The sequence below is a fragment of the Amycolatopsis sp. NBC_01480 genome, from assembly GCF_036227205.1.
Classification (GTDB): Bacteria; Actinomycetota; Actinomycetes; order Mycobacteriales; family Pseudonocardiaceae; genus Amycolatopsis.
The window spans coordinates 6,010,459-6,123,821 of the sequence record NZ_CP109442.1; the positions used below are offsets into that span (position 1 = coordinate 6,010,459).

The following is a 113,363-nucleotide window of genomic DNA, read 5'->3' on the forward strand; positions in this document are numbered from 1 at the left end:
CTGCGCCTTCGGCCAAGGCCGCGCCGAGCTTCAGCGAGGCGGGCGCATGAGCCGAGTAGGCAAGGTGGAGCGGACCACCAAGGAGTCGTCCATCCTGGTCCAGCTGGACCTCGACGGCACGGGCCAGGTCGAGATCGCCACCGGCGTGCCGTTCTACGACCACATGCTCACCGCGTTCGGCGTGCACGGCTCGCTGGACCTCAAGGTGGAAGCGGCCGGCGACGTCCACATCGACGCCCACCACACCGTCGAGGACACCGCGATCGTGCTCGGCCAGGCGATCCGCCAGGCGCTGGGCGACAAGAGCGGCATCCGCCGGTTCGGCGACGCCTGGATCCCGATGGACGAGACGCTGGCCCACGCCGCGATCGACGTCTCGGGCCGCCCGTACTGCGTGCACGTGGGCGAGCCGGAGCAGTTCAACACCTTCACCATCGGCGGCAATTACCCGTTTGTGCTGACCCGGCACGTGTTCGACTCGCTGTCGTTCCACGCGCAGCTGGCTTTGCACGTGCGCGTGATCCACGGCCGCGATCCGCACCACATCGCGGAGGCGCAGTACAAGGCCGTCGCCAGGGCCCTGCGCGCGGCCACGGAGCCGGACCCGCGCGCGGGCGGCATCCCGTCGACCAAGGGCGTGCTCTAGACGCCGAACACCGCGCGCGGCGCCGCGTACGCCACCGGGCCGGGGAAGTGCTCCGCGGCCCGGGTCACGGCGTCGCGCGCGGTGATGGTGTGGCCCACGTGCGTGAGCAGCAGCCGCGCCGCCCCGGTGGCCGCGCGGCCCGCCTCGGCGGGGGTGAGGTGCACAGTGGACGGCTCGTCGCTGTCGGCCTCGCACAGGAACAGGTCCGCGCCGTCGGCCAGCTTCGCCAGCGCGTCGCACGGTCCGGTGTCGCCGGAGTAGGCCAGCGTCCGGGTGCCGTCGGTCGCGCGGAGGCCGAACGCGGGAAAGCCGTGGGCGACGGCCACCGACGTCAGCTCGAGGTCGCCGACCCGCGCGCGATGGCCGTCATGCAGCTCGTGCACGGCGAAGGCCTGCTCGATCGGCGCGCGCCCGGTGTTGCTGAGGAACGCCGAAAGCCGGGCGGCCGTGCCCGGCGGGCCGTAGAGCGGGATCGGCTTGCGCGGCGGCAGGTCCGCGAACAGCAGCGCGTACACGGCCGGCAGCAGGTCGGCGACGTGGTCGGCGTGCAGGTGCGAGACCCAGACCGCGTCCAGCTCGTCGGGCGCGGTGTGCTCCTGCAGCGCGGCGAGCGTGCCGGGGCCGGCGTCGAGCCAGATCTTCGTGGCCCCGTGCCGGATCAGGTAGCCGGAGCAGGGATTGTCCGGGCGGGGGTACGGGGTCGCGCTGCCCAGTACCGTCACGGTGAAGGCCATGTGGCACGCTGACCTTCGTGAGCAAAGAGGTCATCGCCGTCCTGCTGCTGGCCCTCGGCGGCTTCCTGATCGGCGGCGTCTACTCGACGTGGAAGACGGCGAAGTTCATCGCCATCGCGTTGGGCGTGGCCGCGGTCCTGTCCGTCGGTGGCGCCATCGCCTGGCTGGCCGGCTGACTTTCCCCCAATGTCCGTCAAGGCCTCCTTACCCGCGCCGGACGCGGGTAAGGAGGCCTTGACGGCATCCGGGCGGGCCCTCTCAGGCGTTGGTGAGCTGGTGGTCGTCGGGCGTGTCGAGCTTCTTGGTCAGGCCCTCGCCCTCCACGTCGACGTTCGGCAGGATCCGGTCGAGCCACCGCGGCAGCCACCAGGCGCCCCGGCCGAGCAGCGACATCACCGCGGGCACGATCGTCATCCGGACCACGAAGGCGTCGACCAGCACCCCGAAGGCGAGCGCGAACCCGATCGACTGGATCAGCGTCGACTCGGCCAGCACGAAGCCGGCGAACACGCTGATCATGATCAGCGCCGCCGCCACGACCACCCGCGCGCCGTGCCGGAAGCCGGTGACCATGGCCTCCTGCGGGTCGGCGCCGTGCACGTGCTCCTCGCGCATCCGCGTCACCAGGAACACCTGGTAGTCCATCGCGAGTCCGAACAGGACGCCGATCAGCAGGATCGGCAGCATGCTCATGATCGGCCCGGTCGAGGCGACGCCGAGCAGGTCCTTCAGCCAGCCCCACTGGAACACCGCGACCACCGCGCCGAACGTCGCCGCCACGGAGCCGAGGAAGCCGAGCGTCGCCTTCAGCGGCACCACGACCGAGCGGAACACCAGCATCAGCAGGATGAACGCGAGCCCGACGATCAGCGCGAGGTAGGGCAGCATCGCGTCGGAGAGCTTCTGCGAGACGTCGATGTTCGCGGCGGTCTGGCCGGTGACGGCGAGGCTCGCGCCGGTCGTCTCGTGCAGCGGCCCGGACTGCGCCCGGATCGCCGCGACCAGGTCCTCGGTCTGCTTGCTGCTCGGCCCGCTCTTCGGGATCACGCTCAGCAGCGCGGTGTCCCCGGAGGCGTTCACGTTCGGCGGCGTCACGGCGGCGACGTCCGGCAGGGTGCTGATCCCGGCGACGGCCTGCTTGAGCGCCTCGGGGCTGTGGTTCGCGCCGGTGTCGATCACCACCAGCAGCGGGCCGTTCGCGCCCTCGCCGAAGCCCTTGCTGACCAGCTCGTAGGCCTTGTGCTGCGTCGATTCCGGCGCGGCGGAGCTGTCGTTCGGCAGGCCCAGCTGCATGCCCAGCGCGGGCAGCGCGACGACCACGAGGCCGGCCAGCGACGCGAGCAGCACGGGCACGCGGTGCCGGGCGACGAACCGGGCCCAGCGCTCGCCGTGGGTCTGTGTGGAAGGCTTGCGGCGCAAGCGAATCCGGTTGCCGAGCAGACGTGAGCCGGCGAAGCCGAGCACCGCGGGCAGCAGCGTCAACGCGATCAGCACGGCCACCGCGACGGTCACCGCCGCGGCAATGCCCATCTGGCCCAGGAACGGGATGCCGACCACGGTCAGCCCGGCCAGCGCGATGATCACGGTGAGCCCGGCGAACACCACCGCGGACCCGGCGGTGCCGGCCGCGCGTCCGGCCGCCTCCTCGGGTTCTCGGCCGAGGCTCAGCTCGTGCCGGTAGCGCGAGACGATGAAGAGCGCGTAGTCGATGCCCACGGCGAGGCCGATCATCAGCGCGAGGATCGGGGTGTTGGAGTTCAGCTCCAGGAAGCCGGAGGCGAGCGTGATGCCCGCGAAGCCGATGCCGACGCCGATCAGCGCGGTGAGCAGCGGAATGCCCGCGGCCAGCAGTGACCCGAACGTGATGATCAGGACGACGGCCGCCACGGCGACGCCGAGGCCTTCGGTCGCGCCGGTCGCGGGCATGGCCTGCGCCGCGTCGCCGCCGAACTCGACCTCGTAACCGCTCTGCTTGACGCTGTTGCCGCTGTCGAGCAGCGCCTGGCGGTCACTGTCGGTCAGCTCGAAGCCCTTGACGGTGTAGCTCGCCTGGGCGAGCGCGACCTGGCCGTCGGGCGAGACGGACTTGGCCTGGAACGGGTCGACCACGGACGCGACCTTCGGCGCGGCCTTGAGGTGCGAGACCACGGACTCGACGGCGGCCCGGCCCGCCGGGTCGGTGACGGTGTGGCCCGGCGGCGCGGCGATCACCACCCGCGCAGTCGCGCCACCCGCCGAGGCCTGCGGAAACTTCTCCGCCAGCCGGTCGATGGCCTGCTGGGACTCCGTGCCCGGGATCGTCACCGAGTCGGACAGCTGGCCGGACAGGGTCAGCGCGCCGACGCCGAGCGCCACGAGCACGGCCGCCCACACGGCCGTGACGAGGGCTCGCCGCCGGAACGACAACCGGCCGAGCCGGTAGAGGAAAGTCGCCACGGGTGTTGTCTCCGTTTCGCCCGAATAGGGCCTTCGTCACTCGTACTAGTGAGTTCGAAGCTAGCCGATCGGCAAGGGCTCTGCCAAGCCGATCGGCTAGTGTGTGACTAGCCGCACGGCAAGCGGTTTGCTAGCCGATCGGCAGGGAAACCGGTTTGCCGATCGGCAGGGCCGTGACGTAGGCTCCCTCCGCTTTGACGAGGAGGAACGATGACGACCGCCGTCCCGGCCGAAGACACGCGCACCCGGCTGCTGGGCACCGCGCTGAGGCTGTTCGCCGAGCACGGCGTGGAGGGCACGTCGCTGCAGATGATCGCCGACGCGCTGGGCGTCACCAAGGCGGCGGTGTACTACCACTTCAAGACCAAGGCCGAGATCACCGAGGCGGTGGCCGAGCCCGGTATCCGCGAGCTGGACGTGCTGGTGGTCGAGGCCGCGAAGCAGCGCCGCCGCGGCGCCCAGATCGATCAGCTGCTCGACGGTTTCGTGGACCTGGTGGTGCGCCACCGCGTGCTGGTCGCGCTGTTCTCCAGCGACCCGGGCATCAACCGCGCGATCGAGAAGTCGGCCCACGGCATGGAGGGCTTCGGCAACGCCCTGATCGCCATCCTGGCCGGCCCGGACCCGGACGTCTCGGCCCGCGTGACCGCCATGGTCGCCCTCACCGGAATCGCCCTGGCCGGCGGCGCCCCCGACCTGGCCGAACTCGACGACGAAACGCTGCGCCGCGAACTGGTCGACGTGGGCCGCCGCCTGATGGGCCGCCCGCGGCGCCACTGAGCTGCCGCAGTTTCAGGCCGCCGCGGTTTCAGCCAGCCGTGGTCAAGAACTCCGGCGGCACCGAAGCGGTAAGCCAGACTCCGTTGGCGCTTACCTGAAACTCGTGCCCCGCCGCGGCCATGGCGGCGGCGTCCACCCGCAGTACCAGCGGTTTCCCATGGCGAGTGCCCACCGCGACCGCCGTGTCCACAGTGGCGGACAGGTGCACGGCGTGGCGCCGCATCGGGCGGAGACCCTCCGCGAAGATCGCCGCGGCGAAGCGGGTCGCGGTGCCGTGATAGAGGACCGCCGGTGGGGTGGTCGCCGTCAGTTCGAGGTCCACCGCCACGCTGTGGCCCTGGCTGGCTCGGATGCGCGTGCCGGTGTCGTCGAAGGCGAAGCGGCGTTTCGCGTTGTGCGTGACCACTTCCGCCAGCTCGGCCCGGGTCACCGGCGCGCCGTGCCGGGCCAGGCAGGCGAGCAGGGTGTCCACCTCGGCCCACCCGGCCGGGTCCAGGGTCAGGCCGATCGCGGCCGGATCGTGGCGCAGGTGGCGGGAAAGCCGCTTCGAGATGCGGGTTCGTTGTTCTTCTTTCATTTCCCGTCCAGTGAAGCAGTCCGCGCAAGCGAAAATCAGATGCCGCCCTCCGCGACCGGCCGGAGTTTGCTCGCGCCGGGGCCGAAGCGGGCCAGTTCGTCGTCCGCGTTGTACAGGCCGCAGCTGCGTAGCGACAGGCAGCCGCAGCCGACGCAGCCCGTCAGGCGGTCTCGGAGGCGTTGCAGGGCGTCGATGCGGGCGTCCAGTTCGTACTGCCACTCGCGGGACAGGCGGGCCCAATCGGCCTTCGTCGGCGCGTGGTCGTCGGGCAGGGTGGACAGGGCTTCGCTGATGTCCTCCAGGGAGAGGCCAACGCGTTGCGCGGCGCGCACGAACGCGATCCGCCGCAGCACCGAGCGCGGGTAGCGGCGCTGGTTGCCCGCCGACCGCTCCGAGCTGATCAGCCCCTTCTCCTCGTAGAACCGCAGTGCCGTGTGCGGGACCCCGCTGCGTTCGGCCACCTGCCCGATGCTCAGATGCTCGGCCAACCTCGTCATTGGTCCAGGTTAGCCCTTGACCTAGAGAATGGTCGAGGTTGCATCGTGGGAACATGACCACAACCGCTGTTTCGCCCGGTTACGCCGATTTGCCGCGGCTGATCGCGCTGATGACCGGGGACGACAAGCACACCGCCGCCGCACAGTCCACAGTAGACGTCCTGTGGGTGCTGTACGACCGCGTGCTGGACCTGACGCCCGCGACCTTCCGCGAGCCCGGCCGCGACCGGTTCCTGCTCTCCAAGGGACACGGCCCGATGGCGTACTACGCCGTGCTCACCGCCAAGGGCTTCCTGGACGAGGCGGAGCTGGCGGACTGGTCTTCGGTCCGCTCCCGGCTGGGCCACCACCCCGACCGGCGGCGGGTGCCCGGCGTCGAGATCTCCAGCGGCTCGCTCGGGCACGGGCTGCCGATCGCCGTCGGCACCGCGCTCGGCGTGCGCGCCCGCGGGTACGCCGGGCGCGTGGTGACGCTGGTCGGCGACGCCGAGTTCGACGAGGGCTCCAACATCGAGGCCGTCGTGCTGGCCGGGCGCCTCGGGCTGGAGCAGCTCACCGCCGTTGTCGTGGACAACCAGTCGTCGTCGCACGGCTGGCCCGGCGGCATCGCCCGGCGCTTCGAGGTGGAGGGCTGGGAGACGCGCACCGTCTCCGGCCGTGACCACGAAGCGCTGTACGAGGCGTTCACCACCGCTCACCCGGGCCGGCCGCTCGCCGTGGTCGCCGTCGTGGAACCGAAGGGCTGAAAGACATGCCGAACATGCGTGAGACGTTCCTGAGCACGGCCGAGCGGATCGTGGACACCGATCCGGACGTCGCCGTGGTGCTCGCCGACATCTCCACCGCCCAGCTGGCCGGCGCGGCGCGGCGGCACCCGGACCGGGTGCTGAACGTCGGGATCCGTGAGCAGCTGCTGGTCAGCACCGGCGCGGGCCTCGCGCTCGCCGGGCTGCGGCCGATCGTGCACACCTTCTCCGCGTTCCTGGTGGAGCGGGCGTTCGAGCAGATCAAGCTCGACCTCTCGCACCAGGACGCCGGCGCGGTGCTCGTCTCGTACGGCGCCTCCTACGACATGCCCGCGGAAGGCCGCACGCACCAGTCACCGGGCGACGTCGCACTGATGGATTCCTTGCCCGGCTGGACGATCCACGTGCCGGGCCACCCGGACGAGGCCCGCCGCCTGCTGCTCGACTCCGTGCCGGGCGACGGCCGGGTGTACCTCCGGCTTTCCGCGCAGGAGAACGCTTCGCCGTACTTCGGCGTCGGATTCCAGCCGCTGCGCCAGGGTTCGCGCGGGGTGGTCATCGCGGTCGGCCCGATGCTCGACCGCGTTCTCGCGGCGACCGAGGGCCTGGACGTCACGGTGCTCTACACCGCCACCATCCGCCCGTTCGACGCCGCGGGCCTGCGCGCCGCGGTCGCGGAGGTGGCGGACGTCGTTCTCGTCGAGCCGTACCTGGCGGGCACGTCGGCCCATTGCGTCGCTGAAGCGCTCGTTGATGTGCCGCACCGGTTGCTCTGCCTCGGCGTCCGCCGTGACACCGAGGTCCGCTGTTACGGCGAGCTCGCTGACCACGATCTGGCTCATGGCCTGGACGAGGGTTCGATCGCCTTGTCCCTCAAGGATTTCCTGCGGTCGTGACGCGCCTCAGCGGAATGCGGCGATCCCGGTCACCGCCTGGCCGAGCGAGAGTGCGTGCATCTCCTCGGTGCCCTCGTAGGTCAGCACCGTTTCGAGGTTCACCATGTGCCGCATCACCGGGTACTCCAGCGAAATCCCGTTCGCGCCGAGCATCGAGCGGGCGGTGCGGGCCACGTCGAGCGCGGAGCGCACGTTCGCCATCTTGCCGAAGCTCACCTGGCTGTGGTCCAGCGTGCCGGCGTCCTTCAGGCGGCCGATCTGCAGCGCGACGAGCCCGGCGCGGTTGACCTCCACGAGCAGGTCCGCGAGCTTGCGCTGGGTCAGCTGGAACGAGGCCAGCGGCTTGCCGAACTGCTCGCGCGCCAGCGTGTACTCCAGCGCCGCCCGGTAACACGCGCGCGCCGCGCCGACCACGCCGAACAGGATTCCGTACCGCGCCTCGTTGAGACACGAGAGCGGCCCGCGCAGGCCGCGGACTTCGGGGAATGCGGCCGATTCCGGCAGCCGCACGCCGTCGAGCACCAGCTCCGCGGTCAGTGACGCGCGCAGGGAAAGCTTGTGCTTCACCTCGTTCGCGGTGAAGCCCGGGGTGGACGTCGGCACCACGAACCCGCGGACGCCCTCGTCGGTCTGCGCCCAGACCACCGCGACGTCGGCCACGGTTCCGTTGGTGATCCACATCTTCGTGCCGGTCAGCACCCAGTCGGAGCCGTCGCGCACGGCGCGGGTGCGCATGCTGCCGGGGTCGCTGCCCGCGTCCGGCTCGGTCAGGCCGAAACAGCCCAGCGCGTCACCGGCCGCCATCCGCGGCAGCCACCCCTCGCGGTGCTCCTCGCTGCCCCAGCGGTGGATCGCGAACATCGCGAGCGAGCCCTGCACCGAGACGAAGCTGCGCAGCCCCGAGTCGACGGCCTCCAGCTCGCGGCAGGCGATGCCGTACGCGATCGCGCTCGTGCCGGCGCAGCCGTAACCCTCGAGGTGCATGCCCAGCAGCCCCAGGTCGCCGAAGCCCTTCGCGAGTTCGCGCGCGGGCAGCGAGCCGGATTCGTACCAGTCGGCGACGTGGTCGAGCAGATGGTCGCGCGCGTAGGCGCGGACGGCGTCCCGGATAGCCCGGTCCTCCTCGGCGAGTCCGGCGTCGAGGTCGAGGAAATCGTGCGGATCCGGGGTGCTGCTCATCGGAATTCTCCTACGGGCTCGCGGCGATGCGGTCCCCGCAGGAAATCACAAACGGCCCTCGTACCAGTGCGTGGTGTTGGTCACGTGCGGCTGGCCGGACTCGCGGCGGTACCGGGCGTCGATGTCCTCCCGCGAGGTCTGCGGCGGGATCCGCGGTGCCGCGAACCGGGGGAACGGCACGCTGTTGATGTCGTCTCGCCACGCCTGCAGCATGTCGCACAGGAGGTCTGACTCGGACATTTCGCCCTCTTCACGGGTCCTGGGGCGCCGGCGGCGCCTCACGCGAACGAGTGACTACCCGTTCGGCGGCACGGCCAAACGGGGGTTCGTGCAAAAATCCGCGGGCCGCCGCCAAGGTCCCGTTCGCGAAGGAGCGAACCATGCGTCATTCGACGACGGCGGCGAAAGTGCTCGCCTTGTCCACCGCGGCCCTGCTGGGCTGCACCGGCCTCGCGTCCGCGAGCCCGGCCGGCTCGCTCGGCGGCTGGCATCAGACCGGCAAGACCAGCGTCGCGAATTCGATCAGCGGTGAAGGCATCACGACACTGCGAAGGCCCGGGCAGGCGCCGGAAACGGTGTATCGCAGCGGGACGACCATCCCGCAGCCGCTGAAGGACGAGGGCTGGGGCCACGTCGGCGACCCGGACTCGCAGCGCGGCTACGTGTTCGACGTCTACCAGAACACCGTCGCGAACCCGCCGGTGAACAAGATGTACCTGGTCACCGCGCCTTCGGGGGAGACCACGGAGTTCGTGCACCCGCTGCAGGCCGACGAGCCGCCGGTCAACGCGAACGCCTACACCGCGGTCAGCCCGGACGGCCAATGGCTGGTCTCCGGCGCCCTCGGCGACGCGACCGAGATGTACGTCTCGCCGGCGCCATTCCTCAACCCGCGTGCCCCGCGCACGGCGGGCGACCTGCCGCTGGCCGCGCGGATCCACCTCGACCACACCATCCGCTCCGCGCAGGGCTGCGACTTCGTGTCGCCGACCCGGCTGCTGTGCGCCACTTCGGACTCGAACAACGACCTCTACCCGACCAGCTACCAGCTGCTCCAGGTCGACCTGCCGCGGCCGCTGGCCGGGCGCGACACCCGCGCGCACGTCAAGGAACTCGGCCAGCTTCCGCTGGTCAGCACCTGCGCCGGCGCGTTCACGCCCGAGGGCGTCGACTACGACGCGCCCACCGGGACCCTGCGGGTGGAGGTCGTGCCGCCGAGCCCGTGCAACACGGTGACGGACGTCTACTCGTTCCAGCGCGGCTGAAGGACTCGTGAGTGTTCATGACGGTTCTAACCGGCATGAACACTCACGAGCCCCCGGGCTAGGCTGGCCCGGTGCCTCGTGTGGTGATCCTCGACTACGGTTCCGGCAACCTCCGCTCCGCCGAACGCGCCGTCGCGCGCGCGGGCGCCGAGGTCGAGGTGACCGCCGACCCGCATGCCGCGGTCGAGGCCGACGGGCTGGTCGTCCCGGGGGTGGGCGCGTTCTCCGCGTGCATGGCGGGGCTGCTCGGCGTGTCCGGGCACCGGATCATCGGCAAGCGGCTCGCGGGCGGGCGCCCGGTGCTGGGCATCTGCGTCGGCATGCAGATCCTGTTCACCCGCGGCGTCGAGCACGGCGAGGAGACCGAGGGCACGGGGGAGTGGCCCGGCACGGTCGAGCGGCTCCACGCCGACGTGCTGCCGCACATGGGCTGGAACACCGTGCGGGCGCCGTCCAGCTCGCTGCTGTTCTCCGGGATCGACCCGGACGAGCGGTTCTACTTCGTGCACTCGTACGCCGCGCGCCGGTGGGAGCTGGACTCCGGGCTGGCCGGCCGCCAGCCCGAGGTGACCTGGGCGAACCACGGCGAGGACTTCGTCGCGGCGGTGGAGAACGGCCCGCTGTGGGCCACGCAGTTCCACCCCGAGAAGTCCGGCGACGCGGGCGCGCACCTGCTGCGCAACTGGCTCGGCACGCTGTAACCCCGCCTCTGCTGGGTGGTGAGCACGGCCTTTAGGCTGTCCGCGTGACTTTCACGCTCCTTCCCGCAGTTGATGTGGCCGATGGCCAGGCGGTCCGACTCGTCCAGGGCGAGGCCGGCACCGAGACCTCCTACGGCAGCCCGCTCGAGGCGGCGCTCGCCTGGCAGCGCGACGGCGCCGAGTGGATCCACCTGGTGGACCTCGACGCCGCGTTCGGCAAGGGCAGCAACCGCGAGCTGCTGGCCGAGGTCGTCGGCCGGCTCGACGTGTTGGTGGAGCTCTCGGGCGGCATCCGCGACGACGCCTCGCTGGAGGCCGCCCTGGCCACCGGCGCCCGCCGGGTGAACCTCGGCACCGCCGCCCTGGAGGACCCGGACTGGACGGCGAAGGTGGTCGCCTCCCACGGCGACCGCGTCGCGATCGGCCTGGACGTGCGCATCACCGGGGCCGGCCACCGCCTCTCGGCCCGCGGCTGGACCTCCGACGGCGGCGACCTGTGGGAGGTCCTGGACCGCCTGGACCGCGACGGCGCCACCCGCTACGTGGTCACCGACGTCAGCAAGGACGGCACCCTGCGCGGCCCGAACCTCGAGCTGCTGCGTGAGGTCTGCGCCCGCACCGACGCCCCCGTGATCGCCTCCGGCGGAGTGTCCAGTGTGGACGACCTGCGGGCGTTGGCCGCGCTGGCCGGTGACGGGGTCGAGGGGTCGATCGTCGGCAAGGCGCTGTACGCCGGGGCGTTCACGCTGCCTGAGGCGCTGGCCGCCGTTCGCTGAAGCTGGTGCTGCTCGTGAGTGGTTATGACGGTTCTAACCGGCATAACCACTCACGAGCCCGGCGCTGAACCGTCGTGGCTCAGGACTCCGGCTCGTCCAACGTGATCGCGATGCCGATGGTCCGCTGTGGCCCGCCGCGCAGACGGCTGAAGAACATCATCACCTGGCCGACCACTCCGTACCCGCGGGCGATGGCGCGGCGGACGCGCTCGCTGCCCTCGTTGTCGAGGAGACGGGCGGTGCCGGTGGCCGTGGCGCCGTGGGTCTTCTTGCCGCGCACGTCGCAGGCCTGCACCTCGACGCGGCCGCTGTTGCGGATGCGCTTGACCTTGCCGGTGTCGCGTTCGGACCAGATCACCAGGTCGTCGCCGTCGCGGGCGGCCCAGACGGGGGACGGCACGGCGCGGCCGTCGCGGCGGAAAGTGGTCAGCACGACGTACTTCTCCGCCGACAGGCGCTCCAGCTCCGAGGACATGTGTCCACAGTAGCCGGGTTCAGTCCGTGCCGAGCCACTCGTAGTCCGGCGCCGGGTCGAGGACCACGGCGTTCGCGACGGCCACCAGCTCGTCCCGCGGCTGGCGGCCCGAGACCGTGAGCCAATGGCCGGACGGCAGCTGCACGGCGACCATGCCCTCCAGCGGCCCGGCCGGGGCGCGGTAGGCGCCGGTGCCGCCGCGGACGGGAACCGGCGTCGTGCCACCGAGTCCGGGCGAGCCCGCGCCGGCCGTCACGTGCAGGGCGGCGACGCGCGGGGCGGTGTCGGCGCTCGCGTCCAATGCGGTGCTGCCGTCGCCGGGGGAGCCGCCCTGGACGGTCGTCGAGAACTCCCGCAAGCCGCCGGGCAACGGGCCGAAGCGGGCCTCGCCGCGCACGCGGGCCGGATCGTCGGTGGTCACCGACTCGGCGACGTCCTGGGCGACGGTCCGCGCATCCGGCACGGCTTCGACGGCCACGGTCAGCACGTGCCGGTCGTCGGCCATCCAGGTCAGCAGTGCGGCGGTGCCGGTGTCGCCGGTGACCATGCCGACGCGGCCGCCGACCACCACCTGGTCCTTCAGCGCGGCGATGCGCAGCGCGGTCTGCGACCAGTCCGGGTCCGCCGTGGAGTATGCCGAAAGCGTGATCCGGCCCGGCCCCGCGAGCCAGCGCCGCACCTGCGGCGTGATGCCCGGCCCGGATGAGCGGTACTGCTCGGTGAATCCGTCCGGCAGCCAGCCCGGGGTGAACGACACGATCGGGCGGCCCGCGGCGGCGGTGACCTGCTCACCGGGCATGGCGTGCAGCACGATCGGGACCCCGGCGGTCACCGCGATCACGGCCGCGGCCACCGCGGCCAGGGCCAGCCGGGGACGGCTGCGGCGGCGGCCCTGCCGGGCGCGGGCCAGCGCGTTGCGTACCTCGTGCCCGTCGGGAGCGCGCTCGGCGAGCCGGTCGAGGCCCTCGCGCAGCAGCGTCTCGGTCTCCTGCTCGGACAGCTGGTTCATTCTCCGGCTCCGGTCGTGAGGACGGTGGGCAGCGGGCTGACGCAGGTGCGCAGGGTGGCCAGCGCGCGGGAGATCTGGCTGCGCACGGTCGAAGCGCCGCAGCGCAGCACCTCGCCGATCTCGGCGTCGGAATAGCCCTCGTAGTAACGGAGCACGATCGCCGCGCGCTGCTTGCGCGGCAGCGTCGCGAGCAGCGCGAGCATCTCGTCACGCGCGTCGTAGGCGGCGCTGGGGTCGGCTTCGGGCGGGCTGAGCGAGTCGAGCACCTCGTGGCTGGACGAGACCACGCGCCGCACCGCGCGCCGTCGCCAGGACAGGTACTCGTTGGTGACCATCCGGCGCACGTAGGTGGGCGGCGAGTCGATCTTCGCCCAGTGCTGCTGGGCGCGCAGCAGCACCTCCTGGACGATGTCCTGCGCCAGGTGCGGATCGTCGGTGAGGACGGTCGCGTACCGCAGGAGCCCGTCGAGGCGGTCCTCGACGAACTCGTCGAAACTCGTGGTCACCCCCCTAGGACGCGCGAGGGGGCCGAACTGCTGCATCGGACCCCCAATTCGCCGCTGACCAGCATAGACTCCCGGCCGTGGACGAGCTGCGGCGGTGAAAGCCGCGGTGGCCGGCGGCGGGATCGGCGGGCTCGCGCCCAACGCGCTGCGGGCGCTGGACGTGCTCGGCGTCGGGGACCGGGTGCGGGCGCACGCCGCCGCCGGTCGCGTTCCACCGGGCCGAGCTGTACCGCGTGCTGCTCGAAGAGCTGCCGGACGGCGTCGTGCGCACCGGAGCCGAGGTCCGCGAGGCGTCCGAAGTGGACGCCGACCTGGTGGTGGCCGCGGACGGTGTCCACAGTGGCCTCCGGCGGCAGCTGTTCCCCGCGGCGCGGGAGTCGGTGTTCCGGTGCTGCTCGGCGCCCTCGTCCCGCTGATGCCGGCGTCGGTGATCCGGCGGCGGACCGAGCCGATCCGGGGCTGGTCGCCGCCGTCGCGGTGACGTGCTCCTCCGGGCGAAACCGGTCGCAGGCGGACGCTAGGCTGAATGGCATGTCTGTCGCGGTCAGGGTGATCCCGTGTCTCGACGTCGACGCGGGCCGGGTGGTGAAGGGCGTCAACTTCGCCGACCTGCGCGACGCCGGCGATCCGGTCGAGCTGGCCCGGCTCTACGACGCCGAAGGGGCCGACGAGCTGACGTTCCTCGACGTCACCGCGTCCTCCGGCAACCGCGAGACCACCTTCGACGTGGTCCGCCGCACGGCCGAGCAGGTGTTCATCCCGCTCACCGTCGGCGGCGGCGTGCGGTCCAACGACGACGTGAACCGGCTGCTGCGCACCGGCGCGGACAAGGTGAGCATCAACACGGCCGCGATCGCGCGCCCGGAGATGCTGCGCGAGGCCTCGCGCCGGTTCGGGGCCCAGTGCATCGTGCTTTCGGTCGACGCGCGGCGCGTGCCCGAGGGCGGCGAGCCGACGCCGTCCGGCTTCGAGGTGACCACCCACGGCGGGCGCCGGGGCACCGGCATCGACGCGGTGGAGTGGGCCGCGCGCGGCGAAGAGCTGGGCGTCGGCGAGATCCTGCTCAACTCGATGGACGCGGACGGCACCAAGTCCGGCTTCGACCTCGGCCTGATCGAGATGGTGCGCGCGGCCGTGCGGGTGCCGGTGATCGCCAGCGGCGGCGCGGGCGCCGTCGAGCACTTCCTGCCCGCGGTGCAGGCGGGCGCCGACGCGGTGCTGGCCGCCAGCGTGTTCCACTTCGGACAGTTGAAGATCGGCGAGGTCAAGGCCGCGCTGCGCACCGGCGGGGTGGTCGTCCGATGAGCCTGGACCCGGCCGTTTCCGCGCGGCTCAAGCGAAACGCGGACGGGCTGATCGCCGCCGTCGTCGTCGAGCACTCCACTTCGGACGTGCTGATGATGGCCTGGATGAACGACGAGGCGCTCGAGGCCACGCTCACCACGCGGCGCGGCACGTACTACTCGCGCAGCCGCCAGGAACTGTGGGTCAAGGGCGAGACCTCGGGGCACGTGCAGCACGTCCGCGAGGTGCGGATCGACTGCGACGGTGACACAGTGCTGCTGCGCGTGGACCAGACCGGACCGGCCTGCCACACCGGCAGCCACAGCTGTTTCGACACCGAAGAGCGCCTGCTCCTCGCCGAAGAGAGTGAGAACGCCCCGTGACCGTCGTCGCGAACATCCTGGTGGGCCTCGTCGCCCTGATTCACGTGTACATCGTGATCCTGGAGATGTTCCTCTGGACCAGCCCGCGGGCCCGCGCGGCGTTCGGCACCACCGAGGCGTTCGCGCAGGAGAGCAAGGCGCTGGCCGCGAATCAGGGGCTGTACAACGGTTTCCTGGCCGCCGCGCTGGTGTGGGGCCTGATCGCCACCGACCCGACCGGCTTCCAGCTCAAGCTCTACGGCCTCGCCTGCGTGATCGTGGCCGGCCTCTACGGCGCGGCGACGGCGTCGAAGCGGATCCTGCTGGTGCAGGTGCTGCCGGCCGTGCTGGCGCTGGTCTTCCTGCTGCTGGCCCGCTGACGCTCAGTCGATCTCGCCGGTCAGGTAGCGCTGCAGGTTCGGCGCGACGGCCGCGACCAGCGTCTCCACGTCGGCCGAAGCCATCGGCTCGAACTGGACGATGTAGCGGACCATGCCCAGGCCCACCACCTGCGAGGCGCACAGCGTGACCCGCAGCTGGACCCGGTCGGAGCCGAGACCGCCGATCAGCTCGGCGAAGAACTTGCCGAAGAAGTCGTGCAGCACGGCGGCGGCTTCCTCACGGTCGGCGACGCTGCGGATGAGGGCCCGGAAGACAGTTCCGCCGGCGCCGTCCCAGCGGGTGACGAAGGTGCGGACGATGCGCTCGCCGAACTGCTCGTCCGGGCCGTCGCGCAGGGCCTCGACCAGTTCCATCGGGCTGAACGGCAGCTGGAGCACGGCCTGGGCGAACAGGCCCTCCTTGCCGCCGAACCAGTGGTTGACCATGGCCGCGTCCACGCCGGCGCGCGCGGCGATCGTGCGGACGGTCGCGCGTTCGTAGCCGTTCTCGGCGAACACTGCGCGCGCGGCGTCGAGCAGCGCGGTGCGGGTGTCCTGCCCGGCCGGCCGCCGGCCCCGGCGGCGGGAGGTAGTGTCCTCAGTGCTCACGGGTCCATCTTGACCCTTCGCCGCGGTAAATTCAACGGCCACTGAATTCAGGGCCCGCCCACGGCGCGTTCCGGTCCGAGCGGCACAATGAGCCCATGGTCAGCTCAGCAGCAGGCAACCCGGCCGGGCCGGGCCCGGTCAGTCCCACTCGAGCGGAGTTCCGCAGCCTGGCCGAGAGCCGCCGCGTGATCCCCGTGGTGCGCAAGGTGCTCGCCGACGGCGAGACCCCGCTCGGCGTCTACCGCAAGCTCGCCGCGGACCGGCCCGGCACGTTCCTGTTCGAGTCGGCGGAGAACGGCGCCTCCTGGTCGCGCTGGTCGTTCGTGGGCGTCGACAGCCCGGCCGCGCTGACCGTGCGCGAGGGCAAGGCGGTCTGGACCGGCACGCCGCCGGTCGGGCTGCCGGTCGAGGGCGACCCGCTGCAGGTCCTGCGCGCCACCGTCGAAGCGCTGCACACCGAGCCGCTGCCCGGGCTGCCGCCGCTGACCGGCGGCATGGTCGGCTACATCGGCTACGACGCCGTGCGCTGGCTGGAGAAGCTGCCCGAGTTGGCCGAGCGCGACCTCGACATCCCCGAGCTGACCATGCTGCTGGCCACCGACCTGGCGGCGTTCGACCACCACGAGGGCACCGTCACGCTGATCGCGAACGCGGTCAACTGGGACGACTCGCCCGAGCGCGTGGACGCGGCGTACGACAGCGCGCTGGAGCGGCTTTCGGCCATGACCGAGCAGCTGCGCGTGCCCGCCCCGCCGACCGTAGCGACGTTCGACCGGCCCGCGCCGGCGTTCACCCGCCGCCGCGCCAAGGAGGACTTCCACGCCGCGGTCGACAAGGCGGTGGAGGCGATCAAGGCCGGCGAAGCGTTCCAGGTGGTGCCCTCGCAACGGTTCGAGATCGAAACGGGCGCCGACGCGCTCGACGTCTACCGCGTGCTGCGCACGTCCAACCCGAGCCCGTACATGTACCTGCTGCGCCTGGAGGGCTTCGACATCGTCGGGTCCAGCCCGGAGTCGCTGGTCACGGTGCGGGACGGGCGGGCGACCACGCACCCGATCGCGGGCACGCGCTGGCGCGGCGCCGACCCGGAGGAGGACGCGCAGCTGGCCAAGGACCTGCTGGCCGACGACAAGGAGCGCGCCGAGCACCTGATGCTCGTCGACCTCGGGCGCAACGACCTGGGCAAGGTCTGCCGCCCGGGCACCGTGCGCGTGGTCGACTTCTTCCAGATCGAGCGCTACAGCCACGTGATGCACATCGTGTCCACCGTGACCGGCGAACTGGCCGAGGGCCAGACGGCGTTCGACGCGGTCACTGCCTGCTTCCCGGCCGGGACGCTGTCTGGGGCGCCGAAAGTGCGCGCCATGCAGCTGATCGAGGAGCTGGAGCCGGTGCGCCGCGCCCTGTACGGCGGCGTGGTCGGCTATCTGGACTTCGCCGGCGACGCCGACACGGCCATCGCCATCCGCACCGCCCTGATGCGCGACGGCGTCGCGTACGTGCAGGCGGGCGGCGGTGTGGTGGCCGACTCGGTGGCCGACTACGAGGACACCGAGTCGCTGAACAAGGCGCGCACGGTGCTCTCGGCCGTGGCCGCGGCGCAGACCATGGTGCCGGCGGACCGGCTGGACCCGGCCGAGGACTCCGCCGGTGTCTGAGCCGGAAGAACCCGTTGGCCGGCCGGATGAACGGCCCTCGCGTCGTCCACTGTGGATGATCATCGTGGCGCTGCTGCTCGGCGCGCTGGCGCTGTGGGGCGCTTCGCGGCTGGCCTGGTTCGCCGAATTCCGTGACGAGGGCGTCCGCGGCACCGTGCTGTACACCGAAAGCGGCGAGCAGCGGGCCACGGCGCTGGTGCCGCTCGCGCTGCTGGCGCTGGCCGGCGTCGCGGGCGTGATCGCCACCGGCGGCTGGGCCCGGCGCGTGCTCGGCGTGGTGCTGGTGCTGGCGGGCGTCGCGGGGGTCTGGAGCGGGGTGGCCGGGGTGCGGTTCGGCGGGTACGCCGCCGGACTGCCCGTCACCGAGATGCTCGCGGGCCGGGGGATCGCGGTGCTCGGCGGAATTCTCGTGGCGTTCGGCGGGTTGGCAGCGATCAAGGGCGCGGGGACCGCACGGCGGCTCGGCTCCCGGTACGCGGCGCCGGGCGCGAAGAAGGCCGGGCGCGATCCGGACATCGAGCTGTGGGACGCGCTTTCCGAGGGCGAGGACCCCACCGCGGGCCGCTGATCGCCCGGCGGGGAAGGGAATCACCACCGCGGCGCCACCCGGGACGGGCCGCTCTTCGAGCGGGGGTTAGCATCGTTTCGGCGGGAAGGGGAAGGTTTTTGTGAGCGACCTAGCGAAGGAATCGGTGGGCTCGACGGCCCCGGCACCGGGTGGGGGCACCCGGTGAGCGTGCTCGAGGACATCGTCGCCGGTGTGCGGGAAGACCTCGCCGTGCGCGAGGCGGCGCTGCCGTTCGACGAGCTGAAGGCCCGCGCGGCCAAGGCCCCGCAGCCCCGTGACGTGATGGCCGCGCTGCGCGAGTCCGGCATCGGCGTGATCGCCGAGGTGAAGCGGCGCAGCCCGTCGAAGGGCGAGCTGGCCGAGATCCCCGACCCCGCGGCACTGGCCAAGGACTACGAGGACGCCGGTGCGCGCGTGATCAGCGTGCTCACCGAGCAGCGCCGTTTCGGCGGATCGCTGGCCGACCTCGACGCCGTGCGCGCCGCCGTGGACATCCCGGTGCTGCGCAAGGACTTCGTGGTCAGCCCGTACCAGGTGCACGAGGCCCGGCTGCACGGCGCGGACATGGTGCTGCTGATCGTCGCGGCGCTGGAGCAGAACGCGCTGGCCGCGCTGCTCGACCGCGTCGAGTCGCTCGGCATGACCGCGCTGGTGGAGATCCACAACGCCGAAGAGGCCGACCGCGCGCTGGAGGTCGGCGCCAAGGTGATCGGTGTCAACGCGCGCAACCTGCACACGCTGGAAGTGGACCGGGACGTCTTCTCCCGCCTCGCCCCGGGGCTGCCGTTCGAGGTGTTCAAGGTCGCCGAGTCCGGCGTCCGCGGCCCGGGCGACCTGATGTCGTACGCCGGCCACGGCGCCGACGCCGTGCTGGTGGGCGAGGGCCTGGTGGCCTCGGGCGACCCGAAGGGCGCCGTCGTGAAGCTGGTCACCGCCGGTTCGCACCCGGCCTGCCCGAGGCCCTCGCGGTGACTGACGGGCAGCACGGCAAGCACGACCCGGACGAGCGCGGCTACTACGGCCCGTACGGCGGCCGGTTCATGCCGGAGGCGCTGATCGGCGTCGTGGACGAGGTCGCGGCCGAGTACGAGAAGGCGCGCCGCGACCCGGAGTTCGTCGCCGAGCTGAACCGGCTGCTCAAGGACTACGCGGGCCGCCCGTCGCTGCTGACCGAGGCCAAGCGCTTCGGCGAGCACGCGGGCGGGGCGCGGGTGTTCCTCAAGCGCGAGGACCTGAACCACACCGGCTCGCACAAGATCAACAACGTGCTGGGCCAGGCGCTGCTCACCCAGCGCATGGGCAAGAAGCGAGTCATCGCGGAGACCGGCGCCGGCCAGCACGGCGTCGCCACGGCCACCGCGTGCGCGCTGCTGGACCTGGACTGCATCGTCTACATGGGCGAGGTCGACACCGAGCGGCAGGCGCTGAACGTGGCGCGGATGAAGCTGCTCGGCGCCGAGGTCGTGCCGGTCAAGACCGGTTCGCGCACGCTCAAGGACGCGATCAACGAGGCGCTGCGCGACTGGGTGACCAACGCCGACACCACGCACTACCTGTTCGGCACCGCCGCCGGGCCGTACCCGTTCCCGATGATGGTGCGCAACTTCCACCAGGTGATCGGCCAGGAGGCGCGCGAGCAGATCCTGGCGCAGGCCGGGCGGCTGCCCGACGTCGTCGCGGCGTGCGTCGGCGGCGGCTCGAACGCCATCGGCATCTTCTCCGGCTTCTACGACGACCCCGGGGTGCGGCTGGTCGGGCTCGAGCCCGGCGGCGAGGGCATCGACGGCAATCGCCACGGCGCCACCCTGACCAAGGGCAGCCCGGGCAACCTGCACGGCGCGATGTCGTACCTGCTGCAGGACGAGGATGGCCAGACCGTCGAATCGCACTCGATCTCGGCCGGGCTGGACTACCCGGGCGTCGGGCCCGAGCACGCCTGGCTCAAGGACTCCGGCCGCGCCGAGTACCGGCCGGTCACCGACGCCGAGGCGATGGACGCGTTCCGGCTGCTCTCACGCACCGAGGGCATCATCCCGGCGATCGAGTCGGCGCACGCGCTCGCGGGCGCGCTGGTGCTGGGCCGCGAGCTGGGGCCGGACGGGCTGATCGTGGTCAACCTCTCCGGCCGGGGCGACAAGGACATGGACACCGCGGCGAAGTGGTTCGGCCTGGTGGACAGCTCGGAGACCTCGGAGGCCTCGGAGGAGGGCAAGTGAGCGGCCTCGACGAGGTGTTCGCGGCCACGCGGGCGGAGGGCCGGGCCGCGCTGGTCGGCTACCTGCCCGCCGGATTCCCCACCGTCGAGGGCTCGAAGGACCTGCTGGCCGCGACCGTGGACGGCGGCGCGGACCTGGTCGAGGTCGGCGTCCCGTACTCCGACCCGGTGATGGACGGCCCGGTCATCCAGGCCGCCGCCGAGTCGGCGCTGGCCGGCGGCTTCCGGCTCAAGCAGCTGTTCGACGTGGTCGAGTCGGTCTCTTCGCGCGGCGGCAAGGCCGTGGTGATGACCTACTGGAACCCGGTGCACCGCTACGGCGTGGACGCGTTCGCCCGCGACCTGGCCGCGGCCGGCGGCCTGGGCATGATCACCCCGGACCTGATCCCGGACGAGGCCGGCGAGTGGATGGCCGCCTCACAGGCGCACGGGCTGGACCGGATCTTCCTGGTCGCGCCGTCCTCGTCGGAGGAGCGCATCGCGAAGACGGTCTCCGCGTCTTCGGGCTTCGTCTACGCCACGGCGGTCATGGGCGTCACGGGCGCCCGCGACGCGGTGGGCGTCCACGCGGAGGACCTGGTCCGCCGCACGCGCGCCCACACGTCCCTCCCGATCGGCGTCGGCCTCGGCGTCCGCTCCGGCGACCAGGCGGCTCAGGTGGGTGCTTTCGCCGACGCGGTGATCGTGGGCTCCGCGCTGGTCACTGCCGCCGCTTCGGGTCCCGACGGGGTTCGCTCGCTGGCGGGAGAGCTGGCGGAAGGCGTTCGGCGGGCTGTTACCCCGGCCTGATCGGGGTCTGGTTCGCCGGCTCGTTTGCTCGACGGAAACTGTCGGTGGTCGTTCGTACACTCTCGGTGTGATGATCAACCGAGGGGGAAACGAGCGGGCATGGCAGACTGGGAGTTCAGAGCGACGTCGAGCGCGGACGGTGGTGAACCGAGATGGTGGCTCCTGCTGAACCCGAGTTCCGAGTGGCGAGCCGGCCGGATGGCTGGACCGTCGACCAGGTGCTTGCGCTGCCCGAAGAGCACACCTCCGGCAACCGGGTCGAGCTGGTCGACGGGGTACTCAACGTGAGCCCGGCCCCGGCATCGGCTCATCAGCGGCTGTTGCAAAAGCTCCAGCTGGCATTGGCGCCGCGGCTCCCGGAGGGCACCGAGCTGCTGCCGGGCGTCAACGTCCGGTTCGGCGAGAAACGGTTGCTGATCCCGGATTTCGTCGTGCTGACCTGCCCAGCGGTCGACACCACCTGGTACTCGGCGACCGACTTGCTGCTGGTCGCGGAGATCGAGTCGCCGTCGACGCGGGTGCAGGATCGGATCCTGAAGAAGGCGCTGTATGCCGAGGCGCTGATCCCGTACTACCTGCTCGTCGACCCGGCCCAGGCGCCGGTGGCCGCCACCGTGTTCGGGCTGGACGGCGGGGAGTACGTGCCGGTCGGGAAGAGCGAGGGTGGCGTGCTGGAGCTGGCGGAGCCGTTCGCGGCGCGGGTGGATCTTCGCGGCTGAGGGTGGCGGTTCGCGCTGAAGCGCCTGCCCTCAGCGGAGATGTCGGCTGATCTTGCTGCTGGAGCGGCGTTTCCCCGCCGCGGAGATCGCAGCTGATCTTGCTGCTAGGGCAGCGTTCGCCCCCGGCGGAGACCGCGGCTGAACGTTGGGGCGCAAGCGTTTGTCCCCGGTCCGCCGCTGGCGTTTGTACGAATCGTGTACGCCGGACGCGCACAGTCGCGGGTATGGCTATCGACATCGGACACTTGCCCCGGCGGGCGTTTCTGCGCGGGGCGGCCGGGATGACGGCCGCCGCGGCGGCGGGTCTGCTGCTGCCCGGCCTGGCGCGCGCGGCCGGCGAACCGCGGATCTACAGCTGCGCCGAATGGGGCGCGCGCCCGCCCGCGGACCCGCTCACCACGCTCGACCACCCGGCCAACCGGATCCTGATCCACCACATCGACTGCCCCAACAGCACGGACTACTCGCTCGCGCACGCGTTCCAGGTCGCGCGCGACGATCAGGCCGACCACATCGACAACAACGGCTGGTCCGACACCGGCCAGCACTTCACCGTCTCGCGCGGCGGCTACCGCATGGAAGGCCGGCACGGCAGCCTCGACGCGTTGCGCAGCGGCGACAAGATCGTCCGCGCCGCGCACTGCCCGGGCCAGAACGACAACGCCATCGGCATCGAGAACGAGGGCACCTACATGACCGTCGAGCCGCCCGAGGCGCAGTGGTCGTCGCTGGTGGTGTTCTGCGCCTACATCTGCACGCAGTACGGCATCCCGGTCGAGGAGATCAAGGGCCACCGCGACTACTACAACACCGATTGCCCCGGCGACAAGCTGTACGCCCGGCTGCCCGAACTCCGATCCGACGTCGCCGCGCAGCTGGCCAACCGCTGAAGGCTCGTGAGTGTTCATGACGGTTAGAACCGGCATGAACACTCACGAGTCTCTCAGTGCAGCCAGCGCATCACTGAGCACAGCGATTCCGCGTCCAGCGCCCCCAGCTCCGCGATCTCGCCGCGGCGCACGTCCATCAGCGTCGTGGCGAGTTCTGGGCCGAAGGCGGATTTCAGCACGTCGTCGGCTTCGAACGCGGCCACCGCTTCGGCCAGTGACCGCGGCAGCCGGGTGACGCCCGCGGCCGCGGCTTCCTCCGGGGCCAGCGTGCCCGGATCGACGTCGACCGGCTCGGGCAGACCGGCGCCGGAATCGAGGCCGGCCAGCCCGGCGAAGAGCAGGCTCGCGACGACGAGGTACGGGTTCGCCGTCAGGTCGAAGCACTTCACCTCCAGGTTCGCCGCCGTGTCGCGCTCGCCGGGCGCGCCGCGGATCAGGCGCAGCGGCGTCTCGCGGTTTTCCAGTCCCCACGCGGTGAAGGCGCCCGCCCAGTGGTGCGGCTCCAGCCGCAGGTAGCTGAGCACCGAGGGCGCGCCGACGGCCAGCAGCGCGGGCAGCCGCGCCAGGATCCCCGCCCCGAACGACGAGGCCTCGGCAGTCAGCCCGAACCGGCCGTCGCCGCCGGAGCACAGGTTCCGCGAGCCGTCCCAGATACTCAGGTGCACGTGCCCGCCGTTGCCGACCCCGCCGGGCGCGAACTTCGGCGTGAACGACGCCCGCAGCCCGTGGTCGGCGGACACCGTGCGGATCGTTTCGCGGGTCAGCACCGCGAGGTCCGCCGCGCGCACCGGGTCCGCGGCCGCCACCGACAGCTCGAACTGGCCCGCCGCGTACTCCGGGTGGACCTGCTCCACCTCGACGTGCTGACTGTCCAAAGCGGACACCAGCGCGCGCAGGTAGCCGGCGTTGCCGGTCAGCCGTGAGTAGCCGTACGCCGGGCCGGGCAAGGGATCGCCGCCGGGACCGGTGACGACCCACTCGGTCTCGAACGCCATCCGCGCGGAGTAACCCCGTTCGGCCAGACGCGCGACGGCCGAGGCGGCCATTGCCCGCGCGTCCTGCGGGTGCGGCGCGCCCTCCTGGTCGTACTTCAGCGCCGGCGCCCACGCCCAGCCGGACGGCGACGCGAGCACCGTCAGCGCGTCGAGGTCCGGGTGCAGCCGGAGGTCGCCGACCGGGCCGCGCGAGTAGGCGCCGTCGGTGATCGTGTCCGTGCAGAGGAAGAAGTCGAACGAGTTGGACGCGCCGACGCCCCACGCGGCGGCGGACGCGAGCCGGCCCACCGGCACCGCCTTGACCCGCGAGATCCCGGAATTGTCGACGAAGGTCAGCGCGACCAGCTCGACCCCCGCGCGGCCCAGCGAGGCGGCGGCTTCGGTGCCGCGCCGTGAAAGTCCCGCCCGATCGAGCTGGCTCATCGTTCTCCCGCGAGGTTCACTGTGTACCGCGGACGAACCGTCCACGCTGGCTTTTTAGGAGCGCATCGTGTCAGACCCCGCCGAAACCCGTCCAGCGCTGCGCCGCACCTTGTCCGTGTGGCAGGCCGTCGGCCTTTCGGTGGCGCTGATGGCCCCGAGCATGGCCGCCAACATCAACCCGCAGCAGACCGCGGCGGCGGCCGGTCGCGCCGTGCCGCTCGCGTTCCTGCTGTCCGCCGCCGGGGTGCTGCTGGTGGCGTACGGCTTCGTCCGGCTCTGCCAGTACTACCAGCACGCCGGCTCGGTGTACGCCTTCGTCGGCGCGACGCTCGGCCCGCGCGCCGGCGTGGTCTCGGGCATCGGGCTGCTCGGCACGTACACCTTCTACGCCGTGGTCACCAGCTCCGCGGCCGGCACACTCGGCACGGCTTTCCTGACGCAGGTGGGAATCTGGCCGGACCCGCCGTGGTGGGGGCCGTTCGTGCTGACCGCGGTCGCGCTCGTCGGCAGCTGGCTGCTCGCCGTGGCGCCGGCGCGCCGCGGCACCAGCACCCTGCTGGCGGTGGAAGGCGCGACGATCGCGCTGATCCTGCTGGTCACCGTGATCATCCTGGTCCGGCTGATCGCCGGGAACGCGCCGGGCGGCGGCCGGTTCACGCTGGAGGTCTTCACCTTCACCCCGGACGCCGGGCTGTCCGGCGTCTTCCTGGGCGCGGTGTTCGGATTCCTGTCGTTCGCCGGCTTCGAGGCGGCCGCGACGCTGGGAGAGGAGACCCGCGACCCGCGCCGGAACATCCCGCGCGCCATCCTCGGCACGGCCATCTTCGGCGGCGCCTACTTCGTCATCGTCACCGCCGTCGAGATGATGGCGTTCCGCTCCGACGCAAAAGCCTTCCACGACTCGCCTTCCCTGCTGGGCGACCTCGGCGGCCGTTTCGTCGGCTCGTGGGTCGGCGACGTGATCAGCGTGGGCGCGGCGGTCAGCGCCTTCGGCTGCTGCCTGGCCTGCGTCGTCGGCGGCTCGCGCCTGCTCTTCGCCCTGGGCCGCGACGCCTTCGACGGCCGCGGCATCGGCCGTACGTCCGCGAAGGGCACTCCGGTCGCCGCGGTGACGGCCGTGGCACTCGCGGCCGCGCTGATCATCGTGGTGTGCGCGGTGTTCTTCGGCGCCACGGCCGCGGACACGTTCGCGTGGAGCGGTTCGATCGGCACGTTGATCTTGCTGGTGATTTATCTGCTCACCACCCTCGGCGCGATCCTGCTGCTGTTCGTGCGGCGCCGGATGCGCGTGCCGTGGTGGCACCTGGTCTTCCCGCTCGGCGCGCTCGCCGTGCTGGGCTACACGGTGTACGTGAACGTGGTGCCGTATCCCACGGAGGGCCCGGCCCAGTGGTTCCCGGTGGTCGCCGGGGCGGTGCTCGTGCTGGCGGTGATTTTGGTGCTCGCCGCGCCGGGGCTCGCCCGTCGGGTGGGGGAGAAGCTGGCGATCGCCGAAGAGAGTCCGTGACCGCCGGTTCCGCGGAACCCGGGCGGCATCAGCGCCATGGCCGGGCGTCCAGCTCTGATCGCGGCGCACGAGAAACCGTGCTCACCGCGCCCGGTTTCGCCCGTAGGGTGGGGGAAACGCCGAAGGAGGGCCATGAACGAGCTGCTGCCGTTCGTCGCCGAGTTGCCGTTGATCGATCACCATTGCCACGGCGTGGTCACCCAGGAAGTGGACCACGACGGCTTCGAGCGGATGCTCACCGAGGCGGACACCGTCTCGCCGCTGGGCACCTCGCTGTTCGACTCGCTGGTGGGCCTTGCCGTACGCGAGCGTTGTGCGCCGGTGCTGGATTTGCCGAAGCACGCGCCGGCCGTTGACTACCTCGCTCGTCGGGCCGAGTTGGGGGCCGAGGAGGTCAACCGGCGGTTCCTGCGGGGCACCGGGACCACGGACTTCTTGCTGGACGGCGGTTTCCAACCCGAGTCCCTGACCTCGACCGGGGAGTTCGCCGCGCTGGCGGGCGCCCGCGCGCACGACGTGGTCCGGCTGGAGCAGGTCGCCGAGGACGTGGTGCGCGGCGGGACCACGGCGGCCGGGTTCGCCGCGGACTTCGGGGAAGAGCTGGGCAAACGGGCGGCAACGGCGGTCGGGCTCAAGTCGATCGCCGCGTATCGCGTGGGGCTCGAGCTGTCCGGCGAACGGCCTACCGACACCGAGGTCGCCGGCGCGGCCGGGCGGTGGCTGGCGCGGGCGGCCGGTGGCGCGCCCGTCCGGCTGGCCGACGAGGTACTGCACCGCCACCTCGTCTTCACCGGCCTCGACCTCGGCCTGCCCGTGCAGTTCCACGTGGGCTACGGCGACTCCGACGTCGACCTGCACCGCTGCGACCCGCTGCTGCTGACCGGCCTGCTGCGCGCCACCCGCGGTTGCGGCGTGCCGATCCTGCTGCTGCACAACTACCCGTTCCACCGCAACGCCGCGTACCTCGCGCAGGTCTTCGAGCACGTGTTCGTCGACGCCGGGCTGATCACGCACAACGCCGGCTTCCGCGCGCCCGCGGTGCTGGCCGAGGTGCTGGAGCTGGTGCCGTTCGGCAAGCTGCTGTTCTCCACCGACGCGTTCGGCCTGGCCGAGCTGTACCACCTGGGCACGGCGCTGTTCCGGCAAGGCCTTTCCGACTTCCTGCGCGGCGCCCTGGTCGCCGACGCACTGTCCGAAGTGGACGCTGTCCGGCTGGCGCGGCTGGCCGGGCACGAGAACGCTGCCCGAATCTACCGCTTGGAGCCGAGATGACCGACCTGTTCACGAGCTGGCGTGCGGCATTGGCCGAAGAGCTGCCCGCGGCCGTCGAGCTTCGGCACCGGCTGCACGCCGACCCGCGCGGGTCCGGCGACGAGGACGACACCGCCCGCGTGGTCGCCGCGGCGCTCGGACTCGGGGAAGGCGAGCGCGTCGCCAAAACCGGCCGGCTGATCCGGGTTCCCGGCGAGCACTCCGGGCCCCCGGTGGCGCTGCGCGCGGAGATGGACGCGCTGCCGGTGATCGAGCGCACCGGCGTGGCCTGGGCGTCCGGATCCGGCCTGATGCACGCGTGCGGGCACGACGTGCACCTCGCCGCGCTGGTCGCCGTCGTCCGCGCCGCGCGGGGGCTGGACCTGCCGCGCCCGCTCGTCGCCCTGCTGCAGCCGCGGGAGGAGACCGCGCCGTCCGGGGCGCTGGACATCGTCGAGTCCGGGGTCCTGGAGGAACACGGCATCAACACCGTGATCGGTGCCCACGTGCAGCCGCGGCTCGCGTACGGCGTGGTTTCGGCCGTGCCCGGGCCGGTGAACGCCTCGACCGACGAGTTCGAGGTCGTGCTGCACGGCCAGGGCGGCCACGCCGGCTACCCGCACCTGCTGCGCGACCCGGTGCTGGCGCTGGCCCAGCTCGTGGTCAGCCTGCAGCAACTGGCCAGCCGCCGGATCGACCCGGTGCACGGCGCCGTCTGCTCGATCGGCCGGATCCAGGCGGGCACGGCGTCGAACGTGGTGCCCAACACCGCCACCGCGCTCGGCTCGCTGCGGCTCATGCGCTCGGTGGACCGCGACCGCGCGCTGGAGGTGCTGGCCGAGATCGTGCACGCCACCGCGCAGGCTCACGGCTGCACCGCCGAACTGCGGATCAGCCCGTGCGAGCCGGTGCTGGTCAACGACCCGGCGCTGGCCGTGGCGGCACAGGACTGGCTGGTCCGCGGCGGCGCCGACGTCGACGTGGACTTCCGCTCCTTCGGCGCCGACGACTTCGCGCACTACTGCGGCGCGGAGAGCCGCGGGCTGATGCTCTTCGTCGGCCTCGGCGACACCGCGGGCGCGCCCAGCCTGCACGACGAGGTCTTCCTGCCCGAGGACGGCGCCGTCGCCCAGGTCGCGGGCGCGCTGATGGCCGGCTACCTGGCCGCGCTGGAGCCGGGCGGCTACGCCTGAGGAAAGGCGGCCTGATCACCCACGGGTCATCCAGCCGTCACCAGGGCTTCGGTGGCTCCCCGACCACGGCGGACGGCCGACGCGCTACGGTGGCCGCGTGTATTCCGCCTCGGCAGCCTTCCTGGCCACGATCCCGAGCCCCGACCGCGGGGTCTGGCACCTGGGATTCATCCCGATCCGCGCCTACGCACTCTGCATCATCGCCGGCATCATCGTGGCGATCTGGTGGGGTGAGCGGCGCTGGGTGGCGCGGGGCGGCACCAAGGGGACCGTGATCGACATCGCGGTGTTCGCCGTGCCGTTCGGCCTGGTCGGCGGCCGGCTGTACCACGTGATCACCGACCCCGAGCTGTACTTCACCGCGGGCCGCAACCCGTGGAACGCCTTCGCCATCTGGGACGGCGGCCTCGGCATCTGGGGCGCCATCGCCCTCGGCGCGGTGGGCGCGCTGATCGCCTGTCGCCGCAAGGGCATCCCGCTGCCGGCGCTGGCCGACGCGATCGCCCCCGGCATCGTCACGGCGCAGGCCATCGGCCGCATCGGCAACTACTTCAACCAGGAGCTCTACGGCGCGCACACCGACCTGCCGTGGGGCCTGGAGATCTACCAGCGCTTCAACCCGGCCAACCCGGACGACACCCTCAACGGCATCGCCACCGGGCACATCCCGCTGCCGGACAGCCCGGTGCAGCCGACCTTCCTGTACGAGCTGATCTGGAACCTGCTGATCGCCGGGCTGGTGGTGTGGGCCGACCGCCGGTTCAAGCTCGGGCACGGGCGCGCGTTCGCGCTGTACGTCGCCGGCTACACCGTGGGCCGCTGCTGGATCGAGCTGCTGCGCACGGACACGGCCAACCACATCCTCGGCCTACGGGTGAACGTGTGGACCTCGATCCTGGTGTTCCTCGGCGCGGTGATCGTGATGGTGGTGGCCAAGAGCCGCGGGCCGCGCGAGCTGCCGGAGACGTTGCGCAGCCGCGGGGACGAGCGTGACGCGGAGACCGCGGAGCCGTCGGACGAGCAGGCCGGTGAGCCGGCCGCGGAAGAGGCGGCGGACGAGACCCGCGACGAGGTCACGGTCGACGCCGGATCCTCGGCCGCGTCGACCACCTCGGCGGCGTCGGCTGAATCGGCGGCTCCGGAGGCCGACAAGCCCGAGAAATCCTGACCCCAGCCCGTTTCTCAGCCGAAAGCCCCGTCCCTGGCCAGGGACGGGGCTTTCGGGTTTGACGGGTTCAGCTGAGCAGCGAGTTGCCGAAGTAGTCGTCGTCATCGCCGCCGCGGTCGTCGCGGCGGGAGCGACGTGCGGGCGGCGAGGGCGGGGCAGGCGGGTCCTGCCGCCGCGGTTCGGCATCGCGGTCGCCCAGCGGGTCGGCGAACTCGTCCTCCTCCGGCGCGACGAACCGGGGTGCTTGCGGCGGGGCGGCGTGCCGGCTCTGGTCGGGCTCGGGCGGGGCCGAAGGCGCCGAATGCCCGCGGTCGCCGAGCGGATTGGTGAACTCGTCGTCCTGCGACGCCGGTTTCGGCTGAGTCGTCGGGTGATGCTGGGGCGCGGCGTGCCGGCCCTGCCCGGATTCCGGCGGGGAATCGGGCGAAGCCGTGGGCTCGTCCGAGGCCGGGGCCTGGTACGAGTTGGTGCTGCTCGCGAGCGGGTCCTCGTTCGAGAAGCCCACGGGCGCCACCGGCCCGGCCGGGTATGCCGGGCGCCCGGAGTCGGCGATCTCGTTGCGTGAGCCGGCGCGGGCTTCGAGGACTTCTTCCGGGGTCAGGCCTTCTTCCAGCTCCTCGTAGATGTCCTTGCTCTCAGCCAGCTTCGGGGTCGCCAGCGCCCGCACCTCGGGGTCGGCGAACGCCCGTCCGGACGCGACGTCCTCCCACTTGAATTCGCCGGCGTCGACTTTCCGCTTCACCAGCCGCAGTTCGGCCGGGGCGTCCGGCTTCGAGGCGGCGGTCTTCAGCGCTTCGATCCGCTCCGGGGTGTCCGGCCGCTGGACCGGCTTCAACCGGATCTTTTCCAGATCCTTCAGCAAGTCCTGCGATTTGCGCGTGGTGCGGTCCAGCGCGGACTCGGCCTCGCGGATCTCCGGTGTCTTCCAGGCGTCCTGCGCGGGCGTGGGCCGTGACATGACGGCGTCCCTCCTGATCTTCGCTGTCTCAGTCGTCGATGCGGCCGCTGATCCGGCCGCTGCCCGAATGCGCCGGGGTGCGGTTGCGGCGGTTGTCCCAGTGGTCCTTGTTGTCTTCGTGGTTCTCGCGGGTTTTCTCGACGCCTTCCTTGGCGTCTTCCTTCATCTGGCCGACGTCTTCCTTGATCCCCTTGGCGTTGTCCTTGATGTCCCCGACATCGCCCGCGATGCCCTTGCCGATGTCGATCGCGTCGCCGAGGCTGCCGATGTCCTTGATCTTCGACAGCTGGGACCCGATGTCCTTGATCGAGTTCCACAGGTCGCCGACCTTCTGGATGATGTCCTTGATCATGTCGACGATCGAGATCAGCGCGTCGATCAGCGGCAGGATCTCGGACAGGCCCGTGATCGCGTCGGCGACCCAGCCGGCGATCGGCACACAGGCCTCGGCCGCCATCACGAGCAACCGGTCGATCAGGCTCTTGAGCAGGTCCAGCGCCTTCGCCGCGAGCTTCTTCGAGGTGTCCGAAAGCAGTTCGAAGCCCTTGGCGATCAGCTCCGCGATGCCCGCCTCCGCGGCGAGCCCGGCCCGCCAGCCGAGGTCGACGTATGCCTTGTGCGCGAGCGACGCGGGACCGGTCCAGCTGTCGCCGAGGATCTTCTCGTTCCCGGTCATCACCCCGGAGAACGCCTTCATCGCCTCCGCGATGTTGCGCCATGCCTCGGCGTCGGCGGACATCTTCGAGAAGTCGCCGGTGATCGGCTCGATGAACTCCTGCGTGAGCGACTTCCCGGTGATCTGCTGGAAGATCCACTCGACCGCCAGCACCTCGACGCCGGCGTCCTTGACCAGGTCCTGGATGTCGTCGCCGGACGTGTCCTCCGGCGGCTGCAGCTGCTCGGTGATCGCGCTGCCGTTGTCGAAGCCGCTCGAGGTGGACTCGCCATGACCGGGCTTCTCGGGCTCCTTCTTGTCGTCCCCGGAGTCGTCGTCCTTCTTTTTCTTCTCTTCCTTCTCCGGCTTTTCCTTGGTGTGCTTGGGTTTGTCGGACCCGTGCCCGCCGCCGTGCTTCGCCATGTCTTCCCCTTCCTCAGCTCTGGCCCTGGCCGGACGGGCCCAGGTTGTCGAGCGAGAGGCCCAGCTGCTTGAGGATCTCCGCGGACTTGGTGTCGTGCTGCTCGTAGGCGGTCGCGGCGGACTGGATGCCCTGGCTCATCGAGGTGAGCCGGCTGTGCCCGAACTGGAGCGTGTCGCCGTAGAGGTCGCGCACCAGGTCGACGACCGGGCGCAGCAGCATGAACAGGCCGGTGAAGCCCGAGGTGTCGCACGCGGTCGTGCGCATGTAGTCGTTGATCTTGTCGATCTGCGCGTGCAGTCCGTCCAGCACGTCCGCGTACTCACGCATGACGTCCGGTGCCACGTCGAAGTCGGCCACCGATTCCCTCCCCGTGATCGTCGGTCGACGAACACTATGGCAGGAGGTGATCACCCAGCGTGGGGCTTTCCGGAAATTCAGCCGGACTGGCGACGAAAGCCCCGGGCGATCAGAGGTCGGGCAGGCCCAGGTCCAGGTTCGGCGCCTGCAGCCCACCGTCCACTTCGAGCACTTTGCCGGTGACGTAACCGCCGGCCGGGGAGACCAGGTAGACCACGGCCGCGGCGATGTCCTCGGGCTCGCCGATCCGGCGCAAGGGAGTGGCCTGCTCCATCTTGGCCCGGATCTCTTCGTTGCCCACCACCAGCTCCAGCGCGGAGGTGGCCACCGAGCCGACCGAGATCGCGTTCACCCGCACCCGCGGCGCGAGGTCCACCGCCGCCATCCGCGTGTACTGCGAGAGCGCCGCCTTGGCCGTGCCGTAGGCGAGGAAGCCGCGGCCCTGCACGCGGCCCATGATCGACGAGATGTTGACCACCGCGCCGCCGTGCTCCAGCAGCGCCGGGGTGGCCGCCGCGGTCAGCGCGTGCGCGGTGGAGACGTTGAAGCGAAAGGCTTCCTCGAGGAAATCCGTGGTGGTCTCGAGCAGCGGCCGGGGGTAGGTGCCGCCGACGTTGTTGACCACGATGTCGAGCCGGCCGAACGTGCTCGTCGCCGCTTCCGCGAGGGCGGCCGCGGCGGCCGGGTCGCTCAGATCGGCGGCCACCACGTGCGCCCGGCGCCCGGCGGCGGCGACCCGCTCGGCCACCTCGTGCAGCTGGGATTCGGTGCGCGAGGCGATGACCACGTCCGCGCCCGCTTCGGCCAGTGCCACCGCGGTGGCCGCGCCGAGCCCGCGGCCCGCGCCGGTGACCACCGCTACCTGATCTGTGAGCCGGAACCGGTCGAGGATCATGCGGCGGACGTTAACACGTTTCACGCACTGGTGGCAGCGGTCACTTCGCCGACTCCGCGCAGTGGCGCGGACACGCTGCGTCCACTCGGCGGCACTGTAATTTTCCTGACCCGCCCGAAACCGGAACGGCCGGTTAGACTTGACGGCACTCACCCGGATCGGGTAGTTAGCAGGGCGAACTACCTGGGTCTCATCAGGAACTACGTCGTTCCACGCAGCCAGATCGTTACGGTTCGGGATCGTTTGGGCCGCTCCGAGGCACTGCCGCCGTGTTTCCCAGGTGTTAAAGTCGCGCTAACAAGCGGGCCATCGTCGTCCCGTGCGCTCCCCACGGCCGGTTCGCCGGCCACCGCACGAAGACGACGAAGGAGGTCCCTTTTCCATGATCTTCTCCGCCATTCCCGGCAAACAGGGTCTCTACGACCCGGAGACCGAGCAGGACTCCTGCGGTGTGGCCATGGTGGCCGACATCCAGGGGCGACGCTCCCACGGCATCGTCACCGACGGCCTGACCGCGCTGACCAACCTCGACCACCGCGGCGCCGCGGGGGCCGAGCCGACCAGCGGTGACGGTGCCGGCATCCTCCTGCAGCTCCCCGACGAGCTGCTGCGCGCCGAGTCCGGCTTGCCCCTGCCCGAGTTCGGCGCGTACGCCGCCGGCATCGCGTTCCTGCCCGCCGACGCCGAGCAGCGTCGCAAGGCCGTCGAGCTGACGGAGCGCATCGCCGGCGAGGAGGGCCTCGAAGTCCTCGGCTGGCGCGAGGTGCCGGTGGACGCCGACCGCGCGGACATCGGGCCCAGCGCGCGCTCGGTGATGCCGCACTTCGCCATGCTGTTCGTCGCCTCGCAGCACGAGGAAACCGGACTGGAGCTGGACCGGCTCGCGTTCTGCCTGCGCAAGCGCGCGGAGCACGACAGCGAGACCGCGGGCTGCGGCACGTACTTCCCGTCGCTGTCCGCGCGCACGATCGTCTACAAAGGCATGTTGACGCCGGAGCAGCTGCCGAAGTTCTTCACCGACCTGGCCGACCCGCGCCTGGCGAGCGCGATCGCGCTGGTGCACTCGCGCTTCTCCACCAACACCTTCCCGTCGTGGCCGCTCGCGCACCCGTTCCGGTTCGTGGCGCACAACGGCGAGATCAACACCATCCGCGGCAACCGCAACCGCATGCGCGCCCGCGAGGCGCTGCTGGAAGCGGACCTGATCCCCGGCGACCTGACCCGGCTGTTCCCGATCTGCTCGCCGGACGCCTCGGACTCCGCCTCGTTCGACGAGGTGCTGGAGCTGCTGCACCTGGGCGGCCGGTCGCTGCCGCACGCGGTGCTGATGATGATCCCGGAGGCGTGGGAAAACCACGCCACCATGGACCCGGCGCGGCGCGCGTTCTACCAGTTCCACGCCAGCCTGATGGAGCCGTGGGACGGCCCGGCCTGCGTCACCTTCACCGACGGCCGCCTGGTCGGCGCGGTGCTGGACCGCAACGGCCTGCGCCCGGCCCGGTGGTGGCGCACGGCGGACGACCGCGTGGTGCTCGCCAGCGAGGCCGGGGTGCTCGACGTGGCCCCGGAGGACGTGGTCGCCAAGGGCCGGCTCAAGCCCGGCCGGATGTTCCTGGTGGACACCGTGGCCGGCCGGATCGTGGACGACGAGGAGGTCAAGTCGGCGCTCGCGGCGAAGCTGCCGTACGAGGGCTGGCTGCACGCCGGCCTGCTCAAGCTGGCCGACCTGCCCGACCGCGACCACATCGTGCAGAGCCACGATTCGGTGCTGCGCCGCCAGCTTTCCTTCGGCTACACCGAGGAAGAGCTGAAGATCCTGCTCGCGCCGATGGCCGCCAAGGGCGCCGAGCCGATCGGCTCGATGGGCTCGGACACCCCGGTCGCCGTGCTGTCCCAGCGGTCCCGGCTGCTCTACGACTACTTCAAGCAGAACTTCGCGCAGGTGACCAACCCGCCGCTGGACGCCATCCGCGAGGAGCTGGTCACCTCGATGGCGCGGATCATGGGCCCGGAGCGCAACCTGCTCGCGCCCGGCCCCGCGTCCTGCCGGCACCTCAACCTGCCGTACCCGGTGATCGACAACGACGAGCTGGCCAAGCTCATCCACATCAACGACGACGGCGACCTGCCGGGCTTCGCGTGCAGTGTCCTTTCCGGACTGTACGAGGTGAGCGGCGGCGCCGACGCGCTGGCGTCGGCGATCGAGCGGGTGCGGCGCGAGGCGTCCGAGGCGATCGCGGCCGGGGCGCGCACGCTGGTGCTGTCCGACCGCGACTCCGACCACCGGATGGCGCCGATCCCCTCGCTGCTGCTGGTCTCCTCGGTGCACCACCACCTGGTGCGCACCAAGGAGCGGCTGCGCGTGGCGCTGGTGGTGGAGAGCGGTGACGCGCGCGAGGTGCACCACATCGCGCTGCTGCTGGGTTACGGCGCCGCCGCGGTGAACCCGTACCTCGCCTTCGAGACGATCGAGGACATGATCGCCTCCGGCGGGATCACCGGGATCGAGGCCGCGAAGGCGATCCGGAACTACGTGCAGGCGCTGGTGAAGGGCGTCCTGAAGATCATGTCCAAGATGGGCATCTCGACCGTCGGCGCGTACACCGCGGCGCAGGTCTTCGAATCGCTCGGGCTGAGCCAGGACCTGCTCGACGAGTACTTCACCGGCACGTCGTCGAAGCTCGGCGGCGTGGGGCTGGCGGTGCTGGCCGAGGAGGTCGCGGTGCGCCACCGCCGGGCCTACCCGGACAACCCGACCGAGCGGGTCCACCGTGGACTCGACACCGGCGGCGAGTACGCCTACCGCCGCGAGGGCGAGCTGCACCTGTTCACGCCGGAGACGGTGTTCCTGTTGCAGCACGCGGGAAAGACCGGCCGCGAGGACGTGTACCGCAAGTACACCGACGAGGTGCACCGGCTCTACCGCGAGGGCGGCACGCTGCGCGGGCTGTTCAAGTTCCACGAGGGCGCGCGCGAGCCGGTGCCGCTGGACGAGGTCGAGCCCGCCGAGGCGATCTTCAAGCGCTTCAACACCGGCGCCATGTCGTACGGCTCGATTTCGGCCGAGGCACACGAAACGCTGGCCATCGCGATGAACCGGATCGGCGGCCGGTCCAACACCGGCGAGGGCGGCGAGGACCCGGAACGGCTCTACGACCCCCAGCGGCGCAGCGCGATCAAGCAGGTCGCCAGCGGCCGGTTCGGCGTCACCAGCGAGTACCTGGTCAACGCCGACGACATCCAGATCAAGATGGCGCAGGGCGCGAAGCCCGGCGAGGGCGGCCAGCTGCCGCCGAACAAGGTGTACCCGTGGATCGCGCGCACGCGGCACTCGACGCCGGGCGTCGGGCTGATCTCGCCGCCACCGCACCACGACATCTACTCCATCGAAGACCTGGCGCAGCTGATCCACGACCTGAAGAACGCCAACGAGCACGCCCGCGTCCACGTGAAGCTGGTGTCCTCGCTCGGCGTCGGCACGGTCGCGGCCGGGGTGTCCAAGGCGCACGCCGACGTGGTGCTCATCTCGGGCCACGACGGCGGCACCGGCGCGTCGCCGATGAACTCGCTCAAGCACGCGGGCACGCCGTGGGAGATCGGGCTCGCCGAGACCCAGCAGACGTTGCTGCTCAACGGTTTGCGCGACCGGATCACCGTGCAGGTGGACGGCGCCATGAAGACCGGCCGAGACGTGGTGATCGCGGCGCTCCTCGGCGCCGAGGAGTACGGTTTCGCGACTGCCCCCCTCGTCGTCGCGGGCTGCATCATGATGCGCGTCTGCCACCTCGACACCTGCCCGGTTGGCGTCGCGACGCAGAACCCGGAGCTGCGCGAGCGCTACACCGGCCAGGTCGAGCACGTGGTCAAGTTCTTCGAGTTCGTCGCCCAGGAGGTCCGGGAAACGCTGGCACAGCTGGGTTTCCGCACCCTCGACGAGGCCATCGGGCACGCCGAGCTGCTGGACACCGACGAGGCCGTGGCGCACTGGAAGACCTCCGGCCTCGACCTGAAGCCGATCTTCGACATGCCGGACGCAGCATCATTCAAAGGCGGCGGCGGCGCGAAGCGGCGGGTCCGCGGCCAGGACCACGGCCTGGAGCACGCCCTGGACCGCACCCTCATCCAGCTCGCCGAGGCGGCGCTGGAGGACGCGCACCCGGTGCGGCTCGAACTGCCGGTGCGCAACGTCAACCGCACCGTCGGCACGCTGCTCGGCTCGGAGATCACCCGCCGCTACGGCGGGGAGGGCCTGCCCGAGGACACGATCCACGTGATGCTCACCGGTTCGGCCGGGCAGTCGCTGGGCGCGTTCCTGCCCAGCGGAATCACGCTCGACATGGTGGGCGACGCGAACGACTACGTCGGCAAGGGCCTCTCGGGCGGCCGGATCGTGGTGCGCCCCGACCCCGCCGCGTCGTTCGCCGCCGAGCGCCAGACCATCGCGGGCAACACCCTCGCGTACGGCGCCACGTCCGGCGAGATGTTCCTGCGCGGCCAGGTGGGCGAGCGGTTCTGCGTCCGCAACTCCGGCGCCACCGTGGTCGCCGAGGGCGTGGGCGACCACGCCTTCGAGTACATGACCGGCGGCCGGGCCGTGGTGCTCGGGCCGACCGGGCGCAACCTGGCGGCCGGCATGTCCGGCGGCACCGCGTACGTGCTCGACCTCGACCTCGCCAAGGTCAACCGGGACATGGTGGACCTGCTGGCGCCGGACGCGGACGACCTGGCCTGGCTCAAGCAGACGGTGCGCAAGCACCACGACCTCACCCGCTCGGCCGTCGCCGCGTCGCTGCTCGGCGACTGGACGCGGCGCTCCGCGGCGTTCACCAAGGTGATGCCGCGCGACTACCAGCGGGTGCTCGACGCGGCGAAGGCGGCTCGCGCGGCCGGCCGCGATGTCGACGAAGCGATCATGGAGTCCGCTCGTGGCTGATCCGAACGGTTTTATGAAGTACCGGCGCGAAGAGCCGAAGAAGAAGTCCAAAGAGGACCGTCTCGCCTCCTGGGGCGAGGTCTATGCGGACGTCGAGCCCGGCGAGCGCAACGAAGCCGTGCGCACGCAGGCCTCGCGCTGCATGGACTGCGGCATCCCGTTCTGCCATTCCGGCGGCTCGGGCTGTCCGCTCGGCAACCTGATCCCGGAGTGGAACGACCTGGTCCGCCGCGGCGACTGGGCCGCGGCGAGTGACCGGCTGCACGCCACCAACAACTTCCCCGAGTTCACCGGGAAGCTGTGCCCCGCCCCGTGCGAGGCGGGCTGCGTGCTGTCGATCTCGGCGGCTTCCGGCGGGGCGGTGGCGATCAAGCGCGTCGAGCAGGCGATCGCCGACCAGTCCTGGGAAGCGGGCTACGTGCAGCCGCACGCCGCCGAGGTCTCCTCGGGCCAGCGGGTGGCCGTGGTCGGCTCCGGCCCGGCCGGGCTGGCCGCCGCGCAGCAGCTCACGCGCGCCGGCCACGAGGTCACCGTGTTCGAGCGCGACGACCGGCTCGGCGGGCTGCTGCGGTACGGCATCCCCGAGTTCAAGATGGAGAAGAAGGTCCTCGACCGGCGCCTGGCGCAGCTGCGCAAGGAGGGCACCCGGTTCGTCACCGGCTGCGAGGTCGGGGTCGACCTCACGGTGGAGGACCTGCGGGCCCGGTACGACGCCGTGGTGCTCGCCGTGGGCGCGCTGCGCGGCCGCGACGACACCACCACCGAGGGCCGCGGCCTCGCCGGGATCCACCTGGCGATGGAGCACCTGGTGCCGGCCAACAAGTTCGTCGAGGGCGACGGCCCGCCGTCGGTCGACGCGAGCGGCAAGCACGTGGTCATCATCGGCGGCGGCGACACCGGCGCGGACTCCTACGGCACCGCGACCCGGCAGGGCGCGCTTTCGGTGACGCAGCTGGACCAGTACCCGATCCCGCCGTCCACTCGCGACGACGAGCGCTCGCCGTGGCCGACCTGGCCGTACATCCTGCGCACCTACCCGGCGCACGAGGAGGCGGGGGAGCGCAAGTTCGCCGTCGCGGTGAAGCGCTTCGTCGACGACGGCGAAGGCCACGTGAAGGCCGTGGAGCTGCAGCAGGTCCGCGTCGTGAAGGACCCGGAGACGGGCCGTCGTGAGGTCGTGCCGACCAGCGACGAGGTCGAGGTGCTGCCGGCCGACCTGGTGCTGCTGGCGATCGGCTTCGAGGGCGTCGAGGAGATGGCGCTGCTGGAGGGCTTGGGCCTCTCGCTCACCCGCCGCGGCACCCTGTCCTGCGGCGCCGACTGGCAGACCTCGTCCCCGGGCGTCTTCGTCTGCGGCGACGCCCACCGCGGCGCCTCGCTGGTCGTGTGGGCCATCGCGGAGGGCCGCTCGGTCGCGAATGCCGTGGACGCCTTCCTCACCGGCGCCTCGGACCTGCCCGCCCCGGTCCACCCGACGGCGCTGCCGCTGGCGGTCGTCTGAGCCGCCGTTCCCTGAGCGCAGGCCCCGGTGCAATGGCGCACCGGGGCCTGTTTTCGTTGCCGTGACGGCGGAATCGCTCATCCGCCGGAATCCACTGTGGACCGCGGGCCGCCATTCGCGGTGCCCGGCGAGCGGACCCGGCCGAACGACGCGCCGAGCCCTGGCCTTTACCCCGCCCTGAACTCGTGCGACGCTCAGGCACCGGTACTTCGGGGGGAGGAGCGTCGATGGTCCAGGACCGGCCGGATCGCCACGGGCCGATCACCAATCAGGTACTCGGCCCGGTGACCGGTTCCGTCCTCCAGGTCGGGCACGTCGATTCGATCACCTACTCCGCCGGGGCGCCCGCTCGTTCGCGCTACCTGGAGTGGGTGCGGCAGGTAGCGCCGCAGCAGCTCGTCGGCCGCGAGGAGGAACTCGCCGAGCTGGCGCGGTTCTGCACCGCGCCGGACCCGGCGCCGGGCTACGTCTGGTGGCGGGCCGCGCCGTGGGCGGGCAAGTCCGCGTTGATGGCCACTTTCGTGCTGGCGCCGCCGGACAGCGTGCGGATGGTGTCGTTTTTCGTCACCGCCCGCTCGCTCGGTGACGATCGGCGGGAAGCGTTTGTCGACGTCGTGCAGGAACAGCTCGCGGAGATCCTCGGCACGGCCAAGGATCGCGACGCCCGAAACCTCAACGCGGTCTTCGCCGAGGCCGCGGAACACTGCCGGGAGCGCGGTGAACGCCTGGTACTGCTGGTCGACGGCCTTGACGAGGACCAGGGCGCGAGCGCGGGCGGGCACAGCATCGCCGCACTGCTGCCGCTGCCCGCCCACGGACTGCGCGTGATCGTGTCGAGCCGCTTCAACCCGGGCGTGCCCTCGGACGTGCGGGAGGACCACCCCGTGCGGGCCCCCGGCATCGAGCGTTCCCTGGCTCCCTCGCCGGCGGCAGTCACCGCGCGGGGCGACATGGAGCGCGAGGTCGACGCCCTGCTCCGGGGCAGTGCCGGGGAAAAGGATCTGCTGGGCTTCCTCGTGGCCGCCCGCGGTGGTCTCACCAGCTCTGATCTCGCGGAGCTGACCCAGCGCCGCGAGCGGGAAGCCGAACGGGTGCTCAACAGCGTCGCCAGCCGCTCGTTCACCCGGCGTCCCGCGCATTGGCGGGCCGGCGAAGCCCCCGAGATCTTCCTGCTGGCCCACGAGACTCTGCAGCGGGAGGCGGCCGAGGCGCTGGGACCGGACGAGCTGGCCCGCTACCTCGAGGCGCTCGACCGCTGGGCCGGTGGCTATCGGGACGCGGGGTGGCCGGTGGACACGCCGCAATTCCTGCTGCGCGGGTACTTCCGGCTGGTCCGTGAGCGCGGCGACGTGGCGGCTCTGGCGGATCTGGCCGGCGACCAGGCCCGTCAGGAACGGCTGCTGGACGTGTCCGGCGGTGAGGTCGCGGCGATGGAGGATCTCGAAGCGGCGCGGGCGGCGTTGCTCGATTCGGCCGAGCCCGACCTCATCCGCCTGATCACCGTCGAGACCTACCGTGACAATTTTCGCCAGCGAAACAAGAACACGCCGGCGGCGCTCCCCGCCGTGTGGGCCGCGCTCGGCCGGGCGGACCACGCGGTCGCGCTGGCCCAGTCGATGATCGAGCCGGCACCCCGGCGGCGGGCCTTGCTCGAATTGACCGGCACGCTCGTCCGCCGTGGTGAGATCGACCGGGCGCGCCGGTTGGCCGAGGATGAGCACGAACCGGATCTGCGCGACGCGCTGCTCGCGGAGATCCCCTTCTCCTTGCTGCGTGAGGGCCGCCTCGCCGAAGCTGCCGGACAGCGGGACGAGCGCTTGAGCTTGAGCCGGCGCAAGAGGATCGACGCATTCCTGGTGGCTGCCGGTCCGGAACCGGAGGTCGATCGGGCGCTGCTGCTGGCCAAGGCCATCCCCGAGGAGGAGCTGCGGACGGCCACGCTGCGCATGGTGGGTGCGTTGCTGGTCGCCGGACACCCGGACCTGGCGCTGCGAGTGGCTGACGCGCTGGACGGCAGTCACCGGGTTTCGCTCGTGTTCGACGTGGCCCGGCGGTTGCGCCGGGACGGCGAGACCGCTCGAGCCCAGGACCTCATGCAAGAGGCGGGGGACAGCGAACGGCTCTTCCGGGCCTCGCTCACCGAAGAGCTGACCGTGGCCGCGGAGCCGCTGGAGGTCGTCCAGAGACTCAGCTCGGAGCTGGGTGAGGACGTTCGCGATCGGGTCCTGTTCCCCGCGGTGATGGACGCGCTGACGGCGTCCGGGCGGCTCGAGGCCATTCCGGCTGTACTGGACTCGATGACCGGTACGTATCAGCAAGACGAAGCGACGATCAGGTTCATCACGGCACTGGTGGCGGACGGGCAGACCGAGCGGGCCTTCGCGTATGCCGAGAAATTCGAACCCGGCCGGCCCCCGCGCTTGTTCCTGTTCGGCGTTCTCCGCTTGTGGACCGCACTCGCCGAAGCATTGCTGAAGCACGGCGATCAGGCCGGGGCGTACCGGGCGGCGCAACGAGCGGAGCGGCTGGCCCGCGGGCCATTGGGCGACCATCGCGCCGTCGAAGCGATAACGGCCCTGGCCGGCACGGTGGTCGCGGCCGGTGACATCCGGCGGGCCGAGCTGCTCGCGCCACTGGTGCCGCTCGACGAGGGAGGCCGAGGCACTATCCGGGAGCTGGCCGAACTGCTGGCGGCCGAGGGAGACTTCCGCGTCGCGGAAAAGCTGATCCGCGGTCTCGAGCTCTTGCCGAGCAAGGCCCCGCCGATGGTCGTCCTCGCGCGTCGTCTCCGGAACGCGGGAGACCGCGCCGCGCTGGCGGGTCTGGCCGGCTACGTCCGGAGCCTGGCGGAGCACCAGGAGAGCGATCGGGAATTCGAGCGGCGATCCGCTCGCAGGGCGGTGATGACCATGCTGTGCGCGGTCGGCGAGCCTGCCGAGATCATCGAGCTGGCCGCGCGCTATCGGACAGACGAAGAGGATCTGGGGTTCGAAGACACGATCGCGGAAGGCCTGAACGAGCTGGCAGCGCGGGGTGAAGCGGCGGTAGCGCTGGAGATGATCGGCTTGCTGTCCCGTTACGCCGAGAGAGTGCGGCGTGATCTGGTTTCCGGGCTGCTCGAAGCGGGTCATCTCGAGCAGGCCGAGGCCGTTGTCGGCGTCGGTGGCAATGCCGATGAACGCCGCGACCGGCTGCTGGAGGTTTTCCTGCCCGAACTGGCCCGGCACGATCCGGCCCGGGCCGTGGACGAGGCCCGGGGCATCGAATTCGCCCCCGAACGGGCCCGGGTGCTGGTGAAGATCGCGGCCAATCTCGCTCCGGACGAGCGCAAGCGGGTCCTCGCCGAAGCCGTCCGCATCGACCACTGGGCGGCGATCGTGCCCGCACTGGACACCGGCGAATTGGCCGGCCTGCTGAACGTCGCGGACCGGCTGGGCGCCCTCCGTCACCAGGACGAATGAACGCCGGGGACCCGGCCAAGCCCTCCCGGAGCCGCTCAGCCGGCGGACCTTATCCTGGGACTCGTGAACTGGACAGTGGACGTTCCCGTCGACACACTTCCCGAGCTCCCGCCGCTGCCGCCCGAGCTGCGCGCCCGCCTCGACGCGGCGCTGGCCAAGCCGGCCGCGCAGCAGCCCGAGTGGCCGGACCCGGAGCTGGCCAAGCGGGCCAGGGGCGTCCTGGAGAGCGTCCCGCCGATCACCGTGCCGGCCGAGATCGACCGGCTGAAGAACCGGCTCGCCATGGTCGCCAACGGCGAGGCCTTCCTGCTCCAGGGCGGCGACTGCGCGGAGACGTACGAGTCCAACACCGAGCCGCACATCCGGGCGAACCTGCGCACGCTGCTGCAGATGGCCGTGGTGCTCACCTACGGCGCGAGCCTGCCGGTGGTCAAGGTCGGCCGCATCGCCGGCCAGTACGCGAAGCCGCGCTCGGCGGCCACTGACGCGCTGGGCCTGCCGGTCTACCGCGGCGACATCATCAACTCCCTCGAGCCGAAGCCCGAGCTGCGGGTGCCGGACCCGGGCCGGATGATCCGCGCGTACGCGAACGCGGGCGCGGCGATGAACCTGGTCCGCGCCCTCACCGGCGCCGGCATGGCCGACCTGCACCAGGTGCACGACTGGAACAAGGACTTCGTGTCCTCCTCGCCCGCGGGCGAGCGGTACGAGGCGCTGGCCGGCGAGATCGACCGGGGCCTGCGGTTCATGAACGCCTGCGGCGTCTCCGACACCTCGCTGCACTCCACCGAGATCTTCGCCAGCCACGAGGCGCTGCTGCTCGATTACGAGCGCGCGCTGCTGCGGCTGGACAACGCCGACGCGGCGAACCCGAAGCTGTACAACCTGTCCTCGCACTTCCTGTGGGTCGGCGAGCGGACCCGTCAGCTGGACGGCGCGCACATCGCGTTCGCCGAGCTGCTGGCCAACCCGATCGGGCTCAAGATCGGCCCGACCACCACGCCGGAGCAGGCGCTGGAGTACGTCGAGCGGCTCGACCCGCGGCACGAGGCCGGCCGGCTCACGCTCATTTCGCGGATGGGCAACGGCAAGGTCCGTGAGGTGCTGCCGGCGATCGTGGAAAAGGTCGAGGCGTCCGGGCACAAGGTCATCTGGCAGTGCGACCCGATGCACGGCAACACCCACGAGTCGTCGACCGGGTACAAGACCCGCCATTTCGACCGCATCGTCGACGAGGTCCAGGGCTTCTTCGAGGTGCACCACAAACTGGGCACCTACCCCGGCGGCATCCACGTGGAGCTGACCGGTGAGGACGTCACCGAATGCCTCGGCGGCGCGCAGGAGATTTCCGACATCGACCTTTCGGGCCGCTACGAAACCGCCTGCGACCCGCGGCTGAACACCCAGCAGTCCCTCGAACTGGCCTTCCTGGTCGCGGAAATGCTGCGCGGCTGAGGTCCGTATTCCGGTGGAAGTCCCTTTTCCCCGTGGTGTGGAAATGGTGATTTCCGCCGGAATGGAAAGCGTCGCGGTGATTATCGGGCGGGTATTCCGATAGTTGTTGCGCCATTGGTGTGCGCCGGTAACGGCGGTATTCGGTCACGCGACTCCCGTGGCGCAGGTATCCACCCGTCGCGAGAGAATCGAGATGCTGTGTCTCACGAGTACATCGCCGCGACCACCGGCGGCGACCAGGTGGTGAAGGTCCGGTAGGCAGCGGTCAAGGGCTTGTGAGTGGCCAGGACGGTTCTAACCGTCATGAACACTCACGAGCTTTAGGCCGTGTGCACCAGCGCGGCGGCCGACTTCAGCACGGCGTCGCGCAGGGAGCCGAGGTCCGGCACGGCCGCGCCGTTGGCCTGGAGTCCGATGTGGACACTGTCGCGGTAGGCGGCCACGGCGATGCCGACGGCGTGGCGCGGGGCGAGGGGCACGAACGGGTACACCTCGGCCAGCGGCGCGCCGTCCAGGGCCAGCCGGGCCGGCGGCAGCGGCACGGCGGTCACCACCAGGTCGAACAGCAGCGGCGCGGCCAGCCCGGCGGTCTTCGTGCCGAGGCGGTGCAGGACCGGCGGGACGCGCCCGGCCAGCAGTGGGAACGCGCCGGCGCCCCGGGACGGCCCGGCCGCCTTGTTCCGCGTCATCGCCTGGCGGACCACGGCGAGGCGCTGCACCGGGTCGTCGACGCCGACCGGCAGGTCGCACAGGTAGCCGGACAGCTGGTTGCCGCTCAGCTGGGTGCGGGCACGGCCGCGCACGCTGACCGGGATCAACGCCCGCAGCGTGCGGCCGTCGGCTCGCTGGCCGCGGTTGACCAGCCACTCCCGCAGCGCGCCGGACAGCACGGCGAGCACCACGTCGTTGCCGGTTCCGCCGTGGGCGCGGCGGATCCGGCGGAGGTCGGCGGCGGGCAGCCGGACGAAGCCGAGCCGCCGTTCGGCCGAGGCCGGCGCGGACAGCAACGGCGCCGGCGAGAGCGGCGGCCGCGCGGCACGCACCAGCGAGGACGCGATTTCGGCCGTCTGACCGGCCTGGGCGAACGTGTCCTTGACGGTGTCGAGGGCCGAACGCGGCCGCGGCACCACCGGGTCACGTCCCGCCGCGGCGACCCGCGCGGTGAGCGGCAGCCCGTCCAGCAGGCCGACGGCCACGGCATACGCGCCCGCGCCGTCGGTGAGCGCGTGGTGCAGCTTGAGCAGCACGGCGAACCGGCCCTCGGCCAGCCCGGACACCACGGTCAGCTCCCACAGCGGCCGCCCGGTGTCGAGCGGCTGCGCGATCCACTGCGCCGCGTACTCCGCCAGCGGTTCCATCTCGTGGAACGCGCTCACGCGGTAATGGTGGATGTGCTGCGCGGCAACAAAATCCGGGTCTTCCGACCAGCTCGCCGAGCCCGGCGGGAACAGCTCGGTGCGCGTTTTCTGCCGGAGTTTCGGGATCTGCGCCGCCCGCTCGGCCAGCAGCGCGGTCAGGCGCTCCGGGGAGACCGGCTCGGCGGGGGTGAACGTCAGCACGGCGCCCATGTGCATCGGCGCGGTTTCGCTTTCCAGGCATAGGAAAGCCACGTCGAGCGGGCTGAGCGAGGTCCGCGTCATTCGGCGGCCTTTCCTGGTGCGGCCGGGATTCGGGCAGGGGACGACCACCACATCAGCCGGACATGACGAGGGGGTGGTCACGATGTTTCGCGGGCGCTAACTCCCCGCGGGTTCACTCGGCTGTGGTAGCCCGGGGCTTGCGCTGCGGCAACGGCGCCGGCGGCACTGCGTTCCGCGGCACTGCGGGCTGTGGCAAGGGTTGCACGGTGGGCTGCGGCAAGGGTGGCGCAGTGGGCTGTGGCACGTTTTTCACCGGCGCAGCGGACGACGGCACGGCTGGGGGTTGCGTCCGGCCGCTCGGCTGTGGCAGGGGAGTCGGTTGCGGCACGGGAGTGGGCTGAGGCAGCGGAGTCGGCTGTGGCAGGGGAATGGGTTCCGGCCGGGCATGGGGTGGAATGGCGGCCGGTGGTACGCCGGTCGGCGGCCCGTCGGCCGGTGGCTCGGCGGCGGATGGTCCAGCGGAAGGCACCGCAGCGGGCGCCTCGCCGTACACCGAGCCGCCGAAGGAGACCGCGGTGGCGTGCCGGACCGCGACCCCGTTGCCCGGCCGTTTCGGCAGCCCGGGCCACAGCTCCCCGGCTTCGTGGGCGGCGGCGCGGATGGCGGCGCCGTCGACGCCGGTGTGCGTTTCCTTGATGCCCCGGTCGAGCCACTGCACGACCAGCGTCAGCGGCCCGTCCTGCGGCAGCGGCCAGACGAAGACCTGGTGGTCGAGGTGGAACTGGGTGCCGCCGCCGCCCTGCGCGCGCAGCACCGGCTGGTCGGGCTCCGAGGCCGAGGGCACCGAGATGGTCTCCGAGCTGGCCCGGCTGCCGTCCGGGTAGAGCACGCCGATCAGTAGCGCGTTGTAGTCCGGGATCCGGCGATGGTCGATCAGGCTGCCGCTGCGGCCTTCGTGCAGGCTGTCGCGCGAGTACACGCCGAGCCGCAGCGTCATCGCCTCCGGCCACACCTCGATGCCCCGCAGCGCGACGATCGTGCGCTCGGAGCGTCCGAGCGGCATCGCCCACGGCAGCAGCGCCGGGACGATGTGGTCGCTCGGCGGGCCGGTCCACGGGCGGCCCTCGTAGCCGAACAGCTCCTGCTCCCGCACCGGGAACAGGGGCCGCTCGCGCGGGCCGTCCGTGAAGAAGCTCATGCTTGCTCGCGTGCCGACGGGCCGCCGTCCTCCGGCGACCGGGCCACGGCGGGGGAGAACGCCTTGCCGAACATGTCCGACACTCCCTCCGCGCCGTTCTTCGGGCGACCTCGACGTTACCGGACGCCCGCGCGCCGCCCGGGCGTTTTCCGGCGCTGGGCCAGCTGTTGTGCTACCACAGCTTCCCGGCTTTCCGCCAGTGTGGCCACCGCTCAGCCGCCGAAGCCGCGGATCTTCACCTTCGTGCCCTTCGGCACCAGCGAGCCCGGCTGCGGGTCCTGCTGGAAGACGAAGTCGAACCCGCCACCGTGGCCGCGACCGCCGCCGCCGTCACCGCCCTTATCGGCTTGCAGGCCGGCGTCCTTGAGGATCTGCTCCGCCTGGTCGAACGGCTTGAACCGGACGTCGGGCACCTGGACGGCGTTGGAGACGAAGACCTTCACCACCTTGCGGCCCGGCGAGTTCGCCGCCGGGTCGGTGCGGGTGACCGAGCCGGCCGGCACGGTCTGGGAGAACTCCTCGCCGCCGTCCTGCGGCTGGAACCCGGCCTGCTGCAGGATGCCGAACGCCTCGTCCTTCGACCGCCCGGTGACGTCGGGCACCGGCGGCAGCGGCTCGGGGCCCTTGGACAGCACCAGCGTGACCTGGCCGCCGATGTCCACCGGCGTGCCGGGGGCGGGGGAGACGCTCAGCACGGTGCCCTCGGGCGCGGTGTCGCTGTACGCCGGCGTGCCCTGTGTGACGGTGAGCTGCTGGTCCTGGATCGCCTTGGTGGCGTCGGCGAGCGGGCTGCCCACCTGGATGTTCGGCACCACCGGCTTGCCCTTGGACACGACCACGGACACGGTGGCGTTCGGCTGCAGCGAGGTGCCCGCGACCGGGTCGGCCTTGATCACCGTGTTGGCCGGGACGGTGTTGCTGAACTCCTGGCTGTACTGCGGGGTCAGCTTCGCCGCCCGCAGCGCGTCACCTGCCGAGGCCTGGCTGAGCCCGACGAGCTTCGGCACCGTCGAGGTGTTCGGGCCGGTGTCGCTGAGGATGAACGCGTACGCGCCGATCAGCCCGCCGAGCACCAGCACGCCGAGCGCGATCAGGGCGATGAGCTTCCGGCGGTCGCGCGGCTTCTTCTCCTCGGCGGGGGCCGGACGCCGGGGCGGCGTCGGCGGCACGGCCTGCTGCTGGCCGGTCGGCGGTGACATCGGCGGTCCCGGTGGCGGGACCGGCACGGCCCTGGTCAGCGCGCGGGTGCCGCGCGGGCCGGAAACCGGCATGGTCTGCTCGGTGACGGCGGGGATGCGCGGAAGGGTGCGCTCGGCGTCGGACACCCCGTCGCCGTCCGGCGGGGGCGGGATCGGCACGCCCACCAGCGCCAGGCCCAGCTCGGCGCGGACCGCCTGCAGCTCGGCCAGGAACACGCCGGCGTCGGCCGGGCGCAGCTCGGGGTCGCGCCGGGTGGCGCGCAGGATCAGCTCGTCCAGTGCGGGCGGCAGGCCGGGGCGCAGGTCGCTCGGCCGCGGGACGTCGTCGTTGACATGCCGGTACGCCACCGAAAGCGCGGTGTCGCCGGTGTAGGGCGCCTGGCCGGTGAGCATCTCGTACAGCAGGATCCCGGCCGAGTAGACGTCGCCGCGCGCCGCGGCCGCGCCGGTGGTGACCTGCTCGGGGGAGAGGTAGGCGACGGTGCCGAGGATGACGCTGGAGCTGGTGGTCCCGGCGCTCGCGACGGCGCGGACCAGGCCGAAGTCCCCGACCTTCACCACCCCGCCGGTGAGCACGGTGCTGCTGCGGCCGATCAGCACGTTCTCCGGCTTGACGTCGCGGTGCACCAGCCCGGCGGCGTGCGCGGCGGCCAGCGCCGAGAGCACCGGCTCGGCGATGCTCAGCGCGAGCGCCACGTCCAGCGGCCCCTGCTCGGCCATCAGGTCGCGCAGCGTGCCGCCGTCGACCAGCTCCATCACCAGGAACGCCAGGCCGGAGTCCTCGCCGGCCGGGGTGTCGAAGCCCTGGTCGTGCACGGCTACGACGTTCGGGTGATGCAGCTGCGCGGCGGAGCGCGCCTCGCGTACGAACCGCTCCACGAACGAGCGGTCGTCGGCGAAGCGGGGATCCATGATCTTGATCGCCACCTGCCGGTCCAGCCGGGTGTCCAGCCCCCGGTAGACCGACGACATCCCGCCGCGGGCCAGCAGCCTGTCCACGCGGTAGCGGTGTTCGAGCAGCGTGCCGACCAGGCTCGGATGCGTCCGTGTCACGGCTGAATCGTACGGAACCGCCGGGGTGGCGCGGAGGTGACCTGGCAGGTCACCCGTGCGTACCAATGGGACGCCCGGTCGAATGTGGCACAGTGTCACCTGTGAGTGGGATTCCTGTCGCCGAAGACGTCCTCGACCCCGCGGTAGCGGTTCTTCCGCTGACGGAGGTGGCGACGGCCCTCGGGACTTCGGTCAACAAGGTGCGCCAGATGCTGCGCGAAGGCCAGCTGATCGCGGTGAAGCGCGGCGGCGAGCTGTGCGTGCCGGGCGCGTTTTTCGTCAAGGACGGCGTGGTCAAGGGGCTGGCGGGGACGATCACCGTGCTCGCGGACTCCGGCTTCAGCCGCACCGAGATGCTGCGCTGGCTGTTCGAGGCGGACGACACGCTCCCGGGCTCGACCCCGGTGAACGCGCTCCGCACCAGCCACGGCACCGAGGTCAAGCGCCGCGCGCAGGCGATGGCCTTCTAGCGCCCGTCCCGTCCCGCGTTCCGGTCCCCGGTGAACACACCAGGTAACCGATCGCGGCGGCGAGTTGCAGCCCCGCGGCGGCGCACAGGCACACCGCCGGCGACTGCCCGGCGAGCGGTCCCGCGACGGCCGTGCCCGCGGCCATCCCGGCGATCTTCACGCTCGCCGCGGTGGTGAAGGCCTGAGCCCGCACGTCCGCGGGCGCCTCCCGGTGCCGGACCGCGAACACCGCCGAGAGCTGCGGCCCTTCGCCGAATCCGATCAGTACGGCGGCCGCGACCAGCAGGATCGCGTTCGGCGCCGCCGCGGTCGCGAGGAAACCCGAGCCGAGCGCGACCGTGCTGAGCAGCACCGTGATGTCCGGCGGGCCGGGCAGCGGGTGGCGGGCCAGCAGTGCGTTGACGAGCAGGGACGCCACGGCCATGACGGTCAGCAGCAGCGTGCCGTACCCCGCGCCGCCGAGCCGGTGCAGGCCCAGGACCGGGTAGCAGACCATGGCCATACCGATGCCGGCGTACGAGAGCGTGGTGGTCACGGTCGTGCGGCGCAGCGGGCGGTTGCGGAGCAGGAACAGTGCGGCGGCGGTGGGCTTTCGCGGGTTCCGCGGGCGCTCCGCCCGGCGCGGCAGGCGCCAGGCGACCGGAACAGCCGCTGCCACGAACACGCTTGCGACGGTGAGCGCGACCGGCGCGCCCGCGAGGTTCGCCAGCAGCCCGGCGAGTCCGGGGCCGGCCAGGCTCGCTGCGGTGAACGTCATCGCGTCGAGCGTGCTCGCTCGCGGCAGCCGCTCCGGCGGGACCAGCGCGGGCAGCTGCGCGGTCCAGCCGCCCGCGACCGCCGGGTTGAGCAGGCCGGCGAGCGCCGCCGTCGCCAGCACCAGCGCGAAGGGCACGCGGCCGAAGAGCACCGTGATCAACGCGAGCCCGGCGGCGTACCCGGCGAGCGCCGTGGCCAGGACCCTGCCGGGAGAGCGGGACCGGTCCAGCGCCGCGCCGAGCAACGGTCCGCCGAACGCGGCCGCGATGGTCAGCCCGGCCAGCAGGGTCGAGCCCGTGACCGCCGTCGACGAACTCAGTCCCAGCAGGAGCAGCGCGGGACCGGACGACTCGTCGCCACTGCGGGCGGCCGTCGCGCCGATCAGGTAACGGCTCAGCACAGTCAAGACGTTACAGTGGGGTATGACTGTTCCGCCGCCGGATTTCCCGGGTGGCCGTTCGGCGGTGCGCCGCGCGGTGGACCTGCTCGACGTGCTGCTGCCGGTGCCGCCTGACCCGGCCCGGGTGGCCGAGGTGCTGGTGGCGCGCGGGGAGCCGGACGAGCCGTTGGCCACGGCCGCCGTCGCCGAGCTGCACGAAGCCGCGCTCGAACTGCGCGAGGTCTTCGCCGCGCCCGATACGGCGGCCGCAGCGAAGGTGCTGAACCGGCTGTTCGCGAAGTACGCGAGCCCGCCGCGGCTGACCGCGCACGACGCGGACTTCGGCTGGCACCTGCACGTCGACGCGGCCGACGACGGGCCGTGGGGCGCGTGGTTCGTGACGTCCTCGGCGCTCGCCCTGGCCGGGCTGCTGGCCGAACGGCAGGGGCCGCCGGGCGGGCTGTGTGCGTCGCCCTCGTGCGGGCGCCCGTTCGCACATCTGGGCGGCGGCAGTCCACGGCGTTATTGCTCGACGCGCTGCGCGACCCGCGAGCGTGTGGCGGCGCACCGGGCCAAGACGAAAGCCCCCTCACCGGAGTGAGAGGGCCTTCGGGAACTGCCGGGGGTCAGCCGTTCTGCTGGTTCCGCCAGTCGATCCACGGCTTGACCTTGGACAGGTCGTAGTCCGGCCCGTTCAGGCCCACGGTGAACAGGGAGACGCCGTGCGCGAGGAGCTTCGGGCCCAGCTCGTCCGGGCTGCCCTCCACCCCGCAGGAGCGCTCGATCTCGGCCGGGTCGCGGCCCAGGTCCGCGCAGTGCTGGTCGAGGATCTTCACCTTGCGCTCGACGACCTCCGCGTCGCCGAAGCCGTGCCAGATGTCGGCGTGCTTCGCGACCAGCTTGAGGGTCTTCTTCTCGCCGCCGCCGCCGATCAGCACCGGGATCTTGCGCGTCGGCGCCGGGTTCAGCTTGTCCAGCCGCGATTCGATCCGCGGCAGGGAGTCGGCCAGGTCGTTCAGCCGGCCGCCCGCGGTGCCGAATTCGTAGCCGTACTCGTCGTAGTCCTTCTCGAACCAGCCGGAGCCGATGCCGAGGATGAGCCGTCCGCCGGAGATGTTGTCGACGGTGCGCGCCATGTCGGCGAGCAGCTCGGGATTGCGGTAGCTGTTGCACGTCACCAGCGCGCCGATCTCCACGCGGGAGGTCGCTTCGGCCCACGCGCCGAGCATCGTCCAGCACTCGAAGTGCTTGCCCTCGGGCTCGCCGTACAGCGGGTAGAAGTGGTCCCAGTTGAAGATGATGTCGACGCCGAGTTCTTCGGCCTCCGCGGCCGCGCGGCGGATGCTGTCGTAATCGGCGTGCTGCGGCTGGAGCTGGACGCCGACCCGGAGCCGCCTGTTCGAAGCAGTGGTCATGATCGCAGCGTAAGCCCGTAACCACGGAACGCGCCAAGCCGGACTTGGACCAGCTCCAGCATCGCGACCGCCAGCCGCCGGCCTTTGCCGACCACCGCGCGGCGGTTCAGCACGTCGTAATCCATCGCTTCGATCTCGTCGAGGATGCCTTCGTACAGCGTGATCGCGGTCCGCACACACGGCCGCGATTCGGGGCGCAGCAAGGGAATTCCGGCCTCCGCGCGACGATAGACCGCGCGGTTGCGCGAAACCGCGACAGCCAGCGCGCGCCGTACCCGCGGGTCCGGTACCCGGCGGCGGCGCGATTCGGCGAGCAGCGCGCGGTCCACACCGAACACCGCCAGCTCCTCGGTGGGCAGGTACAGCCGGCCGCGGTCCAGGTCCTCGCCGATGTCCCGGATGAAATTGGTGAGCTGGAAGGCTTCCCCGAGCGCGGCGGCACTCGGGACCGCGTCGGCGAGTGGTACGACCGTGCCGAACACCGGCAGCATCTGCAGCCCGATCACGGACGCCGAGCCATGGATGTACTCGGCGAGTTCGGCGTAGGTCGCGTATTCCGTGACCGTCAGGTCCATCCGCATCGAGTGCAGGAACGCGTCCACCAGCCCGCGTTCGATGCCGTGGCGGCGGACGGTGTCGGCCAGCGCGGCGAGCACCGGGTCGGCGGGTTCGCCGCCGCCGTATACCTCGTCGACCAGTCCGGCGACCTTGTCCAGCGCCACCTCCGGATCGGTGCCCGGCGAAGGGTTGTCGACCAGCTCGTCGGCCATCCGCGCGAAGCCGTACAACGCGTGCGCCGAGGGCCGGGCCCGCGCCGGCAGCAGCCGGGTGGCGAGGAAAAACGTGCGGCCGTGGTGGGCGTTGATGCGGCGGCACTCGGTGTACGCGGACCGCAGGGCGGGGCCGGTGATCCCGGCGGCGTCCAGTTCGTTCACCGGCCGGTGATCCTTTCCGCGGCGAGTCGTCCGGAGATCAGCACCGGCGGGATGCCGACGCCGGGGGTGGTGCCGCTGCCCGCGAGCACCACGTTGCCCGCGGCCCGCACCAGGTTGGCGGGCCGGAACGGGCCGGTCTGGGCAAAGGTGTGCGCCAGCGAGAACGGGGTCCCGGCGGCGAGCCCGCGCGCCGACCAGTCCGCGGGCGTGATCAGCTCGTCGACGGTGAACTCGCCGCCGAACCCGGTGAGCCCGCGCGATTCCAGCGTGCGCACCAGTTCTTCGCGGTACGGGCCGCCGACGCGCGGCCAGTCGATGCGGCCGCGGTGCAGGTTCGGCGCCGGCGCGAGCACGGAGACGATCTCGCCGCCTTCGCCGGCCAGCCCCGGCTCGGTCGCGGTCGGGCGGGTCACGAGCAGCGACGGGTCGCTCATCAGCTTGCCCTCGCGGACGATCTCGGCGAACGTGCGCTCCCACGCGTCGCCGAAGAAAATCGTGTGGTGGCCCAATTTCGGCCACGAGCGGCCGGTGCGCCCGTGCAGCACCACGGCCGAAGGCGAGTACCGCAACGGAAGCACCCGCCGGGGGCGCGCGCCGAGCAGCCGGTACGCCGTGGTCAGCTCGGTCGCGAGGACCACCGCGTCGCACTCGATCCGCTCACCCGAGCGCGTCCGGACCGCGCGCACCCGCGAGGAAACCCGTTCCAGCCACGCGGCTTCGGTGCCGAATCGCAGATCGGCCCCCGCGCGCCCGGCGGCGCCGGCCATCGACCGCGCGATCGCGCCCATGCCGCCGCGCGGGTAGTACACGCCGCCGACGGTGTCCATGTACGCGATGACGCCGTACGCGCCCATCGCGCGCGCCGGGTCGAGGCCCGCGTACAGCGCCTGGAACGAAAACAGCCGGCGTACGCGCTCGTCGCGAAGGAAGGTGGCGACCTTCGGGCCGAGCCGGCCGAAGCCGCCGAGCGCCGCGAGCTTCACCAGTTCCGGCCGGACGAGGCCGAACGGCGAATCGAAGTTCGCGCCGATGAAGTGGTCCTTCTGCGTGGCGTACAGCTCGGTGAGCCAGCGCCGCAGCCGTCGGTAGCCGCGCGCCTCCGCGGGCCCGGCGAACGCCCGGATCTCGGCCTCCATCGCGTCGCCGTCGGTGCGCAGCGCGAGCGTGCTGCCGTCCGCGAACCGCGCGCGGTAGGCCGGGTCGAGCTTCGTCAGCGGGAGGTTGTCGGCCAGTGACTCGCCGACGGCGTGAAAGGCCTCATCGACCAGCTCGGGCATGGTGAGCACACTCGCGCCGGTGTCCACGGCGTTGCCGCCGAAGTCCTGTTGCCCGGCCCGTCCGCCCGGCGTCTTGGCCTGCTCCAGCAGCGTGACGCGGCGGCCGGCGCCGAGCAGGTGCAACGCGGCCGAGAGCCCGGCCAGCCCCGCCCCGACCACCACCACGTGGTCGGTGGGCCCGGTGACGGTCCGGCCCTCCATCAGTACGTCCGCTGGGTCGCCAGCTCGGTCAGCTCGGTCAGCGCCGCCGGGGCCGGCTCGGCCAGGTGGGCCCGCTCGAGCGCGGCCATCGCCGAGGACGTCAGCTCGGTGATGCGCCGCTCGATGGCGTCGACCGCGCCGACGGCCGTCAGCGCTTCGCGGACTGTGTCCACCGCCGCGTCGGACAGGTTGGCGGCGCCGATCGCTTCGGCGATCACTTGGGCCGCCGCGTCTTCACCGCGTTCTTTCGCCAGCTGCAAGCCCAGCGCGACGAGCAGGGTCCGCTTGCCCTCGCGCAGGTCGTCGCCCGCGGGCTTGCCCGTCACGGACGGGTCGCCGAACACGCCCAGGAGGTCGTCCCGCAGCTGGAACGCCACGCCGACGTCGCCGCCGAACTGCAGCAGCGTGCCGATCAGCTCCTCGTCCGCGCCGGCGAGCGCGGCGCCCAGGTGCAGCGGGCGCTGGACGGTGTACGCGGCGGTCTTGAGCCGGTCGATGCGCAGCGCGGCCTCGGGGGAGGCGTCGCCGACGGCCTGCGTGCGGACGTCGAGGTACTGCCCGGCGAGCACCTCGGTGCGCATCGCGCGCCACGCCGGGCGCGCCGCGGCGAGGGTTCCGGCGGGCAGCGGGGCGTCGGCGAACATGTCGTCGGCCCAGGCCAGCGCGAGGTCGCCGACCAGCACGGCGGTGGCCAGTCCGAACGCCGCGGGCGAGCCGAGCCAGCCCCGATCGGCGTGCAGCTTCGCCGAAGCGACGTGCACGGTCGGGTTGCCGCGGCGGGAGTCGGAGGAGTCGATCAGATCGTCGTGGATCAGCGCGCAGGCCTGGATCAGCTCGAGGCTCGACACCACCTGCAGCGCGCCCTCGGCTTCCGGCCCGGTGGCCGCGCCGCCGGCGCCGCGCCAGCCCCACCACGCGAACGTCGGCCGGATCCGCTTGCCGCCGCCCAGCACGAACCCGGACAGCGCCTCGATGCCGGCCGCCACGCTGGGCTCGGTGCGCACGATCTGCTCGCCGGCCCGGCCCAGGAACGCGGCCAGCGCGCCCTCGACGCGGGCGGGCAGGTCGGCGTCGAATCCGGGCTCTTCCATGCCTTCATCATCCGGGGCACCCGGCGGTCCGCTCGCGCCGGGTGCCCCGGATGTGGCGAACCAGACGTCAGGCGCGCGTCCACTCCGTGTGCACGTCGGGCCCGGTGCCGGTGCGCACGCGGAGCCGGAACAGGCCCTCGGGCGCGGGCCGCAGCGTGAACCAGCCGACCTCGTCGGCGGACGTGCTCGCGGCCACCCCGCCCGGGCCGCACAGCTCGACCGCGGCGGCCGACGGCGGGACGAGCTGTCCCAGCAGCGCGTCCGGCGTCAGCTCCACGGAGACGGTGAGGCCGCCGGCGGTGAAGGTCAGCGAACGGTGCCCGCCGGTGCCCGCGCGGGTGCCGGCGGGCGCGGTGGCGGAGTCGGCCGCCAGCTCGGCCAGCTCGGCGTCGACCGAGTGCCAGGTGAAGGCCGATTTCGCCGCGGTGACAAAGCTTTCCGGCACTTCCCGCCGCTCACGCAGCGCGTCGCCGAGGTCGGCCAGCAGCCGCTCGTCGGAGTCCCAGTGGTCCGGCATCTCAGGCTCCCGCCGTGGTCGGGGCCAGCGCGGCGACGGGCGGGCTGCGGCGCAGCAGGCCGAGGCAGCGCAGCCGGTTGGGGCCGATGCCGCCGACCGCCATGCCGAGCTGCTCGCTGATCCGCGCGTACGCCACCGGCGGATCGTCGAACAGCATCTCCAGCAGCCGCCGGCAGCGTTCGGGCAGCGTGGCGAAACCCCGTCGCAGCGCGAGCCGGCGCTCTTCGGCCAGCAGCCACTCGTCCGCCGCCGCGACGGCCTCGTCGGGGAAGGGGTCGTCCTCGACCGGGATCTGGCGCAGCTTCGCGCGAAGCAGGCGAAGGCACTCGTGACGGGTGGTCGTCGCGAGCCAGCCGGGCAGCGCGGCGGGCTCGCGGAGCCGGCCCAGCTGCTCGACCAGCCGCAGCCAGACCGCGGCGCCGACGTCGTCCGCGTCCGCACCGGAGAGCCGGTGCCGGCCGCAGACGGCCCAGACCAGCGGCGCGTACCGCTCGACGCCTGAATCCGGGTCGTCCAGCACCAGTTCGAACGCCTCCGCGGGGCTCACCCGGCCGGGCACGGTCCGCGCCGCCACCATCCCGGTCACCCAGGCGGCGGCGAACGAGGTGCCGGTCCACTTCGCCCAGCCGCCCGGGTAGGCCCCGCGCACCTCGAACCCGACCGCCTGGCAGGACACCCACGGCGCGTCCGGGCTGAACGGCAGCCGGATGCCGTCGCGGTCCATCGCGCCGACCGCGACCACCCCGGGCAGGGCGGCGGGCCACATCGGGGTGGTGCCGGTCAGCAGCGGGTCCGCGGTCTCCCCGTGGTTGCCGGCCGCCGCGATCACGAGCACCCGGCGGGGCAGCCGGTCCACCGCGCGGCGCAGGACCAGCGACGGGGCGCCGTCGAGGGTGTGCGACGCCAGGGAGAGGTTCAGGATGTCGGCCCGGTCGCCGAGCCGCACGATCTCCTGCGCCACCTCCCACTCGGTCGCCTCGCTGGTCGCGCTGTCGAGCGCGCCGTCGGCCTCGATCCGCGCCGCGGGGGCGTGCCCGAGGATCACCGAGCAGACGAACGTGCCGTGCCCGGCCCGGGTGGTCAGCAGCGTGGTCCCCTTCGTGTGCCATTCGCGGGTCGAGACGTCGCGGCCGGTGAACACCGGGTGCCGGAACAGCGGCGTATCGATCATCGCCACGGCGACCCCCGCCCCGGTCATCGCGTCCGCGGCGGGCTGGTCCACCGGGCCCGCGTCCATCGGGTCGCCCACGGTCATCGGCTTCGACCCGTCGGTGCCGATCGCGCCCGTGCCCATCGGCTTGGACCCGGCGGGCTCGACCACGATCGGCCCGATCCCGCCCATGGGCTTCGATCCGGCAGGCGCGATCGCGCCGGCACCCATGGGCTTGGACCCGGCGGGCTCGATCGGGCCCGCGCTCATCGGCTTCGACCCGGCGGACCCGATGGAACCGAGGGTCGACCAGTGCAGGTCCACTTCCGGCTGCCAGCCGCCCGCGGACGTGGCGAAGGCCGCGCGGAGCTGGGCCGGCAGGTCGGCGACCTCGCCGGCCAGGCGCGTCACTCCGGTCAGCCGGGCGAGGCCGAGCCGGGTGTCTTCGACGACCTCCGCCCAGTCCGTTTTCAGCTCGCGCAGCGCGCCGAGCACCACGGCCAGGTCGTCGCTGTCGACGATCAGCTCGTCGGGGAGGGGCTTCAGCTCGGCGGCGAGCGGGAGGGTCTGCCCGTTCGGCTGTTCCGGTGTTTCGGTCATTTCGCCTACATTCCTCTGAGGTGGTCTTCCCCTATCGGAGTCGCGAATGCGCGCTGTGATGCATCACCCCGGCGCAAAAGAACGGGCGGACGCCGCGGTTCGGCTCGCCGACCTCGACCCGGCCCGGGCACCTGGGCCGGCGCGTGAAGCGGTGGCCGCGGCGGTGCGGGAGCGCGACGCGGCGGCCGAGTCCGTCGCCGAGCGGGCCTGGGGACACGCCCTCCTGCACTGCGGCGAGATGGACGACGCGCTGCGCCACTTCCGCCGTTCGGTGCGGTGCGCCGAGCGCGCGGGCTCGGCGGCGCTCGCGGCCGAGGCGCGGATGAAAATGGCGTTCGCGCTGCTGCAACGAGGCCGTCCCACCACGGCGTTGCGGGAAATCGACCTCGCGGTGCCCGACCTCGACGGCGCGACGGCCGGCCGCGCGCTCGCACAGCGCGCGATCGTGCTGCACATGGACGGCCGGCTCGACGAGGCGCTCGCCCAGTTCGACGCCGTGCTGCCGACCCTGCGGGAGACCGGCGACCTGCTCGGCGTCCAGCGGCTGCTGATCAACCGCGCGTTCCTGCTGGCCGACCGGCACGCGTTCGCGGCGGCCGAAGCGGACCTGCTGGAGGCCGGACGGCTCGCGCGGCAGCTCGGCCGCGAGCTCACCGAGGGCATCGTCGCCGAGAACCTGGGCCTGGTGGAGACGTTGCGCGGGGACATCCCGGCCGCGCTGGCGCAGCTCGGCCGCGCCGAGCGGATCATTGCCGAGCACGGCGCGCAGCTGGGCTGGGTGCAGCGCCATCGGGCCGAGCTGCTGCTCTCGGCCGGGCTCGTCGCCGAGGCCCGCGACGCCGCCGAACGGGCTGTCGCCACTTGCCGACGGGAGCGCCGCCTGCTGGGGGTGCCCGAGGTGCGGCTGGTGCTTTCCCAGGCCGCGTCGCTGAGCGAAGACACCGTCACAGCCGTGGCGCAGGCGCGGGCGGCCGGGCGTGAGTTCGCCCGCCAGGGCCGGGCCGCGTGGGCCGAGCTGGCCTACCTGACCGGGCTGCGCGCGCGGTGGACCTCCGGCCCGCCGCCGCGGGTCTCGTCCGCCCGGATCGCCGGGATGGTGCGGGTGCTGGCGGGCGCGGGCTGGCCCGCGGCCGAGCTGGAGGCCCGCCTGTTCGCCGGTCGGCTCGCGCTCGCCCGCCGTGACCCCGAACGCGGCCGCGAGCTGCTCCGGGAGGCGTCCACGGCCCGGCGTCGCGGACCAGCGACCTTGCGGGCTCGCGGCTGGTACGCGGAAGCGTTGCTGCGTAAGGATTTCGGGGATCACGCGGGAGTCGTCCACGCGGCCCGGTCCGGCCTGCGAGTGCTCGACGACCACGGGGCCGCCCTCGGCGCCGCGGACCTGCGCGCGCGTACGGCCGCGCAGCGCACCGACCTCGCCGAGCTGGGCCTGCGCACGGCTGTTGCGGGCGGGCGCGCGGACGCGGTGTTCGAGTGGGCCGAGCGCGGCCGGGCCAGCCGCCTGGCGCGTCCACCGGTCCGTCCGCCGGACGACGAGGTGCTCGCCCGGCTGCTCGCCGAATTGCGTTCCACCGCAAGGGAAGCCGAGAACGCGTCCGGTCCCGCGAAGATGCTGCCTCGCCAGGCCGCGCTGGAACGGCGGATCCGCGACCACATCCGGCTGAGCCGGTCGGCCGGCGCCCCGGCGACCGAGCCGGTGCGGGTGGCCGAGCTGGGCCGCGCCCTCGGCGAGCGCGCGCTGGTCGAATGGCTCCGCCTCGACGGCGAGCTCCAGGCGCTCACCCTGGTCGACGGCCGGCTGCGGCGGCACGAGCTGGGCCCCGCCGCGCGGGTGGCGGACCTGCTCGACCGGCTGCCGTTCGCCTTGCACCGCATGGCTGACGTCGCCGCGGCCCCGGCCTCGGCGGCTGCCGCCGAGCACCTGCTGGCGAACGCCGCGGGCCGGCTCGACGAAGCGCTGTTCGGCCCGTTGCCCGAGCTGGCGGGACGCCCGCTGGTGGTGGTGCCGACCGGGATCCTGCACAGCCTGCCGTGGTCGGTGCTGCCCTCGTGCGCCGGCCGGGCGGTCGCCGTTTCGCCGTCGGCCACGCTCTGGCACGCGGCGAACGCCCGCGAGCCCGCCACCGGCCCGGTCACCGTGGCCGCCGGCCCCGGGCTCGCCGGCGCGGGCGCCGAGGCCGAGGCGATCGCCGCGATCCACCACGTGCAGCCGATCACGGAAGCGACCGTGGACGTCGTGCTCGCCGAACTGGCCAAGGCGCGGCTGGCGCACCTCGCCGCCCACGGCACGCTGGCCGTCGACCACCCGCTGTTCTCCAGCCTCCGGCTGCACGACGGGCCGCTGCTCGCCTACGACCTCGACCGGCTCGGCCGGGTGCCGCACACGGTCGTGCTCGCCGCCTGCGACAGCGGCCGCTCGGTCGTCTGCACCGGCGACGAACTGCTCGGGCTGGGCGCGGCCTTCGTCGCGAACGGCGCCGCGCAGCTCGTCGCCTCCGTGGTGCCGATCCCGGACGCCGAGACGGCGCCACTGATGGTGGAGCTGCACCGGCTGCTCGCCGGCGGGCACCCGGCGGCCGTCGCGCTGGCCCGCGCCCAGCAGGCGGTGCGGGGCCACGGCCCGGCCGCGGCCGCCGCGGCGGCAGGTTTCGTCTGCGTCGGCGCCGGTTCCTGAAACTCACGAACCGGCTGTATCACCGCGTCCGCCCGCCACTCCGTCTGGCGGAGAGGGAGAGGTGAGGCGACCATGACGATCCTGCTGCCGATGCTCGTGACCGTCCTCGTCGCGCTGGCCATCGCACTGGCCCTGCGGCGCCGGAAACGCAAGCACACCAAGGAGAACCTGGCCGGACCGCCCGGCGGCATCCCGGCGTTCCGCATCGTGACGCTCGGCCTCCAGGGCTCGGGCAAGACGTTGCTGCTGACCGGGATCTACCGCCGCCTGCAGACGCCGGCCGACCGCGGCTTCTACCTGCGCGTGCCGCACGAGCAGCTGATCGAGCTGAACCGCTGGTACCGCAAGGCCGCCGACGTCAACGAGGAGTGGCCGCGCGGGACCACCCGCGGCGAGCTGCGCGAGTTCGAGTTCAGCGTGATGACCCAGGTCGGCGCGGACGCCGAGCCCGTGGTGAAGCTCGGTTACCTCGAGTACCCCGGCGAGCTGCTGACCGACCCGGACGCGCCCGGCTCCACCGCGCAGGCCACCCTGCTCAAGGCGATCGCCGGCGCCGACGCGCTGGTCGGCATCATCGACGGCTTCCGCCTGCTCCAGGCCCACAACGGCGACCAGCGCGGGCAGCTGATGCTCGAGGCCTCGCTCGACGCGATGATCAACGCGATGCTGCCGGTGCGCAGCCCGATCGTCTTCGTGATCACCAAGTGGGACCTGCTCGACCACCTGCACCCGGACGAGAACGAGCGGCTGCGGATGGTGCGCGAGCGGCTGATGGACACGCCCGGGTTCGCCGACCTGGTCAAGGTCCACAGCACCCGGCGGATCGTCCGGCTGATCCCGGTCACCGCCGTCGGCCACGACTTCGCCGAGTACCGCGACGGCGCGGTGCGCAAGAACCCCGGCGGCCGGTTCCGGCCGTCGAACGTCGAGGCCGCGCTTTCGGTGGTGGTGCCGGACATCCTGCGCCAGACCGAGATGTCGCTCGACCACGCGACGCGGGCCGAACTGCTGGCCGCGGCGCAGCGCCGGGTGCGGATGGGGCCGGGGGAGGCGTTGCGGACGCTCGGCACGTACGTCACCGGGAAGGCCGCGCGGATCCTGATGTCCGCGGTCGGCGCGGGCGTGATCGCGGAATCCGGCCTGTCGCTGCTGCTCGACACACTCGGCCCGCGCGGTTACGACCCGGCCGAGCACAGCGCCCGGCTGGCGCGCCTGGGCGAGGCGGACCGCCGGGCGGAGGAGTTCGTCCAGGCCCGGCGCCGGGTCGTCGGCGAGCTGCAACGGCAGGTCGCGGTGCTCGAGGCGAAGCTGCCCGACTCCCGCCTCGGCGGCGACCGCTGGGGTGACTGGTGAACGGCGAGGCGTGGCCGTTCCTGGTGGCGCGGGGACGGCGGCGCGGCTACTCGGCGCTGCTCGTGCCGGGCTTCCTCGGCGAGCACGGGTTCCTGGAGGAAACCGCCGTGCCGCTGGACGAAGTGTCCTTCCACACCGCCTCGACCCCGTTCGGCTCGCTCACCTGGGCCGAGCACGCGGTGACGGCGGCCGACGCCGGCGGCGAGCCCCGCGACGAGCACGGCCGCCCGCTCGTCCTGCTGCACGGGTTCCTCTGCCCGCACGGTGAACCGGACGACGCCCGCGCCGCCCTCGCCCGGACGGACTTGCTCGCGCTGGCCGTCTACCGCCGGTTCCTCGACGCCGAGGAGGCGTTCCGGGCGGAGGCGTCGGCGCCGTTCGAGGTCGGCCTGGCCCGGGTCGCGGCACCCCGGTCCGCGCCGCCGCCGCGTCCGCCCGTCGGGATTTCGGCCCCGCCGCGGGAAAAGCCGCGGCGCGGGCTGGTCTGGGCGGGGGCCGCCGCGGTGGTGGCCGGCGCCGTCGTCGCGGTGATCACGCTGGTGTCGGCGGGCAGCGGCCCGGAACCGGCGCCGGCGTGCCCGCGGGACGTGGTGACGCTGTCGCCGCTGCCCTCGCCGGTGGCGACCTGCGTGCTCGACGGGAAGGTCGTCGGCTACTCACCCCAGAAGGCCCCGGTCAGCCCGACCCCGCGGAAGTAGTCCGCCGCCTCGGCCGGCTCGCGCCGCCGGTAGCCGTGGTCGAGGCGGCCCGCGTACCAGCCGCTCGCCAGGTGCCACAGCGTGTCCAGGTCGAGCACGGATCCCTTGGCGGTGCCCGATTCCCCGGCCCATCCGTCCACACAGGACTCGTCGCAGAAGAGACGCTGGAGCGAGCAGGTGCGCCGCACGTCGTCCCACATCCGGGCCGCGGGCACGGGGAAGTGCGCCACCTGCGCGCCCGACGGCGGCCCTTCGCGGCCGACGACCAGCGCGCTCGGCTCGCCGCAGCCGGGGCAGCGGGTCGAGACCAGCACCTCCGGCTCGTCCGGCACCAGGTGCGGGATCGCGAACGAGTCCCACGCGCAGCCGCCCCACCACAGCGTGCGGGCGCCCATCACGGAGAACCCGAGCGGAATCGCCGCGAACGGGTGAGCCAGCGCCACGTGCTCGCACTCGTCCAGCACCAGCTGGCGGGCGGCGTCGAGGCGGTGCAGCGCCTGCTTGGCCACGGCCAGCGAGCCGTGCGCGGCGTCGGCCAGCTCCGGCGCGGTCGGGGGACGGCCGTGCACCGCGAACGCCCGGTACACGGCCACTCGCACGTCCTCGTCCCAGGCTGTGTCCAGGCTCTCGCGGCCGGTCTGAATCCGCGTCGCCGCGGTCGTTAGCTCGCTCATGGCTTCTCCATCGCGTCCGGGCTTCGACGGTACCCGTGGTCAAGGCCACGTGCAGGGACTGCCCGCGCCCGGTTCCGCCCACTAGCATTCCCTTCATGACGTCGGTGATCGAGCGGTTGCAGGGGGACGCGCCCGCGTTCTCCATCGAGTTCTTCCCGCCCCGGGACGAGGCGGACGAGGCTGTGCTGTGGAAGGCCGTCCGCGAACTCGAGCCGCTGGACCCCGCCTACATGTCCATCACCTACGGCGCGGGCGGCTCCAGCCGCGACGGCACCATCCGCAGCATCGCCCGCGTCGCCACGGAGACCACGCTCTGCCCGATGGCGCACCTGACCGCCGTCAACCACTCGGTTTCCGAGCTGCGCAACGTGATCGGCTGGTACGCGGCCGTCGGTGTCCGCAACATCCTGGCGGTGCGCGGGGACCCGCCGGGCGACGTCTATGGCGACTGGGTCCCGCACCCCGAAGGGCTGAAGTACGCCGAGGAACTGGTCGAGCTGGTCCGCTCGCTCGGCGACTTCTGCATCGGTGTTTCGGCCTTCCCGTACGGGCACCCGCGCTCACCGGACCTGGAGTCGGACACGAAGTACCTGGCCCGCAAGTTCCGCGCGGGCGCCGACTTCGCCATCGCGCAGCTGTTCTTCGAGGCCGAGGACTTCCTGCGGCTGCGCGACCGGGTGGCCGCGGCGGGCTGCGACGCGCCGGTACTGCCCGGCATCATGCCGCTGACCACGCTGCGGACGCTGCACACCACCATCAAGCTGGCCGGCGTGCCGGCGCCGCAGCGGCTGCTGGACCGGCTCGAACCGTTCTCGGACGACCCCAAGGCGTTCCGCGCGGCCGGCATCGACCTGGTCACCGCGCTGTGCGAGAAGCTGATCGCCGAAGGCGTGCCGGACCTGCACTTCTACACGTTCAACCGGTCCAAGGCCACACGTGAGGTGGTCGGCCGGCTGGGCCTCGTGCCGGCTCGCGCGTAAATCGCACAAGTCGGTGTCGCCGGATGCCGACAGGCCGGTAGCGTGCCCGGCATGGCTTCCACCGAAGAGGGCGTGCGCGGGATCTGCGACCGGTACGTCGACGACTACGCGGCGCTGGACCCGGTCGCCGCGACCGTGCTCGGCGTCGACGGTCACGACGACCGGCTCACCGACTACTCGCCGGCCGGGCACGCGGCCCGGGCCGCGCTCGCCGCGCGGGCGCTGGCCGAGATCACCGCCGCCGAGCCCGCCGACGCGGGCGAGCGCGTGGCCAAGGCGGTGTTCGCCGAGCGGGTGGGCCTGGACGTCGAGATCCACGAGGCCGGCCTCGACCTGGCCGCGCTGAACGTGATCGCCAGCCCGGTGCAGGACCTGCGCATGGTGTTCGACCTGATGCCGATGGACACCGCCGGGCAGTGGGGCGACATCGTGGCCCGGCTCGGGCAGGTGCCCGCGGCGCTCGCCGGGATCCGCGCGTCGCTGCTGGCCGCGGCGGACGACGGCCACGTCTCGGCGCTGCGCCAGATCGGCAAGGTCGCCGAGCAGTGCGAGACCTGGGCCGGGCTCAAGGACGGGCCGGGCTTCTTCACCGGGTTCGTGGGCGCCGCGGCCGGCAACGACGCCGCCGCCGGGCTGGAGGACCACCTCGCCGCCGCCGCACGCGGGGCGGAGGAGGCGTTCGCGGAGTTCGCGGGCTTCCTGCGCGCCGAGCTGGCGCCGCGCGCGCCGGCCAAGGACGCCGTGGGCGAGGACGTCTACAAGCTGTGGTCGCGGTACTTCATCGGCGCTTCGCTGGACCTGCGCGAGGCCTACGAGTGGGGCTGGGGCGAGTTCGCGCGCATCGACGCCGAAATGCGCGTGGTCGCGGACCGGATCCGGCCGGGCGCCACCGTCGCCGAGGCCGCCGCGGTGCTCGACGCCGACCCGCGTTACCGCGTGAAGGGCCGCGCCCAGTTCGAGGCGTGGATGCAGTCGCTTTCGGACGACGCGCTGGAATCGTTGCGCGGCAAGCACTTCGACATCCCCGACCGGCTGATGGCGCTGGAGTGCCGGATCGCGCCGCCGGGCGGCGGCGTGGGCGCGTACTACACCGGGCCGAGCGAGGACTTCAGCCGCCCGGGCCGGATGTGGTGGTCGCTGCCCGCGGACAAGGACGAGTTCACCACCTGGCGCGAGGTCTCGACCGTCTACCACGAGGGCGTGCCCGGGCACCATCTGCAAGTGGCGACGGCCGTCAACCAGGCGGAGTCGCTGACCAAGTACCAGCGGCTGATGACGTTCATCTCCGCGCACGGCGAGGGCTGGGCCCTGTACGCCGAGCGCCTGATGCAGGACCTCGGCTACCTGGCCGACGACGGGAACCTGCTCGGCATGCTGTCGGAGCAGCTGTTCCGCGCCGCCCGCGTGGTCGTCGACCTCGGCATGCACCTGGAGCTGGAGATCCCGGCGGGCACGGGCTTCCACGAGGGCGAGCGGTGGACCCCGGAGCTGGGCCTGGAGTTCATGCTCACCCGCACGATCACCGACCAGGCCCACGTGCACGACGAGATCGACCGCTACCTCGGCTGGCCGGGCCAGGCCCCCGCGTACAAACTCGGTGAGCGCCTCTGGCTCGCCGCCCGCGACGACGCCCGCCGCCGTCAGGGGGAATCCTTTGACATCAAGGAGTTTCACACCCAGGCCCTCCGGATGGGCGGCATGGGCCTGGACACGCTGCGCGAGCAGCTGGCCCAGCTGGACTGACGGATGACTTCCACCCGGCACGACGGCGACACCTGGGACCTGGCCTCCAGCGTCGGCTCGACCGCCACCATGTCCGCGATGGCCCGCGCGATCGCCACCCGCGCGGACCGTTCGCTGATCGACGACCCGTTCGCGGAGCCGCTGGTGCGGGCCGTCGGTGTCGACTTGCTGACCCGGCTGGCCGGCGGTGAGCTGCCGCCCGGCGACCTGGTCGGCCCGATGGCGATCGAAGTGGCCAAGATCCGGGCGAAGTTCTACGACGACTTCTTCCGCGACGCCGGGGCCGCGGGCATCAGGCAGGCCGTGATCCTGGCTTCCGGACTGGATTCCCGCGCTTACCGGCTGCCCTGGCCGGCTGGCACGGTGGTGTACGAGGTCGACCAGCCGCGGGTCATCGAATTCAAGACCCGCGCCCTGGCCGACCTCGGCGCCGAACCCACCGCCGACCGTCGTGCCGCTGCCGTCGACCTGCGTGACGACTGGCCAGGGGCCCTGCGCACCGCCGGCTTCGACCCGTCCCGCCCGACCGCGTGGAGTGCCGAGGGCTTGCTGGGCTACCTGCCGCCCGAGGCGCAGGACCGCCTGCTGGACACCATCACCGAGCTCAGCGCGCCGGGCAGCCGGGTGGCCACGGAAAGCAAGCCCAACCCGAAGCCGGGTGACGAGGAGAAGGTGAAGGAAGGCCTGAACCGCATCTCCGAACTCTGGCGGGCACACGGGTTCGACCCCGACATGACGAGCCTGCGCTATTTCGGCCCGCGCAACGAGGCAGCTCCTTATCTGACCGGCCTCGGCTGGGAGCTGAACGGGAGCACCATCGGGGACCTGCTCGTCGCCAACAACCTCCCGGTGAAGGACGACGACCTGCGCATGGGCGGAATGCTCTACGTCAGCGGCGTCCTCGGTCGTGAGTGTTCATGACGGTTAGAACCGTCATGAACACTCACGAGCACTAAAACCCTTGGCCCCACCCGGTTCCCGTCACTAGGCTCCCGCCCGTGCATCGGATCTTCCTCGTCACCCCGCCGCCCCGCGCCTGAGCGGGGTGGTGCCTGCCGCGGAGCCGGTTCCGCGGCTGTTGAGTGCTGCCGTAGTACGGCCTGAAGTCCGCCCCGCGTCGTCGAACGTCCTGGATTCCTTCGACGCTGGAGCGTTTTCCGATGTCTCTTTCGATTGCTTCGCCTGCGCGCGCCCGTTCGTCGGCCGCGTTGGTGCTCGCCGGGGTGCTGTGGGGCACCGGCGGGCTCGCCGGTTCGCTGCTGGGCCAGCTCGCCGGGCTGCACCCGTTGGCCGTGGCCGCGTACCGCCTGCTGGTCGGCGGCGTCACCGCTTCCGCGTACGTCGCCCTCACCGGCGGCCTGCGCGACCTGCCGCGCACACCCGAAGCATTACGCCGCCTAATCGCGGTGGGCGCCCTGTTCGCCTTGTTCCAGACCAGCTACTTCGCCGCTGTCTCGCTCAGCTCCGTCAGCACGGCGACGATGACCACGATCGGCGCCGCACCCGTTGTGCTCACTGTGGTTTCCGCGGTTCGGAAGCGTCGCGCGCCCCGGCTGTGGACGCTGGTGTCCGTCGGCGGCGCCGTCGCGGGTTTGGTGCTGTTGCGCTGGTCGCCGGAGACCGCGACGTCACCCGCGCGGCTGGCCGGCGGCCTCGGTTTCGCGCTGCTCGCGGCGGCCGGGTTCGCCGTGCTCACGCTCGTCACGGCGGAGCCTGTCGACGGTCTGGAACCGTTGGCCACCACGGCATTCGGCTGCCTGGCCGGCGGCCTGCTGCTCACGCCCGCCGCGGTGTGGCTCGGCATGGGCCTGCCCGCCCGTGCCGACGTGCTGCTGCTGGCCGTGTACTTCGGTGCCGTCCCGACGGCCGTCGCGTACGCCGCGTATTTCCGCGGCCTCGGCGGCGCCCACCCGGTGCTGGGCGCGCTGTCCGCGTTGCTGGAGCCGCTCACCGCGACCGTGCTTTCGGTCGTCTTCCTGCACGACCGTCTGAGCGCGCTCGCGTGGGGCGGCGCGGTGCTGCTCGTCGCGGCGCTCGCGGTCGGCTACTGGCGCCCGGAACCGAGGTGACTCAGGGCGCTTCGAGTGGCAGGGCACGGCCGAGGATCGCGAACGGCCGCGGGTCGCCGGTGAAGTGGTAGTCGCGCAGCACGTCGAGGAAACCCAAGCGGCGGTACAGCTTCCACGCCCGGCTGGTGCCCTCGGGCGTGGACAGCAGGACGTTGGCGCTCGGCACCCCGTCGAGCAGCCGCCGCAGCAGGTCCTCGCCGATGCCCTTGCCCTGGTTCTCCGGGCGCACGTGGATCTCGGTCAGCTCGAAGTAGTCGGTGAGCCAGCGGTCGGCCTCCGGCGCGCCCGAGCGGCGGGTCAGCCCCTGGCGCACCTGCTCGTGCCACCACTGCCCGGCGCGGCCCTTGTACCCGTAGGCGATGCCGAGCAGCTGGTCGTCGGCGTCGAGGGCGGCCATGCAGCGCCAGCCCGCGCGCAACGCGTGCGTCAGCCACATCGGCGCCCGCTGCTCGGCGGTGCCGTCCGGGTAGCGCATCGCGGTCACGTAGATGGCCAGCGCTTCGGGCAGGCGCGCGCGGAACTCGTCCGCGGAAAGCTGGACGTAGCGGAAGCACCCGGAGGACGTCGCGGTCACGATCGGTCATCCTTCTCTTCGCCCGCCAGCGCTCCGGCGGTGGCCCCGGTCAGCTCCGCCAGGCCGTCGAAGGTCGTCGGGAAGACCGACTTCGGGTGCCCGGCCGCGGCCCACACCACGTCGTACGCGCGCAGTGCCGTGTCCACGAGCGTCACCAGTTTCGCCGGGTGTCCGACGGGCGCGACGCCGCCGATGGGCTGACCCGTGTGCTCGCGGACGAAGGCCGCGTCGGCCTTGCCGACTTCGGTGAGGCCGGAGAGCTCTGCCAGCCGGGCCGGGTCGGCGCGGTGGGCGCCCGAGGTGAGGGCGAGCAGCGCCGTCTCCGCGCCGTCGGCGGTGCGGGCGCGGAAGACCAGGCTGTTCGCGATGGCGCCGACCGGGACGCCGAGTGCTTCCGCGGCCTGCGCGGCGGTGCGGACTTCGGCGGGCAGCACGCGGACGCCGTCGGCGGCGGCCTGCTGGCCGGACTCGGCCAGCACGGCTGTGACCTTGGCGACGGCGGGATGGTCGAGCGAGCTCATGCGGTTATGAGACCACGCCACCGGCACCGTGTCCCGCGCCACGCCCCCGGAATCCACCGGCGGGGTTGAGCGAACGCGGCACCTGGGGTTACTCTGGAAATCGTTCGAACAGACGTTCGACACTGGTGAGCGCGCACCGGCCGGTGCCCGGCGCGAGGGCGGGGGAAGCGCCTCCGCTCCGGGCACCGGGCCGGGGCTCACCCGAGCAGGAGGAGGGTTGTCATGTCCGTCTCGGTCGTGTCCCCCGCGGACCCCGGGCAGCCGCAGCTGCCCCTGTCGCTGCGGCCGCCCGCGCCGCCGGCCGCGGTCGCCCTGCTCGCCCAGGCCAAGCGCGGGCTGGCCGAAGCCGGGCGCGAGCGCGACCCGGCGGAGCGGTTCATCGGGGCTTACCTGTCCGCGCTGCGCGGCGCCGCGGCGGTGCTCGCCGCCCGCGGCCGCCCGGGTCGCGGACGGTCCCGCCCGGCCAGCGGCTGGGTGCTGCTCGACGCCGTCGCGCCCGAGCTGCGGGAGTGGTCGGCGTTCTTCGCGGCCAACTCGGCCACCCGGGCCGCCGCGGAGGCCGGCATCACCGGCCGGGTCACCGCCGAGTCGGCGGCGGACCTGCTGCGCGCCACGTCGCTGTTCCTCGAGGTCGTCCGCCGTGTCGTGCACGGAGAACCGGTCACCGGCGAAGCCCATGTCGCGTGAGCTCGGTCCGGTCGACCATGGCCGGTTGCTCGAAGCCCTCGGGATCGAGGCGAGGGTGCTCGGGGAGGTGGCCCACGAGGCGTCGCCCGACAGCCCGGTGCCCACCGCCCCGGGCTGGACGCTGGGTGAGCTGCTCCGGCACGTCGGCAGCATCTACCGGCTCGCGCTGGGCTGGATGACCGAAGGGCGCCGCCCCGTCCACTGGCAGCGCGGCCCCCTGCCGGGCGAGCCGGTGGCCGGGTACTTCGACGCCGGCCGGGAGGCGCTGCTGGCCGAACTGTCCGCGCACGACCCAGCGGCGCGCGCGTCCACCTGGTGGCCCGCGGACCCGACGTACGGCTTCTGGCGCCGCCGCATGCTGCACGAAACCCTGATCCACCGCTACGACGCCGAGCGCGCGGCGGACGTTGAGCACGCCACGGTCCCGGACGACCTGGCCGCCGACGGCGTCGACGAGGTCCTCACCCTGTACTTCGACCAGAAGCTCGCCACCATGGGCCTGGCCGGCACCCGCCACGGCACGGTGGGAATCCGCACCGGCGGGCACAGCTGGATCGCCCGCGCGGGCCCCGACGAGACATCCGCCTGGCGCTGTTCCGCCGAGGAAGCCGCCGCGGCGGACGAACTGGTCGAAGCCGAGGCATCGAGGGTCTACCTGTGGCTCTGGGGCCGCGCGGCCCCGACCGCCGTAACCGTCACCGGCGGCCACGACCTGGCCGCCCAGGTATGGGCCCTCCTGCGGCTGGCCACCCGCTGAAACACCGCTGAACACCCGCTGGGACCGGAGAGTGGGGAAGCTTTTCCGGTTCCGCCAGCGGCTTCTGTCCGGCGGCTTCTGTTCCGCGGGGGCCTACCGCCTCACGGCCGAACCCATCTCGACACTCACCTAGACGGCGGTTTCAGTCGGCGGCGAACCCGCCGCTGAACCCGCAGCCTCACAGCCGAACCCACCTCGGCGGCGCTTTTTGTCGGCGGCAGACCCGTCGCAGGACTCGCGGCCGCACGGCCGAGCCCACCTCGGCGGCGTTTTTTGTCGGTGCCCGCCGCTAGCTTGGCGGTATGGGCACACGTCTGGTGAACCTGGTCGTCGACGCAGCGCGCCCGCAGGAGCTGGCCGGCTTCTGGTCCGCGCTGCTCGGCTGGCAGATAGCCATCGAGTCCCCGGACGAAGTAGAGATCCATGCCCCCGCCGACGACGGGTGGGAGCTTGACCTGATCTTCGTGCCAGTGCCAGCAGCGTCGGCATCGGCGCCGCCAGCCCCGCCAGCCCTGCCAGCCCTGCCAGCGCCGGTGCCGAAGGTGACCAAGAACCGCATCCACCTCGACCTCGCCAGCACCTCGCCGGAGCATCAGGTCGCGCTCGTGGAGCGGGCGCTGGGGCTGGGCGCGCGACGGCGGGATCTCGGGCAGGGCGACGTGCCGTGGGTGGTGCTGGCCGATCCCGAGGGCAACGAGTTCTGCGTACTGGAGCCGCGTGCGGTGTATGCGGGGTCGGGCGCGGTGGCGGCGATCGTCGTTGACTCGGGGGAGCCGGCGCGGTTGGCGGGGTTCTGGTCGGCGCTCACCGGGTGGCCGGTGTGTTCGGCGGAGGACGTGATCGTCGGGCTGGGGGCGCCGTCCGGGCGGGGGCCGCGGCTGGAGTTCCTGCGCTCGGCCGAAGAGAAGGTCGGCAAGAACCGGTTGCACCTCGACGTCGCCCCGTCCGTGGGGGAGGACCACGCGGCGGCGGTCGCGCAGGTGGTCGCGGCCGGGGCGGTGCGGGCCGACGTCGGGCAGGGCGAGACACCTTGGGTCGTGCTGGCCGACCCCGAAGGGAACGAGTTCTGCGTGCTCACGCCCCGCTGAGCCGTGTTTCGAACGGATAACGGAACTCCGCCGAACGCTGACAAACGCGAAACACCGCGGGACGGGCCCGGTTACAACCACCGGGGACCGTGGGGGCATGGAAACCTTCCGAGCCCGGCCGAACCGCACGCCGCTGGTGGCGGAGCTGCCGCCCGAGGAGCCGACCGCGTCCGCGTGGCGCGTCCGGGTCCGGATGGACGACCGGCCCGGCACACTGGCGCGCCTCGCCATCCGCCTGGCCGACCTCGAGTGCAACATCCTGGGCCTCACCGTGCTCCCGGTGCCCGGCGGCGTGCTCGACGAGATCGTGCTGCGGCCCGCCACCGGCCTGCCCAAGGAGGTGCTGGCGGAGGCCATTCGCGGCGAGGGCTGCGAGTGCTCCGGCATCATCGACGCCGACGTCCGCGAGTTGCGCGACACGGCGTCGTCCGCGTTGTCGGCGGCCCGCCGCGCGGTCGACGACCCCGAGCGCCTCGTCGAGGTGCTCCGCGACGTACTCGCCGCCGACCTCGTCACGCGGGTCCCGGCGCCCGAGGGCAACCCGGGCCGCACCGAGAGCGGCCACCGCGCGGTCTTCCCGCTCGACGCGGACACGGTGCTGGTCGCGCGCCGCCGCTGGGCACCGTTCGTGGAGCTGGAGCTGACCCGCGCGGCCGCGTTGATCAGGCTGCTGGCGGCCACCCAGCAGAACGTCTCGGGCGCGGTCGTGCTGGACCGCCCGGACGGTGCCGCCGTCGTCCTGCGCCCCGGCACCCCGCGTGACGCCGACGCTGTTTCCGAGCTGCACCAGCGTTGTTCGATGAAAACGCTGTTCCGCCGCTACCACACCGGCGTGCGCACGGTGCCGCGCAGATGGCTCCACAAACTGCTGACGCCCCCGCGCGGTTCGAGCGTTCTCGCGGTCTGCGGGCGCGACGTCATCGGCCTGGGACAGCTGATCCCGCAACCGGACGGCACCGCGGAAGTATCACTGCTGGTGGAGGACGCCTGGCAGGGCAAGGGCATCGGCACGGCCTTGCTGGCCCGGGTCGTCGTCCTGGCCACCGCCGCGAGCCACGCGGAACTCACCGCCGTCTGCCTTCCCGGCGACGACACGATGCTCCGGACCGCCGCCCGCGCCGGCCTCCGCGCGGAACGCTCCACCACGGACACCTCGGCCCTGCGCTTCTTCCTGCGCTGAACCGAAACAAGGCGGTCAGGCGGGCCGGACCGCCGCCGGGATCAGCGGTTCCAGAACCAGTCCTTGCCGCGGGCTTCGCGGAGGGCCTGCTTCTTGTGGTCGGGCGTGAGACGGTCCAGGTAGAGCTTGCCGTCGAGGTGATCGGTCTCGTGCTGGAGGCACTGGGCGAGCACGTCGATGCCCTCGACCTCGATCGGCTCGTTGCGGAGGTCGACACCCCGGACCACGGCGTGCTTCGCGCGCACCGTCGGGAACCAAAGCTCCGGCACGGACAGGCAGCCTTCGCCGATCTCGTGCGTCTCCTCCGAGAGCGAGACGATCTCGGGGTTGATCACGTAGCCCGTGAGCCCGCCGACGTCGTAGCTGAACACCCGCAGGCCCACACCGATCTGCGGCGCCGCGAGCCCGGCCCGACCCTCGGGCTCGACCGAGTCCAGCAGGTCCTTCACCAGCGCTTCGATCTTCTTGTCGAAGGTGGTGACGGGATCGCAGACCGTCTTCAGCACCGGGTCACCGAAGTAGCGCAGTTCGCGCATCGCCATGATCGAAACGTCCTTATGTCACCGAGTGTCCGCGGAAAGTCTAGTGACCATGGCGCTCACGCCCGTAGCCGCAGGCCCTTCGGCGTCGCGCGGAACCCGGCCTCCTGCAGGATCTCCGCGAGCTCGGACGTCAGCGCGTGCTCGCCGTCGGCCCGCTGCACGGCGAGCTGGCCGAGCCAGCCTTCCCGCACCGCGGTGGACAACGCCGCCGCGGCCTGCTGCAACGCCGGCCGCTCCTCGGTGAAACTCAGCAGCGACTTGCCACCTCGCTCGACGTACAACGCCGGCACCCCGTCGACCAGCACCGCCAGCGCCCCGGCCTTCCGCGCCGGCCGGTGTTTCGTGTCGCCGGTCGCGGCCGGCCAGGACAACGCCGCCCCGTACGGCTGCGCCGGGTCCGCCGCGGCCAGCACCACCGCGCTGCCCGCCTGACCCGGCCTGCTCCCGGAGAGTTCGCTCTGAGGACCGGACACCGCGCGGAGCCGGTCGACCGCGCCCTTCGCCGCGAACTGGGCCGCACCCAGGCCTTCGACGACGTAACCGCGCACGACCTGGCCCGCGTCCTCCATTCCGCGCAGCACCTTGTAGATCCCCGAGAACCCGCCCGTGACGCGTTCGGTGTCGAGGGCCCCGCGGGTGAGCACGCCGTGGCGCTCCAGGAACGCTTCGGTGCGCGCGTGCGCCCGGCGGGTCGGGTCCGTCTCGCGGGGTGGGGTCAGGGCCCAGCGCCCGGCGACCGTCGGCGGCCCGCTCCGCGACGGCATCTGCGGGCGGCCGGCCCGCATCCGCGCGTACCGCCCGCGCGGCGCCTGCCGTCGGGGCTTGTGCGCGCCATGCCCGGCGACCTGCGCGCGCAACGGCCCCAGGGTGTCGCCGGTGACCAGCCCGGCCCAGACCAGGTCCCACAGCGCGGCGACGACCGCGCCGTCGTCCGGCGGCGCCTCCAGCTGCGGCGTGGCCCGGTCCACCAGCTGGCGGAAGAACAGCGCCCCACCGTCCAAAGCGGACACAATGGCCTCGTGTAGCGGGCTCGACGGCGGGTCCTCCTCCACCTCCGGCAGCAGCAGGTCCGCGACGTCGGACGGCGCCAGCGCCAGCCAGCCGTCCCCGCCCGCCAGCGCCCCGCACCCGGCCCAGGTGACCTCGCCCGCCGTGGTCAGCTCGTCGAGCAGCGCGGGGGAGTACCCCGGCAGCCGGCTCGGCAGGATCAGCGACTCGACCGCGCTGGCCGGCAACGGCGCGCCGGCCAGCTGCTCCACCACCGACAGCACGTCGTCGGCCGTGGGCGCGGACCGCAGCCGGCCGCCGATTCCGTGCCACGCGGGCAGGAACCGGCCCAGCGCCGCCGGCTCCACGGGCTCGACCTCCGCGCGCAGCCGCGCCAGCGACGCCCGTCGCAGCCGCCGCAGCACCGCCGAGTCGCAGTACTCGACGCCGACGCCGTGCGTCTCCGGATGCCCGACCGGGCTCAGCTCCCCGCGCACCAGCCGGCCCTGCCCGGTCAGCCGGTCGAGCACACCGACCACCACCGCCGACCCCAGCCCGAACCGCGCGGCCGCCGCCGACGCCGGGAACGGCCCCCGGACCCGCGCGTACCGCGACAGCAGGTCGCCCAGCGGGTCTTCGACCGGCTCCGTGAACGCTTCCGGCACGCCCACCGGCAGCGCGGCCCCCAGCGCGTCCCGCACCCGGCCCGCGTCCTCGATCGCCAGGTACCGCTCCTCGCCGCCGATCCGCACCCGGATGGCCCGCCGCGCGGATTCCAGCTCCGCCAGCCACTCCGGCCGGATCCCGCGCTCGCCCGCCTCCACTGTGGACAGATCGCCGAGGAACCGCAGCAGGTCGGCCGCGTCCTCGGCCGACCGCGCGTGACGCTCGGGATCGAGCCGCTGCAGCGACTGCTCCACCTCGCGCACCGCGTCCGGGTCGAGCAGCTCGCGGATCGCCTCTGTGCCCAGCAGTTCGGCGAGCAACGTGGAGTCCAGCGACAGCGCGGCCGCCCGTCGCTCGGCCAGCGGCGCGTCGGTCTCGTACAGGAACATCCCGACGTAACCGAACAACAGGCTGCGCGCGAACGGCGAGGCCGACGGCGTCTCGACCTCCACCAGCCGCACCTTGCGCGCCCGGACGTCGGCCATCAGCTCCCGCAGCCCGCCCACGTCGTAGACGTCCTGCAGGACTTCCCGCATCGCCTCCAGCACCACGGGGAACCGCTCGTACTTCGACGCCACCGACAGCAGTTGCGAGGCCCGCTGCCGCTGCTGCCACAACGGCGTCCGGCGCCTCGGGTCCCGCCGCGGCAGCAGCAGCGACCGCGCCGCGCACTCCCGGAACCGGGCGGCGAACACCGCCGAGCCGCCGACCTCCGCGACGATCAGCTGCTCGACCTCCTCCGGGTCCAGCAGCACATCGTCGGCTCCGATGGTCACCTCGGCGCCGTCGGAGTCAAGCGCGTCGGGCAGCCGCAGCACGATGCCGTCGTCGGAGTGCGCCACCTGTGCGTCGACCCCGCGGTTCTCCCTCAGCCGGGCCGCGATGGCCAGCGCCCACGGCGCGTTCACCTGCGCCCCGAACGGCGAGTGCACCACGATCCGCCAGTCGCCCAGCTCGTCGCGGTAGCGCTCGAGCAGGATCGTGCGGTCGTTCGGCACGTGCCGGGTCGCCGACTTCTGCTCTTCCAGGTACGCCAGCAGGTTGTCGCACGCCCGCTGGTCGAGCCCGGCCGCCGCGGCCCGCGCCCTGGCCGCCTCGCTGTCCGATGTGGACAGTTCGCGGACGAACGCGCCCAGCGCCCGCCCCAGCTCCAGCGGCCGCCCGGCCGCATCGCCCTTCCAGAACGGCATCCGCGCGGGCTCCCCCGGCGCGGGCACCACGAGCACGCGGTCGTGCGTGATCTCGGTGATCCGCCACGAGGACGTGCCGAGCAGGATGGTGTCGCCGACCCGCGACTCGTACACCATCTCCTCGTCGAACTCGCCGACGCGCGAGCCGGGCTTGCCGTCCGCGCCCGGGGTCATCACGGTGAACAGCCCGCGGTCGGGGATCGTGCCGCCGGAGGTGACCGCCAGCCGCTGCGAGCCGGGCCGGCCGCGCAGCTCGTCGGCGACGCGGTCCCAGGTGATCCGTGCGCGCAGCTCGCCGAACTCCTCGCTCGGGTACCGGCCGGCGAGCATGTCCAGCACCGCGTGCAGCGCGTCGTCCGGCAGCGCGGCGAACGGCGCCGCCCGCCGCACCAGCGCCGCGACTTCGGCCACCGTCCACGGCTCCAGCGCCACCATCGCGACCACGTGCTGGGCCAGCACGTCGAGCGGGTTGCGCGGGTACCGCACGGCCTCGATCGCCCCGGCCGCCATCCGCTCCGCGACCACCGCGCACGAGACCAGGTCGCCCCGGAACTTCGGGAACATCACCCCGGAGGACACCGCGCCCACCTGGTGCCCGGCCCGGCCGACCCGCTGCAGCCCGGACGCGACCGTCGGCGGGGCCTCGATCTGCACGACCAGGTCGACCGCGCCCATGTCGATGCCCAGCTCCAGCGACGAGGTCGCCACGACGCACGGCAGCCGCCCGGACTTCAGTTCCTCCTCGACGTGGGTGCGCTGCTCCCGCGACATCGACCCGTGGTGCGCCCGCGCGACCACCGGCTCCGCGCCCGTGGCCAGCCCGGACTGCCCGATCGCTTCGGCCGGGAACGCGTCTTCGGCGCGCAGCCCGGTCTGCTCGGCCGCCAGCTCGTTGAGCCGGGCGGTGAGCCGCTCGGTCAGCCGCCGGGAGTTGGCGAACACGATGGTCGAGCGGTGCGCCCGGACCAGCTCCAGCACCCGCTCCTCGACCGCGGGCCAGATCGACGGCCGCTTCACCGCGGCCCCCGCGATCTCCTCCTGCGTGCCGATGCCGCCTTCCGACGGCAACTCAGACAGCGAAGTCAGGTCGTCCAGCCGCTCCATCGGCGAGGGCGCCGGCCCGTCGAGGTTCGCCATGTCCTCGACCGGCACCTCGACCCGCACCTCGATCGTCTTCGCCAGCTTCGGCTGCACCACCGTGACCGGGCGCCCGCCCGCGAGGAAGGCGCTCACCTCGTCGACCGGCCGGACGGTCGCGGACAGCCCGATCCGCTGCGCCGGCTTGGGCAGCAGCGCGTCGAGCCGCTCCAGCGACAGCGCCAGGTGCGCGCCGCGCTTCCCGCCCGCGACCGCGTGCACCTCGTCGACGATCACCGTCTCGACCCCCGCCAGCGATTCGCGCGCCGACGAGGTGAGGATCAGGAACAGCGACTCCGGCGTGGTCACCAGCACGTCCGGCGGCGTCTTGCCGAACGACCGGCGCTCGGCCGCCGTGGTGTCGCCGGTGCGCATGCCGACCTCGATCCCCGGCACCGGCAGCCCCAGCCGCCGCGACGCCTGCGAGATCCCGGCGAGCGGCGCGCGCAGGTTTCGCTGGACGTCGACCGCCAGCGCCTTGAGCGGCGAGACGTACAGGATCCGGCAGCGCTTGCGCGGCTCGGCCGGCGGCGGCTCCACCGACAGTCGGTCCAGCGCCCAGAGGAATGCGGACAGCGTCTTGCCGGACCCGGTGGGGGCGACGACCAGGGCGTGTTCCCCGGCGTGCGCGGCCCGCCAGGCCCCGGCCTGCGCCGCGGTGGGTGCGGCGAAGGCCCCCTCGAACCACGTACGGGTCGCGGGGGAGAAGAGGTCCAACACGTCTGCTGCCACGTTGTCCATCATGCGCGGCACCCCCGACAATTTCGGTCCCGGCCGCCGCCGGGGCCGGTCCGCTCAGAGCGAACGGCCGGTCAGAACGCCTGGTCGAGGCCGTGCCGGAGGACCTCGGGCACACCCTTCAGGCCGTTCGCGCGAGCTGCGGCGCCGCCGAAATGGTGGGTCCCGTCACGTTCGCCCGCCGAGGGGAAGCGAGTTTCGCGGGTCCGCACGCACGGTGACCGTCCGCGTGGGAGCATCACCGCCAGCGCCGCTACGTCGAGGGGAAGTGCTGTGCGGATCCTGTCGGTGGACCTCGGGACGTCCAACACCGTCGCCGTCCTTTCGGCACACGGCATGCCGCCGAGGGTCGTCGAGGTGGACGGTTCGGCCAACATGCCGTCGGCGATCTTCGCCGGCGAGGACGGCACGATCATGGTCGGCCGCGACGCCGAGCGCCGCGCGCGCCTGGACCCGACCCGCTTCGAGCCCAACCCGAAGCGCCGCATCGACGAGCAGACCCTGCTGCTGGGCACCGACGTCGTGCCCGTGAACGAGGCGCTGGCCGCGATCCTGCGCCGCGTGCTCGACGAGATCACCCGCCAGCTCGGCGGCGAGCAGCCCGACGAAGTCCGGCTGACGCACCCCGCCCAGTGGGGGCCGGTGCGCCGCAACGTGCTGCTGTCCGCCGCCCGCCTGGCCGGCATCGGTTCGAACGTGCTGCTGGTGCCCGAGCCGGTCGCGGCGGCCGCGCACTTCGCGTCGTTCCCCGGAAAGGCGCTCGCTCCCGGGCAGGCGCTCGCCGTCTACGACCTCGGTGCGGGCACCTTCGACGTCGCCGTCGTCGGCGCCACCCAGAACGGCTTCGTGGTGCTGGCCGAGGACGGCCTGCCCGACCTCGGCGGGCTCGACGTGGACCAGGCGCTGATGGTGCACGTCGGCCGCGAGGTCTCGCACTCGGACCCGCAGCGCTGGCAACGGCTCCTGCGTCCGGAGTCCACAGCGGACCGCCGTACGCGGCGCGCGCTGCAAGAAGACGTGAAGGCCGCGAAGGAGGCGCTGTCCCGGCACCCGCAGACCGAAGTGCCGATGCCGGAGCCGTTCAAGGACGTGCTGGTCACGCGCGGCGAGCTGGAGGGCCTGGTCCGCCCCGCGATGCTGCGCAGCGTCGAGCTGCTTTCGCGCACGCTCCGCTCGTCCGGGCTGACGCCGGACCGGCTCGCGGGCATCTACCTGGTCGGCGGGTCGAGTCGGCTGCCGCTGGTCGGCTCGATGATCGCGGAGAAGCTCGGCGTGGTGCCGGGCAGCCTCGACCAGCCGGAGACGGCCGTGGCCCTCGGCGCGCAGCACGTGGCGCGCGACGGGCTTTCCATGCGGACGCAGAACGTCGAGGGCCCGGTCGCGGCCGGGGCGTCGGCGCCGTTCGCGCCGCCGGTCGCCACGGTGCCGGGCGGTTATCCGCCCCGGCCCGGCTACCCGCAGCAGTTCTCGCCGCCGCCTCCGCCGCAGCAGCCGGCGCCGTCGAACTTCCCGACGTACTCGCTGTCCGACCAGGCCGCGCCGCCGAAGAAGAACGGGCGGAAGAAGCTGTGGATCGGGATCGCCGTGGCGGTGGTCGTGGTCCTCGCCGCGGGGCTGACGTACTTCCTGACCTCGAGCTCCTCGGTGAAGACCTACACCGCCGACGAGTGCAAGACGCCCGGCCAGGCCGATTCCGCCGGGCTCACCGGCTGCATGCGCCAGCTCGCCGGGACGATCGCCGACACCGGCGACTGCAAACCGGGCATGGGCAACGGGCCCGCCGCGCCCGCGCAGAGCCTCGGCGCGACGTCGACCTGCTCGGCGCCCGGCCGCGCGGGCACTCAGGTGACGTACGTGCAGGGCACTTCGGCGGACGAGCTGAAGCAGTACACCGACGGGCTGCTGAACTCCGCCGGCGGCGACCGCACCGAGGCCGACTGGGCGGGCAACGGGCTCAAGGGCCGGTACTCGTCCGCGGCCGGGCAGGCCTCGGCGGTGCTGGTGTTCACGGTGTCCGACCGGCCGCTGGTGGGCTTCATCTACCAGCTGAACTCGAGCGACCAGGCGGCCGCGACCACGCCCGGCACGCTGGCCGACTACTTCGAGCAGAGCGTCCAGCCGGGGAAGTGAGCCTGCTCCGGCGCGAACGGGCCGTTCGCGGCGCCGGGGCGCGCGCGAGCTAGCATTCGGCCGATGCGTATCACGGTTTTCCGACGGCTCATGGCTGAAGAGTTCGGTGCCGGCCGGGCCGCGGTGCTGACCAGCGACCACGTGTTCAGCGGGCTCGGTGGCCGGACCATCGAACAGGCGCTGGGCTCCGGCATCCCGCCCAAGCAGATCTGGCGCGAGGTGTGTGCCGCCTTCGACATCCCGCCGGAGCGGCGCTGACCTGCGGCTTCTTCGCCACGTCGACCCGGACGGGCGAAAAACCCTAGCGCAAGGGCGTGTCGCTTCCCGTCTCGAACAGGTGTTCGTCTAGGGTGTTGTGCACACCGAGGCCAGCGATCCACAGATCGGCCGCCGCGCCCGGAATTGTCGGTCCCTGCCCGTAGCGTCGGACCGGACAGTGCTTGATCCAACGAGTGCTTGATCCAACCAGAGCTTGATCTGGACAACCGAACAAGCCCCACAGGCCCAACCAGCGAGGTGGACTTCCCATGGCACCAGCAGCACCCGACAAGGACAAGGCGCTCGAGCTCGCCCTGGCCCAGATCGACAAGCAGTACGGCAAGGGCTCCGTGATGCGCCTCGGTGAAGAGGGCCGCGCCCCCATCGCCGTGATCCCGACCGGGGCGATCGCGCTCGACGTCGCGCTCGGGATCGGCGGGCTGCCGCGGGGCCGGGTCGTGGAGATCTACGGCCCGGAGTCCTCCGGTAAGACGACCGTCGCCCTGCACTCGGTGGCCAACGCGCAGCGGAACGGCGGCATCGCGGCGTTCATCGACGCGGAGCACGCGCTGGACCCGGAGTACGCCAAGAAGCTCGGCGTGGACACCGACGCGCTGCTGGTCTCCCAGCCGGACACCGGTGAGCAGGCGCTGGAGATCGCGGACATGCTGATCCGCTCGGGCGCGCTCGACATCCTGGTCATCGACTCGGTCGCCGCGCTCGTGCCGCGCGCCGAGATCGAGGGCGAGATGGGCGACAACCACGTCGGCCTCCAGGCCCGCCTGATGAGCCAGGCGCTGCGGAAGATGACCGGTGCGATGAACAACTCCGGCACCACCGCGATCTTCATCAACCAGCTGCGCGAGAAGATCGGCGTCATGTTCGGCTCCCCGGAGACGACGACCGGTGGCAAGGCGCTCAAGTTCTACGCTTCGGTCCGCCTCGACGTGCGCCGCATCGAGACCCTGAAGGACGGCGGCGAGCCGGTCGGCAACCGCACCCGGGTGAAGGTCGTCAAGAACAAGGTCGCGCCGCCCTTCAAGCAGGCCGAGTTCGACATCCTCTACGGCCACGGCATCTCCCGCGAGGGCTCGCTCATCGACATGGGCGTCGACCAGGGCATCCTGCGCAAGTCCGGCGCTTGGTACACCTACGAGGGCGACCAGCTCGGCCAGGGCAAGGAGAACGCGCGGAAGTTCCTGCTCGACAACCCGGACATCGCCAACGAGATCGAGAAGCGGATCAAGGAGAAGCTGGGCATCGGCGCTCAGGTCGACGCCGAGGCCGCGGCCGTCGACGCGGTGCCCGCCCCCGTCGACTTCTGAGTCGAGGGGAAGGGAGTGAGTGTGTTCACGGGGAACGTTCCCCGTGACCTCTCCTTCCGGCGTCCTGAGAGCGGACTCCTGACCGGGCGGGATTGTGGACGCCCGGCGGAGGCCCGTGGTTCCGGTGGTCGCGGTTCGTCAGCCGTGGTCACCTGAGTTCTAGTGATGGGAGCGGTTGTGGCGAGGGCGCCGAAGGTGGATCCGGCGGAGCTGCCGCCGGAGGAGCGGGCGAAGAAGGCCAAGGAGATCTGCTTCGATCTGCTGGCCATGCGGCCCCGCACGGGCGAAGAGCTCCGGCAGGCCTTGCACCGCAAGGGGTTCGACGAGGCGACGATCGAGACCCTGCTCGGCAAGCTGGACCGGGCGGGGCTGATCAACGACGCGGAGTTCGCCGAGGTCTGGGTCCGTTCCCGGCATGCGAACCAGGGTCTCTCCCGCACCGCACTGGTCGCCGAGTTGCGGCGTAAGGGTGTTGACGACGAGATCGCCGTCCAGGCGGCAAGCGAGGTCGACCGCGAGGCCGAGGAGCAGCGGGCCCGCGAGCTGGTCCGCAAACGTCTGGGCTCCCTCGGCAACGTCGACGAGCAGACGGCCATCCGCCGGCTGCTCGGCTTCCTCGGCCGCAAGGGCTACCCCCAGGGGCTGGCCTACACCGTCATCCGGGACGAGCTGCGCGAGTATGGCGCCGAGTCGACCATCTTGGACGACGCTGTCATCGAGTGACCGGCCGCGAGTGGCGGCGTCGTGTGGTGCTGCGGGTCGGGGGAGTGGGCAAGGGGTAGGCGCCGGGGTGCCCCGATTTCCCTTGGGGTGCGCGGAAAATCGGCGGAGAGCTGGTGCAGAGACCGGAAAGCCGGGGCGAAGAACCGGGGTGAAGAGCCGGCCCGAGGGACAGCGAACTCGGGCGAAGAACCGGCGCGGGCTGCCCCCTAGAACCGGCCGTCACCGCCGCTCCCCGGAACTGACAGCGGGGAACGGCGGCACAAAACCAGACCTCAGGCGCCGAATTTCGCGGCTTCCGCAGCGAGGGACTCGACCGTGGCGAAGTCCTTGGCGGCCAGGGTCTTCTTCGGGGTCAGCCAGGAGCCGCCGATGCAGCCGACGTTGGGCAGGGCCAGGTAGGCCTCGGCGTTGGCCGGGGTGATGCCGCCGGTCGGGCAGAAGCGCAGGGACGGCAAGGGGCCGGCGATGGACTTCAGGTAGTCCACTCCGCCACTGGCCTCCGCGGGGAAGAACTTCAGCGCGGTCAGGCCCCGTTCGGCCAGCCGCATCGCTTCCGACACCGTCGCGGCGCCCGGGAGGAACGGCAGGCCGGTGGCGAAGGCGGCTTCGAGGACGGTGTCCGTGGAGCCGGGCGTCACGAGGAACTTCGCGCCCGCGTCGGCGGACTGCTTGGCCTGGTCGGGGCTGGTCACGGTGCCGGCGCCGATCACGATGTCCGGCACCTCCGCGGCCACGCGCTCGATCGCGGCGAGCGCCACGGGTGTGCGCAGGGTCAGCTCGATCACCCTGATGCCGCCGGCGAGCAGGGCGCGGGCGGCAGGCACCGCGTCATCGACGTCGTCGATCACCACGACGGGCATCACGGGGGACAGCTCGAGCAGGTCCGTGCCGGTGGTCACTGACCGACCTCCTGGGTTTCGAAAGCGGTTTCCAAAGCGGGCAGGTCGAATTCTCCGGGACCGAACCCCGGGCCACTGCCGCGGGGCGGCGGCCCCTGGACCCCGCGGAACAGGTCCAGCTCCGGCGTGAGCGCCCCGAAGACGCTCGCGCCCTGGTCGGCGGGACCGACCGCGCGGCGCAGCGCCCCGAACAGCTCCCGCCCGGTGCCGGTCCAGGATGCCTCGGACGGGGGCGCGTCCACCAGGTCGCGGCGGGCGAGTTCTTCGGCACCCACCAGCACGTCCAGCGTGCCGGAACGGGCGTCGAGGCGGATCACGTCGCCGTCGGCGATGCGGCCGATCGGCCCGCCCACGGCGGCTTCCGGCGTCACCTGGATCGCCGCCGGGATCTTGCCCGAGGCGCCCGACATGCGGCCGTCGGTGAGCAACGCCACCTGGTAACCCCGGTCCATCAGCACGCCGAGCGCCGGCGTCAGGCCGTGCAGCTCCGGCATCCCGTTCGCCTGCGGGCCTTGCTGCCGCAGCACGACCACCACGTCGCGGTCCAGCTCGCCGGCCTCGAACGCCGCCTTGAACGCCTCCTGCGACGTGAACACCCGCGCCGGCGCCTGCACCACGCGGTGCTCCGGCGCCACGGCCGAAACCTTGGTCACCGCCCGGCCGAGGTTGCCCGCCACCATCCGCAGCCCGCCGTCCGGGGCGAACGGCCGCCACGCCGGGCGCAGCACGTCTTCGTCGAGGCTGCGGGTGGGCACGTCGCGCCACACCAGCTCGCCGTCGGACAGGATCGGCTCCTGCGTGTAGCGGCGCAGCCCGAACCCGGCGACGGTGTGCACGTCCTCGTGCAGCAGCCCCGCGTCCAGCAGCGTGCCCACCAGGAACTGGATGCCGCCGGCGGCGTGGAAGTGGTTGATGTCCGCGCTGCCGTTCGGGTACACCCGCGCCAGCAGCGGCACCACCGCGGACAGGTCCGAGAAGTCGTCCCAGGTCAGCTGGATGCCCGCCGCGGCGGCGATCGAGACCAGGTGCATCGTGTGGTTGGTCGAGCCGCCCGTGGCCAGCAGGGCGATGACGCCGTTGACGAGCGCCTTTTCGTCCAGCACCAGGGAAATCGGCGTGTACGAATCGCCACGCGACAGCTGGACCATGCGCCGCCCGGCCTCCTCGGTCAGCGCCCGCCGCAGCGCCGAGTTCGGCTGGACGAAGCTGGCGCCGGGCAGGTGCAGGCCCATCACCTCGACCACCATCTGGTTCGAGTTGGCGGTGCCGTAAAACGTGCAGGTTCCCGCGGAGTGGTACGAAGCCGCTTCGGCGTCGAGAAGGTCTTCGCGCGTCGCGAGGCCCTCGGCGTACAGCTGCCGTACGCGGGCCTTTTCCTTGTTCGGCAGGCCGGAGTTCATCGGCCCCGCGGGCACGAGGATCGCCGGCAGGTGCCCGAACGACAGCGCGCCGGCCAGCAGGCCCGGCACGATCTTGTCGCACACGCCCAGCAGCAGCGCGGCGTCGAACATGTCGTGCGACAACGCGATCGCCGTCGCCATCGCGATCACCTCGCGGCTGAAGAGCGACAGCTCCATGCCCGGGCGGCCCTGCGTGATCCCGTCGCACATCGCGGGCACGCCGCCGGCGAACTGGGCGACGCCGCCGGCCTCGCGCACCGACTTCTTCAGCCAGGCCGGGTACTCCTGCATCGGCTGGTGCGCGGAAAGCATGTCGTTGTAAGAGGAAACGATCGCGACGCCCGGCGCGCGGGCTTCGCGCAGCGCGGCCTTGTCGACGCCGTCCATCGCGGCGAAGCCGTGCGCGAGGTTGCTACAGGCGAGGCCGCGGCGGACCGGTCCTTCGTCATACGCCGCGGCACTGCGTTCGAGATAGGCCCCGCGCGTCGCCGCACTGCGCTCCACGATGCGGGCGGTGACTTCGGCGACGACGGGGTGCACAGGGGTTGGTTCGGCGGGCTGGTTCGGGATGCTGTTCATGTCCGGCTCCCGGCTCACTGGTGGTGGGGGGTCCGCGGGACGGCAGCTCTGGCGTCGCAGGAACGTGACGTCAGCCACGGTAACCGGTCGGAGCCGCCGAATCAAAATCGATTCAGAAAACCCCTAGAGGTGAGCCCGATCACTCTCGGCTTAGTGGATGTGCTACTTGTCACAGTGCACACAGCGGGGCAGAGTCGTAGGCGGCGACGTGATCGTCACCCCGGTCCTGTCAGCGCAGAGAAGAGGGAGGCACCCGATGTCCACCACCGAACTCACTGAACTGCGGCGCACCATTGGCCAGCTACGGCAGTGTGTGGGCGCCCTGCGCTCCCGGTACGGCGACGCGTCGGCCGTGCGCCGGCTGGCCAACGACGTCGAGCGGCTCGACATCGACACCGCCGACCTGGACGGGCACCCGCCCGCCGTGCCGGCCCAGGCGAAACCCGCCGAACGCGTCCCGGTGCCGGACACCCCGTATGACCCGGCGCTGTGGCACGGCGCTGATGACGAGGGTGTCGGTGGCTACAAGCGCGACCAGCGGTGAGCGCTCCCACTGACAACGACGTCAGCCGGGAGGGCACCGGTGTTCGCGCACCGGGCCGGGCCCGGATCGCCGACCGGACCCTGCGGACCGACCGATGGTGGCTGCAGCCCCTGCTCACTGTGCTGGGGCTGGCCACTTTCATCGTCTACGCCACGGTCCGGGCCTTCGTGCGCACCGCTTACTGGGTGCCCGATTACCACTATCTGACGCCGTTCTACTCGCCCTGTGTCTCCACGTCCTGCGTCGCCGGCTCGAGCCACTTCGGGCACTGGTTCGGCGCTTTCCCGAGCTGGCTCCCGCTCGGGGCGCTGGTGCTGCCTTTCCTGCTCGGCTTCCGGCTGACGTGTTACTACTACCGCAAGGCGTACTACCGCTCGGTCTGGTTCTCGCCGCCGGCCTGCGCGGTCGCCGAGCCGCACGCGCGGTATTCGGGGGAGACGCGGCTGCCGCTGATCATCCAGAACGTGCACCGCTACTTCTTCTACGTGGCAACGATCGTCTCGCTGGTCAACACCTACGACGCGGTGATGGCGTTCCACAGCCCGAGCGGCTTCGGCTTCGGGCTCGGCAACATCATCATCGTCGCGAACGTGGTGCTGCTGTGGGCGTACACGCTGTCCTGCCACTCGTGCCGGCACGTGACCGGCGGCCGGCTCAAGCACTTCTCGAAGCATCCGGTGCGGTACTGGGTGTGGACCAAGGTCTCGAAACTCAACACCCGCCACATGACCCTCGCGTGGACGACCCTCGGCACGCTGGTGCTGACCGACCTCTACGTGATGCTCGTGTCGAGCGGCGCCATCGCGGACCTGCGTTTCGTGGGCTAGCGTCGGCAGCCGCACCGGCGGCGCGAGAGAAAACCGGCAGTAATCAAGAACAACGGCGTTCCAGCAGCTCTCGAGGTGGCTCTATTCATGACCGAGGTCGAACGGCACAGCTACGACGTGGTGGTGATCGGTGCCGGCGGCGCCGGTCTGCGCGCGGTGATCGAAGCGCGCGAACAGGGTTACAGCGTCGCGGTGGTGTGCAAGTCCTTGTTCGGCAAGGCCCACACTGTGATGGCCGAAGGCGGCTGCGCGGCGTCGATGGGCAACGCGAACTCCAATGACAACTGGCAGGTGCACTTCCGCGACACCATGCGCGGCGGGAAGTTCCTGAACAACTGGCGGATGGCCGAGCTGCACGCCAAGGAGGCGCCGGACCGGGTCTGGGAGCTGGAGACCTACGGCGCGCTGTTCGACCGCACCGCCGACGGCCGGATCAGCCAGCGCAACTTCGGCGGGCACACCTACCCGCGGCTGGCGCACGTCGGCGACCGGACCGGGCTCGAGCTGATCCGCACGATGCAGCAGAAGATCGTTTCGCTGCAGCAGGAGGACTTCGCGAAGTTCGGTGACTACGAGGCGCGGATCAAGGTCTTCGCCGAGTGCACCGTCACCGAGCTGCTGCTCGACGGCGGCGCGGTGGCCGGCGCGTTCGGCTACTGGCGCGAGAGCGGCCGGTTCGTCCTGTTCGACGCGCCCGCGGTGGTGCTCGCGACGGGCGGCATCGGCAAGTCGTTCAAGGTCACGTCGAACTCGTGGGAGTACACCGGCGACGGCCACGCGCTGGCCCTGCGCGCGGGCGCGAAGCTGATCAACATGGAGTTCGTCCAGTTCCACCCCACCGGGATGGTCTGGCCGCCGAGCGTGAAGGGCATCCTCGTGACCGAGGGCGTCCGCGGCGACGGCGGCGTGCTGAAGAACTCCGACGACGAGCGGTTCATGTTCGGCTACGTGCCGGAGGTGTTCAAGGGCCAGTACGCGGACAGCGTCGAGGAGGCCGACCGCTGGTACGCCGACGCGGACAACAACCGCCGCACGCCGGACCTGCTGCCGCGGGACGAGGTGGCGCGCGCGATCAACTCGGAGGTCAAGGAGGGCCGCGGCTCGCCGCACGGCGGGGTGTTCCTCGACATCGCGAGCCGGCTCCCGGCCGAGGAGATCAAGCGCCGGCTGCCGTCGATGTACCACCAGTTCAAGGAGCTGGCCGACGTCGACATCACCAAGGAGGCCATGGAGGTCGGCCCCACCTGCCACTACGTGATGGGCGGCATCGAGGTCGACCCGGACACCGGCGCGGCGAGCGTGCCGGGCCTGTTCGCGGCGGGCGAGTGCTCCGGCGGCATGCACGGCTCCAACCGCCTGGGCGGCAACTCGCTGTCCGACCTGCTGGTGTTCGGCCGCCGGGCCGGGCTGGGCGCGGCGGCGTACGTCGGCGGGCTCGGCGAGAGCAGGCCGGCGGTCGGTCAGTCCGATGTGGACGCTGCGGCGAAGATGGCGCTGGCGCCGTTCGACCCGCCCGAAGAGGGCGTCGCCGAGAACCCCTACACCCTGCACACCGAGCTGCAGCAGTCGATGAACGACCTGGTCGGCATCATCCGCAAGGCCGGGGAGATCCGGCAGGCGCTGGAGAAGCTCGGCGAGATCCGGCAGCGGATCCTGCGCGTGACGGTGGAGGGGCACCGGCAGTTCAACCCGGGCTGGCACCTCGCCGTCGACCTGCGCAACATGCTGCTGGTCAGCGAATGCGTGGCCCGCGCCGCGCTCACCCGCACCGAGAGCCGCGGCGGCCACACCCGCGACGACTATCCGGGCATGGACGCGGAGTGGCGGCACAAGCTGCTGGTCTGCTCCGCCGTCGCCGGGGACAACCCGACGGTGCCGGACGTCGACGTGGTGGTGGAAGAGCAGCTCCCGCTGCGGCAGGACCTGCTGGAGCTGTTCGAGCTCGACGAGCTGGGCAAGTACTACACCGACGGCGAGCTCGAGACCCACCCCGGGAGGAACTCGTGAGTTACAAGGCCAGTTTCCGGGTCTGGCGCGGTGACGACACCGCCGGCGAGCTGCAGGACTTCAAGGTCGAGGTGAACGAGGGCGAGGTGGTGCTCGACATCATCCACCGCCTGCAGGCCACCCAGGTCTCGGACCTCGCCGTGCGCTGGAACTGCAAGGCGGGCAAGTGCGGCTCGTGCTCGGCGGAGATCAACGGCAAGCCGCGGCTGCTGTGCATGACGCGGATGTCCACGTTCACCGAGGACGAGGTCGTCACCGTCACGCCGCTGCGCACCTTCCCGGTGATCCGCGACCTGGTCACCGACGTGTCGTTCAACTACGCCAAGGCGCGGGAGATTCCGTCGTTCACGCCGCCGAAGGACCTGCAGCCGGGGGAGTACCGGATGCAGCAGGTGGACGTCGAGCGCTCGCAGGAGTTCCGCAAGTGCATCGAGTGCTTCCTGTGCCAGAACACCTGCCACGTGGTGCGCGACCACGAGGAGAACAAGGAGAACTTCGCCGGGCCGCGGTACCTGATGCGGATCGCCGAACTGGAGATGCACCCGCTCGACGTCGCCGACCGCCGGGACGCCGCGCAGGAGGAGCACGGCCTCGGCCTGTGCAACATCACCAAGTGCTGCACCGAGGTGTGCCCGGAAGGCATCCACATCACCGACAACGCGCTGATCCCGATGAAGGAGCGGGTCGCCGACCAGAAGTACGACCCGATCGTCTGGCTCGGCAACAAGCTCTTCCGCCGCGATCGGTGACGCCGGCGCGGGACGAGCTGGCCGGGGCGGTGATCGCGGCGCTGACCGCGGCCGGCCCCGGCTCTCGCGCGGGATTGCTCGGCTCGCTCGCGGCGGGGACCGCTGACGGCTACAGCGATATCGACGTGGAGTGGGTGGTCCCGGACGGCCGGCTCGACGCCTGTGCCGCCCAGGCGCGATCGGTGCTGGAACGGGTCCGGCCGGTCGCCGCGGTGCGCACGTCGCCGGACTTCTTGCACTCGCCCATGCGGCGGCTGTTGTTCGTGCGATTCACTGGTGTGCCGTTGTTCTGGCGGCTTGATCTTGCTGTGCGCGAGGCTTCGGCGCCCGTGGATCCGGCCTTCGATGAGCCGGTAGCGCCCGCTCGGGACGACGAGTGGTCCCGCCCGGCGAGCGCGCTGGCCAACGCGCTGGGCGCGGTGAAAGCCGTGGCGCGCGGGCGGTTCGAGGACGCGCGCGGCCTGCTGGACCGCGGGTTCGCCCGGATCGGCGTGGCCGATTCGGCGAGCGGGCGGTGGGTAAACGACATCACGCGGCTGGCCCGCGCGGCCGTGGTTCAGGAACCCGGGCTGACCGCGCTGGCGGAGGAGACGGTCCAGCTGGCCGGGGCGGAACTCGGCTGAGCCCCGCCCCGGCGCTGGATTCAGTTGCCCGTCAGATGTGGTAGTCGACGTTCGCGGCCAGCGAGGTCGGGTTGGCCTTCACGCGGACTTCCAGCATGGACGCCGTGTTCGACGGCCACTTGATCGTGCCCGTGCCCTTGGTGCCGCAGCTGACCGACTGCCACGCGTCCGGGTGCACGGCCTTGCTCATCCGGGCCTCGACGCACGCGGACTGGTTGGTGCTCTCCTGCACGCTCCAGTAGACGCGGAGCTTGCCGCTCCAGCCGCTGGCCGGGCTGGTGTAGGAGCACTTCTTCGAGACCGGGCCCCACTTGCCGACGATCCCGGAAGCGGTGCCGCTGCAGAGCCACATTGCGCTGTTCGGCGCCGCCGAAGCCGGTGCCGCGGCGAGGCCCGCCGAAAGCAGCGAGGTCACCGCGAACGCAGCGGCGACGGACGCGATGCGGGCGCGTTTGGGCGCAAGCTTTTCCATCATGTTCTCTCTTTCCCCAGATCTCCCAGTAGCGGCCGTTCATGATCAACGGCCTGTGCCGAGTATTGCAGTCACCGCGCCGGAATGCACGGCCTGGGTGGAAAAAAACCCACGAGCAGGGCAAATGCGAAGGGGCCCAGCCTTTACTTGATGTTTCGTTAAGGTGAGCTCGTGCTGATTACGAACGTGTCCGTAATGGACGTCGAACGCGGGGTGACCGAGGTCGCGAACGTGCTCCTGCGCGATGGGGTGATCCAGTTCGTCGGATCCGATGTGGACGGCCCGGATCCCTTTGACGGCAACGGCGGGCTGCTGCTGCCCGGTTTGGTCGACTGTCACGCGCACGTCGCTTTCCCCGGTCCGGACCCGCTGCCACGCAGCGCCCGGGTGATCGAGGCGGTTTCCGTCCTCAGTGGACTTCTGGCGCGCGGGGTGACGACCGTGCGCGACGCGTGGGGAGCGGACGCCGGGTTCCGGCACGCGCTGCGCGAGGGCTGGATCACCGGGCCGGACCTGCTCCTGAGCCTGCGGCAGCTGTCGCCGACCGGCGGGCTCGGCGACTGGTGGGAGCCCGATTCCGGGCGCAAGGACCGGATCGCGGACCCGTCGTTGCCGGACAGCGTGTTCGACGGGCCGGACGAAGCGCGCGCGGCGGTGCGGCGCATGGTGCGGGCCGGCGCCGACTGGATCAAGCTCGGCGCGAGCGGCGCGATGGCCTCGATCCGCGAGGGCCGCAGCGTCGAGCCGACGGACGCGGAGCTGCACGCAGTGGTGGACGAGGCCGGCCGCTGCGGCCGTGACGTGATGGCGCACGCGCACACCGCGCGTTCGGCCGCGGCCGCCGCCCGGGCCGGGGTGCGCAGCATCGAGCACGGTGTGTTCCTCGACGAAGCCGCGGTGACGGCGATGCGCGAGAGCGGCTGCTGGTACGTGCCCACCCTCGCGCCTCTTGACGGCGACCCGGACGCGCGCCGTGCGCACCGGCGTTCGCTGGACCTGGCCCAGGCGGCGGGTGTCCCGATCGCGGCGGGCTCCGACCTCGCGGCCCGGCCCCATGTCGACTTGACGACCGAGCTGCGGCTGCTGGCCGAGGCCGGTCTCGGCGCGGCCGGTGCGGTGCGCGCGGCCACGAGCGAGGCGGCCCGCCTGCTGCGGCTCGACGACCGCGGGCGGATCGAACCGGGGCTGCGCGCGGATCTCGTCCTGCTGCAGGGACCGGAGGTGGACGTGACGGACTTCGCGGGCCGCGTTCGTGCGGTCTGGCAGCAAGGGCGGCTCGTGACGGACCGAAATCCGTTCGCAGTGCGGTAGCCGGATCGGCAGACTGGACACTGTGGACTTCATACCCGGACTCGAACTGTCGCGGCGCTTCTACGCCGAGGCGGTCCGGCCGGTGCTGGACCGGCACCGTCCCGGGCTGGTGCACTCGGCGGCGTTGATCGGGCCCGGTTCTGAGGTGCTCGGCTTCGACAGCGCCCGGTCCGCCGACCATGACTGGGGGCCGCGGCTGCTGCTGTTCCCGCAGGAGCCCGAACCGGAGTTGGACGACCTGCTGGCGCGCGAGCTGCCGCGCGAATTCCTGGGCTACTCCACGCACTTCGCGGACAACGAGGGCGACCCGACCCGTCGGATGGCGCCGGTCGACGGGCCGCTCCGGCACGGTGTCGTCGTCACCGAGCTGGGCGGCTGGCTGTCCGGGCGCCTCGGCTTCGACCCGTTGCGTGGCATCACCCGCGCCGACTGGCTGGCCACGCCCGCGCAGGCGCTCGCGGAGGTGACCGGCGGCGCCGTCTTCCACGACGGGCTCGCGCGGCTCGGTCCCGCGCGCCGCCGGCTGGGCTGGTATCCCGACGACGTCTGGCGGGAGGTGCTTTCCGGGCAGTGGCGGCGGATCGCGCAGGAGGAGGCGTTTGTCGGCCGCTGCGGCGAGGCCGGGGACGAGCTGGGCTCGGCCGTGGTGGCCGCCCGGCTCGTGCGTGACCTCATGCGGCTGTGCCTGCTGATGGCGCGGCGGTACCCGCCGTACAGCAAGTGGCTGGGCAGCGCGTTCGCTCGCCTTCCTGGGGCGTCTGAGCTGACGCCCGTGCTCACCGGTGCACTGGCCGCGACGACGTGGCCTGAGCGGGAGGGGTTCCTGGTGATCGCGTACGAAACCGTTGCGGCGCAACACAATGACCTCGGCCTGACGGAGCCGCTCGACCCGGGCGTGCGGGGCTTCCACAGCCGTCCGTTCCGGGTGCTGGACGCCGGCCGACGCGCTGGCGCCGGGGAGCGTCGGGGCGGTGGACCAATGGGTGGACAGCACCGATGTGCTGGGACGCCCGGCGTGGACCCGGGCCGTCTCGGGCGCGCTGGCTCGTGACTGATTTCGCCGGGTGGGCCGCGGCGGTTGGTGCTGTACTGCTGGGGTGACCGTTTCGAAGCCGCCCCCGCCGCGGGACCTCGTCTGGCTGCTGCTGACCTTGACATTCGTCACCGGGGTTGTCGACGCGGTGAGTTTCCTGGGACTGGGGCGGGTGTTCGTCGCGAACATGACGGGCAACGTCGTCTTCCTGGGGTTCGCCGCGGCGGGCGAGGCGTCGCTTTCGGTGGTCGCCTCGGTGACCGCGGTGCTGGCGTTCCTGCTCGGCGCGCTGGCCGGCGGACGGCTGATCAGCCGCGTCGACGACCGCGGGCACCGCCTGCTGCGGGACTCGACCCTGGTGCAGACGGCGCTGGTGGCCGTGTCCGTCGTCCTCGCCGCGACGCTCGGCGCGGGCGGGCGGCTGGGCAGCGAGCTGCTGATCGTCGTGCTCGGCCTGGCGATGGGCCTGCAGAACGCCGCCGTGCGCCGCATCGACATCCCGGACCTGACGACCACCGTGCTCACCCGCACCCTCACCGGCCTGGCCGCCGACTCCAAAGCCGCGGGCGGCAAGGGGGCCCGTCCGGTGCGCCAGCTGGCGGCCATCGCGGCCATGCTGCTGGGCGCCTTCGCAGGCGGTGTGCTGCAACTGCACGTCTCGATGTGGGTGGCGTTGCTGCTGGCGCTGGTCGTGCTGCTGGTGGTGCTCGGGATTCTGGTGGCCCACAAGGAGACCGATCAGGTGACCTGATCGCTTCGGAGGTAACAGGAGCTTTCGCGCGGCCGACTGCACCAGGGATGTCGGCACGGCACGGGAGGTCAGCCGGGATGTTCGGTGGTCGCAAGCGCCAGGAGGAGCTCGAAGCCGCGCAGCGGGAGAACGCCTGGCTGCGGGGCGAGCTCCAGCGGCTGGGGGCGCTCGGCTCGGTCGGGTTGCAGAGTGAGATCACCGAGCTGACCCGTCAGCGTGACGCGGCCAGGCAGGGGTTCGCGCAGGAAACGCAGGCGATGACCGGCGAACTCGCGCGCCAGCGCGGCCTGCTCGCCGCCCTCAGCGCGGAAGTCGTCGAGACCGATGACGCCCGGCTGATGCAGGAGGTCGGTGTCTACCACTACCGGCACGTGCTCGCCGACGCCGAGGCCTACAAGTACGAACTGGACCGGCTGAAGGACACGACCCGCGATCTGGTCCGGGCGAAGACCGCGGTCCAGGCGTCGAGCAGCTTCCACTACAACAACTCATTGGCGCAGGGCCGCAAGTTCGTCGGCGACCTGTCGAAGCTGATGCTCCGCGCCTACAACGCCGAAGCCGAGAACTGCGTGCGAGTGCTGAAGGCCGGGAACCTCCCGTCCGCGGTCAAGCGACTCGAGACCGCGGTGCGGACCATCGAGAAGCTCGGCACGATGGCGGCCATCCGGATCAGCCCGCCGTACCACGCGCTCAAGATCAGGGAGCTCGAGCTGACGGCCGACTACCTGGCCAAGAAGCAGCAGGAGAAGGAAGAAGAGCGCGAGCGCCGCGCAGCCCTGCGTGAAGAGCAGAAGGCGTTGCAGGAGTACCGCCGAGAGCAGGAACGGCTCCTGAAGGAACAGGGGCACTACGAGAACGCGATCGCCGCGCTGAAGGTGAAGGGCGACCTCACGGGAGCCGCCGAGCTGGAGCGCAAGCTCGCTGAGATCCGGGCCGCGTTGAGCGGGATCGAGGAGCGGCAGGCCAACATCCGGGCCGGATACGTCTACGTCATCAGCAACATCGGCTCCTTCGGCCCGGAGGTCGTCAAGATCGGGATGACCCGGCGGCTGGAGCCGATGGACCGGGTGCGGGAGCTGGGGGACGCGTCGGTGCCGTTCCGCTTCGACGTGCACGCCCTCTTCTTTTCGCACGACGCGGTCGGGATCGAGCACCAGTTGCACCTCAAGCTCGAGGACCGCCGCCTCAACCGGGTCAACCGGCGGCGGGAGTACTTCCGGTGCACCCCGGCGGAGGTGAAGGCCCTCCTGCTCGGGCTCACCGGCAATCTCCTCGACTACACCGACGAGCCCGAGGCGGCGGAGTACCGGCAGAGCACCGCCCAGCCCGAAGCGAAACCCGCCTAGGGACGCGTGGCCGTCAGCACCGCGAAGGTCGGGTTTTCCCGCAGCGGCCGCCAAAAGCTCTCGTCCCCCGCAGGTGTCACCACAGCCTGACGACGGACACTGCTCAGCCCGGTCCGGGCCACAGCCGCCTCCACCACGCCCGGCGGCCAGAAGAACGACTCGAACTCGAACGGCGGCTCAGTCGCCACATGGACGGTCGTGCGGGTGCGGCCGTCGACGACGTCGTGGCGGGTGACGGTCAGGCCGTAGCGCGAGTAGTCCGCCAGCACGGCCCAATCGGCGTCCGGGTTGGGGTGCAGGAGTACCAGACGCCCGCCGGACCGGACGTTTGCCGCCAGGCCGGACAGCATGGTGTCCAGCGCGGCGGCGCCCGGCGCGTAGCCGATCAGCCAGAGGGCGGTGACCACGTCGAACGCGCCGATCACCGGCAGTGCCAACGCGTCGTGCACCTCGTACGAGATGCCCAGCGGGTCGCGCTCCTCCTGGCGCTGGGCGTAGCCGACCATGGCGCGCGCCGCGTCCACGCCGAAGACCCGTGACGCGCCGGCGGTGCGGAACAGCCGGGGGTAGAAGCCGGTGCCGCAGCCGACGTCCAGTACCGAGTGGCGGTTCAGGTCCCCGGTGGCGGCCAGCACGGTGGCCGTTTCCGCGAGCCCGACGGGGATCCGCTTGACCTCTTCGTAGCGCATTGAGCACTTCGTATTGGTTGGCCACAACAGCTCCTCGCGGCTCGGGATCCGCGACGCCGACGTTAGCCATCACCATCCGGGCGCGACAGGGCCGGAACGGAAGAAGCCCCCGGTGGACGGAACCACCGGGGGCTTCTCGGGAACGGGAAGCGGGCTCAGCTCGAGCCGCCGAGGCCCCCGCCGAAGGCCTGGCCGCCCGCGGCGTTGCCGAGCATGACCTGCTCGGCCTTGCGGTCGGTCGGCTCGATGTGCTTCTTGCTCCGCCGGTTGCGCCGCTCCAGGTACGTCGCGAGCGCGGTCAGCAGCAGGCACATGACGATGTAGATCGCGGCCGCCACGATGGTCGACGGGACGATCGGCCGGCCGAACGCGCCCTGCGAGCCGATGTAACGCGCGTAGTAGAGCAGCTCCGGGTAGGTCACCAGGAAGCCGAGCGCGGTGTCCTTCAGCAGCACCACCAGCTGGCTGATGATCGTCGGCAGCATCGCGCGGATCGCCTGCGGCAGCAGGACCGTGAACATCACCTGGGTCTTGCGCATGCCCAGCGCGTACGCGGCTTCGGCCTGCCCCTTCGGGAGCGAGTTGACGCCCGCGCGGAAGACCTCCGCGAGCACCGAGCCGTTGTACAGCGTCAGGCCGAGCACCACGGCGAACAGCGGCGAGGTGTCGAAGCCCAGCGTCGGCAGGCCGTAGTAGAACAGGAACATCAGGATCAGCAACGGGATCGCGCGGAAGAACTCGACGATCGCCGTGGAGATGCCGCGGACCCAGGCGTGGTCGGACAGCCGCCCGGCCGCGAAGACCGCGCCGAAGATCAGCGCGAACACCGCGCCCAGCGCGAAGGCCTCGAGCGTGGCCACCACCGCGTTCGCCAGGTCCGACTGGACCTGCGCGTACTGCAGCCACTCCCACTTCTGGGCGGTGAACTGCCCGCTGTCGTAGAAGCTGTAGACGACGAACGCGATCAGCGCCAGCACCACGACGATGCCGATCACCGCGTACAGCCGGTGCCGCATCCGCGACTTCGGCCCGGGGACGTCGAACAGGACGTTGTTCATCGGGCCACGCTCCAGCGCTTCTCGAGACTGCGCTGCACGAACGACAGCACGGAGACCAGGATGATGAAGCCGAGCGCCACCCACAGCAGGGCGACCATCTGGTTGTCACCGCGCTCGGAGATGTAACTCCGGATCGCACCGGCCTCGGACACCGAGAACCCGCCGGCGATCGTGCTGTTCTTCAGCAGCGCGATCAGCGTGCTGATCATTGGCGGCACCACCGACCGCAAGGCCTGCGGCAGCACGACCTGGCCGAGGATCTGGCCGAAGTTGAGGCCGAGCGCGCGGCCCGCCTCGGCCTGGCCGACCGGCACCGTGTTGATGCCCGAGCGCACGACCTCGCAGATGAACGCCGAGGTGTACACCGTCAGCGAGACCACGGCCGCCGTGAAGTAGCTGACCTTGACGATGTTCAGCAGCGGGTAGGCGAAAACGAAGAAGGCGAACACCAGGGTCAGCGGTGTGTTGCGGACGATCGTCACGTAGGCCGTGCCGATCGCGCGGAACACCGGGACCGGGCTCACCCGCAGCATCGCCAGGATCGTGCCGAAGACCAGGCTGCCGACCGCGGCGAGCGCGAACAGCTCGATCGTGGTGAGGAAGAACGGACCGAACAGGTCCAGATTGTTGAGCAGGACGTCCATGGGCCCTTCCCCGCGTCCGTGGGCTGGTGGTGGATGTCAAGCGGCCGGTGGCCGGGAGGTCCCCGTCCACCGGCCGCTTACCGGGTCAGTACTTGACGATCGTCGGCTTGGTCGCGGTCGAGCCGGACTTGCCGAGGGTGGCGTTGTAGATCTTCTGCCAGGTGCCGTCGTCCAGGCTGGCCTGCAGCAGGTCGTCGATCTTGTCCCGCAGCACCTTGTCGTTCTTGTTCAGGCCGATGCCGTAGGGCTCCTTCGAGAACGGCTCGCCGACGACCTTCATGGTGTTGTCCTGGGCGGCGTAGCCCTTGAGGATCGCGTCGTCGGTGGTGACGGCGTCGACGTCCTTGCTCTGCAGCTTGTCGATGCACTGCGAGTACTTCTGGAACTCGACGATGTTGCCCGGCTCGGTCAGGCCCTGGTCGCGGACCCGCTGGATCGGGGTCGACCCGGTGACCGAGCAGACCTTCTTGCCCTTGAGCGTCTGCGGGCCGGTGATCGAGTTGTCGTCGGCGCGCACCAGCAGGCCCTGGCCGGCCTGGAAGTACGGGCCGGCGAAGGAGACCAGCGCCTTGCGCTTGTCGGTGATCGTGTAGGTGCCGACGTACAGGTCGACCTGCCCGTTGGAGATCGCCTGCTCACGCGCGGCCGAGTCGACCGTCGTGTACTTGATCTTGTCCTCGCCGAAGCCGAGGCCCGCGGCCACCATCCGGGCGATCTCGATGTCGAAGCCGCCGAACTTGCCCGTGGTCGGGTCCTTGAAGCCGAGGCCCGGCTGGTCGTCCTTGACCCCGATGGTGATGCTGCCCGCGGACTTGATCTTGGTGAACACCGGCGAGCCGGCCAGGTCGACGTTCTGCGCGACGGTGTAGGTCGGCAGGGCGGCCGTGTTCGCGCCGCTGGCGTCGCCGCCGGGGCTCGCCGGGGTGCCCTCCTTGCCGCAGGCCGTGAGCAGCAGGCTGCCGGCGAGCAGGCCCACCGCGAGGGTGCGGATCCTCATCTGAGTGTCTCCTGTATCTGTCGTCGGTACGGCGAGGGTCGCTGCCGCTCCGGGGCCGGGCCGGTGAGGGCGCCGGTTGGTCAATCGGGTTCGGTGGATTTGGCCCGCGCCCGCGGAACACGTGGGCGCGGCCGGTTTCAGTGGGTGAGGATCTTGCCCAGGAAGTCCTTCGCCCGGTCGCTCTTGGGCTTGGTGAAGAACTCCTCCGGCGTGGTGTCCTCGACGATCTCGCCGTCCGCCATGAAGATGACGCGGTCGGCGGCCCGGCGCGCGAAGCCCATTTCGTGGGTGACCACGAGCATCGTCATGCCGTCCTTGGCCAGGCCGGTCATCACGTCGAGCACCTCCTGGACCATTTCCGGGTCCAGGGCCGAGGTCGGCTCGTCGAACAGCATCACCTTCGGGCGCATCGCGAGCGCGCGGGCGATCGCCACGCGCTGCTGCTGGCCGCCCGAGAGCTGCGCCGGGTACTTGTCGGCCTGGTTGGCGATGCCGACCCGCTCCAGCAGCTCCATCGCGGTCTTGCGCGCCTCGGCGCCGGCGGTCTTGCGGACCTTCACCGGCGCGAGCATGACGTTCTCGAGGATCGTCTTGTGCGCGAAGAGGTTGAACGACTGGAACACCATGCCGACGTCGGCGCGCAGCGCGGCCAGCGCCTTGCCCTCGGCCGGCAGCGCGACGCCGTCCACCGCGATCTCGCCGGAGTTGATCGGCTCCAGCCGGTTGATCGCGCGGCACAGCGTCGACTTGCCCGACCCGGACGGCCCCAGCACCACCACGACCTGGCCGCGCGGGACCTCGAGGGTGATCTCCTTGAGCACGTGCAGGTCGCCGAAGTACTTGTTCACGGCGGCCGCCTTGATCATCGGCGCCGCCACCTCCGTGGTCATCTGGCCTCCAGAGCTCCTCGTGCCTGCTGCTGCGGGACGCAGATCCCACGTTGATGGCGGAAACCTACTCCCGTCGGACCCTTTGTAAAGGCGGCTTGAGCAATACTTAGGGTTTCAAGTACGTATCGGCTCGCCGCCCCGCTCGGCGGGGGCCCGGGTCCGTCCGGCGCTGCTCAGCCTAGCCAAAACGACGGCCGCCGCCCGCCCGGAGCGGCACCGGCGTGTCACCCAGGGTAGTTCGCGGCAGGCGTTTCGCGCTCGCGCGTGGTCGGCCCCTAGAGTTCCCGGCTACCGTGGGCTGGATCACCGGGGAGGCGAGCGGTGCGGGTGCTGCTGGTGGAGGACGACGACCGGGTCGCGGGCGCCCTGGTGCCCGCGCTGACCCGGCGCGGGCTGGCGATGCAGCGGCTGGCGTCCGGGGCCGGGGTGCTCGACCGGGTGCACGAGGTGGACGTGGTGCTGCTCGACCTCGGGCTGCCCGATGTCGACGGCGTGGTGCTGTGCCGCCAGATCCGCGCGGTCAGCGACGTCGCGGTGATCGTGGTGTCCGCCCGCGGCGAGGTCGACGACCGGGTGCAGGGCCTGCGCGCCGGCGCCGACGACTACCTGGTCAAGCCGTACGACGTCGAGGAGCTGCTGGCGCGTGTGGAGGCCGTGCGGCGCCGCCGCGGCGAGCGGGCCGGCGGGTCCGCGCCGTCGCCGGTGATCGAGGTCGGCGACGTGCGGATCGACCTGGCCCGGCACGAGGTGCTCGTGGACGGGCAGTCGATCGCCCTGTCGCGCAAGGAGTTCCAGGTGCTCGCGCTGGTGGCGGGCGGGCGCGGCGCGGTGTGCTCGCGCGACCACGTGCTCACCGAAGTGTGGGGCCACCGGGGCGCGGCGGAGAGCCGTTCGCTCGACGTGCACGTGGCCACGCTGCGCACGAAGCTCGGCCGCCCGGCCCTGATCGAGACCGTCCGCGGCGTCGGCTACCGGCTCGGCGGGCGGGGCTGAGCCGTGCGCGTCCGCCTCCAGGGGATCGTGGTCACGCTCGTCGCGCTGCTGGTGTTCGGCCTGGGCATCCCGCTCGCGCTGAGCATGGCGGGCAGCAAGCAGCAGGACCTCTTCCTGGACCGGCTGACCGACACCGCGCGGTTCGCGTCGCTCGCGCAGCGCCCGCTGCTGAACAACCAGCCTGGGCTGCTGGAGCCGGAGCTGCGCCGCTACACCGAGGTGTACGGCGTGCAGGTCGTCGTGGTGAACCAGGACAACGTCGTCGTGCTCAGCTCCCTCGGCGGCACGGACGCGGAGCGGATCGACTCGCGCGCGATCGAGGGCCCGGCCAACGAGGCGCTCGCCGGGCGGCACCCGCTGCCCGGCTCGATGCTGCTGCCGTGGGAGACCGCGCCGCTGGTGCTGGCCGAGCCGATCCTGATCGACGGGGAGGTGCGCGGCGCCGTCGTCACGGAGTCGTCCACCGAGCACGTGCGCACGGAGCTGCTGTGGCAGTGGCTGGTGCTGGCGGCGGGCGCGGTGGTCGCGTTCGGGCTGGCGCTGCTGGTGGCCCTGCCGGTGGTCCGCTGGACGCTGCGGCCGGTGCGGCGGCTCGACGAGGCGACCGGCGCGCTCGTGGCGTCGGTGGTCAGCGGCCGGACGGCCGAGCCGGTGGGGGAGAGCGGCGGCCCGCCGGAGCTGCGCCAGCTCGGGCGGTCGTTCGACCGGATGGCCGCGAGCGTCTCGGAAGCGCTGGCCGCGCAGCGCGCGTTCGTCGCCGATGCCTCGCACCAGCTGCGGAATCCGTTGACCGCGTTGAAGATCCGCCTCGGCAACCTCGAGGGCCAGGTCGGCGACGAGGCCGCGGCCGCCGACCTCGACGCCGCCCGCGTCGACGCCGGGCGGCTGCACCAGATCCTCGACGAGCTGCTTTCGATGGCCCGCGCGGAGGCCGCGGGCGGTGAGCTGGTGGCCACGGACCTCGGCGCGGTGGTGGCCGACCGCGTCGCGGACTGGACGGTGGTCGGCGCGGCCCGCGACGTCACGCTGGAGACCGCCGGCGACGCCACCGGCGTGCGAGTGCTGGTCCCGCCGCGCGGCTTCGAGGTCATCCTGGACGCGTTGCTGGACAACGCTTTCAAGTTCACCGCCCCCGGCACGTCGGTGCTCGTCTCGGCCGCGCGCGAAGGCGACCGCGTCACGCTGGCCGTCCGCGACCACGGCCCCGGCCTGCGCCCGGACGAGCTGGAGCGCGCGATGGACCGCTTCTGGCGCAGCGGCGCCCACCAGAACGTCCCCGGCTCGGGCCTCGGCCTGGCCATCGTCCGCGAGATCGTCCGCCACTCCGGCGGCGAGCTCCGGCTGGACCTGCCGGAAGGCGGCGGGCTGCGGATCACCATGGACTTCCCGGCGGCGCCGGCCGTCTGAGCCGGCTCCCGATTCACCGGCGGGTGAAGGCCACCTCCGGGAACGCCGGGCCGGGCACGTTGGGCAGGGGGCGGCGGCACGCCGTTCAGGTGGCGCCGGAAACGCGCTGGCGTAGGCGGTGGTGATCGAGATCGAGCGGGAGCGTCCGGGATGGACAGTGCGCCGCCTCCGGTTCAGCAGGTAGTCGACATCGGTGAACGAGTAGTGATCGGTTCCGGCGATCGATGAGCCATCGCTTCCAGTCATCCGGATTAGGCCGGCCGGCGTTGAGTTCTTCGCACGCCACCCAGGTCAGCACGCCGCCGGGGAATCGCGTGGCCACGGATTCGTCCGCTAGCGGCCGGGCAACGGCATGGCGTTCGCGGGTGTCCAGGTGCGGCGCCCGAGAAAGCTGACGGGGTAAGGGTTTTCGGCAGATCGGCGTAGGCGAGCAGTTACGTTGCTTCGGCGATGTTCATGGAGGACGCGGGCATGCCGGGGACGGCCCCGCCGAGTCGGTCAGTGGGCAGGCCGCGGAATTCCGCGGCGGGCGAGCAGCGTGACGACCGCCGCGATCGCGATGACCGCCGCCGTGACGAGGGCGGTCACTCTCCAGCCGGCTTGTTCGACCGCGGCCGCGCCGAAAGCCGTGCCGAGACTGCCCCCGGCGAAGTAGACGACCATGTACGCGCTGTTGAACCTCGCCGGTGCGCTCGGCTCGATCGCCAGCACCGTGCTCTGATTCGCGACCTGGGCGGCGAACAGGCCCGCGTCGAACAGGGCCAGGCAGATCAGCGTCGACACGGTGCTGGAGAGGGTGACGGCGAGCAGGGCCACGGCGAGGCCGGCGAGGCACAGCCCGCAGAGGATCACCCGGCGGGCGCCCACACGATCGGTCCACGCGCCCGCGACCCGTGTGGCGGCGATCCCCAGGATTCCGGCGAGCGCGTACAACCCGATGCGCTCCGCGGAGTACGAGTAGGGCGGCTCCGAGAGGGCGACCGCGAGCCCACCCCAAACCGCGCAGAACGCGAAGAACCAAAGGGCTCCTCGTGCCGCCGCAAGACGAAGAGCCGCGTACCTCAAGTAGAGGCCGGGAATCGAGCGCAGCGTGGCGAGGTAGCCGCGGTCGGTCGAACCGCGTACCGGTGGGATCACGAACAGGACCGTCACGGCGATGGCCGCACACGCGCCGGCGAAGACTCCCAGCATTCCGCGCCAGCCGATCAGGTCGGCCAGCCAGCCGCCGGCGATCCGGCCGGCGAGGATCCCGGCCGAGATGCCCGCGGTGACGATGCCCAGCGAGGTGGCCCGCCGGTCCGCGCTCGCCAGGCGGCCGACCACCGAACTCAGCCCGGCGCCGACCGACGAGCCGGCGCCGACCACGCCGAGCACCAGGCCGAGCAGCCAGACCTGGCCGACGGCCGCGTTCAGCGCCAGCGCCGCGGCGAGCGCGCCGAACTGCGCGGACAGCACGTGGCGCGGGGAGAACTGGTCGATCAGCGGAACCAGCAGGGCGAGCCCGCACAGGTAGCCGATCGGGCCGCAGGCCAGCGCTACGCCGACCGAGGCGAGCGACGTGCCCAGCGCGCCGCCGACCTCGGCGATGGCGGGTTGCAACGGGTAGAGGGCCGCGGTGCCGACGGCCGCGGCGAGCGAGCTGAACCCGACCACCGGGCCCCGGACGAGTCCCGCGGCCGGCGCGGTGATTTCGGTGTGCACGAGGCGAGCGTAGGAAGCGCGACCGGGCGGGCGCTGGCAGGAAATCGCCGTGACCCTTGGGAACCCGCGGAGGCACTACGCACGGCGAGAGGGCCCTCCCCGCGCGGAGAGGGCCCTCGGTTCGCCGATGCTCAGCGGATCACTGGTCGTACCAGCCGAACGCGGTGAGCGTGCCCGCGCCGGAGCAGTTGCCGCCGAAGGCCCAGTAGCCCGGGCCCTGCGCCGGCCCGTACCGGACGCTGCCGTCCGAGCACCAGGTCACGGCGCCGCTGCGGCCGGAGTCGACCCGCACGCTGGCCGCCCACCGGTTGCTGTCCTGGTAGGTGGTCACCCAGCTCGAGACGTGGTCCGGCTGGATCCCGCCCGGGCTCGGGAAGACGACGTGCTCGTGCACGGCCGGCGCCGCCGTGGCCGCCGAGGCCGTGCCCGCCAGCGCCACGGTGCCGACGACGGCCGCCGCCCCCGCCACCACGACCCCGATCCAGGTGAACTTGGTGTTCTTCATCTGTGTGACTCCCCCTCAGGTATTCGAGGTAAATCCGTTTCCGGACGGCCGGCTCGATCCCGATCCGGCCTCATCCCTGTCTAGTGCGTTGGGGTTGTTCGCGGTGGAGTTCTGGACAGCGAACGACAAACGCCGAACAATGGGAATCGCCTGAGGGGGGTGGCGTCATGCCAAGGCGCGAGCGTCCGCTTGTTGCGGATGGGGGAGTTTTGTCACAGTTCGCGGTGGATTTACGGAAACTGCGAGAAAAAGCGGGAAGCCCGCCGTATCGGGAGCTGGGCCGGCGCGCGCATTACGCCGCCGGGACGCTGTCCGACGCGGCTGCGGGCCGGAAGTTGCCCACGTTGGCGGTGACCAGGGCGTACGTGCGGGCGTGCAAAGGCGATGTCGCGGAATGGGAGAAACGTTACCGCGAAGTCGCCGAAGAACTCGCCGTGGCCGCTGGATCACCTGCTGTCACCGAAGGGCCGTTTCCCGGAGACGCGGCGTTCGAACCGGACGACGCCGGCCGGTTCTTCGGCCGGGAAGATCTGGTCGCGCGGTTGACCGGAATGGTCGCTTCGGAACGTTCGGTCGTTGTTTCCGGTGCTTCCGGAGCCGGGAAATCATCGGTTCTCCGGGCCGGGCTGGTCGCGCGAATTCGATCGTCCGGACCGGTGATCCTGATGACGCCCGGGCCGTTCCCGCTCGGGGAATGCGCGGCCCGATTGGCGGAGCTGACCGGGGCGCCGGCCGGGAGGTTGCGCGCCGGGCTCGCGGCCGATCCCGCGAACCTGCACCGGTACGCCGGGCCGGACGCGGATCTGCTGCTGGTCGTCGACCAGTTCGAAGAAGTGTTCATTCGGTGCCGGGATCGCGGTGAGCGAGACGCTTTCCTGGCGGCGCTGGACCGGGCGGTGCGGGATCCGGGCAGCCGGGTCCGGGTGGTGCTGGGCGTCCGGGCGGATTTCCTGGCGCGGTGCGCCGAGCTTCCCGGGCTGGCCGAAGTTCTGCGTACGGCGCAGATCCGGGTCGGCGCGATGACCACCGAGCAGCTGCGCTCGGCGATCGTGCGGCCCGCCGCGGAGTCCGGTCACCGGGTGGACAGCGCGTTGCTGGCCACGCTCATGGCCGAAACGGCGCGGCAGGCCGGCGCGCTGCCGCTGATTTCCCGCGCCCTGCGGGAAACGTGGCGATGCGGCGGGGCGCTGACGTTGGAGGAATACCGCGCGGCCGGCGGCCTTGTCGAGCCGCTGGTGCGCGTCGCCGAAGGCGTCTACGACGAGTTCGACGACGTCCAGCGGGCCATCGCCCGGGATCTCTTCGTGCGCTTGAGCGAGGAAGCGGTCGGCACCGCGCGGCACGTTCACCGCCGTGAGCTGGACACCGGCCCGGACCTGGACGTCGTGGTCGAGCGCCTGGTCCGCGCGCGGCTGGTCACCGTCGATGCCGACGGCCTGGACGTCGCTCACGACGCGCTCATCCGCGACTGGCCGCGGCTGCGTGGCTGGCTGACCGCCGACCGGCCCGGCCTCGCCGTGCACCGGCGGCTGACCGAGGCCACTGCCCTGTGGGAGGAGGCGAACGGCGATCCGGCCCTGGTGTACCGGGGCGCGCGGCTGGAATCCGTGCTGGATTGGTCGGCGCGGGCGAGGCTGACCGGCCGGGAGCGCCGGTTCCTCGACGCGGGCGTCGCGGTGCGGGACGCCGAGGAACGCCGTGGCCGTGAACGGGCGCGAAAATACCGTCAGCTCGGTGCCGTGGTCGTCGCGTCGGGCGCGCTCGCCGTCGCCTCGACCGTCGCGGCGTTGGTGCGGCGACGCTAGGTCTTCACGCTCCGGTAGTAGCTGAGCGCGCCCGGGTGCAGTGGCAGCGGCTCGGTCTCGATGCCCGGGTGCACGTCGATCGAAAGGGCCGCGCGGTTGGCCTCGGCCAGTGCCGGGCGCGCGTCGAAGAGGCCGCGGGTGAGGGCCTCGGCGACGGCGTCCGGCATCGAGGTCGGCACCACCAGGAAGTTGGGCACCACCAGCGTGGTCACCGGGCCGGGCTGGTTGTAGGTGCTGCCGGGGATCGTCGCCGAGCCGTAGACCGGGCTGAACGACTGCATGCCCGGCATCAGGGCGAGCATGTCGAGCAGCCGCAGGCCGACCTTCTGCGTGTACTGCGTGATCAGCGGGGTCGGCAGGCCGCCGGACCAGAACAGCGCGTCGACGGTGCGGTTCTCCAGCGCCTTCAACGAGTCTTCGAGGCCGAGCCGTTGCACGGACACGGAGTCCCGCAGCCCGGCGACCTGCAGCACGCGCTCCGCGATGTACTCCACCCCGGACTCCGGCGAGCCGACCGCGATGTGGCGGCCCTTCAGCATCGGCACCGAGGTGTACGGCGAGTCCGAGCGCACGACGATGTGCAGGTAGTCGTCGTGGATCCGGGCCAGCGCGGCCAGCTTCCCGGGCTTCGCGGCGGAGGCCTCGGCAGCGAGATCGGCCGCCACGAACGCCACGTCGGCCCCACCCGACTCGACCCGGTTGAGGTTGTCGCGCGAGCCCTGCGTCGCCAGCACGGCCGGCCGTCCGATGCCCAGGTCAGCGGCCCACGCGTCGGCCAGCGGCTGGGCGAGATCGCTGTACACCCCACCCTGCGAGCCCGCCGCGATGCGCAACCGCAGCCCGGAGAAGTCGGGCCCACAGCCGCTCAGCAGCGCCCCGGCCACCACCACCGCGACCGCGACCGCTGTGCTCCGCCTCCACCGCATGAGGGGATCGTGCCAGACGCGGGCCCGGCCGGGCGAAGACCGGCCAGATGGGCTCGGGTGACCTGAAATGGGGCGCTCACCCGCGGTTGAGCAGGCCGGTGATTCGAGCGAGGCGGCGGTCATTCGAAGCTCCAGGTCCGCTTTCGTACGGAATTCGCTCTTGGTGGTCGATTCGGTCTTTTCAGGCGATTTGTCGTGTTATGGTGAAGTCATGGGGACGGTCAATGTGCGGCCGGAAAGTGTCCACGAGGCGGCGCAGGGCGTCGACAATGCCGGACAGGATTGGGGCGAGTCGACGGCGACGCTGACCGCCGATATGGGCGCGGTGGGGGATCCCTACGGCGGCGACGAGCTGGGAACCGCTCTCAAAGAAATGTACGAGATCATCGGGCCCACCGCACTGGACTATTTCACCCAGACCGGGTTCTGCCTGGTCGAGACGTCCGCGGCGATGAACCAGGCGGCCACGGCGTACACCACGATCGAGCGGGACAACACCGAGCAGATGCGCCGGGTTCAGGCCATCATGGACAGCCTGGGTGACGTCTGAGTGGGCCTGCAGCTGCCGCCCGAACTGGTCGAAGCACTGTCCTGGATCGGCTGTACCTGGCCGCAGGCCGACGAGACCCTGCTGATCCACTGCGGTGAGTACTGGGGCGCCTTCGCCGAACAGGCAGCCACGCATTCGGGGGCGGCGGCCACCGCGGTGGCGGCGATGCTGGCGGAAAACCAGAGCCCCGGGCTCGACGCGTTCAAGGCGTACTGGGAGAAGCTTTCCGGCGAGGACGGTTACCTCGTCGACTGCGGTATCGCGGCCGGGGCGGTGTCCATCGCGTTCTACTCCGCGGGTGGGCTGGTGCTGGCGTTGAAGATCTCGGTGATCGCCCAGCTGGTTGCGTTCGCAGTGATCCTGGCGGCTGCCGTCGCAGCGGCTTTCTTCACTCTCGGCGCGTCACTGGCGGCGGCCGCGGAGACCGCGGTTGTGGTCAACCGGACGATCGTGCTGCTGGTCGGCGCCACCATCACCGCGGTCCGAGAGCTGGGCGCGCCACTGTCCGAGCTGGTGCGCGAGCATCTGGGCAAGGAGATCGACCGCCTGGCGGCGCGGCCCATCCACACTTCCGAGCAGGGTGTCGACGAGTTCGACACGCCGCAGGAGCGGGAACAGGCGCGACAGGAGTACGAGCTCCGCAAAGAAAAGCTCGCCAAGGACCCCGATCACGGCGGCACGGCAACCGCGGCGACCCGGCGAGAGGCGGAGGTCGCGCTCGGCCTGGAGAAGATGGGCGCGGTCACCCCGCCGGTGGAACGCGGCAGTCCCGGAGCGGACTTCAAGGACGGCAGCGGCCAGGACTGGGACGTGAAAGGGTTCCGGACGAGACCCGGCCGGGGCGGCTACACCAGAGAGGCGGCAGAGAAGTCGATCCGGCGGGAGATCGCTGCGGGGGAGTACGTCGCACTGGACATCAGCAAGTTGTCGCCGGCGGACCGGGACGATCTGAAGGAACTCGTCGGGGCCCATCCGGAGTGGGCGGAGAAGGTGGCGATCTACTGATGGCGCAGACGCTGAGCCAGGCCGAGTTCGAGGCGCTGCTGGACGACCACCGGCGCTGGAACGACAACGAAGGCGGCCGGCAGCTGGACCTGACCGGCCGCTCGCTCGCGCCGTTGCGGCTGGCCGAGCGCAGGGTGGACGGCGCGGTGCTCAACGAAGCCGACCTGTCCGGCTGCGACCTGAGCGGCGCGGACCTCAGCCATACCGAGCTGATCGGCGCGGACCTGCGGCACGCGAAGCTGGTCGGGTCCGACCTGTACAAGGCGAACTTCACCGGCGCCGATCTCACGGGCGCGGATCTGACCGGCGCCCGGCTGGTCCGCGCCGACCTGACCGAAGCGGTCCTGTCCGGGGCCGTGCTCGACCGCGCCGACCTGACCAAGACGTACTTCTCCCGCACCGATCTCCGCGGCGCGAAGCTTCGCGATGCCCGGCTGGACCGAGTCGGATTCGATGCCGACCAGGTCAGCGGATGGGACGCCGCGGGCGCGACCGGGACGGTGCTGGCGGGCAGCGTCGTCACCGGCGCCGGCGGTCTGCTCGACGCGATCGACGCACTGCGCCAGGCCGGGGCGCTGGTGCGGCCGTTCGCCGGGAAGGTGGCACCGTGACCGATCCGTGGCGGGCGGCCAAGGACGTCGTGCACCACCTGCAGGACCAGCTGGCCCAGTCCCGCGCCGGTGCCGGGCCCGCGGCCGACGCCACCCCGCCCGAGCCGCCGGTCGGCGCGGGCGAGGCGATGGACGGCAAGGTACGCGTCGAGGTGACCGGCGGACGGGTGAGCGCGCTGCACATCGACCCGGCCGCGCTCCGGATCCCCGCCGGTGAACTCTCCACCGTGATCATGGCGGCGACCAATGCGGCGCTGGACTCCATGCGTGCCGCGATGACGGCGTCGCTGCCGAGCCCGCCGTCGCTGGATCTGCTGACTCGGACGCTGAACGAGATCTCCGCGGACTCGTTCCGGGCCCTGGACAAAACCACCGAAGGCATCAACCGGTCCATGGACGCCGTCCGGCGCATTTCGGAGCAGCACCGCAAACCGCGGTGACGTTATCGATGCGGCGGGGGACTGGCGGGCGGGCGGCGGCTTTGCCTGGTCAGCCTGGGGTTACCCTGAACCACGATGAACGCGCGCACTTACCAGATCCGCACCTTCGGCTGCCAGATGAACGTGCACGACTCCGAACGGCTCGCCGGCCAGCTCGAAGAGGCCGGTTACGTCGCCGCGGACGGCGCGGCGAAGCCGGACCTGGTCGTGTTCAACACCTGCGCGGTCCGGGAGAACGCGGACAACAAGCTGTACGGCTCGCTCGGCCACATGCGGCCGGACAAGACCGCGAACCCGGACATGCAGATCGCCGTCGGCGGGTGCCTGGCGCAGAAGGACCGGGGCGAGATCGTCAAGCGGGCGCCGTGGGTCGACGTCGTGTTCGGCACGCACAACATCGGCTCGCTGCCGGCGTTGCTGGAGCGCGCGCGACACAACGCCGAGGCCGAGGTCGAGATCCTCGAGTCGCTGGAGACGTTCCCCTCGACGCTGCCCGCCCGCCGCGAATCGTCGTACGCGAGCTGGGTGTCGGTTTCGGTCGGCTGCAACAACACCTGCACGTTCTGCATCGTGCCGTCCTTGCGCGGCAAGGAGCGCGACCGGCGGCCGGGCGAGATCCTGGCCGAGGTCGAGGCGCTCGTCGCCGAGGGCGTGCTCGAGGTGACCCTGCTGGGGCAGAACGTGAACTCCTACGGCGTCGAGTTCGGCGACCGGCTCGCGTTCGGCAAGCTGCTGCGCGCCTGCGGCGGGATCGACGGGCTGGAGCGCGTGCGGTTCACCTCGCCGCACCCGGCCGCGTTCACCTCCGACGTGATCGACGCCATGGCCGAGACGCCCAACGTCTGCCACCAGCTGCACATGCCGCTGCAGTCCGGCTCCGACCGCGTGCTGCGCGAGATGCGCCGCTCCTACCGCTCCGCGCGGTACCTCAAGATCCTCGAAGAGGTGCGCGCCGCGATGCCGGACGCCGCCATCACCACCGACATCATCGTCGGCTTCCCCGGGGAGACCGAGGAAGACTTCCAGGCGACGCTCGACGTCGTGCGCGAGTCGCGGTTCTCCAGCGCGTTCACCTTCCAGTACTCCCAGCGCCCCGGCACCCCGGCCGCCACGATGGCGGACCAGCTGCCGAAGGCGGTCGTGCAGGAGCGCTACCAGCGCCTGGTCGACCTGCAGGACGAGATTTCCTGGGCGGAGAACAAGAACCTGGTCGGCCGCCGGGTGGAGCTGCTGGTCGCCGCGGGCGAGGGCCGCAAGGACGCCGAGACGCACCGGATGAGCGGCCGCGCCCGCGACGGGCGGCTGGTGCACTTCACGCCCGCCGGGTCCGTTGTGGACGGTTCCGTGCGGCCGGGCGACGTGGTGGAGGCCGTGATCAGCTACGGCGCTCCGCACCACCTGGTCGCCGACGGCGATCTGCTGACGCACCGCCGCACGCGGGCGGGCGACAACGCCGAAGCCGGTCTTCGGCCCAAGACGAGCGGGGTCACGCTGGGACTGCCGGGCTTCGGAGCCCCGGCGGCCCGGCCCGCCCCGGTGAGTGGGTGTGCGCTGTGACCGAACCGGGAACGTCCGCCGAGGTGGGCCCGCAGCTGACCGAGGAGATCGACCAGGCGGGCCAGCGGGCCTCGCGCACGGTCGAGCTGGGCCGGCGCGGCTTCACCATCGCCCTGTTCATCTTCGTGCTGCTGGTCGCGCAGCTCCTGCCGTGGGTGGGCGAGCACCGCGGTTACCAGGTGCTGGCCGGCCAGGGCGGCGGCATCCCGCAGCTGTTCGCCGCCACGTCCACGGTGATCGGCGTGCTGGCCGGCGCGCTGGCCCTGGTGACGCGACGCTGGTGGGTGTCCTGGTGCTGCGCCGCGGGCGGCTGGTTCGCCTCGGTCGACGGCCTGCTCGCGGTCTGGTCCCAGCAGTCCGCGCACGCTTCCGGCGCGGCCGGCGGCGGCCCGGGCATCGGCCTGCTGATCGCCTGGGCGGCCACGATCGTGCTCGCGACGCTGTGGATGCGCACCGCGTTCTCCCGCGCCTGAACGCACTCGTGAGTGTTCATGACGGTTCTAACCGGCACAGCCACTCACGAGTCCTTGACCCACGAGAAGGGCCCCGTCACCGCGGTGACGGGGCCCTCTTCGCGTAACGCCTCAGCGGTCGGCGACCGCGGCTTCCGCCGCCTGAAGCCATTCACGCCACTGCGCGGCCTGCTCGTCGGCCTTCTTCGCCCGGCGCTCGTCACCCGCGGCCCGGGCCTTGGCGGCTTGGGACTCGAACTGCTCGACGCGCTCGCGGAACTGCGCGGCCCGCGCCTGGGCCTCCGGGTCGGTGCGGCGCCAGCGGCTGTCCTCGGCGGACTTCACCGCGTCCTGGACCGCCTTCAGCCGGCCGTCCAGCTCGCGGATGCGCTCGCGCGGCACCTTGCCCAGCTCGTCCCACTGCTCCTGGATCCGGCGCAGCGCGTTCTTCGCCGCCTCGAGGTTGGCTGCCACGTCGATCTTCTCGGCCTCGACCAGCAGCTCCTCCTTGCGGGCGGCGTTGCCGGCGAACTCGGCGTCGCGCTCGGAGAACACCGACGAGCGGCGGGCGAAGAACGCGTCCTGCGCCGCGCGGAAACGCTGCCAGAGCGCCTCGTCGCTGTCCTTCGGCGCGCGGCCGGCGGCCTTCCACTCGGTCATCAGGTCCTTGTAGCGGCCCGCGGTGGCGCCCCAGTCGTCGGACTCGGCGATCGACTCGGCCTCCGCGATCAGCTCTTCCTTGCGCTGCTTGGCGGTCGCCCGCTGCTTGTCCAGCTCGGCGAAGTGCGAGCCGCGACGGCGGTTGAACGCCTCGCGCGCCTTGGAGAACCGCTTCCACAGCTCGTCGTCGGTCTTGCGGTCGACGCCCTTGACCGTCTTCCACTCGTCCAGGATCGAGCGCAGCCGGTCGCCCGCGGCCTTCCACTGCGTCGACTCGGCGGCGATCTGCTCGGCCTCCTCAGCCAGCGCCTGCTTGCGCGTGACGGCGGCCGCGCGGGCCTCTTCGCGCTCCTGCTTGACGTTGGCCAGCGCCTTCTCGGCCTCGCCGATCACGTACTCGAGGCGGGCGCCCAGCGCGACCAGGTCGCCGACCACGGCCGACTCGCCCAGCCCGTCGCGCAGCTGCGTGGCGGTGGACAGCGCGTGCTTCGGGTCGCCGGCGCCGGAGTGCAGCCGGGTCTCCAGCAGCTCGACCTCGGTGCGCACGTCGTCGAAGCGGCGGGCGTAGTGGACCAGTCCCTCTTCCGGGCTGCCGGCCTGCCAGACCCCCACCGCCCGCTCGCCGTCGGCGGTGAAGACGAAGACAGTGCCCTCGGCGTCGACCCGGCCCCAGGTGGACGGGGCGGGCTCGGCGGGCGGCACGGGCGGTGCGGTGTGCCCGCCGCCGTGCGCGTGCGGCACCGGGTGCGGCGCCGGGGTGCCGGTAGACGTGTTCTCCTGGGCCATCGCAGGCTCCTTATCGCCTGTACGCCCGCTGGTGCGGGCGCCCCGCCGTGCGGCGGGGCCGGGTTACGCGTAGTGCTCCGGGGGCATGGGGCCCCAGCGGCATTCAAGCAGCTCAGCGTCCACCGTGGTATCGGATGAGCCACCCGAAGCCAGTGATCCTACTTCTCCGGGACGCTCCGTGTCCGCAGGCGCTACCCGTCCAGGTAGCGTCAACCGGCGTGATCAGCCCTGCTCAGCCGCTCCGTCCGGTGGCCGTCGTCGGCCCCACCGCCACCGGGAAGACGGCGCTGGCCGTCGAGCTGGCCCTGGCGCTGGGCGGCGAGGTGATCAACGCCGACGCGCTCCAGCTGTACCGCGGCATGGACATCGGCACCGCGAAGGCCACCGGCGCGGAGCGGCGCGGGGTGCCGCACCACCTGCTCGACGTCCTCGACGTCACCGAAACCGCGTCCGTCGCCGCCTACCAGCGTGACGCCCGGCAGCGGATCGAGGACGTGCTGGCCGCGGGCCGCGTCCCGGTGCTGGCCGGCGGCTCGGGCCTGTACGTCCAGGCCGTGCTCGACGACCTGCGGTTCCCCGGCACGGACCCGGCCGTGCGGGCGCGGCTCGACGCGGAGGCCGCGGAACTCGGCACCGCCTCGCTTCACACCCGGCTGGGGGAGCGCGACCCGGCCGCGGCCGCCGCGATCCTGCCGACCAACACCCGCCGGATCGTGCGCGCGCTGGAGGTCATCGAGATCACCGGCGAGCCGTTCTCGGCC

The 113,363-nt window shown here is 72.0% G+C and carries 106 protein-coding genes (1 of these 106 running past the window's edge); 63 read left to right on the forward strand and 43 right to left on the reverse strand.

Features of this window, described 5'->3' with window-relative positions; genetic code table 11:
- Positions 1-46 precede the first annotated feature (46 nt).
- Positions 47-646: an imidazoleglycerol-phosphate dehydratase HisB gene (gene hisB / locus OG371_RS28770; protein ID WP_329058395.1), complete on the forward strand. Its 600-nt coding sequence runs from the start codon at positions 47-49 to the stop codon at positions 644-646.
- Here the strand turns inward: hisB and OG371_RS28775 are convergent.
- Positions 643-1,380, reverse strand: coding sequence for an MBL fold metallo-hydrolase (locus OG371_RS28775; RefSeq protein ID WP_329058397.1), 738 nt, complete (start codon positions 1,378-1,380; stop codon positions 643-645). The two genes, hisB and OG371_RS28775, sit on opposite strands and share 4 nt — an antisense overlap.
- Positions 1,381-1,397: 17 nt before the next feature.
- Between OG371_RS28775 and OG371_RS28780 the strand changes: the two genes are divergently transcribed.
- Positions 1,398-1,556, forward strand: coding sequence for a hypothetical protein (locus OG371_RS28780; RefSeq protein WP_329058399.1), 159 nt, complete (start codon positions 1,398-1,400; stop codon positions 1,554-1,556).
- Between the two features lie 82 nt (positions 1,557-1,638).
- Here the strand turns inward: OG371_RS28780 and OG371_RS28785 are convergent, their stop codons facing one another.
- A complete protein-coding gene (locus tag OG371_RS28785; RefSeq protein WP_329058400.1) occupies positions 1,639-3,816 on the reverse strand; it encodes an MMPL family transporter in 2,178 nt (725 codons plus the stop codon).
- Between the two features lie 210 nt (positions 3,817-4,026).
- Here OG371_RS28785 and OG371_RS28790 point away from each other — a divergent pair, with 210 nt between their 5' ends.
- Entirely contained in the window at positions 4,027-4,596 is a 570-nt protein-coding gene (locus OG371_RS28790) for a TetR/AcrR family transcriptional regulator (protein ID WP_329058402.1), read from the forward strand.
- A 28-nt stretch (positions 4,597-4,624) separates the two neighbouring features.
- On the opposite strand, the gene OG371_RS28795 is transcribed toward OG371_RS28790, so the two are convergent.
- A complete protein-coding gene (locus OG371_RS28795; RefSeq protein ID WP_329058403.1) occupies positions 4,625-5,173 on the reverse strand; it encodes an RNA 2'-phosphotransferase in 549 nt (182 codons plus the stop codon).
- A gap of 35 nt (positions 5,174-5,208) precedes the next feature.
- Positions 5,209-5,670, reverse strand: a complete 462-nt coding sequence (soxR, locus tag OG371_RS28800) for a redox-sensitive transcriptional activator SoxR (RefSeq protein WP_091617592.1) — start codon at positions 5,668-5,670, stop codon at positions 5,209-5,211.
- 53 nt (positions 5,671-5,723) lie between these two features.
- On the opposite strand from soxR, the gene OG371_RS28805 reads away from it, so the two are divergent.
- A complete protein-coding gene (locus OG371_RS28805) occupies positions 5,724-6,416 on the forward strand; it encodes a thiamine pyrophosphate-dependent enzyme (RefSeq protein ID WP_329058404.1) in 693 nt (230 codons plus the stop codon).
- Between the two features lie 5 nt (positions 6,417-6,421).
- On the forward strand, positions 6,422-7,312 hold the full coding sequence (locus tag OG371_RS28810) for a transketolase family protein (protein WP_329058405.1): 891 nt from the start codon (positions 6,422-6,424) through the stop codon (positions 7,310-7,312).
- 6 nt (positions 7,313-7,318) lie between these two features.
- Here OG371_RS28810 and OG371_RS28815 read toward each other — a convergent pair whose 3' ends face one another.
- Together OG371_RS28815 and OG371_RS28820 are read right to left on the reverse strand one after the other, a co-directional pair.
- On the reverse strand, positions 7,319-8,491 hold the full coding sequence (locus OG371_RS28815; RefSeq protein ID WP_329058406.1) for an acyl-CoA dehydrogenase family protein: 1,173 nt from the start codon (positions 8,489-8,491) through the stop codon (positions 7,319-7,321).
- Positions 8,492-8,536: 45 nt separating this feature from the next.
- Positions 8,537-8,731, reverse strand: a complete 195-nt coding sequence (locus OG371_RS28820; protein WP_329058407.1) for a hypothetical protein — start codon at positions 8,729-8,731, stop codon at positions 8,537-8,539.
- A gap of 140 nt (positions 8,732-8,871) precedes the next feature.
- Between OG371_RS28820 and OG371_RS28825 the strand changes: the two genes are divergently transcribed.
- The 3 genes from OG371_RS28825 (at position 8,872) to priA (ending at position 11,233) form a co-directional block, all read left to right on the forward strand.
- Positions 8,872-9,756, forward strand: a complete 885-nt coding sequence (locus OG371_RS28825) for a hypothetical protein (protein ID WP_329058408.1) — start codon at positions 8,872-8,874, stop codon at positions 9,754-9,756.
- 80 nt (positions 9,757-9,836) lie between these two features.
- Positions 9,837-10,457 carry an imidazole glycerol phosphate synthase subunit HisH gene (gene hisH, locus OG371_RS28830; RefSeq protein WP_329073287.1) on the forward strand — a complete coding sequence of 207 codons (621 nt, stop codon included), beginning with the start codon at positions 9,837-9,839 and terminating at the stop codon, positions 10,455-10,457.
- A 44-nt stretch (positions 10,458-10,501) separates the two neighbouring features.
- A complete protein-coding gene (priA, locus tag OG371_RS28835; RefSeq protein WP_329058409.1) occupies positions 10,502-11,233 on the forward strand; it encodes a bifunctional 1-(5-phosphoribosyl)-5-((5-phosphoribosylamino)methylideneamino)imidazole-4-carboxamide isomerase/phosphoribosylanthranilate isomerase PriA in 732 nt (243 codons plus the stop codon).
- Positions 11,234-11,312: 79 nt separating this feature from the next.
- Here priA and OG371_RS28840 read toward each other — a convergent pair whose 3' ends face one another.
- From OG371_RS28840 to OG371_RS28850, 3 genes are read right to left on the reverse strand one after another with little or no spacing between them, the layout of a single operon-like run.
- Complete coding sequence (locus OG371_RS28840) at positions 11,313-11,708, reverse strand: PPOX class F420-dependent oxidoreductase (RefSeq protein ID WP_329058411.1); 396 nt, start codon at positions 11,706-11,708, stop codon at positions 11,313-11,315.
- A gap of 19 nt (positions 11,709-11,727) precedes the next feature.
- The gene (locus OG371_RS28845; protein ID WP_329058412.1) at positions 11,728-12,717 is read right to left on the reverse strand and encodes a hypothetical protein; all 990 of its coding nucleotides are present in this window, start codon (positions 12,715-12,717) and stop codon (positions 11,728-11,730) included.
- Positions 12,714-13,223 carry an RNA polymerase sigma factor gene (locus OG371_RS28850; RefSeq protein ID WP_329058413.1) on the reverse strand — a complete coding sequence of 170 codons (510 nt, stop codon included), beginning with the start codon at positions 13,221-13,223 and terminating at the stop codon, positions 12,714-12,716. The genes OG371_RS28845 and OG371_RS28850 overlap by 4 nt, the downstream gene beginning before the upstream one ends.
- 233 nt (positions 13,224-13,456) lie before the next feature.
- Here OG371_RS28850 and OG371_RS28855 point away from each other — a divergent pair, with 233 nt between their 5' ends.
- From OG371_RS28855 to OG371_RS28870, 4 genes are all read left to right on the forward strand, one after another.
- Entirely contained in the window at positions 13,457-13,639 is a 183-nt protein-coding gene (locus tag OG371_RS28855) for a hypothetical protein (protein ID WP_329058415.1), read from the forward strand.
- 115 nt (positions 13,640-13,754) lie between these two features.
- Entirely contained in the window at positions 13,755-14,528 is a 774-nt protein-coding gene (hisF, locus tag OG371_RS28860; RefSeq protein WP_329058416.1) for an imidazole glycerol phosphate synthase subunit HisF, read from the forward strand.
- Positions 14,525-14,890, forward strand: coding sequence for a phosphoribosyl-AMP cyclohydrolase (hisI, locus tag OG371_RS28865; protein ID WP_329058417.1), 366 nt, complete (start codon positions 14,525-14,527; stop codon positions 14,888-14,890). The genes hisF and hisI overlap by 4 nt, the downstream gene beginning before the upstream one ends.
- Positions 14,887-15,249, forward strand: a complete 363-nt coding sequence (locus tag OG371_RS28870; protein ID WP_329058418.1) for a DUF1304 domain-containing protein — start codon at positions 14,887-14,889, stop codon at positions 15,247-15,249. Before hisI ends, OG371_RS28870 begins: the two co-directional genes overlap by 4 nt.
- Before the next feature lie 3 nt (positions 15,250-15,252).
- Here the strand turns inward: OG371_RS28870 and OG371_RS28875 are convergent, their stop codons facing one another.
- Complete coding sequence (locus tag OG371_RS28875; RefSeq protein WP_329058419.1) at positions 15,253-15,858, reverse strand: TetR/AcrR family transcriptional regulator; 606 nt, start codon at positions 15,856-15,858, stop codon at positions 15,253-15,255.
- Positions 15,859-15,953: 95 nt separating this feature from the next.
- On the opposite strand from OG371_RS28875, the gene OG371_RS28880 reads away from it, so the two are divergent.
- From OG371_RS28880 to OG371_RS28910, 7 genes are all read left to right on the forward strand, one after another.
- Positions 15,954-17,516, forward strand: a complete 1,563-nt coding sequence (locus tag OG371_RS28880; RefSeq protein ID WP_329058420.1) for an anthranilate synthase component I — start codon at positions 15,954-15,956, stop codon at positions 17,514-17,516.
- 55 nt (positions 17,517-17,571) lie between these two features.
- On the forward strand, positions 17,572-18,084 hold the full coding sequence (locus OG371_RS28885; protein ID WP_329073288.1) for a Trp biosynthesis-associated membrane protein: 513 nt from the start codon (positions 17,572-17,574) through the stop codon (positions 18,082-18,084).
- Between the two features lie 162 nt (positions 18,085-18,246).
- Entirely contained in the window at positions 18,247-19,056 is an 810-nt protein-coding gene (gene trpC / locus OG371_RS28890) for an indole-3-glycerol phosphate synthase TrpC (RefSeq protein ID WP_329058421.1), read from the forward strand.
- Complete coding sequence (trpB, locus tag OG371_RS28895; RefSeq protein WP_442875999.1) at positions 19,053-20,300, forward strand: tryptophan synthase subunit beta; 1,248 nt, start codon at positions 19,053-19,055, stop codon at positions 20,298-20,300. The genes trpC and trpB overlap by 4 nt, the downstream gene beginning before the upstream one ends.
- Complete coding sequence (gene trpA, locus OG371_RS28900) at positions 20,297-21,088, forward strand: tryptophan synthase subunit alpha (RefSeq protein WP_329058422.1); 792 nt, start codon at positions 20,297-20,299, stop codon at positions 21,086-21,088. Before trpB ends, trpA begins: the two co-directional genes overlap by 4 nt.
- 152 nt (positions 21,089-21,240) lie before the next feature.
- Complete coding sequence (locus tag OG371_RS28905) at positions 21,241-21,807, forward strand: Uma2 family endonuclease (protein ID WP_329058424.1); 567 nt, start codon at positions 21,241-21,243, stop codon at positions 21,805-21,807.
- A gap of 230 nt (positions 21,808-22,037) precedes the next feature.
- Entirely contained in the window at positions 22,038-22,697 is a 660-nt protein-coding gene (locus OG371_RS28910) for a peptidoglycan recognition protein family protein (RefSeq protein WP_329073290.1), read from the forward strand.
- 53 nt (positions 22,698-22,750) lie between these two features.
- Here OG371_RS28910 and OG371_RS28915 read toward each other — a convergent pair whose 3' ends face one another.
- On the reverse strand, positions 22,751-24,115 hold the full coding sequence (locus OG371_RS28915; RefSeq protein WP_329058426.1) for a glutamine synthetase family protein: 1,365 nt from the start codon (positions 24,113-24,115) through the stop codon (positions 22,751-22,753).
- Positions 24,116-24,182: 67 nt separating this feature from the next.
- On the opposite strand from OG371_RS28915, the gene OG371_RS28920 reads away from it, so the two are divergent.
- From OG371_RS28920 to lgt, 4 genes are all read left to right on the forward strand, one after another.
- Positions 24,183-25,622: an APC family permease gene (locus OG371_RS28920; protein ID WP_329058427.1), complete on the forward strand. Its 1,440-nt coding sequence runs from the start codon at positions 24,183-24,185 to the stop codon at positions 25,620-25,622.
- A gap of 132 nt (positions 25,623-25,754) precedes the next feature.
- Positions 25,755-26,894 carry an amidohydrolase family protein gene (locus OG371_RS28925; protein WP_329058428.1) on the forward strand — a complete coding sequence of 380 codons (1,140 nt, stop codon included), beginning with the start codon at positions 25,755-25,757 and terminating at the stop codon, positions 26,892-26,894.
- Positions 26,891-28,066, forward strand: coding sequence for a M20 metallopeptidase family protein (locus OG371_RS28930; protein WP_329058430.1), 1,176 nt, complete (start codon positions 26,891-26,893; stop codon positions 28,064-28,066). The genes OG371_RS28925 and OG371_RS28930 overlap by 4 nt, the downstream gene beginning before the upstream one ends.
- Positions 28,067-28,163: 97 nt before the next feature.
- Positions 28,164-29,234, forward strand: coding sequence for a prolipoprotein diacylglyceryl transferase (gene lgt / locus OG371_RS28935; RefSeq protein ID WP_329058431.1), 1,071 nt, complete (start codon positions 28,164-28,166; stop codon positions 29,232-29,234).
- Between the two features lie 67 nt (positions 29,235-29,301).
- On the opposite strand, the gene OG371_RS28940 is transcribed toward lgt, so the two are convergent.
- The 4 genes from OG371_RS28940 to OG371_RS28955 form a co-directional block, all read right to left on the reverse strand.
- Entirely contained in the window at positions 29,302-30,192 is an 891-nt protein-coding gene (locus OG371_RS28940; protein WP_329058432.1) for a hypothetical protein, read from the reverse strand.
- Between the two features lie 28 nt (positions 30,193-30,220).
- Complete coding sequence (locus tag OG371_RS28945; RefSeq protein WP_329058433.1) at positions 30,221-31,270, reverse strand: hypothetical protein; 1,050 nt, start codon at positions 31,268-31,270, stop codon at positions 30,221-30,223.
- 13 nt (positions 31,271-31,283) lie between these two features.
- On the reverse strand, positions 31,284-31,628 hold the full coding sequence (locus OG371_RS28950) for a type VII secretion target (RefSeq protein WP_329058434.1): 345 nt from the start codon (positions 31,626-31,628) through the stop codon (positions 31,284-31,286).
- A 109-nt stretch (positions 31,629-31,737) separates the two neighbouring features.
- Positions 31,738-32,523: an SDR family oxidoreductase gene (locus OG371_RS28955; RefSeq protein ID WP_329058435.1), complete on the reverse strand. Its 786-nt coding sequence runs from the start codon at positions 32,521-32,523 to the stop codon at positions 31,738-31,740.
- Between the two features lie 382 nt (positions 32,524-32,905).
- On the opposite strand from OG371_RS28955, the gene gltB reads away from it, so the two are divergent.
- From gltB to OG371_RS28975, 4 genes are all read left to right on the forward strand, one after another.
- A complete protein-coding gene (gene gltB / locus OG371_RS28960; RefSeq protein WP_329058437.1) occupies positions 32,906-37,456 on the forward strand; it encodes a glutamate synthase large subunit in 4,551 nt (1,516 codons plus the stop codon).
- Positions 37,449-38,957, forward strand: coding sequence for a glutamate synthase subunit beta (locus OG371_RS28965; protein ID WP_329058438.1), 1,509 nt, complete (start codon positions 37,449-37,451; stop codon positions 38,955-38,957). The genes gltB and OG371_RS28965 overlap by 8 nt, the downstream gene beginning before the upstream one ends.
- Positions 38,958-39,184: 227 nt before the next feature.
- On the forward strand, positions 39,185-42,418 hold the full coding sequence (locus OG371_RS28970; RefSeq protein WP_329058441.1) for a hypothetical protein: 3,234 nt from the start codon (positions 39,185-39,187) through the stop codon (positions 42,416-42,418).
- 63 nt (positions 42,419-42,481) lie between these two features.
- Entirely contained in the window at positions 42,482-43,873 is a 1,392-nt protein-coding gene (locus tag OG371_RS28975; RefSeq protein ID WP_329058442.1) for a class II 3-deoxy-7-phosphoheptulonate synthase, read from the forward strand.
- A gap of 320 nt (positions 43,874-44,193) precedes the next feature.
- Here OG371_RS28975 and OG371_RS28980 read toward each other — a convergent pair whose 3' ends face one another.
- The 3 genes from OG371_RS28980 to pknB form a co-directional block, all read right to left on the reverse strand.
- Positions 44,194-45,513, reverse strand: coding sequence for a wax ester/triacylglycerol synthase family O-acyltransferase (locus tag OG371_RS28980; protein ID WP_329058444.1), 1,320 nt, complete (start codon positions 45,511-45,513; stop codon positions 44,194-44,196).
- Positions 45,514-45,625: 112 nt separating this feature from the next.
- On the reverse strand, positions 45,626-46,651 hold the full coding sequence (locus OG371_RS47530) for a hypothetical protein (RefSeq protein ID WP_442876000.1): 1,026 nt from the start codon (positions 46,649-46,651) through the stop codon (positions 45,626-45,628).
- Between the two features lie 212 nt (positions 46,652-46,863).
- On the reverse strand, positions 46,864-48,903 hold the full coding sequence (pknB, locus tag OG371_RS28990; protein WP_329058446.1) for a Stk1 family PASTA domain-containing Ser/Thr kinase: 2,040 nt from the start codon (positions 48,901-48,903) through the stop codon (positions 46,864-46,866).
- Positions 48,904-49,004: 101 nt separating this feature from the next.
- Between pknB and OG371_RS28995 the strand changes: the two genes are divergently transcribed.
- Positions 49,005-49,373, forward strand: coding sequence for an Rv2175c family DNA-binding protein (locus OG371_RS28995; protein WP_329058447.1), 369 nt, complete (start codon positions 49,005-49,007; stop codon positions 49,371-49,373).
- On the opposite strand, the gene OG371_RS29000 is transcribed toward OG371_RS28995, so the two are convergent.
- On the reverse strand, positions 49,342-50,529 hold the full coding sequence (locus tag OG371_RS29000; protein WP_329073291.1) for an MFS transporter: 1,188 nt from the start codon (positions 50,527-50,529) through the stop codon (positions 49,342-49,344). The genes OG371_RS28995 and OG371_RS29000 overlap by 32 nt on opposite strands.
- Positions 50,530-50,551: 22 nt before the next feature.
- On the opposite strand from OG371_RS29000, the gene OG371_RS29005 reads away from it, so the two are divergent.
- Positions 50,552-51,109 carry a CGNR zinc finger domain-containing protein gene (locus OG371_RS29005; protein ID WP_329058448.1) on the forward strand — a complete coding sequence of 186 codons (558 nt, stop codon included), beginning with the start codon at positions 50,552-50,554 and terminating at the stop codon, positions 51,107-51,109.
- 25 nt (positions 51,110-51,134) lie between these two features.
- Here the strand turns inward: OG371_RS29005 and OG371_RS29010 are convergent, their stop codons facing one another.
- The 6 genes from OG371_RS29010 to OG371_RS29035 form a co-directional block, all read right to left on the reverse strand.
- Complete coding sequence (locus OG371_RS29010; RefSeq protein WP_329058449.1) at positions 51,135-51,923, reverse strand: LLM class F420-dependent oxidoreductase; 789 nt, start codon at positions 51,921-51,923, stop codon at positions 51,135-51,137.
- Positions 51,920-52,858, reverse strand: a complete 939-nt coding sequence (locus OG371_RS29015; RefSeq protein WP_329058450.1) for a phytoene/squalene synthase family protein — start codon at positions 52,856-52,858, stop codon at positions 51,920-51,922. The genes OG371_RS29010 and OG371_RS29015 overlap by 4 nt, the downstream gene beginning before the upstream one ends.
- Positions 52,855-54,336 carry a phytoene desaturase family protein gene (crtI, locus tag OG371_RS29020; RefSeq protein WP_329058451.1) on the reverse strand — a complete coding sequence of 494 codons (1,482 nt, stop codon included), beginning with the start codon at positions 54,334-54,336 and terminating at the stop codon, positions 52,855-52,857. The genes OG371_RS29015 and crtI overlap by 4 nt, the downstream gene beginning before the upstream one ends.
- The gene (locus OG371_RS29025; RefSeq protein ID WP_329058452.1) at positions 54,336-55,427 is read right to left on the reverse strand and encodes a polyprenyl synthetase family protein; all 1,092 of its coding nucleotides are present in this window, start codon (positions 55,425-55,427) and stop codon (positions 54,336-54,338) included. Before OG371_RS29025 ends, crtI begins: the two co-directional genes overlap by 1 nt.
- A gap of 67 nt (positions 55,428-55,494) precedes the next feature.
- The gene (locus OG371_RS29030; protein ID WP_329058453.1) at positions 55,495-55,944 is read right to left on the reverse strand and encodes a hypothetical protein; all 450 of its coding nucleotides are present in this window, start codon (positions 55,942-55,944) and stop codon (positions 55,495-55,497) included.
- A gap of 1 nt (position 55,945) precedes the next feature.
- On the reverse strand, positions 55,946-57,694 hold the full coding sequence (locus tag OG371_RS29035) for a sigma-70 family RNA polymerase sigma factor (protein WP_329058455.1): 1,749 nt from the start codon (positions 57,692-57,694) through the stop codon (positions 55,946-55,948).
- A 46-nt stretch (positions 57,695-57,740) separates the two neighbouring features.
- Between OG371_RS29035 and OG371_RS29040 the strand changes: the two genes are divergently transcribed.
- From OG371_RS29040 to OG371_RS29050, 3 genes are all read left to right on the forward strand, one after another.
- Positions 57,741-60,365, forward strand: coding sequence for a CHAT domain-containing protein (locus tag OG371_RS29040; RefSeq protein WP_329058456.1), 2,625 nt, complete (start codon positions 57,741-57,743; stop codon positions 60,363-60,365).
- 72 nt (positions 60,366-60,437) lie between these two features.
- Positions 60,438-61,718, forward strand: coding sequence for a hypothetical protein (locus tag OG371_RS29045; RefSeq protein ID WP_329058457.1), 1,281 nt, complete (start codon positions 60,438-60,440; stop codon positions 61,716-61,718).
- Positions 61,715-62,416, forward strand: coding sequence for a hypothetical protein (locus OG371_RS29050; protein ID WP_329058458.1), 702 nt, complete (start codon positions 61,715-61,717; stop codon positions 62,414-62,416). Before OG371_RS29045 ends, OG371_RS29050 begins: the two co-directional genes overlap by 4 nt.
- On the opposite strand, the gene merB is transcribed toward OG371_RS29050, so the two are convergent.
- Complete coding sequence (merB, locus tag OG371_RS29055; RefSeq protein ID WP_329058459.1) at positions 62,371-63,090, reverse strand: organomercurial lyase; 720 nt, start codon at positions 63,088-63,090, stop codon at positions 62,371-62,373. The genes OG371_RS29050 and merB overlap by 46 nt on opposite strands.
- Positions 63,091-63,185: 95 nt before the next feature.
- Here merB and metF point away from each other — a divergent pair, with 95 nt between their 5' ends.
- The 4 genes from metF to OG371_RS29075 all read left to right on the forward strand — a co-directional run bounded on the left by metF (position 63,186) and on the right by OG371_RS29075 (position 67,882).
- Positions 63,186-64,070: a methylenetetrahydrofolate reductase [NAD(P)H] gene (gene metF / locus OG371_RS29060; RefSeq protein WP_329058460.1), complete on the forward strand. Its 885-nt coding sequence runs from the start codon at positions 63,186-63,188 to the stop codon at positions 64,068-64,070.
- Between the two features lie 51 nt (positions 64,071-64,121).
- The gene (locus tag OG371_RS29065; protein WP_329058461.1) at positions 64,122-65,813 is read left to right on the forward strand and encodes a DUF885 domain-containing protein; all 1,692 of its coding nucleotides are present in this window, start codon (positions 64,122-64,124) and stop codon (positions 65,811-65,813) included.
- A 3-nt stretch (positions 65,814-65,816) separates the two neighbouring features.
- Positions 65,817-66,734, forward strand: coding sequence for a class I SAM-dependent methyltransferase (locus OG371_RS29070; RefSeq protein ID WP_329058462.1), 918 nt, complete (start codon positions 65,817-65,819; stop codon positions 66,732-66,734).
- Positions 66,735-66,973: 239 nt separating this feature from the next.
- The gene (locus tag OG371_RS29075; protein ID WP_329058463.1) at positions 66,974-67,882 is read left to right on the forward strand and encodes a DMT family transporter; all 909 of its coding nucleotides are present in this window, start codon (positions 66,974-66,976) and stop codon (positions 67,880-67,882) included.
- 1 nt (position 67,883) lies between these two features.
- On the opposite strand, the gene OG371_RS29080 is transcribed toward OG371_RS29075, so the two are convergent.
- Together OG371_RS29080 and OG371_RS29085 are read right to left on the reverse strand one after the other, a co-directional pair.
- Positions 67,884-68,456, reverse strand: coding sequence for a GNAT family N-acetyltransferase (locus tag OG371_RS29080; protein ID WP_329058464.1), 573 nt, complete (start codon positions 68,454-68,456; stop codon positions 67,884-67,886).
- On the reverse strand, positions 68,453-68,977 hold the full coding sequence (locus tag OG371_RS29085) for a YbaK/EbsC family protein (protein ID WP_329058465.1): 525 nt from the start codon (positions 68,975-68,977) through the stop codon (positions 68,453-68,455). The genes OG371_RS29080 and OG371_RS29085 overlap by 4 nt, the downstream gene beginning before the upstream one ends.
- A gap of 222 nt (positions 68,978-69,199) precedes the next feature.
- Here OG371_RS29085 and OG371_RS29090 point away from each other — a divergent pair, with 222 nt between their 5' ends.
- From OG371_RS29090 to OG371_RS29105, 4 genes are all read left to right on the forward strand, one after another.
- Complete coding sequence (locus OG371_RS29090) at positions 69,200-69,664, forward strand: SAV_6107 family HEPN domain-containing protein (protein WP_329058467.1); 465 nt, start codon at positions 69,200-69,202, stop codon at positions 69,662-69,664.
- Positions 69,654-70,421: a maleylpyruvate isomerase N-terminal domain-containing protein gene (locus tag OG371_RS29095; protein WP_329058468.1), complete on the forward strand. Its 768-nt coding sequence runs from the start codon at positions 69,654-69,656 to the stop codon at positions 70,419-70,421. The genes OG371_RS29090 and OG371_RS29095 overlap by 11 nt, the downstream gene beginning before the upstream one ends.
- A gap of 302 nt (positions 70,422-70,723) precedes the next feature.
- Positions 70,724-71,509, forward strand: coding sequence for a VOC family protein (locus OG371_RS29100; RefSeq protein ID WP_329058470.1), 786 nt, complete (start codon positions 70,724-70,726; stop codon positions 71,507-71,509).
- A gap of 97 nt (positions 71,510-71,606) precedes the next feature.
- The gene (locus OG371_RS29105; protein WP_329058471.1) at positions 71,607-72,689 is read left to right on the forward strand and encodes a GNAT family N-acetyltransferase; all 1,083 of its coding nucleotides are present in this window, start codon (positions 71,607-71,609) and stop codon (positions 72,687-72,689) included.
- Positions 72,690-72,730: 41 nt separating this feature from the next.
- Here the strand turns inward: OG371_RS29105 and def are convergent, their stop codons facing one another.
- The 3 genes from def to OG371_RS29120 all read right to left on the reverse strand — a co-directional run bounded on the left by def (position 72,731) and on the right by OG371_RS29120 (position 78,161).
- Positions 72,731-73,231 carry a peptide deformylase gene (gene def, locus OG371_RS29110; RefSeq protein ID WP_329058472.1) on the reverse strand — a complete coding sequence of 167 codons (501 nt, stop codon included), beginning with the start codon at positions 73,229-73,231 and terminating at the stop codon, positions 72,731-72,733.
- Positions 73,232-73,287: 56 nt separating this feature from the next.
- On the reverse strand, positions 73,288-77,955 hold the full coding sequence (locus tag OG371_RS29115; RefSeq protein ID WP_329058473.1) for an ATP-dependent helicase: 4,668 nt from the start codon (positions 77,953-77,955) through the stop codon (positions 73,288-73,290).
- A gap of 68 nt (positions 77,956-78,023) precedes the next feature.
- Positions 78,024-78,161, reverse strand: a complete 138-nt coding sequence (locus OG371_RS29120) for a hypothetical protein (protein WP_329058475.1) — start codon at positions 78,159-78,161, stop codon at positions 78,024-78,026.
- A gap of 61 nt (positions 78,162-78,222) precedes the next feature.
- On the opposite strand from OG371_RS29120, the gene OG371_RS29125 reads away from it, so the two are divergent.
- The 4 genes from OG371_RS29125 (at position 78,223) to OG371_RS29140 (ending at position 82,385) form a co-directional block, all read left to right on the forward strand.
- Complete coding sequence (locus OG371_RS29125; RefSeq protein WP_329058476.1) at positions 78,223-80,079, forward strand: Hsp70 family protein; 1,857 nt, start codon at positions 78,223-78,225, stop codon at positions 80,077-80,079.
- 63 nt (positions 80,080-80,142) lie between these two features.
- Positions 80,143-80,337 carry a DUF3046 domain-containing protein gene (locus tag OG371_RS29130; RefSeq protein ID WP_091617654.1) on the forward strand — a complete coding sequence of 65 codons (195 nt, stop codon included), beginning with the start codon at positions 80,143-80,145 and terminating at the stop codon, positions 80,335-80,337.
- Between the two features lie 269 nt (positions 80,338-80,606).
- Complete coding sequence (gene recA / locus OG371_RS29135; protein ID WP_329058479.1) at positions 80,607-81,662, forward strand: recombinase RecA; 1,056 nt, start codon at positions 80,607-80,609, stop codon at positions 81,660-81,662.
- Between the two features lie 195 nt (positions 81,663-81,857).
- Positions 81,858-82,385 (forward strand): regulatory protein RecX, encoded by a 528-nt coding sequence (locus OG371_RS29140; protein WP_329073292.1) that lies wholly within the window; start codon positions 81,858-81,860, stop codon positions 82,383-82,385.
- 272 nt (positions 82,386-82,657) lie between these two features.
- Here the strand turns inward: OG371_RS29140 and eda are convergent, their stop codons facing one another.
- Entirely contained in the window at positions 82,658-83,284 is a 627-nt protein-coding gene (gene eda / locus OG371_RS29145; RefSeq protein ID WP_329058481.1) for a bifunctional 4-hydroxy-2-oxoglutarate aldolase/2-dehydro-3-deoxy-phosphogluconate aldolase, read from the reverse strand.
- Complete coding sequence (edd, locus tag OG371_RS29150; protein WP_329058483.1) at positions 83,281-85,263, reverse strand: phosphogluconate dehydratase; 1,983 nt, start codon at positions 85,261-85,263, stop codon at positions 83,281-83,283. Before edd ends, eda begins: the two co-directional genes overlap by 4 nt.
- 256 nt (positions 85,264-85,519) lie before the next feature.
- On the opposite strand from edd, the gene OG371_RS29155 reads away from it, so the two are divergent.
- From OG371_RS29155 to OG371_RS29175, 5 genes are all read left to right on the forward strand, one after another.
- Positions 85,520-85,807: a hypothetical protein gene (locus OG371_RS29155; RefSeq protein WP_329058486.1), complete on the forward strand. Its 288-nt coding sequence runs from the start codon at positions 85,520-85,522 to the stop codon at positions 85,805-85,807.
- A complete protein-coding gene (locus OG371_RS29160; protein ID WP_329058488.1) occupies positions 85,804-86,634 on the forward strand; it encodes a hypothetical protein in 831 nt (276 codons plus the stop codon). Before OG371_RS29155 ends, OG371_RS29160 begins: the two co-directional genes overlap by 4 nt.
- An 87-nt stretch (positions 86,635-86,721) precedes the next feature.
- Positions 86,722-88,641 carry a fumarate reductase/succinate dehydrogenase flavoprotein subunit gene (locus tag OG371_RS29165; RefSeq protein ID WP_329058490.1) on the forward strand — a complete coding sequence of 640 codons (1,920 nt, stop codon included), beginning with the start codon at positions 86,722-86,724 and terminating at the stop codon, positions 88,639-88,641.
- Positions 88,638-89,390, forward strand: coding sequence for a succinate dehydrogenase/fumarate reductase iron-sulfur subunit (locus tag OG371_RS29170; protein ID WP_329058491.1), 753 nt, complete (start codon positions 88,638-88,640; stop codon positions 89,388-89,390). The genes OG371_RS29165 and OG371_RS29170 overlap by 4 nt, the downstream gene beginning before the upstream one ends.
- On the forward strand, positions 89,387-90,013 hold the full coding sequence (locus tag OG371_RS29175) for a hypothetical protein (RefSeq protein WP_329058492.1): 627 nt from the start codon (positions 89,387-89,389) through the stop codon (positions 90,011-90,013). The genes OG371_RS29170 and OG371_RS29175 overlap by 4 nt, the downstream gene beginning before the upstream one ends.
- Positions 90,014-90,044: 31 nt before the next feature.
- Here OG371_RS29175 and OG371_RS29180 read toward each other — a convergent pair whose 3' ends face one another.
- On the reverse strand, positions 90,045-90,488 hold the full coding sequence (locus OG371_RS29180) for a hypothetical protein (RefSeq protein WP_329058494.1): 444 nt from the start codon (positions 90,486-90,488) through the stop codon (positions 90,045-90,047).
- A gap of 168 nt (positions 90,489-90,656) precedes the next feature.
- Between OG371_RS29180 and OG371_RS29185 the strand changes: the two genes are divergently transcribed.
- The 4 genes from OG371_RS29185 to OG371_RS29200 all read left to right on the forward strand — a co-directional run bounded on the left by OG371_RS29185 (position 90,657) and on the right by OG371_RS29200 (position 94,926).
- Positions 90,657-91,796 carry an amidohydrolase family protein gene (locus OG371_RS29185; RefSeq protein ID WP_329058495.1) on the forward strand — a complete coding sequence of 380 codons (1,140 nt, stop codon included), beginning with the start codon at positions 90,657-90,659 and terminating at the stop codon, positions 91,794-91,796.
- A gap of 22 nt (positions 91,797-91,818) precedes the next feature.
- Complete coding sequence (locus OG371_RS29190) at positions 91,819-92,847, forward strand: DUF4037 domain-containing protein (RefSeq protein ID WP_329058496.1); 1,029 nt, start codon at positions 91,819-91,821, stop codon at positions 92,845-92,847.
- Between the two features lie 46 nt (positions 92,848-92,893).
- Positions 92,894-93,580: a YoaK family protein gene (locus tag OG371_RS29195; RefSeq protein ID WP_329058498.1), complete on the forward strand. Its 687-nt coding sequence runs from the start codon at positions 92,894-92,896 to the stop codon at positions 93,578-93,580.
- Between the two features lie 77 nt (positions 93,581-93,657).
- Positions 93,658-94,926, forward strand: a complete 1,269-nt coding sequence (locus tag OG371_RS29200; RefSeq protein ID WP_329058499.1) for a DUF4041 domain-containing protein — start codon at positions 93,658-93,660, stop codon at positions 94,924-94,926.
- Here the strand turns inward: OG371_RS29200 and OG371_RS29205 are convergent.
- From OG371_RS29205 to OG371_RS29225, 5 genes are all read right to left on the reverse strand, one after another.
- Positions 94,923-95,615 (reverse strand): class I SAM-dependent methyltransferase, encoded by a 693-nt coding sequence (locus tag OG371_RS29205; protein WP_329058500.1) that lies wholly within the window; start codon positions 95,613-95,615, stop codon positions 94,923-94,925. The genes OG371_RS29200 and OG371_RS29205 overlap by 4 nt on opposite strands.
- 155 nt (positions 95,616-95,770) lie before the next feature.
- Positions 95,771-96,673 (reverse strand): amino acid ABC transporter permease, encoded by a 903-nt coding sequence (locus OG371_RS29210; protein ID WP_329058502.1) that lies wholly within the window; start codon positions 96,671-96,673, stop codon positions 95,771-95,773.
- Complete coding sequence (locus OG371_RS29215; RefSeq protein WP_329058503.1) at positions 96,670-97,317, reverse strand: amino acid ABC transporter permease; 648 nt, start codon at positions 97,315-97,317, stop codon at positions 96,670-96,672. The genes OG371_RS29210 and OG371_RS29215 overlap by 4 nt, the downstream gene beginning before the upstream one ends.
- An 85-nt stretch (positions 97,318-97,402) precedes the next feature.
- Entirely contained in the window at positions 97,403-98,314 is a 912-nt protein-coding gene (locus tag OG371_RS29220; protein WP_329058504.1) for a glutamate ABC transporter substrate-binding protein, read from the reverse strand.
- A gap of 137 nt (positions 98,315-98,451) precedes the next feature.
- A complete protein-coding gene (locus OG371_RS29225) occupies positions 98,452-99,180 on the reverse strand; it encodes an amino acid ABC transporter ATP-binding protein (RefSeq protein WP_177231390.1) in 729 nt (242 codons plus the stop codon).
- A 345-nt stretch (positions 99,181-99,525) separates the two neighbouring features.
- Here OG371_RS29225 and OG371_RS29230 point away from each other — a divergent pair, with 345 nt between their 5' ends.
- Together OG371_RS29230 and OG371_RS29235 are read left to right on the forward strand one after the other, a co-directional pair.
- The gene (locus OG371_RS29230; protein WP_329058505.1) at positions 99,526-100,197 is read left to right on the forward strand and encodes a response regulator transcription factor; all 672 of its coding nucleotides are present in this window, start codon (positions 99,526-99,528) and stop codon (positions 100,195-100,197) included.
- Between the two features lie 3 nt (positions 100,198-100,200).
- On the forward strand, positions 100,201-101,604 hold the full coding sequence (locus OG371_RS29235) for a sensor histidine kinase (RefSeq protein ID WP_329058507.1): 1,404 nt from the start codon (positions 100,201-100,203) through the stop codon (positions 101,602-101,604).
- A gap of 498 nt (positions 101,605-102,102) precedes the next feature.
- On the opposite strand, the gene OG371_RS29240 is transcribed toward OG371_RS29235, so the two are convergent.
- Complete coding sequence (locus tag OG371_RS29240; protein ID WP_329058508.1) at positions 102,103-103,305, reverse strand: MFS transporter; 1,203 nt, start codon at positions 103,303-103,305, stop codon at positions 102,103-102,105.
- Positions 103,306-103,444: 139 nt separating this feature from the next.
- Positions 103,445-103,810: a hypothetical protein gene (locus OG371_RS29245; RefSeq protein ID WP_329058509.1), complete on the reverse strand. Its 366-nt coding sequence runs from the start codon at positions 103,808-103,810 to the stop codon at positions 103,445-103,447.
- A 350-nt stretch (positions 103,811-104,160) separates the two neighbouring features.
- Between OG371_RS29245 and OG371_RS29250 the strand changes: the two genes are divergently transcribed.
- Entirely contained in the window at positions 104,161-105,615 is a 1,455-nt protein-coding gene (locus OG371_RS29250) for an nSTAND1 domain-containing NTPase (protein WP_329073293.1), read from the forward strand.
- Here the strand turns inward: OG371_RS29250 and OG371_RS29255 are convergent.
- Positions 105,612-106,541, reverse strand: coding sequence for a TAXI family TRAP transporter solute-binding subunit (locus OG371_RS29255; RefSeq protein ID WP_329058510.1), 930 nt, complete (start codon positions 106,539-106,541; stop codon positions 105,612-105,614). The genes OG371_RS29250 and OG371_RS29255 overlap by 4 nt on opposite strands.
- Positions 106,542-106,752: 211 nt before the next feature.
- Here OG371_RS29255 and OG371_RS29260 point away from each other — a divergent pair, with 211 nt between their 5' ends.
- From OG371_RS29260 to OG371_RS29285, 6 genes are all read left to right on the forward strand, one after another.
- On the forward strand, positions 106,753-107,091 hold the full coding sequence (locus tag OG371_RS29260; RefSeq protein WP_329058511.1) for a hypothetical protein: 339 nt from the start codon (positions 106,753-106,755) through the stop codon (positions 107,089-107,091).
- Entirely contained in the window at positions 107,092-108,096 is a 1,005-nt protein-coding gene (locus tag OG371_RS29265; protein WP_329058512.1) for a WXG100-like domain-containing protein, read from the forward strand. It begins immediately after the preceding gene.
- Positions 108,096-108,707, forward strand: coding sequence for a pentapeptide repeat-containing protein (locus OG371_RS29270; protein ID WP_329058513.1), 612 nt, complete (start codon positions 108,096-108,098; stop codon positions 108,705-108,707). The genes OG371_RS29265 and OG371_RS29270 overlap by 1 nt, the downstream gene beginning before the upstream one ends.
- Entirely contained in the window at positions 108,704-109,147 is a 444-nt protein-coding gene (locus OG371_RS29275; RefSeq protein ID WP_329058514.1) for a YbaB/EbfC family nucleoid-associated protein, read from the forward strand. Before OG371_RS29270 ends, OG371_RS29275 begins: the two co-directional genes overlap by 4 nt.
- A gap of 75 nt (positions 109,148-109,222) precedes the next feature.
- On the forward strand, positions 109,223-110,704 hold the full coding sequence (gene miaB, locus OG371_RS29280; RefSeq protein WP_329058515.1) for a tRNA (N6-isopentenyl adenosine(37)-C2)-methylthiotransferase MiaB: 1,482 nt from the start codon (positions 109,223-109,225) through the stop codon (positions 110,702-110,704).
- Entirely contained in the window at positions 110,701-111,177 is a 477-nt protein-coding gene (locus OG371_RS29285) for an Rv2732c family membrane protein (protein ID WP_329058516.1), read from the forward strand. Before miaB ends, OG371_RS29285 begins: the two co-directional genes overlap by 4 nt.
- Before the next feature lie 111 nt (positions 111,178-111,288).
- Here OG371_RS29285 and OG371_RS29290 read toward each other — a convergent pair whose 3' ends face one another.
- Entirely contained in the window at positions 111,289-112,602 is a 1,314-nt protein-coding gene (locus OG371_RS29290) for a DUF349 domain-containing protein (RefSeq protein ID WP_329058517.1), read from the reverse strand.
- Between the two features lie 218 nt (positions 112,603-112,820).
- Between OG371_RS29290 and miaA the strand changes: the two genes are divergently transcribed.
- A protein-coding gene (gene miaA, locus OG371_RS29295) for a tRNA (adenosine(37)-N6)-dimethylallyltransferase MiaA (RefSeq protein WP_329058518.1) crosses the window boundary here: on the forward strand, positions 112,821-113,363 show its 5' portion. 378 nt of this gene lie beyond the right edge of the window; 543 of the gene's 921 nt are visible here — the first part of the coding sequence; the start codon lies at positions 112,821-112,823; its stop codon lies off the right edge, out of view.

What these genes read in the sequence shown, in the direction of transcription:
- hisB (WP_329058395.1), top strand. Translation starts at nt 47, where the DNA reads ATGAGCCGAGTAGGCAAGGTGGAGCGGACCACCAAGGAGTCGTCCATC.
- OG371_RS28775 (WP_329058397.1), bottom strand. Translation starts at nt 1,380, where the DNA reads ATGGCCTTCACCGTGACGGTACTGGGCAGCGCGACCCCGTACCCCCGC.
- OG371_RS28790 (WP_329058402.1), top strand. Translation starts at nt 4,027, where the DNA reads ATGACGACCGCCGTCCCGGCCGAAGACACGCGCACCCGGCTGCTGGGC.
- OG371_RS28795 (WP_329058403.1), bottom strand. Translation starts at nt 5,173, where the DNA reads ATGAAAGAAGAACAACGAACCCGCATCTCGAAGCGGCTTTCCCGCCAC.
- soxR (WP_091617592.1), bottom strand. Translation starts at nt 5,670, where the DNA reads ATGACGAGGTTGGCCGAGCATCTGAGCATCGGGCAGGTGGCCGAACGC.
- OG371_RS28805 (WP_329058404.1), top strand. Translation starts at nt 5,724, where the DNA reads ATGACCACAACCGCTGTTTCGCCCGGTTACGCCGATTTGCCGCGGCTG.
- OG371_RS28810 (WP_329058405.1), top strand. Translation starts at nt 6,422, where the DNA reads ATGCCGAACATGCGTGAGACGTTCCTGAGCACGGCCGAGCGGATCGTG.
- OG371_RS28815 (WP_329058406.1), bottom strand. Translation starts at nt 8,491, where the DNA reads ATGAGCAGCACCCCGGATCCGCACGATTTCCTCGACCTCGACGCCGGA.
- OG371_RS28820 (WP_329058407.1), bottom strand. Translation starts at nt 8,731, where the DNA reads ATGTCCGAGTCAGACCTCCTGTGCGACATGCTGCAGGCGTGGCGAGAC.
- OG371_RS28825 (WP_329058408.1), top strand. Translation starts at nt 8,872, where the DNA reads ATGCGTCATTCGACGACGGCGGCGAAAGTGCTCGCCTTGTCCACCGCG.
- OG371_RS28840 (WP_329058411.1), bottom strand. Translation starts at nt 11,708, where the DNA reads ATGTCCTCGGAGCTGGAGCGCCTGTCGGCGGAGAAGTACGTCGTGCTG.
- OG371_RS28845 (WP_329058412.1), bottom strand. Translation starts at nt 12,717, where the DNA reads ATGAACCAGCTGTCCGAGCAGGAGACCGAGACGCTGCTGCGCGAGGGC.
- hisF (WP_329058416.1), top strand. Translation starts at nt 13,755, where the DNA reads ATGTCTGTCGCGGTCAGGGTGATCCCGTGTCTCGACGTCGACGCGGGC.
- hisI (WP_329058417.1), top strand. Translation starts at nt 14,525, where the DNA reads ATGAGCCTGGACCCGGCCGTTTCCGCGCGGCTCAAGCGAAACGCGGAC.
- OG371_RS28880 (WP_329058420.1), top strand. Translation starts at nt 15,954, where the DNA reads ATGGTCAGCTCAGCAGCAGGCAACCCGGCCGGGCCGGGCCCGGTCAGT.
- OG371_RS28885 (WP_329073288.1), top strand. Translation starts at nt 17,572, where the DNA reads ATGATCATCGTGGCGCTGCTGCTCGGCGCGCTGGCGCTGTGGGGCGCT.
- OG371_RS28905 (WP_329058424.1), top strand. Translation starts at nt 21,241, where the DNA reads ATGGTGGCTCCTGCTGAACCCGAGTTCCGAGTGGCGAGCCGGCCGGAT.
- OG371_RS28915 (WP_329058426.1), bottom strand. Translation starts at nt 24,115, where the DNA reads ATGAGCCAGCTCGATCGGGCGGGACTTTCACGGCGCGGCACCGAAGCC.
- OG371_RS28925 (WP_329058428.1), top strand. Translation starts at nt 25,755, where the DNA reads ATGAACGAGCTGCTGCCGTTCGTCGCCGAGTTGCCGTTGATCGATCAC.
- OG371_RS28930 (WP_329058430.1), top strand. Translation starts at nt 26,891, where the DNA reads ATGACCGACCTGTTCACGAGCTGGCGTGCGGCATTGGCCGAAGAGCTG.
- OG371_RS28940 (WP_329058432.1), bottom strand. Translation starts at nt 30,192, where the DNA reads ATGTCACGGCCCACGCCCGCGCAGGACGCCTGGAAGACACCGGAGATC.
- OG371_RS28945 (WP_329058433.1), bottom strand. Translation starts at nt 31,270, where the DNA reads ATGGCGAAGCACGGCGGCGGGCACGGGTCCGACAAACCCAAGCACACC.
- OG371_RS28955 (WP_329058435.1), bottom strand. Translation starts at nt 32,523, where the DNA reads ATGATCCTCGACCGGTTCCGGCTCACAGATCAGGTAGCGGTGGTCACC.
- gltB (WP_329058437.1), top strand. Translation starts at nt 32,906, where the DNA reads ATGATCTTCTCCGCCATTCCCGGCAAACAGGGTCTCTACGACCCGGAG.
- OG371_RS28970 (WP_329058441.1), top strand. Translation starts at nt 39,185, where the DNA reads ATGGTCCAGGACCGGCCGGATCGCCACGGGCCGATCACCAATCAGGTA.
- OG371_RS28980 (WP_329058444.1), bottom strand. Translation starts at nt 45,513, where the DNA reads ATGACGCGGACCTCGCTCAGCCCGCTCGACGTGGCTTTCCTATGCCTG.
- OG371_RS47530 (WP_442876000.1), bottom strand. Translation starts at nt 46,651, where the DNA reads ATGAGCTTCTTCACGGACGGCCCGCGCGAGCGGCCCCTGTTCCCGGTG.
- OG371_RS29005 (WP_329058448.1), top strand. Translation starts at nt 50,552, where the DNA reads ATGACTGTTCCGCCGCCGGATTTCCCGGGTGGCCGTTCGGCGGTGCGC.
- OG371_RS29010 (WP_329058449.1), bottom strand. Translation starts at nt 51,923, where the DNA reads ATGACCACTGCTTCGAACAGGCGGCTCCGGGTCGGCGTCCAGCTCCAG.
- crtI (WP_329058451.1), bottom strand. Translation starts at nt 54,336, where the DNA reads ATGGAGGGCCGGACCGTCACCGGGCCCACCGACCACGTGGTGGTGGTC.
- OG371_RS29025 (WP_329058452.1), bottom strand. Translation starts at nt 55,427, where the DNA reads ATGGAAGAGCCCGGATTCGACGCCGACCTGCCCGCCCGCGTCGAGGGC.
- OG371_RS29030 (WP_329058453.1), bottom strand. Translation starts at nt 55,944, where the DNA reads ATGCCGGACCACTGGGACTCCGACGAGCGGCTGCTGGCCGACCTCGGC.
- OG371_RS29035 (WP_329058455.1), bottom strand. Translation starts at nt 57,694, where the DNA reads ATGACCGAAACACCGGAACAGCCGAACGGGCAGACCCTCCCGCTCGCC.
- OG371_RS29040 (WP_329058456.1), top strand. Translation starts at nt 57,741, where the DNA reads ATGCGCGCTGTGATGCATCACCCCGGCGCAAAAGAACGGGCGGACGCC.
- OG371_RS29045 (WP_329058457.1), top strand. Translation starts at nt 60,438, where the DNA reads ATGACGATCCTGCTGCCGATGCTCGTGACCGTCCTCGTCGCGCTGGCC.
- merB (WP_329058459.1), bottom strand. Translation starts at nt 63,090, where the DNA reads ATGAGCGAGCTAACGACCGCGGCGACGCGGATTCAGACCGGCCGCGAG.
- metF (WP_329058460.1), top strand. Translation starts at nt 63,186, where the DNA reads ATGACGTCGGTGATCGAGCGGTTGCAGGGGGACGCGCCCGCGTTCTCC.
- OG371_RS29065 (WP_329058461.1), top strand. Translation starts at nt 64,122, where the DNA reads ATGGCTTCCACCGAAGAGGGCGTGCGCGGGATCTGCGACCGGTACGTC.
- OG371_RS29070 (WP_329058462.1), top strand. Translation starts at nt 65,817, where the DNA reads ATGACTTCCACCCGGCACGACGGCGACACCTGGGACCTGGCCTCCAGC.
- OG371_RS29075 (WP_329058463.1), top strand. Translation starts at nt 66,974, where the DNA reads ATGTCTCTTTCGATTGCTTCGCCTGCGCGCGCCCGTTCGTCGGCCGCG.
- OG371_RS29085 (WP_329058465.1), bottom strand. Translation starts at nt 68,977, where the DNA reads ATGAGCTCGCTCGACCATCCCGCCGTCGCCAAGGTCACAGCCGTGCTG.
- OG371_RS29090 (WP_329058467.1), top strand. Translation starts at nt 69,200, where the DNA reads ATGTCCGTCTCGGTCGTGTCCCCCGCGGACCCCGGGCAGCCGCAGCTG.
- OG371_RS29095 (WP_329058468.1), top strand. Translation starts at nt 69,654, where the DNA reads ATGTCGCGTGAGCTCGGTCCGGTCGACCATGGCCGGTTGCTCGAAGCC.
- OG371_RS29100 (WP_329058470.1), top strand. Translation starts at nt 70,724, where the DNA reads ATGGGCACACGTCTGGTGAACCTGGTCGTCGACGCAGCGCGCCCGCAG.
- OG371_RS29105 (WP_329058471.1), top strand. Translation starts at nt 71,607, where the DNA reads ATGGAAACCTTCCGAGCCCGGCCGAACCGCACGCCGCTGGTGGCGGAG.
- def (WP_329058472.1), bottom strand. Translation starts at nt 73,231, where the DNA reads ATGGCGATGCGCGAACTGCGCTACTTCGGTGACCCGGTGCTGAAGACG.
- OG371_RS29115 (WP_329058473.1), bottom strand. Translation starts at nt 77,955, where the DNA reads ATGATGGACAACGTGGCAGCAGACGTGTTGGACCTCTTCTCCCCCGCG.
- OG371_RS29130 (WP_091617654.1), top strand. Translation starts at nt 80,143, where the DNA reads ATGCGTATCACGGTTTTCCGACGGCTCATGGCTGAAGAGTTCGGTGCC.
- recA (WP_329058479.1), top strand. Translation starts at nt 80,607, where the DNA reads ATGGCACCAGCAGCACCCGACAAGGACAAGGCGCTCGAGCTCGCCCTG.
- edd (WP_329058483.1), bottom strand. Translation starts at nt 85,263, where the DNA reads ATGAACAGCATCCCGAACCAGCCCGCCGAACCAACCCCTGTGCACCCC.
- OG371_RS29155 (WP_329058486.1), top strand. Translation starts at nt 85,520, where the DNA reads ATGTCCACCACCGAACTCACTGAACTGCGGCGCACCATTGGCCAGCTA.
- OG371_RS29165 (WP_329058490.1), top strand. Translation starts at nt 86,722, where the DNA reads ATGACCGAGGTCGAACGGCACAGCTACGACGTGGTGGTGATCGGTGCC.
- OG371_RS29180 (WP_329058494.1), bottom strand. Translation starts at nt 90,488, where the DNA reads ATGATGGAAAAGCTTGCGCCCAAACGCGCCCGCATCGCGTCCGTCGCC.
- OG371_RS29200 (WP_329058499.1), top strand. Translation starts at nt 93,658, where the DNA reads ATGTTCGGTGGTCGCAAGCGCCAGGAGGAGCTCGAAGCCGCGCAGCGG.
- OG371_RS29205 (WP_329058500.1), bottom strand. Translation starts at nt 95,615, where the DNA reads ATGCGCTACGAAGAGGTCAAGCGGATCCCCGTCGGGCTCGCGGAAACG.
- OG371_RS29210 (WP_329058502.1), bottom strand. Translation starts at nt 96,673, where the DNA reads ATGAACAACGTCCTGTTCGACGTCCCCGGGCCGAAGTCGCGGATGCGG.
- OG371_RS29215 (WP_329058503.1), bottom strand. Translation starts at nt 97,317, where the DNA reads ATGGACGTCCTGCTCAACAATCTGGACCTGTTCGGTCCGTTCTTCCTC.
- OG371_RS29220 (WP_329058504.1), bottom strand. Translation starts at nt 98,314, where the DNA reads ATGAGGATCCGCACCCTCGCGGTGGGCCTGCTCGCCGGCAGCCTGCTG.
- OG371_RS29225 (WP_177231390.1), bottom strand. Translation starts at nt 99,180, where the DNA reads ATGATCAAGGCGGCCGCCGTGAACAAGTACTTCGGCGACCTGCACGTG.
- OG371_RS29245 (WP_329058509.1), bottom strand. Translation starts at nt 103,810, where the DNA reads ATGAAGAACACCAAGTTCACCTGGATCGGGGTCGTGGTGGCGGGGGCG.
- OG371_RS29255 (WP_329058510.1), bottom strand. Translation starts at nt 106,541, where the DNA reads ATGCGGTGGAGGCGGAGCACAGCGGTCGCGGTCGCGGTGGTGGTGGCC.
- OG371_RS29260 (WP_329058511.1), top strand. Translation starts at nt 106,753, where the DNA reads ATGGGGACGGTCAATGTGCGGCCGGAAAGTGTCCACGAGGCGGCGCAG.
- OG371_RS29270 (WP_329058513.1), top strand. Translation starts at nt 108,096, where the DNA reads ATGGCGCAGACGCTGAGCCAGGCCGAGTTCGAGGCGCTGCTGGACGAC.
- miaB (WP_329058515.1), top strand. Translation starts at nt 109,223, where the DNA reads ATGAACGCGCGCACTTACCAGATCCGCACCTTCGGCTGCCAGATGAAC.
- OG371_RS29290 (WP_329058517.1), bottom strand. Translation starts at nt 112,602, where the DNA reads ATGGCCCAGGAGAACACGTCTACCGGCACCCCGGCGCCGCACCCGGTG.